This window comes from Fictibacillus phosphorivorans (genome assembly GCF_023715845.1).
In the GTDB taxonomy this organism is placed as follows: Bacteria; Bacillota; Bacilli; order Bacillales; family Fictibacillaceae; genus Fictibacillus; species Fictibacillus phosphorivorans_D.
Map to the genome: position 1 here is coordinate 1 of NZ_JAMBOR010000009.1, position 115,343 is coordinate 115,343.

Below are 115,343 nucleotides of genomic sequence, written 5' to 3' on the forward strand. Positions count from 1 at the left end.
AAAGCGCCCATAATAAAAAGCCTCTGTGAAGAGGCTCATTGATGTTCATATGAAAATCCCTTAAGAATGGGACTCAATTGAATATTTCTCACAAAATTTATCTCCACTTTATTGACAGAAGTCCAATACTCAAAAATTCTGAGCGAACGTGTAACAAAATATAAAAACACGTACCGTGAAACCATGAATACATGAATGAGAGAGGGGAATGAAGATGGACACGCAACAACTTTTGGATTTAGAAGCGAAAGGCTGTTTTGATTTTTTCTGGAAAGAGGCCAACACGGATAAAAACAGCCCGGGCTATGGATTGATTCTCGATCAATCAGGTAACAAGAAAGTGGCGAGCATCGCGTCCAACGGCTTCGGATTAACAGCAATCATCATCGGGATCGAGCGCGGGTGGATCACGAAAGAAGAAGGCTACGAGCGTACGAAAGGAACACTTGAGACGTTTTTAAACAACGTGGAACATGAAAGCGGTTTCTTCTATCACTTCTTAAACATGCAGACAGCAAAAAAGAACGAAGCATTCTATGACTGTGCGTCGATCATCGATACAGCGATCTTCTTGTGTGGCGCGATAACTTCTGCTGAATATTTCGGCGGAGAGATCAAAGAGCTCTTCGAAAAGATCTATTCAAGAGTCGATTGGAACGTTTATTACGATGAAGCGGTGAACCAGTTCTATATGGGCTACACGCCTGAAAGAGGAGGATTCCACCACTGGGACATGTACGCCGAGCAGATGATGATGTACGTGCTTGGCGTGGCATCACCGACACATCCCGTTCCTGCAAAAATTTACGAAGGATTTAAACGCTCCAAAGGCAAGTACAAAGACTATGAATACATCCACGCGCCAGGAAACGCGCTTTTTGTTCATCAATATTCCCATGCATTCGTTGATTTTAGAGGGATCGTTGACGGTGACGGCATCGACTGGTTCGAGAATTCTGTAAAAGCTTCTTTAGCAAACCGCGCCTTCTGTAAAGAAAAATCTAGTGAATTTAAAACGTATCATGAAAACTCATGGGGCTTAACCGCTAGTGCGAGTCCGACCGGTTATCGTGTACCAGGTGCACCTCCTTATTATGAAGGCTGTGAACCAAAGCTTGAAGGAACGATCGCACCAACTGGAGCAGCGGGATCAATTGCATTCACACCAGAAGAGTCGATCGCGGCGATGAAATATTTTTATGAAGAACATCCTCAGCTTTGGGGAGAGTACGGATTCTGGGATGCTTACAACCTGGACGTGAGTCCGCCTTGGTATGCCGACCATGTTATCGGAATCGACAAAGGGATTACGTTGCTCATGATTGAAAACTATCGCACAGGTTTTGTATGGGATCTCTTTATGAAAAACAAATATGTGAAGAACGGCGCTGACATCCTAGGCTGGAAAAAGAAAGAAGAGAGTACAATCAAATGATTGAAATCAAAAACAAACAGATCATCATTGACGGAAAGCCTGTACTCATCACGTGTGGTGAGATCCATTATTACCGTTTAGATAAAAGTGAATGGCAAGATCGGTTGGACAAGCTAAAAGAAACAGGGTGCAACGCTGTCGCGACTTATGTGCCGTGGCTTTGGCATGAACCGGTGGAAGGACAGTTTGATTTTACGGGGAAAACGCGTCCCGAAACAGACCTTGCCGGCTTCATCGACCTTTGTACCGAAAACGGCTTTTATTTCTTTGTTCGTCCAGGTCCGTTTATTATGGCTGAGATGAAAAACGAAGGACTTCCTTATTGGGTGTACGAAAAACATCCAGAGATTATTCCAGTAGGCTGGGATGAAAACGAAGCAACAACGCCGACCGTTGACTATTTAGCCCCAGGCTTTTTACAGGAAGTCCGCAAGTATTATGAAAAAGTAATGGAGATCATAACACCGAGAATATATCCAAACGGCGGCAAGATTATCGCGTTCCAGCTTGATAACGAAGTGGGAATGCTTTCATGGGTGAGCAACACGCCTGATCTGACGGATCATCTGTTGAATGATTTTTCCGCTTGGTTAAGTGAACGTTATGGGGATGAGGTGGCTTCACGTTATCCATTCTCTTTAGAGGAAAGTGCCGAACGCAATCACGCGATTCGTTCACCGAAAGAAGAATACGCCGCACAGCTAATAAAAGATCTCGGGTATTACATGCGGTACCGTTTCGCCACATACATTGCTGTTTTACGAGAATATGCGGAGGAGTTCGGTGTAAGAGATATTCCGTTTGTCGTGAATATTCATGGGACAGGCGGCGGACGCGGTCTGACGTATCCGATCGGGATCAGTCAACTCTATGAATCGTATACACAAGCGCCTGGCTATCTTTCAGGCTCCGATATTTATTTTGGGAACCTGGACATGAAGACGTTCCAAGATCTCTATATCATTAATGGGCTGATGGATGCCGTTCACAATGACGATCAGCCGTTAACGTCAGTTGAGTTCAACTGTGGTGACGGAAACTTTGGCGAGACATTGGGTGAACGTTACGACCCATCGGCTGCAGACTTTAAATTGCGTATGTGCCTGGCACAAGGAAACCGGTTGATCAATTACTATCTGTTTTCAGGCGGGAGAAATGCTAGACTAGATACGCTTGTTGGTGACGGAAACGACCGGATCGCGTCAACGGGTGAACGTCATGGATTCGCGGCGCCGATCGGTCCGGAAGGTGAATATAACTATACGTTCCCGCGCATGTCACGCGTAAATCAGAGTGTGATGGCTATTGGTGATAAGCTTGCCGCCATGGATGAAGACCGTGATGATGTGGCGTTCGCCTTTATTCCGGATTATTATATGACAGAATATCGATATCCGAAGAGTGACGTGATGCGTGAGATCCTCTCAAACATTGAGGCGAATCGCGGTTCAGGTGCATGGGAGATCATGGGCCGTGCGATGCTTTTAAACGGTTATCGATTCACAGCGGTTGATATTCAGAACAAACCGCTTGTGAGAGAGAAGACATCAGTATTGGCACTCCCGTCTGCTCGTTATATGGATAGTGGGATTCAAGCAAAACTAGCAAACTACCTGCAAGATGGCGGCAAAATCCTTCTGTACGGTGAAGTTCCTCTTTTTGATATGGAAGGGAAGGACTGTACGATTCTAGCTGATGCCCTGCATGTGAAACACAAGAGTCATAAACATAACTACCACGGACACTACCTCTCAATCTATGGAGAGAACTGGGCAGAAGGGCAGCCAGAAATTCGCTCCCATTTTGCCCAAGGTTTTGAGGTAGACGAAGGGGTAACCCCGATTTTACGCGTGTATGGTTCAGATGACGTATGTGGATTTGAGTCAGACGTAGAGAGCGGACGTGCTATCGTTGTTGCCGGTGCCTATCGCTGTGATCTGCCGTTCTTTAAAAAGGCGCTCGAGAGATTAGGTGCAACGGCTCGATTAACCCATGACTATAAGCATCATGGCATCTTTATGACTTCCACATCCAATCCGGAAGGCGAGTGTTTTATCCACCTTCTGAACCTAGATGGGTTGGATAAAGAGTTTACGATTACAGATGGAGAAGAGAAGCTGTTTGAAGGAAGGAAGATTCTCCTACAAAGCAAAGACGGCGTCATGCTTCCTATCAACCTATCGTTAGGTGATGTGAAAATTGCTTATTCAACGGCTGAGATCACAGCGGTAAGTGAGGAAAGCATCGATTTCCGGTTGACCCAACCACAGGATGTGATCGCGTTTGATAAAGGAACGAAGATTTTACCGAGTGATGACTATGTGGTAGAAGATACTGGTGAATTCACGCTGGTTAAAAGTAAGAAACATGCGAAGGTGGATGATCAGCTTCGTGTCTGGTTAGGGTAAAATGAGGGGCTGGCTCAAAGGTGTAAAAACTTTTGAGTACAAGCCCCCCTTTTTTATATAAAATAGGTCAAAAAGGAACGTTTTGATGAATCAAAACTAGAGGGGTTATTGACTTTGGAAGAGTCCGAAGCAATGATGACTGCTGATTAAGCTGTTATGAAACGCTAAAAAAGGATCGAAGCAGCAAGTTTGAGCGAAAACCCGACGATTCTGAGCGAAGATAAGGATTTTTGAGCGTAGCTCGGCGATTCTGAGCGTAACTCGAGGTTTTTGAGCGAAGAGTGGGGCATTTTGAGCGAACGTGTAACAGAATAAAAGAACACGTACCGTAAAGAAACTCCATAAACTCTTTGGATACAAAAAGAAGGCTGACATTGATCAGCCCCCCTTTCATAAAAGTAAAAGAGGGTGCTGACCCGATTGGATCAGCCCCCTCTTTACATTTTATTTCACTAACCGAAAAGGAACTTCCGTTACATCATGGCTGTTCTTCCCGATAAACGCGGTGAACTTTCCAGCATCACTCTTGAATTCTAAGTTTTCGTGATGGTAGCGAAGCATCTCTTCCGTAATCTCGAATGTCACCGTAGTAGACTCGCCAGGTTGAAGTGTGACCTTCTGATATCCCTTTAACTCTTTTACCGGACGAACGACTTCGCCTGCGATATCACGAATGTATAATTGAACAAGCTCTTCACCAGCGCGGTCTCCCGTGTTCGTTACCGTAACAGAAGCAGTTATCGTTCCGTCTTCTGTTAACGTGTCGCTAGATAACTTCACATCTTCGTAAGCAAATTCCGTGTAGCTCAACCCATAACCGAATGGGAACAACGGCTCGTTTGGAATGTCGAGGTAATGAGAAAGATAACGTTCCTTGTTTTCTGGAGTTGGCTGTGGACGCCCCGTATTAAAATGATTATAGTACACAGGCACCTGTCCGACTGAGTACGGCATCGACATAGATAAACGTCCAGATGGATTCACGTCTCCGAACAATAGATCAGCGATTGCTGCTCCACCTTCTGTTCCTGGATACCACGCCTCAAGCAACGCATCTACATTTTCAATGACACCATGCAAGTCGAGTGGACGGCCGTTAAACAGTACGGCAACCGTTGGCTTTCCAAGCTTTTTGATCTCTTGAATCAATTGAAGCTGTGGTTCAGGGAGACGGATATCTGCACGGCAACCTGCTTCACCGCTCATGAAAGAAGCTTCTCCAACCGCAAGCACAACAACATCCGCATCTTTCGCGGTATCAACAGCTTCTTTAATCTGTTCAGGTGTAACGGATTCAATGTCACTGCCTGATGCCACGGATAGTAGGGAGGCATCTGCCAGTTTTGCACGCAATCCAGCATCCACTTTTACAACATCATCATGAGCTCCTTGCCAAGACCAAGGTCCCATCAGATCGCCACTTTCTGCGAACGGTCCGATCAATGCAATCTTTTGCTCAGGTTTTAATGGCAGTACATTTTCATTTTTCAAAAGGACACATGATTTAGCGGCCAATTCACGAGCAGATTGGCGGTGTTCCTCACATAAAATAACTTCTTCCGCACGCTTTTCATCCGCTCCACGATAAGGATCTTCGAAGAGACCAAGTTTTTGCTTTAATGTTAAAATCCGTTCAACCGATTCATCGATAAGCGATTCAGGCAATGCTCCGCTTTCAACAAGTTCTTTTAAATGGTGGATATAACAATTGGTCATCATCTCAATATCAACACCAGCTTGAAGCGCTTTGTACGCAGCTTCTCTTTCATCCTCCGCTACACCATGCGGCAGCTGTTCTTTTACAGCACCCCAGTCAGAGATGATCACACCGTTAAAGCCCCACTCATCACGAAGCAGTTCGCGCATCAGCTTTTTGTTCGCCGTTGCAGGAATGCCATCAACCGTGTTGAAAGCAGTCATCACCATCTCGCAGCCCTCATCAAGAGCAGCTTTATAAGCTGGAAGGTACGACTCACGCAGCTGGCGCTCTGACATGTTCACCGTATTATAGTCGCGTCCGCCTTCAGGAGCTCCGTATGCTGCAAAGTGTTTTACACATGCTGCAACTCGGTCTTTATCGTTCGTCAAATCAGAACCTTGAAACCCGCGAACAAACGCACGAGCAAACTCGCTGTTCAAGAAAGGATCTTCACCGGTAGATTCCATCACTCGGCCCCAACGCGGGTCTCGAACGAGATCGACCATCGGTGCAAACGTGACATGAACACCAGAAACCGAAGCTTCTTTCGCTGCAATCTCAGCACTTTTTTCAGCCAGTTCCATATCCCATGAACATCCGATCGCAAGCGGAACAGGGAAGATGGTTTTAAAACCATGGACGATGTCAGCCATCATTAATAGAGGAATACCAAGGCGATTTTCCTTTAAGTGAGCATCTTGAATATTTCGTGTTTCTTTTGCACCAGAACCTCCGAGCACAGAACCTGTATCCCGGACCATCTCATCGGTGATTCCCATTTCTTGCATCGGCCCAGTAATGAACCCCTGATCAGACGAACCTTTGAAAAAAGGAGTAGCTAGTTGAAGCAGCTGACCGATCTTTTCTTCCAACGTCATTTCGTCAATCAAATGTTGTACTTTTTGCTTAAGCATGAATAAGTACCTCCAGAATTTTTTATAGTCTGTCTTTCCATTATGTTATACATGTTGGCGAATCGAAACGTTTCGATGATTCTGTTTATAAAAATTATAAGCGCTTTCATTTTAAGAGTCAACGGAAAATCGAAACGATTCACTAAATTATATTTTCATCTATTTATAAAGGCGGTAATTGATCTATAAAACTTTTCAGGCATAACATGTTGGCTACTTCATAAAGATGTAAAGTCATGTTTAAAGGATTTTATGTAATCAAAAAGAAGAGAAATATTACAGGAAGGGGATGATGAGATGAAAGTACTTAAGTTTGGCATCTTATTTACACTTGCTCTCCCTTTAACAGCATGTTCGAGTGGCGAAAAAGAAGAAGCAAAACCAGAAAAACCCCCAACAGAAGTAACAGAAGATGAGAATAAGGAACAAGAAAATAAGCCAGAGTCAAACCTTCCACCGACTATGGAAAAAGAAGTAGAGATCGAGGGGATGAAAGAGAAGCGTCCTGCAACACTCCAGGAGTCAGAGGGCTACCATTTTTACATGTTGGATTTGTATGAATTTGAAAAAGAGGACGAGACGAAAGGGAAAATCGCTTTCGCAAACAAACCTGAATTTTATGCGACAATCGAAAAGCTGGATCCATCAGCTGACATAGAAGCTTTAAAAGAAGCATCGATCAAACAGGCCGAAGAACAAACAGGGAACGCAAGCGATCTTCCAGCAACCGATATTTACTTTCCTTATTTTCATGACGCTGAATTTTTCGTTAAAGGTTTGAGTGATGATTACGATGTCGTGATGTATCTAGTGAAAGAAGTAGAAGGAGAGCGGTTCTACTTCTCGCTTCATATCTCTTCAAGTGGCGGCGAAATGGAAGGGGTAGAACCAAGTTTGTGGGCGATGCTGGAGACGGTGAAACCGAATTAAGTAAAGAACCCGGCAGGAGAGCCGGGTTTTGTTATTGCACTAAACTTTTTAATTTTTCGTTTCGTTCTTCTCTTACTTTTTCATCCGCAAGGTCATATTTCTTCAATAGATGGAACACCTCATTCAAATACTCCTGATCTGCATTCTCGTTCAATGTTTCATCAACTCTAGCAACCAATTCTTCCGGCATAAAAGGGGCTTGGTCAGCTAGTTTTGCTTTTACATCTTCTAATGTATGGTCAATCGTGCACTTACCCATTGATTGAACACCTCCATTTAAGTTTCTTTTATTTATATCATACATGATCCGTCTAACCATCATATACAGCCTTCGCACTATCACCCAATAAAAGATTAATGTTACGCTGAAAAGGAAATATAGGTAGTGGAGGTGTTTTTAAACATGCGTTTAAAAGGAAAAAAAGTAATCAGTCTCGTTCATCATGACTTCGAGGATCTGGAGTTGTGGTATCCGATTCTTCGTTTGCGTGAAGAAGGTGCTGTTGTAGAACTAGCTGGCGAAAAGGCTGGAGAGAAGTACATTGGAAAATATGGTGTACCTGCGGAAGCCGATTTCGCGTTTGGTGACGTGAATGCTGCGGATTATGATGCTATCCTAGTTCCTGGCGGATGGGCACCGGACAAGCTGCGCCGTTTTCCAGAAGTGTTAGAGATGGTTCAGCACATGGAACAAGAGAAGAAGCCGATCGGTCAGATTTGTCATGCAGGCTGGGTCTTGGTATCAGCAAAAGTGCTTGAAGGCAAAAAAGTTACGAGCACACCAGGAATCAAGGATGATATGGAGAACGCGGGTGCCGAGTGGATCGACGAACCTGTAGTCGTTGACGGCCATCTCGTTTCAAGCCGACGTCCACCTGATCTGCCGGATTATTTGAGAGAGTTTGTTAATGTTTTGTCTAGTACGACAATACAATAATCATAAGAAAGCTGGCTTTGCGATGTTTTTCGATCGCTGTAAGCCAGCTTTTTGTTTGAGTTACCAGTTATTTCATCAAGGAAATAAGAAGACGTTGTCTAATTTAGTTTAGTAGAGTGATCTTCTAGGAGGGGAAGTATGAACCTGATTTATATTCAACCTGCAGTTCAACAAATTGCTGATGCTATTGCAGCTGTTTTAAAGATTGAAGTAGAAATTGCAGACCAGCAACTTATACGTGTAGCTGGAACAGGAAAAACCAAATCGGGTGTATTAAACAAAATGGAAGGCGATCTTGTTTATAAATCTGCTATACGAACTGGACGTACAATCGTTATTGAAAACCCAGGTTTTCATGAAGTATGTACACATTGTCATTATTATCAAAATTGTTCTGAAACAGGGGAAATTTGTGCACCTATCCGAATGGGAGAGAAGGTTATTGGAGTAATCGGACTGCTTGCCTTTAATGAAAAACAGAAAAAAAGACTTTTCTCGAATATCGAGGATAATAAACAGTTTTTATATAAGATGGCAGATCTTATAGCAAGTAAATTAAAGGAACATGAAATGCTTATGGAATTAACTGATCAATCAGAAAAGCTTTATCAGATGATGAATATGGTGGATCAAGGTATATTGCTTATTGATAAGAATGGAAACATTAAACAACTAAATGCTAAAGCAAAGAAACTCCTCCACGTTAAAGATGAACATGAACTTAATGTATCAGCGAAAGAAAAACTTTTGTCCGTGATCCATTCAAATGAAAAACAAAGAATTACTTTGAACATACAAAATATACATAGAGATTTTTTAATTTATGGACAAGATTTCATCAACTGTGCAAAAAATCCGGATAAAATGGTGATTCTCTTAGATATCGAGGACATTCAAAAAACGGCTGAACTTACAAATGTCGAAAGTAGAAGGGCCTTCGATTCAATTATTGGAGTAAGTACCCAAATGAGAGAATTAAAAGATTATGCATTTAAGGTGTCACGATCGAATTCTACCGTTTTTCTTCAGGGTGAAAGTGGAACAGGCAAAGAAATTTTTGCAAATGCGATACATTTAGCTAGCGGCAGAAAAAAGAAACCTTTCATTACAGTTAATTGTGGTGCCATACCTGAAAATCTTCTTGAAAGTGAACTGTTTGGTTATGAGGCTGGTGCATTTACAGGTGCTTTAAAGGGTGGAAAGAAAGGGAAATTTGAACTTGCTGATAAGGGGACCCTTTTTTTAGATGAAATTGGGGAAATGCCACCGATGCTGCAAGTCAAATTGTTAAGAGTTCTCCAACAAGGCGAAGTCGAACGAATTGGTGGGAATAAGCCTATCTCTGTAAATGTAAGAATTATAGCTGCTACTAATCGAAACATACATGAGATGGTTCGTACTGGTGAGTTTCGAGAGGATCTTTTTTACCGTTTAAATGTAATTCCAATCATATTGCCACCTTTAAGGAATCGGAAAGAAGATATTTTAGCTTTGGCTGACCATTTCATTATGCAATTTAACGAGCAATTTCAGTCAAATGTTATTGGAATGGGAGAGAAAGTGAAAAACATTCTATTACATTATCATTGGCCAGGAAACGCTCGTGAACTAAAGAATTTTATCGAATACATTTTTAATTTTATTTCAAATGGTTATATAACCCTTGAGAATGCAGGTGCACTAATAGAAAAGAGAATTAAAGTTAATCATACAGTGGCTGTCTCTAAAAAAAGTATTTCATCCTTTTCTTTAGCTGAAATAGAAAAAGAACATATCCGGAGTGTTTTGGAGCATGTGAAAAATAATGGGAAAAATACTGAATACGCTAGTAAACTATTAGGAATAGGGAGAGCAACTTTATTTCGAAAAATAAAACAGTATCAACTTTAGTCTCATAATGAGACTTTTTGTATCAAAATGAGATTGTTAAAAAAGCGTGTATAATTATCAGAAAACATAGATAAATCATTTGTGCAGTCTCATAATGAGACTTTTTTAAAAAGCCCTTTGTGGCTTTTTTTCTTTATTATGTTTAAAAATCAGCGAAATACCAGGTGTGAAGCACTTTAATAATGTTGAAAAAACTTGGCATGCTTCTTGCATCTAAGATAGGTAAAACTACTAAGGAGGAAATTATGAACAAAACATTAGTTGTTTCAAAAAAAGCTCCCCAAGCGATCGGACCATATTCACAAGCTGTAATTATTGGCGAGCATGTCTACCTATCTGGGATGCTGCCCATTGATCCTAAAAATGGTGAACTGGTAGAAAAGGAGATTTCAAGTCAAACCAGGCAGGTTCTTAATAATATTAATAATTTGTTAAAAGACTGCTCTTCATCACTTGAAAATGTTATAAAAACTACTATTTTTTTGAGTGACTTGAATCATTTTCAAACAGTTAATGAAATATATGGAGAATATTTTGGGGAAGTTCTACCTGCTAGAAGCTGTATAGAAGTTTCAAGAATACCAAAAGATGCACTGATTGAAATTGAAGTAATAGCTATTACAAAATCAAACAATAAATAGGGGGTTAAAAAGTGCAGCAGACAAAAAAGGAAAATATACAGTGGCAAATAAACGAAAAGAAAAAGCCCTATTCAAGCAAAGTCCTTCATGACTTTACAAATTCAGAGATTAAAAGAGTTTATCAGTTTCAAAAAACACATCCTTTATATAATGAAACTCCACTAGTTCGTTTATCAAACTTAGCTGCAGAGCTTGGTGTAGAAGAAATTTTTGTGAAAAACGAAGCATGTCGGTTCGGACTAAACGCCTTCAAAGTTTTAGGAGGCATTTATGCTGTAGGGAAATTTCTTGCAGAAAGAATAGGACGCGATATTGAATCGTTATCTTTTGAAGAATTAAAGTCACCAAAGATTCGTGAACTTACGGGTGAACTTACTTTTATATCTGCAACGGATGGAAATCATGGCCGAGGGGTAGCATGGGCTGCTAGAGAGCTCGGTCATAAATCTGTCATCTATATGCCTAAAGGGTCTTCAACCAGAAGACTTGAAGCTATTAAAGCTGAGGGAGCACATGCTGAAATTACTCATTATAATTATGATGACGCTGTAAGACTTGCTTCCAGTCATGCCAAAGTAAATGGTTGGATTGTAATACAAGATACCTCATGGGAAGGATACGAAGATATTCCGCTTTGGATTATGCAAGGATATGCCACTATATCTAAAGAAATTGTTGAACAAATGGAAGTTATTTCAGAAGAGCCGCCAACCCATGTATTTCTTCAAGCGGGAGTTGGGTCTTTTGCGAGTTCAGTTGCTGCCTTTCTCATTCAACATTATCGTGAACGATATCCAAAAATCATCGTAGTAGAACCACATCAGGCAAACTGTTTTTATTTATCATTTAAGAATAAAGGGGAAAGTTTTCAGACTGTTTCAGGGGATATGGATACGATTATGGCTGGACTTGCTTGTGGTGAGCCAAATCCCCGAGCTTGGGATATATTAAGCCACTTTAGCGAAGCTTCTTTCTCTTGTGATGATAGTATTTCAGCACTTGGTATGAGAATCCTTGGGAATCCGATTGGCAAAGATCAACGCATTATTTCTGGAGAATCAGGATCAGTCACTACAGGTTTGATTTATTGCTTAACAAAAAACAAAGCATTATTTGAAGTAAAGGAAAAGCTAAAAATTAATGAAAAATCTCGTATTTTGCTTATCAATACTGAAGGTGATACGGATGAGGCTCATTATAGAAAAACAGTTTGGGAAGGCACTTATCCATTAACAAATATTTAACACATGAGGTGATTGCGATGTTAAATGAAAAAAGAAAAGAAGAACTCACAACTCTCTGTCAAAGGTTAGTTAAGGAACAAAGTTATTCTGGAAATGAAAAATCTGTAGCTGATATTATTCAGGACTTTGCACACTCTAAATTATTTGATTCAGTTATTAAAGATAAATATGGAAATGTGATTTTAGTAATTAACGGAAATAGCGATGGCCCTAAAGTATTGTTTGATGGACACATCGATACTGTACCTGTAAACGAAGATAAATGGAATGTAGATCCCTTTTCGGGTGAAATAAATAACGGCAAAATTTATGGTAGAGGAACCTCAGACATGAAGGGTGCTGTTAGTGCGATGGTAGCCGCTGCTTGTTATTTCGCAGAAGATACAAATAAACAATTTCCAGGCACTATATATGTTTCTTGCAGTGTTCATGAAGAATGCTTTGAAGGTGTAGCAACTAGAGAAGTAAGTGAACAAGTAAAACCCGATTACGTAGTTATTGGGGAGGCAACTGATCTTAACTTGAATAGAGGACAAAGAGGGAGAGCCGAGATCGTTCTGGAGACCTTCGGAAAGTCGGCTCACTCCTCTAATCCTGAGAAAGGAGTAAATGCAGTCAATAAAATGAATGGACTACTGCTCAAAATTCAACAACTAAAAGTAGCAGAGCATCCTATCTTAGGAAAAGGAATTCTTGAGTTGACGGATATTAAATCTGCTCCTTATCCAGGTGCTTCTGTGGTTCCATCTCACTGTAAGGTGACTTTTGATCGCAGACTTTTAGTTAATGAAACGAAGGAATCTGTTTTAGCACCGATTGAGTCTCTTATAAAAGAGATGAAAAAAACAGATCCAGAACTTAAGGCTACAGTCTCTTACGCTTATGGTGAAGAAAAATGCTATACAGGTGAAAAAATAGGTGGTGAACGGTTTTTCCCAGCTTGGTTGTTTAATGAGAAAGAAGCTTTTGTTGAGGCAGCACTTGATTCATTGCTTCAGCAAGGAATAGATTCAAAGATTTCTCACTACTCGTTCTGCACAAATGGAAGTCATTTTGCAGGAGAGAATGGTATTAAGACAGTTGGGTTTGGCCCATCTCAAGAGCATATGGCTCATATCGACAATGAATATATAGAGATTCAGCAACTGCAGCAAGCGACAGTTGGATATTATTCGCTAATGCAAGCTTTCACACATCTCAAAAAGGAACAAAAACAGACTGGGAGGCGTGAATATGTATGATTTGATAATCAAAAATGGAAAAATCATTGATGGTACTGGTTCTCCTTGGTATTACGCTGATATTGGAATTAAGGAGAATAAAATAACAAATATCGGATGTCTTAAATATGAGTCAGCAGAAGTAGTAATAGATGCTGAGAGAAATATTGTTTCACCAGGTTTTATTGATATGCATACTCACTCAGATTTGGTCATTTTAGAGGAGCCGTTAATTAAAGCTAAGGTTATGCAGGGAATTACTACAGACCTGCTTGGTCAGGATGGCATCGCAGCAGCTCCTCTTCCTCCGCAATTTCGGGAAGTTTGGAAGAAGAACCTAGCAGGTCTAGATGGGACTCCGGCTATAGATTGGGATTGGCTAGATGTTGATTCTTATTTAACAAAAATTGAAAACAACAAGCCATCTTATAATCTTGCATTTCTTGTCCCACATGGCAACATACGCATGACTGTAATGGGATTAGATAATCGCCCGGCCACCGATGAAGAAATTCAACAGATGAAAGAAGTACTTCGTGACTCACTTGATCAAGGGGCTGTAGGTCTTTCAACAGGATTGATTTATCCGCCTTGCTGTTTTGCAGAAATGAAAGAACTTGAAGCATTATGTGAAGTTATTGCTGAATATGAGGTGCCTCTTGTCATTCATCAACGCAGTGAGGGAGATGAGATTCTAGAGTCTATGCAAGAACTGGTAGGTATTATGAGAAGAACGGGGGCGCATTTGCATTTCTCCCATTTAAAAAACTGTGGGAAAGATAACTGGCATAAAACAGATGATGTACTGAAAATCATTGATTCTGCAAGGAAAGAAGGTATTGAGGTAACATTTGATCAGTATCCTTACACAGCCGGGAGTACGATGTTAAGTGCTATACTGCCTCCTTGGGCTCATGATGGAGGAACAGAAAAAATGTTAGCTCGTCTCGAAGACCAAGCATTACGCAAACAAATAAAAGATGAAATGAAAGCAGGATTAAAAGGATGGGACAGCATATCTAAATGGGCTGGATGGCAAGGGATTTTTATTACTTCTGTCGGTTCGAAAGCAAATCAGTCTTTTGTGGGTAAGAATTTAGACGAGATTGCTAGATTGAAAAATTCAAAAGATGTTGCATCAGTTGCCTTAGATTTAATTTTGGAAGAGAAAAATGCAGTGGGCATGATAGATTTTGTTATGGACGAAGATTCAGTAAAAAAGATTATGGCACATCCAGCAGGAACAATAGGAAGTGATGGTTTACTAGGTGGAGAACCACATCCCAGAGCTTATGGATCATTTCCACGTGTATTAGGAAAATACGTAAGAGAAGAAGGGGTTCTCAAGTTAGAAGAGATGATTCGGCGAATGACGTCACAGCCTGCAAGAATTATAGGATTACAAGATCGAGGTATTTTGCGTGAAGGACTAGCAGCAGACATTGTCATTTTCAACCCCGAAGAAGTAATAGATAAAGCCACATATGAAAATTCAAGGCAAGCTCCAGAAGGTATTTACTATGTAATCGTAAACGGACAGGTAATCAAGGATATCAAAGGAATTTATGAAAAACCTTCAGGAAAAGTGATTAGAAGAAAATATCATAATATTACGGTTCAGCCGAATTAATTTGAAAAAAGACACCTGAGTTGCTTCAAACATATTTAAGTAAAAAGTTTTGAAACTATGATACTCGAGGGGGATCTTTATGGGAACAATCTGGACGATTATTACCATCTATATGGCTGTTATGATAGGGATTGGTATATATGCTAAAACGAAAATTAAAGATAGTACGGATTATCATCTAGCTGGCAGAAGACTTGGCCCGATTATGCTGGCGGGTACATTGGCTGCAACTGAGATAGGTGGAGGAAGTTCAGTCGGAGTTGCTTCAAAAGCATATGGAGACTGGGGATTGTCAGCTGGCTGGTATGTAGTTTCAGCAGGAGTAGGTATATTTTTAGTTTCCTTTGTTGCGCCATACATGCGAAGAGCGATGGCGACAACGGTTCCTGAGATTATTGGTAAACGCTATGGTAAAGGTAGCTATGTAATTACGAGTTTGTTATCTATTGTCTCCCTTACTGTTTTAACCGCTGTGCAGATCACAGCAACTGCCACAATTATAAATGTTCTAACAGGCTTCAGTATGGTCGGTGCTATTCTAATATCCGGAATTGGTGTTATTATTTATACTTATCTCGGAGGTATGTGGAGTGTAACGCTGACTGATTTTGTGCAATTTTTCCTAATTGTCTTTGGGTTTGCTATTGCTATTCCTTTCGCTCTTTCAGCAGCAGGTGGTTGGGATACAGTCCTCACTAATTTACCACCAGAACAAATGGGCTTTACGAAAATAGGATGGAAAACCATCTTAGGGTTGATTGTCTTATATTTCATGACCTTTTCAACAGGACAGGAAGCTGTACAGCGCTATTATTCCGCGCGTAATGAAAAAATTGCGGTATGGGGATCTGTATTATGTGCTGCTTTAATGTGTGTATACGCATTTATTCCCGCAGTTATTGGATTAATTGCAAGAGCTAGCTTTCCGAGTATCGATGCCAACAATGCATTAGCAACAGTATCTGTTGAGCTTCTTCCTCCTATTATCGCAGGACTATTATTATCAGGTGTTATCTCTGCTACGTTATCTAGCGCTTCAGGTGATATGCTTGGAGTTGCGAGTGTCTATGTCAAAGATATTCACGGCAAATTTTTCAATAAAAATATTGAAGATCAGCAGGAATTAAAACTTAGTAAAATGATCGTAGTCTTTACGGGTTTAATCGCAATTGGAATTTCAATGTTTAGTCAACAAATCATCCCGCTTTTAGTATTTGCTTTTACAATCCGTTCAACCGGACCTTTCGCAGCTTATATTCTTGGCCTAATGTGGAGCAAAGCTACTCCAAATGCAGGCTTTTGGTCGATTATAATAGGATCAGTTGTAGGGTTTTATTGGCAATTTGCAAAAGAGCCCTTTGGGATTATGGCTGTTGTTGCAGGAGGGACGGCAAGCTTGTTAACCTTTTTGATTGTTGTCTGGATTGATCATATGAGAGGTGTTCCAAGCGCACCTTCAGCTTTTGATTCCGGTGAGAATATATCATCTTAAAGCTCTCAATAAGTTATTTAAAGGATTGCCTGGAGGCAGTCCTTTTTTTTTTGAGGGATTCACTACTTTCAGTCCATGCAATAAACTAATAGCAATCAACATTGTTCCTTTTCGTAAGGAGTGAAAACCCTATGCCATCAAAGGATGATTTTATTAAAAGCGAAGGGCATACGTTTCCAGGCAAAACATACGTCGATCACCTCTTACGTCCCGTTTTTAACGATCAGCGGGACTACTTATTTAAACAGATGTTTAACATTCATCGTGCTCATGTCGTCATGCTCGCTGAACAAGGCATTTTAGATAAAAAAGAGGCAGCGATTATCCTCCAAGGAGTTGAAACCGTTTCCCAAACGGATCCCAAAACCCTTCAATACGACCCACAGTTTGAAGACCTCTTTTTCATGATGGAGCATAAAATCAGTGAACAGATTGGACCGGATCTCGCTGGAAAAATGCACATTGCACGCAGCCGGAATGACATGGGAGTTGCCATGTACCGGCTCGTTCTAAGAGAGCGCATCTTAACACTGTTACAGAGTTCCTTACTTTTATCAGACGCCCTCCTCGAAAAAATAGAAGAACACGCCGAAACCATCATTACCGCCTATACCCACACCCAACCAGCACAACCTACTACCCTCGCACATTATTTAACGGCGGTCTTAGATGTCTTCCTTCGCGATGTTCATAGGCTATGGTCAGCCTACGAAACGGTCAACCGATCACCGATGGGAGCGGCAGCTTTATCCACCACAGGCTTTCCAATTAATAGAAAGAGAGTTTGCGAGCTTCTCGGTTTTCGTGAACTCGTCGAAAATTCCTATGATGCCATCGCTGGTGCGGATTATCTAACAGAATCTGCAACTGCCGTCCTATCCATGATGATCAACAGCGGCGGGTGGATTCAAGACTTCCTGCAGCTTGTCACCCGTGAATATAACATCATAAAAGTCGCCGATCCATACGTACAGATCAGTTCCATCATGCCTCAAAAAAGAAATCCTGTGTCGATCGAGCACTCGCGATCACTGGCCAGCTCTTCGGTAGGCGAGGCATTAGCCGCGATTCAGATGATTCACAACACACCATTCGGTGACATCGTAGATACAGAAGATGATCTTCAACCACACCTTTACAGAAGCTATGAAAAAGCAAACCGCGTGATTCACCTCATGCATGCTGTGATTCGGACCATGGAAGTCAACAAAGAGCGGGCACTTGAGCAGGCGAAGAACTCTTGTATCACGATAACCGAACTTGCTGATGTGCTTGCTCGGGAAAAACAAGTTCCATTTCGAACCGCTCATCAAGTCGCTAGTTCAATAGCTAAAAAGTGTTCTCTTAAAAAATTAGAGTTACACGAACTCTCTCTTCAAACCGTAAATGAGGAGATCGGTAAAACATGCAAAGTTTCTTTGAGCCAAGAAGAGTGGGATAACATCATCAGTCCTATCGAATTTGTGAAGCGGCGGAATATACAAGGGGGACCGAATCCAGAAGAAATCAGAAGAAGTTCAGAAAACAGGAAAAAAAGTATCTCTCAGCTAGAACTTCAGTTGAAAAATGAAAAAAACAAACTATTATTAGCTGAGCAAAAGTTAATAAATGCTATAAAAAAGGTGAGGGATTAACAAAAAGAGGTATTTTACATGCCTCTTGCTGTTATTCCCTCTTTGCAATTATGTTCTGGACGGTCTATGAGCCAAAACGGTAGGTCTATGAGTCGAAATCGCGGTTCTATGAGTTGAACTCCGTATTCTATGAGCCTAGGTGAAGGTTTATGAGTCTAACACGATTCTATGGGTCAAAACCTTAAGTCTATGAGCCAAAAATGACTTTCTATGAACCAAAACGAGCTGTTCACTACTCATAAAAAATTTCCAACTGAAACCTGCAAACCTAGAAGGAGACATTTATTTTTATGTCGAAATTAGGCTTAAATATTTATCCATTATTGCCGATATATGTAATAAACGGGACTTTGAAGGAGGAAAACATGGACAACACAGTGGTAAAACGGTTAGTGATGACTTCTGCGTTTACAGGTGCATTTTTTGCTGTTCCTCTCGTCGGAGAAGCTGCTTTAGGTGACATGACCTTAAAGCAGGGGATCACGCATACTGACGTTAAACAATTACAATCCCTTTTGAAACAAAAAGGGTATTTTAAAGAGCAGCAGACTACCACTTATTTTGGACCTATAACAAAAAAGGCAGTCATGGATTTTCAGAAAGCGAACGGACTTGTGGTGGATGGTATTGTCGGAAAACGGACGTACAGTAAACTTTTAGAGAAGTCTTTTCAAGAGACACCACCCAAAAAACAGCCGGCTCAAATTGTTGCGCCAGCTTCAAAAGATTTAAAGCTTCATTCTACTGGACAAGCAGTCATGAAGCTGCAGCAAGATCTTAAGTATCTTGGTTTTTTTACATATTATAAAACGACTGATTATTACGGGACGATTACGACAGAAGCAGTGCGGAAATTCCAGCTTAGCCAGAAGCTAAAAGCAACAGGGGTTGCGGATGTGACGACATTAGATCGGGTTGCAAAAGCAGTTGCCGCAAAGAAAAATCCAGTGCAGCCACCAGCTCAGACAAAACCTGCAGCACCAGCAGCGCCAAAACCGGCTACACCATCAAAACCGACACCACCACCAGCACCACCTAAACCAGCGCCGGCTCCACAACCTCCGCAAAGCACGGTGAAAGAATTAAAGTTCGGCTCGACTGGACCTGAAGTGAAACAGCTTCAAACCCGTCTGAAAAATCTAGGGTTCTTCACTTATCCGATGATCACGGATTATTTTGGAATGGTAACAGAAGAAAGTGTGGAGAAGTTCCAAAAGGCTTACGGACTGCCGGTTACAGGAATCGTAACAAAAGCAGTTTTAGATAAAATGTCTGCGGTTGAAAAACAAAAAACGGAAAAACCTCAAACTCATGATCAGATTACTATCAATGTGATTGCGAATGCTGCTGAACTGATGGGCACTCCTTACGTTTGGGGAGGAGCCACGACTAAAGGATTTGATTGCAGCGGCTTTATTCAATACATATATTCAAAAGCAGGAGTATCGCTTCCGAGAACAGTCGCCCAAATGTGGAATGCAACCAATATGGTCAGCAAACCTTCAGTCGGGGATCTCGTATTCTTTGAAACGTATACGACAGGACCGTCTCATGCAGGAATCTATATCGGCAACAACCAATTTGTCCATGCTGGATCAAGTACCGGTGTGACGATAAGTAACCTAAATACCGCGTATTGGCAGAACATCTATCTTGGAGCAAAACGCATAAACGATTAAACGATAATTTACACAAACACTTTATGAGAAAACTTTTCATGCTCATAAGGTGTTTTTTTTATCATGTGTTTATCATACATTTATTACCATGGCCTTGTTATACTTAAACAAACGTTTAAATGGAAGGAGATCTGTTTTGAAAAACTTTTGTAAGATCATGTTGTTGGCTATGCTTTGTTTTACCCTGTTGGCTGCATGTTCGGAGCCTCCAAAACCAGAAGACGCCTTAAAGAAGTATACAGCTTCTTGGCAAAAACAAGATTTTGAGAGTATGTATGACATGCTCGATTCGACTTCGAAAAAGAAAATCACAAAAGAAGACTTTGTGAATAGATATAAAGGTATTTATAGCGGGATCGAAGCTGATGATTTAAAAGTGAAAATGAAATCTACTAAAAAGGATAAAAAAGAAGAAGGCGAGAAAGCGAATCTCTCTTATTCGGTTAAGATGGACACGCTGGCTGGCCCCATCGAATATACACATAAAATCACTATGAAGCTTGAGGAGGATAAGGATCAGGAAGCTTGGAAAGTAGCATGGAACACGTCGCACATCTTTCCGGATATGGAGGAGGGTGATCGGATCTCAGCATCGACCATCTCTCCAAAACGAGGTGCTATCTTAGACCGGGAAGGAAACCCGCTAGCGTTCAACGGAACCGCTTATGAAGTGACGATCGTTCCTGAAGAACTGCCGGAAGACCCAAACAAAACCATCAAACCTTTAGCTGAAATTCTTGGGATGACACCTGAGGAAATTCAGAGCAAGTTGGATCAGCCATGGGTTAAGCCTAATTACGGTGTACCCATCAAAAAGATGGAGACAAATGATCCTAAAGTTCACGACGCTGTTAAATTAGAGGGTGTGAAATCACCGAAGAGTGAAACCCGGATCTATCCATTGAAGGAAGCGGCGGCGCACCTTACCGGCTACATCGGTCCAGTGAATGCTGATGACCTCAAAAGGTTGGAAGGAAAAGGGTACACCCTGCAAGACTGGGTTGGAAAAGCGGGGCTTGAGCAAGTGTACGAAGAGCAGCTGCGTGGAACGCCCGGCGGAATCATCAAGATTTTAACGGAAGATAAGGAAGAAAAAGCGGTCTTGGCTGAAAAAGAAGTGATAAATGGGGAAGACGTGAAAACAACGATCAACAGCAGTGTTCAGCGTTCGATCTATGCACAGCTAAAGGGTGATGTGGGTACATCTTCTGCCATTCATCCAAAAACGGGTGAAGTGCTGGCACTGGTGAACAGCCCTTCCTATAACCCGAATGAATATACACTCGGAATCTCTAACGAAACGAGGAACAAGCTGGAAAACGATCCGAATAAGCCAAAACTGAATCGTTTTATCTACACGTATGCGCCAGGTTCAACGCTTAAACCGCTGACAGCCGCAATCGGTCTGGAAAATGGTACATTGAATCCAAGTGACGTGATGAAGGTGAGCGGGAAGACGTGGAAAAAAGGTGAATCGTGGGGGGACTATCACGTAACTCGTGTAAGTGCTGTACCAAACGTGAACCTGGAAAAAGCGCTCATTTACTCGGATAACATTTACTTTGCACAAGAAGCGCTTGATCTCGGACAAGAAAAGTTTGTTGAAGGACTTAAAGGATTCGGTTTAGGAGAGAAGATGCCGGTGGGTTATCCTTTTGCTGCTTCCACAATTGGAGAAGAAGGCATGACCGAGATCCAGTTGGCCGATAGCGGTTACGGACAAGGGAAAATTGAGATGAGTGCTTTACATTTAGGAATCTCCTACACGCCTTTCTTAAATGAAGGAAGCTTGCTCGCACCGAAACTGGATCTATCGAAAAAAGATCAGGGGGTCTGGAAAGAGAATGTGATCTCACAAGAGACCGCGAAAATCATACGCGATGATCTCACGAAAGTCGTAACAAGCAAAAACGGAACCGCACATGAGGCGTATATGGCAAAACTGCCTCTAGCCGGAAAGACAGGAACGGCTGAACTGAAAAAAAGTAAAGAAGACAAAAAAGGCATGGAGCTCGGCTGGTTTGTTGCTTACAACACAGAGGATCCATCGCTCCTCGTGACGATGATGATCGAGGATGTAAAAGGCAGAGGCGGCAGCCATTATCTCGTGCCGAAAGTGAAGAAAGTGTTTGAAGAAAACTTCCTGGAATAGGAAGTTTTTTTCTTTTTTATTTTATTTAGAGGGGGAATCATCCGAAACGAGAAGAATAGATGGGAGACGGGTTTGATGTAATGAAATTGCTTTGTGGTACCTATGAACCTGAAAAGAAGTACTTCTAAAAAAAGGAGATGTTTTCATGAAGGTCAGCGTCAGTATGTACAGTTTTCATTCGGTGATCCAAAAGGAAAAGTGGAGTGTTCTCGATTTCTGCGGGCATGCCGAAACTCTGAATCTTGATGGAGTGGAGCTGCTCGATTTTTATTGGAAAAACAAAGAGAAAGAGCTGCCGGAAGTTGTAGATTATTTGAAGGGATCCTCATTGGCCGTGTCCTGTTACGATGCCTCTAACGACTTTGTAAAAGAAACGTTCGAGGAGAGACAGAGCGAGATTCAAAAAGTGAAGGATGCCGTGGATACTGCAAAACAGCTAGGTGCACCTTGTGTCCGAACATTTTGCGGTGACCTCAAACCGGGGATGAACTATTCAGTCGCCAAGGATTGGATCATTTCATCATTAAAAGAATGCGCGAAGTATGCTGAATCAGATGGCGTGGTGCTTGCGATCGAAAACCATGGATTACTCGCTGGTAAAAGCGAGCAAGTGAAAGAGATTTTAGGGGAAGTGGGAAGTAGCGCAGTAAAGTCTACTTTTGATACCGGGAACTTTTTATTGGTGGAGGACGATCCGCTTTCTGCTTATGAAAACTTAAAAGCTGACATCGCGCATGTTCATTTTAAGGATTTTAAGAAGAGAACAGAAGCTGATGGTGTAAAAGGCTTTAAAGGATTGGGTGAAACGTATTGGATCGGGGTCATTCCTGGTGATGGGGAAGTTAAACTTTCGGAGATTATTTCAAATTTAAAAAGAGATCAGGTAAATACATGGTTGTCGTTAGAGTATGAAGGCTATGATGACCCAAAGGTTGCAGTCCGAGATTCTGTTGACCGAATTAAGAAATTGCTGGCTGGCCAGGAGGTTAAATAATAGACTAGTCTTTAAAACATAGTACAAGCATGAAAATTAAAGTTGGTAATGTAGCCCCTTGGTTCGCAAGGGGCTTGTTTTAATTTCAATGCATTCTTTTGGTGGCTCTATGCACTGAAAATTTAATTCTATGCACAAAAGTAGAAAGTCTATGCATGGAAAAAAGAGGTCTATGCACTAAACGGAATTCTATGACTTAAAAACACGTTTCTATGCACAGTTTTAGCAGTTCTATGCACACCAACCTCTCAATCCCTTAGATCATCAAACTCCAAATGATATCTAGTATGTCTTAAGCGTCCTGAAGTAGAAATATTCAAATCTAGAAGCAGATTTCTAACTGTGTTACGACAACTTACCTTTAAAAAGTTGCGGCCCTGGCTATTGGTGATCGTCGAGCTGATTAGAAGGGAATATTCACGCAGAGCTTGAACATGAGCTCTTTTTGATTCCAATGAGCATGAGGTACAAACCCATTTACTTTTAACCCTTTTCATAGGAATAACGCTGCACTTCGGACAAGCAACGCCTTGAATGATATCTTCAATGGAAATTTGGTATTTTTGAAGAATGTTAGGGGTTGGTGATGTGTGTTTCTTTAAGAGTAGTTTGGAGAGTTTGCGAAGATCTTTCATAGATAATCTTTCCGCTTTGTGCTTCAGTTCATAGGAACGGATTCTTTCAGGAAGGTGCGTTTTGTGGGTAACCCACTTGTAGATGTCTGAGCGGCCAGGGGAAACTTTAATTTGTGTTTGCGGGTTGCTGACGATAACGATAGATTCGATAGGAATGTTCGTATATTGATGTTCTTTTAGCCAATCTCTTAAGCAATAAAACTGTCTTTTTACTTGTGAAATAGGATCAGCAAACGTCTCTTCTAAACCATTGATTGTCCGGATTAGTTGATAAAGATCCTGATCAAAAAAGAGAGTACCAGAAAAGTTCTTTACTTCAATGATTAAAAAATATTTCTGTGTAAGAATAAGGATATCCATTTCGAAGTAGCTATTGTTTTGTAGAATTCGGAGGTTGTGAAAAATGAGGTAATCTTTCTGCGGAAGATCATTTAAATAAAAATCTAGCGACTGTTCTCCTTTATGGCCGGATAAACATCTCTTAAGCTCCTCTTCCATTTCATGCCTTCTTGGGTATTGAGGGTGTAGCCTGTTTAGAAGCATTTCTAAAATCAAAACGACTTGCGGGGTCTTTCGTTCTTTCATGATCATATCATTGAATCACACTCCTTTTATTTAATGTACATTTCTGTGAATAACATCATAACTCCTGCTAGTTATGCTTTAATATTTGAATTATAAAGTCTATACACAAAAACTAGAATTCTATGCACTAAAGAGGACAATCTATAAGTAAATCCCACAGTTCTATGCATCAAAAAAGAGAGTCTATGCACTAATCAAGATTCTATGTAATGATAATCCATTTCTATGCACAAAAAACACCATTCTATGCACTAGTAATTTCTCCTAAGCCACACTTAGGTCATCAGTCCTGAAAGCGTTTTCTTATTTTCGTAACCTAGTCAAAAAGAAGGTTTTTTCCATTTTAAAGAACTATATTGGAGAAAAACTCCACTATCGCTACCTAAATTATGCTAATATTTAGACAATTACAGAAAAAGGGAGGATTAGGAATGAAAAGGATATTTTTCATGTTGATCGCTTTTGCCTTGATTTACACCACCATGATCCCGCAAAACGCTCTGGCTAAGAAAGACGATGACAAAAAACGGATTCGCGAATTGACCAAGCTCGTTGAAAAAGACAACAAGAAATCGAGGATCCTTTGGTACGACCTGTCAGCTAACTTGTTTGACCTCGATACACCTGAAGAAGTCCGGAACATTGTACGAAAAACTGCGAAAGCAAACTTTGATACCATCGTTCTCGACATTAAAAACTCAACAGGTTATGTAGCCTACAACAGTGAAATTGCCCCTCATATCAGCACTTCTAATATTCCAAAATATCAAGGTTATCCAGCCAATTACGATCTTTTAGAAACCGTGATCAGAGAAGCAAAAAAGCATAAAATTAAAGTCCATGCAGCCATCAATACGTTTTCTGAAGCAAGTACAACGTACCAAGATGGACCAGCCATGGATCATCCTGAGTGGCAGACTACATATTATACTGCCATACAAAAAGTGAAGGCAGCGGATGGTGCATCGATTGAAATAACCGGAGTTAATGGAACGCGTAACACGAATAATCTGATTCTCTACACACCATCAAAATATGAGGAAACACCGACAAACAGATGGGGTGTTGAAGTTCAAGTACAAGAGGATGTTATCACCCAAATCAGTGACCGCAACACAACGAACGGACCGCCGGTAGCCGTTCCGGATAACGGATACGTGCTTTCAGGAAATGGAACAGCACGTACATGGATGCTCGAGCATCTGAAGGTCGGCGATCGAGTTTCCGTTTCTGAATTGGAAACGAAATTTGTAAAAGGACAGGATTACACGCCTTCTGCTTCTACATTTGTTAACCCGATCAGAGATGATGTTCAGCGTTATGAACTCAGTATCATCGAAGAGTTGATCGATAACTATGATGTGGATGGAATTGTATTGGATCGTGCACGTTATTCAAACGTATATGCAGATTTCAGCGATTTGAGCCGTCAGAAGTTTGAATCGTATATCGGTAAAAGAGTTGAGAACTGGCCAACTGATATTTTTGAGATCCAAATGGTGGACTATGAAAAAACAATCGTGCCAGGACCTCTTTATCAAAAGTGGATCGAATGGCGTGCAGGCAATATTCAATCGTTCTTCAAAAAAGCAGAAAATCTCATTCATAAAAAAGAGCCTAAAACATTCTTCAGTACGTATGTAGGAAGCTGGTATCCGGATTATTACAGCGAGGGTGTGAACTGGGCCAGCCGCAGGCACCATCCGGACTATGATTGGGCGAGCCCTGACTATCACAAAAAAGGGTATGCTGAAGTGCTCGATTTTATCATGACCGGGAACTATTTTGTAGATGTTACGAAGGAAGAAGCGATTGCAGCAGGGAAACCTGACTGGCACAGTGTTGAAGGATCAGCTGATATCGCGATGGATGCACTCAAATATACAACGTTCAATTACGGCAGCCTCTATCTCAATCAATACATCAACGATCCGGAACAGTTTAGACGTGCCCTTAAGATGGCAGTCGATAAAACACACGGCATTATGGTTTTCGACCTGATCTACCTTGAGATGTTCGACTGGTGGTATATCGTTGAAGAAGAATTCCGAAAGAAATCTACATCTCCTCATCACATTAAAAAGTATATGGATCTTGTACGAGAAGATAAATAGAAGGAAGACTCCCCGCTGCGAAATTGCAGGGGGAGTTTTTCACACACACTGTTGTTAGAATCTTCGGAATCGTATAAAATGAAGTAAAGTGAAAGAAATATCCATAATTTATGATTATTTTGGAGGAATTTTTTCTCGGTCTCATTTACGGGTGGGTTGAACCTCATAAACTGTGGCTATGAGTCAAAACATCGATTCTATGAGTCAATAACATAACTCTATGAGTCTCTTGAGCACCTCTAGGAGCCAAACTCCATCCTATGAGTCAAAAAACAAGCTCTATGAGCCGTTATGCAGGTTCTATGAGTCAAAATGGGCTCCCTATGAGCCAAACGTAACGCTAACGCTAACCCTTCAACACACAAAAAAGAGGAGGATCAACTCATTGAAACTCCATATTCTCGGGACAGCGGCTTCAGAAGGTTATCCGGCGCTCTTTTGCACGTGTCCACACTGTCAGAAAGCGAGACAACTCGGCGGCAAGAACATTCGAACCCGCACTTCAGCCATCATCGACGACACGATTAAAATTGATTTTCCGCCGGATACCCTTCACCATGTTTTGCGCGACAATCTGGATCTCACCAAGATTCAGCACCTCCTGTTTACACATACACATCATGATCACTTTTATCCAGAAGACTTGAATATGAGGCTGCCGGGTTATGCACATGGTGTGACTTATCCCTTACACATATACGGAAATGGTGCAGCTTTAGCTAATTTATCGAAGAGTTTAAAAAAACAAAATGGGCATGTTCAGTTTCATCTGCTGCGTCCTTTTTCAACCTATCAAATCGGTGATGCAGAAGTGACACCATTACTAGCTGATCATAACCAGATTGAAACGTGTCTTCTTTTCCACATAAAAAAAGGGAACACGTCTCTGCTTTATGGTCATGATACGGGTTGGTTTCCGGATGAAACGTGGACCTGGCTGGAGACGAACGCCAAGATCGACATTGCCCTGCTTGATTGTACGAACGGCAACTTACCTGAATACCGAAATCACATGAACGTGAATGCGGTGATCGATACGAAGAACAGGCTTCAAAAAAATCGACTTTTATCCGATCAATCCAAGGTATATGTAACCCATTTCTCTCACAACATCGGACTCCTGCATGAGGATCTGATCAAGATTTTTCAGCCATATGATATTGACGTGGCATACGATGGGTTGATGATTGAAAGATAAAACGGGGTGTTAAAGGAGTGTGTACATGATAAATAAGCAAGAACTGATGCAGCAGATTAAAGGAAGAATCATCGTGTCTTGCCAGGCTCTCCAAGATGAGCCACTCCATGGATCAGGCATTATGGCAAAAATGGCGATCGCGGCAGAACAAGGCGGGGCGGCAGCGATTCGGGCGAATAGTAAAGAGGATATCATCGCGATAAAAAAAGTAACACAGCTTCCGGTAATAGGCATCGTAAAACGCGATTATCCGGACAGCGATATTTTTATTACTCCAACCTTAAAAGAAGTTCAGGAGCTGTTAGAAGCAAAAACGGATGTGGTCACCGTTGATGCGACGTCCCGCAGAAGACCGGGTAATGTCAGTTTGGAAGAGATGGTGCACTATATCCGGAAACAATCTAAAGCGTTGATCATGGCCGACATCTCCACGTTTGAAGAAGGAGTGATGGCGATTGAACGCGGTGCCGATTTTATTTCTACGACTCTTTCCGGCTACACGCCGTACAGTCCTCAAATCGAACAACCGGATTTTGACCTGATCGAACGACTTTCGAAGCTTAAGAAAGTTCCGATCATCGCTGAAGGCCGGATCTCGACACCAGCTCAAGCTAAAAAAGCACTCGAGCTGGGCGCATTCTCTGTCGTGGTAGGTTCGGCGATCACCCGGCCTCAGTTGATCACAAAACGTTTTGTAGAGGAAGTAAACCATTTAAATCGAAATATGATGTGAAACGTCATGATCCAACAAACTTTTCAACCCTTTGAGCTGGTGAAATGACGGAACCGCATAAAATACAGTCGTGCCAGTGAAAGGAGCACTTATTCAAATGAAAATTGCAACATTACAAACGGCAAGTCCACTCGTATTGATTCCAAGCATCTATAAATCGCTTACGAAAGCCGAGCAAAAAGTCGCCGATGTCATCACATCTGATACACATGAAGCGGTATACTATTCGGTTACTGATCTCTCAGAAAAAGCAGATGTGGGGGAAACGACGGTTATTCGTTTTTGCCGGAAGCTTGGCTATAAAGGCTATCAAGAATTTAAGCTCGCCGTTGCTCAGAACCTTGTAAACCCGAACGAATCGGTTTACGGAAAAATTGAAGACACTGACAGCATAGATGTGATTGCGAAAAAGATCACGTCTCAGAATACAGGATTCATCCAAGACACACTTGGTCTTATGGATCAGAACAACCTCGAGAAAGTGGCTCAAAAACTATTAAATGCCCGCAAGATCTACTTTTTCGGAGTCGGATCTTCAGGGATTACGGCAACGGATGCCAAGTACCGGTTTATGCGGATCGGTTTCAATGTTGATTGTTCGGTAGATTCACATATTATTGCGATGAATGGGGCATTGGCGACAAAAGAAGATGTCGTGATCGGGATCTCAACATCAGGAAGCACGAAGGATCTTGTTGACGCGGTCCGTATCGCAAAAGAAAACGGAGCTTTCGTGATCTGTCTGACCAACCACAACCGTTCACCGATCACGAAGTATGCCGATGAGATCTTGCTTGCCGCTTCACGGGAAACACCGCTGCAAGGAGGTTCGTTCGCCGCAAAGATGGCACAGCTTCATCTGCTCGACATCTTAACAACGGTCGTTCTTTTAAAGCAAAAGGAACAATCCATTCAAGCGATCGAGAAAACAGCCAAAGCCGTTCTGGACAAAATGTATTAATTTTTTTGAGGTGGCAAACCTTATGAATCTAACAAATGGTAAGCCAGCGCTCACAAGACAGCCTGACTTTAAAGGTTTTTGGGAAAAGCAAAAGACGGCTTTCAAGCCTAAAGTCAAAATAGAGTGGCTCACGGACTATCCTGTTAAACAAGTAAAAGTGGCAGATGTTACGTTTACGTGCCGAGACGGAACACCGATCAGAAGCTGGATGATCGTACCGAACCAGAAGCAAAAATCGTATCCGGCAGTCGTTCACTTTCCTGGGTACACGGCAGGACGGGGAGCGGTTCATGAGTTTTTAAAATATGCACTGATGGGTGTTGCCGTCTTCTGTTTTGAGTTAAGAGGCCAAGGGATCTCGCCTGACTACGCTCATTATGAGAGAGGAAACTACCTCCCTGGGTGGATGGCGAACGATTTGGAGAATCTCGAAAACTATTATTATGTGCATGTCTATGAGGACATGATCGCTTATCTGTCCTGGATAAAAAAGCTAGACTTTATCGATTCAAGCCGTGTAGCTGTAATGGGGGAATCTCAAGGCGGAGGTCTCGCGCTTGCTTTAGGAGGACCGTATGTCGAAGTCGCGCAGTACTTCAGATACAACGATCCAACGCGGAAATCCTATAAAGAAATCATGCAAAACCTTTCCTACGTGGATGCGATGAACTTTTGTCCGGATATCTCATGCCCAGTTCTGATGAGCATCGGCTTGAAGGATACCGTGACACCACCTGAGACGGTTTTTGCGTCATTTAACCACCTTTCAACAAAAACAAAAGAAATCGATCGTTATCCAGATTATGGACATGAACCGAGTCACTTTAAAGAAGAACGACGCCTGGAATGGATCGCCAAGCATTTGTTGTAAAACGTTTTAAGGGGTGTGGACCAATGAACGAACATGTCAGTATCGGTATTGATATCGGAGGAACCAAAATCGTAGCAGGACTTGTGACGTTGGGAGGCGGAGTCCTCTATAAACAGACCGTACCAACAGCGACGGAAGGAAGAGAGCAGATCCTTTTTCAGCTGCAGCAGTTGATCAAGGATTGTGTAAAAGAGGCACATCAACAAAGACTTCCGACATTAAAAGGGATCGGCATCGGCACGGCTGGTCAGATCGATTTTAAGCAAGGAATCGTCAGAAGCGGGACATCGAACATTAAAGACTGGAACGATATACCGCTTAAACAAGAGATGCAGCGGTTAACCGGATTCCCGACCTGGGTCGATAACGATGTGAACGTTGTGGCACTGGCTGAATCGCACCTTGGTGCGGCAAAAGGCTATGACAACGTCGTCTTCTTAACACTCGGAACAGGAATCGGAGGCGCGGTTATTCAAGAAGGACGCCTTTTACACGGAGAATGGGGTGGCGCAGCAGAACTCGGTCATATGTCGGTTGATCGTAACGGTCCAGCTTGCAACTGCGGATATAAAGGCTGCCTTGAGGCTTATGCTTCTGGCACCGGAATCGCGAATCGGATGAAACATATGCTCAAAAATCAGCCTGAACGCTATGATGGAGACATTGAAAACATAACCGCACGGGATGTGTTCCAATGGGCAGCTGAAGGGAAACCTTTCGCCAAATCTATTTTAGATGAAGCGATGGATGCTCTCGCTTACGGAACGGTTAACATCATTCATGCTTTCAACCCTTCATTGATCGTTTTAGGAGGCGGTATTATCGATCAGCACAACTGGATCATCTCAGATCTTGAGAACCGTGTACGAAGCCTCGGTATTTCGTCCCTTGTTCAATCCGTTTCCTTTAAAAAAGCAGCTTTTGGTGATGAAGCGGGAGTGGTTGGAGCGGCCTATCAAAGTTTTTTGTATAACGAATTCGTTCAAAAGGAGGGAGCACCTCATGAAACGTGAAAAATCAGCAGACATCGTCATCATCGGTGGCAGTATGGGTGGCTGTGCCGCGGCACTTTCTGCCTGCAAGATGGGGTATACCGTCATCATGACCGAAGAAACGAAGTGGATCGGCGGACAACTGACAAGCCAGGCTGTACCACCTGATGAACACCGTTGGATCGAGCAGTTCGGCTGCACACAGAGCTACCGAACCTTCCGCAATAAAGTAAGAGAACACTATATCAACAACTACGCGGTAAAACCTGAACATCGTCATCTGTTGTTCAATCCAGGGAACTCACTCGTCAGCCGGATCTCACATGAACCAAGAGTCGCCCTTCATGTGTTGGAGGAAATGCTCGCACCATTCGTACATAACGGACTTCTCACTGTTTTAACTGAACATAAGATCACCTCCGTTGAAACAGAGGGCGATTATCTGAAAGCAGCAACAGTCATCCACGAACCTACCCAACAAGAATTCACCCTACAAGGAACCTATTTTCTCGATGCAACAGAATGCGGTGATGTGCTTCCGCTCGCTAACGTGCCTTATGTGACAGGTGCCGAATCGCAGTCACAAACTGATGAACCGCACGCGGTTACAGGTGATCCGGAGCCACTTAACATGCAGGCGATCACGCATTGTTTTGCCGTTGATTATCGCGAAGGAGAAGACCATACCATCGAAAAACCTGGATCGTATTCGTTCTGGCGGGATTACCAGCCAGACGTTTGGCCGGACCGGCTCCTCAGCTGGACAGCACCACAGCCGGTCAGTTTAAAACCGATTACGTATTCCTTAATGCCGAACGGCAACCAATTTTCACTTTTTCAGTATCGGCGTTTGATCGATTCCTCTCAATTTGACAACAACGAATTTCCTCATGACATCAGTTTGATCAACTGGCCACAAAACGACTATCTGTTAGGACCTGTTTTTGATATAGAAGAAAAAGAACGAGAACGTCATTTGAAACAAGCAAAAGAATTAAGTTTATCGCTCCTTTATTGGATGCAGACGGAAGCTCCTAGACCAGATGGCGGTCAAGGATACCCAGGATTGAAGCTAAGACCGGATGTTGTCGGAACAGAAGATGGACTGGCGATGTATCCGTATATTCGGGAATCCCGCCGTATTCAAGCGGAGTTTACGGTGCTTGAGCAGCATTTGAGTGCTGAAATCCGTGGAGATAAAGGTGCAGTAAACTATGAAGATTCAGTTGGAATCGGCTGTTACCGGATTGATCTTCACCCAAGCACAGGCGGGGACAACTACATCGACATCTCATCCTTGCCGTTTCAGATTCCGCTAGGCAGTATGATCTCTGTAAAGTTCCAGAATCTGATTCCTGCCTGCAAGAATATCGGCACGACTCATATCACAAACGGATGTTACAGGCTTCATCCCGTGGAATGGAACCTTGGGGAAGTGGCAGGATACCTTGCGGGCTATGCCATGAAAAAAAGTACGATTCCACGACATGTCCGAAACCATGATCCGTTGCTGAAGGATTTTCAAAAAATGCTTACCCAGCAAGGAATCGAACTTCAGTGGCCGGTCATTCATGCCGTATAAGGAGGTGGCTTTTTCTTGATCGATGAACCGTGGAAAGAGTATGTACCAGTCAGTAATCGTGAACCGAACTTTGAATCATTTTGGGAAGAGACGAAACGTGAGTCTAACAACCAGCCGCTTGAGATTCGGCGCTCAGACATTTCGTATCCCATCCAAAACATCAATGCCCAAAAACTGATCTATAAAGGATTTAACGGAACAGATATCGCGGCCTTTTATTTGACGCCTCACTCACAAAAAGAAAAGTTGCCATGCTTGCTCATGTTGCATGGCTATGGCGGAAATAAGGGGTCTATCGCCAACTATGCAAAATACCTCATGATGGGCTATGCCGTTGTGGCACTCGATACGAGAGGTCACGGGGAATCTGGGAACGGCAGCTATCCTGCTGGCGGAACCGGCTCGTGGGTAACGCAGGGAATTCTCGATCCTGCTACTTATTATTACCGTCACGTTTATATGGATGTGATCCGGGCACTGGATGTCATCGAAACACTATCTGAGGTGGATCAAGAAAGGGTCGTGATCTATGGCGTGAGTATGGGAGGCGGGATTGCCCTTGCTGTAGCGGGACTAGACGCTCGTCCGTCATTCGTGGTTGCAGATGTGCCGAACTTGTGTGACTTGCCTCTCGCTATTCAGCAAAAAATGGAAGGTTCTCTTACAGCAGTCGAAGCATTTCTGCGCCAATATCCAGATCAGTTTAAACAAGTGTTTAAAACGCTCTCCTTTTTTGACAATAAACATTTAGCCCAAAATATCTCATGCCCGGTTCAGATTTCTGCAGGAGGCAAGGACCTGATCTGTCCGCCGCAGACCATCTATGGGGTTTTTAACCTGATAAAGACGAAAAAGAACATCACGTATGATCCGTTCTCCGGACATGACCTGCCTGGCAGTGTCAGTCATATCGATCACCTTGTCGAGGTGTTAGCGGAGTTTAAGGAAGAAAGGGTGACAAAACGTTGAGGGATACGACGATTCTATGGGTAGATTTCATCGCGAATGCCGATTATTTAGCCACTCGGGAAAACCAAAAGATCTTCATGAAGAACGCTAAAGAGGCGGGTGTCACGAGACTTGTTATTGATGCGAAGATTCCTTTTGGCCAAGTGACCTATCCGAGCTCCATTGCACCGCACGTGAGTCTAGTAAAGGACGGCCGCTATGAAGCTTGGAAAGAACGGGACTTCTTGCGCGAGATGCTTGAGCTCGGACATCAGGAAGGATTTATTGTACTCGCGAACCTTGATGTTTTTGCAGAAGGTGAGAAAGCGGCAGGAGAAGGTGTCGCTTATGAGAAGAAGGAATGGCAAACGACCTTCTATCAATATGACCCTTCTCGTAAAAAAGGCCAGTTTGTTAAAGCAGAAAACAGCAAAGAATATGCGGTTTGGGTGAATCCAATCCTCCCTGAAGTGGAAGATTACGAGCTTTCTATTTTACAAGAAGTCATAGAAAACTATGATGTGGATGGTGTTGTGCTCGATCGCTGCAGGTACCCGAACGTGTATGGAGATTTTAGCGACTGCAGCAGATATAGATTTGAAGATTTTTTAGGAGAGGAGTTGAAGAATTGGCCGGAAGACATCCTCTCATTTAAAGAAGAGGGAGAGCTTGTCAGAGGGATCCATTTTAACAAATGGGCCGAATGGCGGGCAGGTAACATAACAGAATATGTGAAAAAAGCTAAGAAACTCGTAAAGAAAAAAAATCCGAATCTACTATTCAGCATCTATGTGGGTTCATGGTATCCACTCTATTATCACGAAGGGGTGAACTGGGGCAGCACCACGTTCCAGCCTGATTACGATTGGACGACTGAAACTTACCACCTTACCGGCTATGGGGATGAACTCGATTTCATCATGACCGGATGCTATTATCCGGATGTGACGAAAGACGAGGCGATCGCTCATCAAAAGCCAGCCGATTGGTACAGTGTGGAAGGTGGGATCGAACTGAGCCTCCAGGCATTGAACGGAAACACTCCCGTTGTTGCCTCTCTCTATCTCAAAGACTATGAAAACGATCCAGAGCAGTTTTTAAAAGCGATCCAGATGTGCAAAGAAAAATCTAGCGGTGTGATGCTGTTTGATACAAGCCACTTTAATCGTTATCAATGGTGGGATCTAGTTAAAAAGGCCTCTATAAAACAGTGAAAAATGCCGTTGACAAAATTGTCAGTATTATCTTAAAATTAAGAAAATGGAGGAATTTTTCTTCTTTATAAAATTTTAGGGAATAAAATTCCTTTTTCACAGGGGTAGAAAACAGGCTAGTCATTATGAAAATTGAGGGGGATGTAAAGTGAAACACGTAAAAAAAGTGTTGGCCTTCATCATGATTTTCTCACTCTTAGCTCTAACTGCTTGTAACGACTCATCATCAAGTGGTGAAAGTAAGGATGATAAAGCACAGATTACATTTTGGACAATTTCATTAAGTCCTACATTCGATGATTACATCAACGGTATGATCGCAGACTTTGAAAAGGAAAATCCAAACATTAAAGTAAAGTGGCAAGACATTCCTTTCGACCAAGTTGAAAAGAAAACGCTTACGGCAGCAGCCTCAGGTCAGCTCGGTGATGTAATGAACCTGAACACCGATTACTTGAAAAAACTAGCTGCACTCGGCGCCGTTAAGAACCTAGAAAAAGATACACAAGATGTGAAGGACGACTTCTTCCCGGGAATCTGGGATGCAGGAAAGCTTGAAGATGGCACGTATGCATTGCCATGGTACCTCTCAACAGGTGTTGTTCTTTACAATAAAGAGCTCTTAAAGAAAGCAGGCTACGACAATCCTCCAACAACAGAGGAAGAAGCTTGGGAAATGTCGAAAGTGATCAAAGAAAAGACTGGTGCGATCGGTCATCTTGTGAAAGACATCCACGTTTATCTCCCGGCGAACGGTGCAGATATCGTCTCTGAAGACTTGAAGAGTGCAGCGATCAACAACCCGAAAGCACTTGAGATCTTCAAAGAATTTAAAGAACACTACGATAACGGCTTGATCCCGAAAGAAGCGGTTTTAGGAACATACAAGCATAACGAAGCATTTGCCCAAGAAAAGCTCGCATGGTGGAACATCGGACCACAGCTTTTCAGACAGGTAAAAGACTTGTCGCCTGAAGTGTATGCGAAGTCTGATGCAGCACCGGCGATTTTAGGTTCAGAACAAAAGATCCACGTAGGCATCATGAACGTTGCCGTTTCTGAAAAAACAAAGCATCCAGAAGCAGCGATCAAGTTCGCGAAGTTCGTAACAAACGCTGAGAACCAGCTGGCATTCGGTAAGATCGTACCCGTCCTTCCATCTGTTATCGAAGCAACACAAGATGAGTTCTACACAGATGTGAAAGAAGCGACGGATCCGGCTGATAAGGGACGCTACCTCGCTGCAAAACAGCTTGAAAAAGGCGCAAACCTATTCCCGCCAGTAGAGAACATCTCTCAGATCAACAAAGCGGTGCAAGAAGAATTCCAGAAAGTATTGCTGGAAGATAAAGATCCAGAGCAGGCATTGAAAGATGCTGAGACAGAGATCAATAAGCTGTTGAAATAGAGGTTGAGAGTGTGGAGAGAAACTCTGTGAGTTGTGAGGTGCATAGAACAGCTGAAACCGTGCATAGAAGTCGATTTTAAGTGCATAGAAAAGCGTTATGTGCATAGAGCCTTCTTTTAAGTGCATAGACTCATTCTTTTCGTGCATAGAAGTCAAACTTTTATGCATAGACCTCACAATACGGTGCATAGAAAGACCTTTCACGCTATTCCATAAGAAACAAAAAGGCTGACGCATACGGCTTGGCGTCAGCCAAGTTTCATTATAGGTAAGAATTCCGGCTTCTTTAGAAAGAAAGGGGGCATTTCCTTGTATAAAGCTAGAACAGCTTGGTTGTTTTTAATTCCGACAGGTGTTCTGCTGCTCACGTTCAGTATTATTCCTGCGATTACGGCGCTCGGACTCAGCTTCACGAACTACAATGTCTTTCAGCCGATCGAATGGGTCGGCGTTGAGAACTTCTCGAGAGCTTTCTCGGACGACGACTTTTGGACAGCGCTCTGGAACACGTTTTATTACTGGATTCTCGTTACACCCGCATTGATCGTCTTTCCGGTTTTCCTGGCAATCCTCGTGAACCAGCAGCTTATGGGGATCAAAGTGTACCGGCTCATCTTTTACTTCCCAGCGCTCGTTTCCGTGGTTGTCACGGCGATCCTTTGGACATGGATGTTTAAGGATGACGGACTCTTTAATGCAGCCCTTCAAGCGATAGGCATCAACCCGATCGACTGGCTGACTGATAAATTCACCGCGATGCCGAGTTTAGCGATCGTCACGATCTGGCAGGGGCTCGGTTACTATATGCTCTTCTACCTTGCAGGGCTTCAATCTGTGTCAAAAGATCTTTACGAAGCCGCTGAGCTGGACGGTGCCGGCTTTTGGGCGAAACATTTTTACATTACGTTTCCAAGTTTAAAACCGATCATCTTTTTCGTAACGGTGATCTCGACCATGTCGGCGTTTAAAGAGTTCACGCTCATGTTGACGATGACCGCTGGCGGACCGATCGGATCGACTACAACACTCGTTTATATGATTTTCGAGAAAGCATTCACAGACCTCGAAATGGGCTATGCAAGTGCCGTCTCGACTATTCTTTTCGTGATCATCCTCATTTTGACGCTGATTAACAAACGGGCACTGGATACGACACAATAGGGAGGTGACAAAATGGAACTGAAAACTGCCAAACTTCAGCCGAAGATTCAAGCGAAAAAGTCGAGAAAGCTGTCTCTCAAACACAAAAGAAACATTTTAAGATGGAGTGTCTCTTATACGCTTTTGACCCTACTTGCGGTCGTCACAATCATGCCGTTTTTATGGACCGTATCCACATCACTCAAAGGGCAGAACGAAACCATCTTTTCGTATCCGCCTAACTTTATACCGGAAAACATAACCTTCGAAAATTTTGTCACCGTATGGAACACGTTGAACCTGCCGCTCTATTTATGGAACTCCGTGGTCCTATCCTTTTGGGGAGTGATCCTGCCCCTATTCTTTTGTTCACTCGCCGCTTTTCCGCTGGCACGAATGAATTTTAAAGGAAAGAACGTCGTTTTCATGACCATCTTAGCAACCATGATGATTCCTGGCGAGGTTACGATGATTCCGGTTTATCTGACGATTTCAAAGCTCGGCTTGATCGGAACGTACTCTGGGGTTATCCTTCCTGGGATTGTCAGTGCGTTCGCCATCTTTCTAATGAGGCAGGCGTTCATCTCGATTCCAAAAGAACTGGACGAGTCAGCGATCATCGATGGCGCGAACGCTTGGCAGATCTGGTGGCATATCTTGCTTCCGATGGTAAAACCGATGCTCGCGACACTTGCCATCCTAAAGTTTATCGGAGCATGGAACAACTTCCTCTGGCCGCTCCTGATCCTAGAGGACTCAAACATGTATCCGTTAACCGTCGGGTTGTATGAGCTAAAAGGAACATTTGTTTCAAACACCCGTTTAGTTGCAGCCGGTGCACTCATCGCCTTGATCCCAATCTTAATCGTGTTTATCGCTTTCCAAAGTTACTTCATCAAAAGCGCATATTCCAGCGCGGTAAAAGGATAAAAGGAAGGAGGAATCTTCATGAATGGTGTCATGGGAAAAATCAACATACTTTGCGATTGGCTGATACGGCTCGTCTTGATCCAATGCTATTGGGTGCTGTTCTCCTTACTGGGTCTTGTGGTGTTCGGACTCGTTCCATCCACGATGGCGATGTTCTCGGTCACGAGGCAGCTAGTCATCAAACATGAAGATCTCCCACTTTTTCGTACATTTAAAGAAAACTTTATGAGCCAGTTTTGGAAAGGGAATGGAGTGGGAGCGATCTTGTTTCTCGTCTCGGCCGTTCTATATGTAGATTATCGCTTTTTTATCCAAACTGAAACCATGAGCGCAGTGGTCTTTCTCATACTCATGATCAGCTTTTTTGCCGGCATGATACTTTGTTTCCTTTTTCCCGTCTTCGCCCATTATGACGTGAAGGTGTGGGAAGGGATCAAAAATAGTGTGTTCGTATGCTTATCCCATTTACATTACGGACTGCTTGCCGTGGTTGGCGTTGGGTTACTGATCGTGTTGTACGTGATGTTCTCAGGTCTTTTAATCCTGATCGGCGGAAGTACGATCGCGATGTTCTTAACAATCCTGGCGCAAAAAGTGTTTAAAAACATTGAGCAGAAATACTTGGCTCTCCGTGAAAACGAATTGACTTAATCTAGACGGACATTTCTCTGGAATGCCGTCTTTCTTTTGATTACATAAAAAAGGAGCAATGTACATGAACAAAAAAATTGCGCTTGTTCCTGTGGATGCAAGGCCCGTAACACGTGACTTGCCTCGTCAGATTGCTAAAATCGGCGGGTGGAATGTCGTTGTACCGTCAAAAGAGATCTTAGGCTTTTTGAAAAGACCAGGAGATGTAAATGCGGTTCGCGAGTGGCTCATGAATGTCGCAGGGGAAGTGGATGGATTTGTGCTATCAACAGACATGCTTGGTTATGGCGGTCTTGTCCCGTCAAGGGTTTCCCCAGATTCGTATGAAGTATTAAACAATCGTTTAACTTCTATAAAAGAGTTGAAGGAGAAGTATCCCGAAAAGCCTATCATGGCGTTTAGTGCCACGATGCGGATTTCCAATAATTATGTGAACGAAGAAGAAAAGCCGTACTGGTCAGAGTACGGAATGGAGATCTATTCGTATTCCTATCAATATCACCGCTTTTTGAAGACAGGGATCGAGGAAGCTCGTCTTAAGATGGAAGAAATGGAAAAGAAGATTCCGCCAGCTATTTTACAAGATTACAAGGAGACGCGGGAGAAGAACTTTCAGCTGAATCAGACTCTATTAAAAGGAGTGGAGGACGGCTGGATTGACCGCTTGGTGTTTCCGCAGGACGACACTTCTGAATACGGGATGAACATCTTGGAACAGGAGAAACTGTCGCGAGAAGTTTTAGAAAAAGAGCTCTTCGATCAGGTTGCGATTTATCCAGGTGCTGATGAAGTGGCGAATTCGCTCATAGCCCGCATGATCTATGAACTTGAGTGCGTGACGAAGCCTATCTTTTATCCATTTTACAGCGGTGAAAAAGGCGCTCTGATCAACGCGCTGTATGAGGACCGACCGATTGCGGAGAGTGTAAAAGGCCAGATTTACGCGTTCGGCAGTTTCATAGAAGCAACACCAGGAGATGCGGATGTGCTGCTCGCAGTGAATGTGCCTGGTAAAAAGCAAGGTGACCCCGCCGTTCAGCTCTTTTTGGGGGACGTTGATACGCCTGACCGCAACATCGGTGAGTGGGTGCAGCGGATTAAGCATTATTTAGGTAAAGGGTATGCCGTAGCCGTTGCTGATGTTGCCTATGCCAACGGTGCGGATCCAGCAATGATTCCACAGCTATTGGCTGGAGTAGATGTTCGTAAGTTGTGTGGGTTTGCCGCCTGGAACACGGCAGGGAATACCCTTGGGACCGTCGTCGCACAGGCTGCCATGGTTCATCTAGCCAAAACGAAAGGCTTAGATGTTGATCCGCATTTTATGGATGAGCAAATACTGTTCCGATTGCTGGAAGACTATGTGTATCAGTCAGTTGTGAGGCAAAAAGTTCGTGCAGAAGTGAAAGCTGACGCTCCTGACCTGTTAAAACGTGTGGAAAAAGCGTTTTTAGAAGAGGGAGCCGCGTTTTTAAAGAAAACGCCTTATGAGGAAGATTATAAAGTTAAGATCAGCAACGTGTTTTTACCATGGAACCGAACATTTGAAGTTGGATTTGAGTTGGAGATGGAGCGGAAGTGAGTGATCGATCGGTCTATGAGCCGTAACGATTGTTCTATGCATAAAATGGGGAGTTCTATGCCTCTTTGTAGTGGTTCTAGGCATCTAAACACCGATTCTATGCACAAAAGAACTATCCCTATGCACTAAACCTGTTTCTATGCATAAATAAAGCAACTCTATGCACAAAAACAGCACTTCTATGCACCAAATTCAGCTTTCACGACTAACCTAATTACGGACCACTAAACAAACAAAAAATCTGCCATCTTTCAGGCAGATTTTTTTATAAACGTTCTTTTACTTTTGCATATAAGGAATCTTTGCGGGCTTCTTTTTCGTTCTCATACTTTGTTTTGAACTCTGCTGCATGTTTCTTTGGATCAAATCCGTTTTTCTTCAAGTCATTCTTAAGAGCGGAGTAGATGGTATTGAATGTTTGATCGGTTTTTGCCTCTAGGTTTTCAGCTGCAGATTTATACTTGGATACAAAGTAACCGATTCTTACTTTCTCACCATTTGCTTTTTTCGAACGGTATTCTGACTCTGCATGTCCAAGAAGAGAAGAAAGTCTCCCATTTGCTTGCGATTCCAGAGATTCAAATACAGGACGATAATTATTTTTTATTTGTTGCACGGTTACCTTTTGTGCTTTGGGCTGCGAATGATTATTAGAGCTAGTAGTAGTTGCCGTAGTTGGCTGGATTGATGTCGATGCAGTTGTACTGTCTGTTTTGTTACCGGTAGAAGAGACAGATGATCCTTGATCTGAGTTGGATTCAGAATCAGTACTTGGGTCATCGCTGTCTGTCGAAGTGTTTTCAGCAGGTGGAACAGGTTCATCTGTTGACGCACTATCGCTAGGAAGCTTTATATCGTATTCTTTCTCCGTAATCTCGGTAACTTTTTTATCTGCTGTATCGTATGTTTTTACATTTATTATGTAGTAAACATATCCACCGACACTTGCGGCAATTAGACCCAAGGCCAGAATTGAATATAAAAGGGTTTTCTTCATTAAAAATCCTCCACTGTTATTATTTTAGAAAACTATATAATTTTACCATCTGAACCTGAAATAAACAAATTATTTTTTTGATTTGACGACTGAGACATGAAACGATAGCATGAATAAGAGGCATTTCGCCCATAATGGTATACATATGTCCTGATTAAAGGAGAGAATTTGGAATGGCTGACAAAGTAAAAGTAATGACGATCTTCGGTACAAGACCGGAAGCGATTAAGATGGCACCCCTTGTATTGGAATTAGAAAAATATAATGAAAAGATCGAATCGGTAGTAACGGTTACAGCACAGCACCGTGAAATGCTCGATCAAGTGCTAGAGATTTTTGGAGTAACACCGGATCATGATTTAAACATCATGAAAGAGCGCCAATCACTTAGCGAAGTGACAACACGTGCTCTTCAAGGATTAGATAAAATTATGCAGGAAGAGAAGCCTGACGTTGTTCTTGTTCATGGTGACACGACAACGACGTTTGTAGCGAGTCTTGCTGCCCTTTATAACAAAATTGCAGTTGGACATGTTGAAGCAGGTCTTCGTACCTGGAATAAGTATTCACCGTATCCAGAGGAAATGAACCGTCAGCTGACGGGTGTCATTTCAGATTTGAACTTTGCTCCTACGGATACAGCAGCTCAAAACCTACTGAACGAAAATAAGTCAGACGAAAGCATTTATGTAACAGGAAACACGGCGATTGATGCGTTAAAGACTACTGTAAAAGAGGACTACTCTCACGAAGTGCTTGAGAAACTTGGTGATGACCGTCTAATCTTGCTAACCGCTCACCGTCGTGAAAACTTGGGTGACCCGATGCGTAACATGTTCCGTGCGATTAAGCGTTTAGTGAACGAACATGACGATGTACAAGTGGTATATCCAGTTCACTTAAACCCAGCTGTACGTGAAGTAGCTGATGAAATTCTTAAAGATGACAGCCGCATCCATCTGATCGAGCCTCTTGGCGTAGTAGATTTCCATAACTTCGCATCACGTGCTCACATCATTCTTACAGATAGCGGCGGCGTTCAAGAGGAAGCACCTTCACTTGGTGTTCCAGTCCTTGTACTTCGTGACACAACAGAACGTCCTGAAGGAATCGAAGCAGGAACGTTGAAGCTTGCGGGAACTGATGAAGAGACGATCTATAATCTTGCAAAAGAACTGCTTACAGATGATGCAGCGTACCAAGCGATGTCTAAAGCTTCTAACCCATATGGAGACGGAGAAGCAAGTCGTAGAATCGTAGAAGCGATTCTGCATTACTTCGGTAAATCCACAGAGCGTCCAGACACTTTCCGCGTTCTGTAGTACAATAGTAGGGGTCTGACCCCAAACAAATACAAAAACACCAAAACCTCCACGTCAGGCGGACATATCCGCTGACGTGGAGGTTTTTTCATTTACTCATTTACTCACTTACTCAGTGAGCTCACTTATTCTCTTTTAATCTCTATTTCTTATTAATCATCACGGCATGTTTACTACCATCCCACTTCACATCAGCACCAAACGCTTCTGCTATAAACCGCACTGGCACTACAATACGGTTGTTGATACTGATTGGGGCAGCATCGAGTGTCTTATTTACTCCGTTCACTTTTGCCACGTTAGACAAATACTTCAGCTCAACTACGGTTCCATCCAACTCTGCTTTAACCGTTCCAGTTTCTGCATTCCATTCCACCTTAGCACCCAATGTTTCACCGATTCCTCTAAAAGGGGCAAGCGTCATACCGTCGACAGCCACTGCGGGCTGATCGTAATTCTGCATCACACCATTAACCACCACATCGACTTTTTGGAGCTTCTCATTTCTAGCATATAAATAGCTATCAATCTCAGATGAAGGACCCATTACGATCACAGGCTTTTTCTTGGAATCCATCCACGTAAGCAATGTTTTCATGTTTGCTTCTGAAACTGCCACACACCCTGCGGTAGCAGAGGTAGAGCTTTTCCACATATGCAGAAAAATCGCACTGCCCTTTCCCTTTACAATAGGATTCTCATTGTATTTGATGACCGCACCATATTTGTACAACGGATGATTCATTCTTTCAAACGACTTCCAACGGGAATTCGGATTTCCGCTATAATAGATCCATTTGTTGTAATCAGGTGAAGTCACGTCATCCACCCAGTAATCATAAGCAGTAGTCACACGGTAGGAGTACTTGCTGTTAGCAGGCTTAGCCGCCCATCCGAAACCGAGTCCCATGTTGTAGATGCCTGTTGGAGAAGCGCCGCCGCCTTCTTTCATCACTTTGGCAAATCCGTTATACCCCAGCATGGCGGGCATCTGACCTAACGCCTTCTTCCAAACTCCATTTACTTTTTCATAGGTAGAGAGCTTTGCGTATTTCGTGTCCCAGCCGTTCGCTTCGACTATAATCATCTGAGATTCGTTAAAAAACTTGCTCGAAATCAGCTTTTGACGGGGAAAATCCGCTGCATAAGCGGGTCTAGCAAATACACTCGTTAACACGATTAAAGCAATTCCGCACAGGATCCATCTTTTCTTCATGATCTAACCTCTACTTTCTATCTATCCTTTATATCCCCATCGTAAGCTAACCTCATCAGATCACACCAGTCCGAAAAGACTCAAAAAACCGATCGAAAGGTTTTCCACACATCACTAAGAATAAGAGAATAGTCATTTCACAAAAAAGGAGCTCATTTCTACACAAAAAGAATCACAATTCAAATAAAAGCCCTGCCATCTGGCAAGGCTTTCTCTACTTTAATATACTTGATCTTCTTTCTCTTGCTTTTCTTCTGTTTCAGAAAGATCGAAATCGTACATGCGCTTGAACATGTTTTCATTGTTGTACAAGAAAATGATCGTGTCATACTCATTCTTATCGAGGAACTCAAATACACTGCGGTCCATATTGTAGCGCATGTCGTAAAAAGTGGTTTGATAAAAATGTTGGCTCATCAGCTGAGTAAGTGGATTCGCATAAGAATCTTTTATAATTAAAGCACGTTTTCCTCCTTCTTTTTTAGAAGGATTGATGATGTTTAACTCTCGCCAATCCAATGTATAAACACCAGAATAGTCCACAATTTCCGATTCTTCGTAAAGAGCTTTTCCATAAACCTTTTCCCAATCGGTCTTGTTTTCTTGTACTACAGGACCTGTATACACTTCGAAAGATGAGATGTCGAACTCTTTAGATTCCGTGTGGCAGATGCTTTCACGGTTATAGTCGATCATGCCGTAAAGCTGTTTGTTGTAGCCGCCCATGAATTTTTTTTCATCAAAACATTTCATAGAATAAAGAGATTCATCCACTTCTCCATCAGAAAAAATGGATGATTTTTCAGCAAGATTGTTTCGAATAATCTTATAGCCCTCGAAAGCACCTGCCATGTTCCAGTGGTGGTCTGTTACATAGAATAAGTTTTTTAGTTCGTTTTGGTCAAACCTCTTTTTAAACGTTTCAGATACATCAACAACATGCATCGGCTCTTTAGGTAAATTGGACAAAACATACTTAATATTTGTTTCAGCTAAATTAGGTTTTGTATAGGAAGGATAAGGAACCTCAAGAATATTTTTTCGATTAGGCAGTGAGAAATAAATCAACTCAATATTTCTTTCAGCCGTATATTTGTTCAAATCTTTCATTGAAGCAATCGTTTTATCATAGCTTGATTTTGCAAACTTTGATACAGGCTCCGGGAAAACCCAGCGGTCATCTGTAATCAAATATTTATAGATATAGGTTTGATCTGTAAACTTTTGCCAGTTTAGATACATCTTGATCCATTCATCACGATTAATGAATTGGTCTGTAAAATAACTTTCATATTCTTTTGCAAACGTTCCATTCGCTAGTTTTTCGAACTTCACTTCCGGTTCACTCGCTAAAACACGGTTCTCATAATAAGATTCTTTTTTATCCGGAGTGGATTCCATTTTCATCGCCATACCAAATATGAAGGCTAAAAAACAGACAGATAAAACGATATTACTGATTGTTTTCATTTTTCCCTTCTTCACTCCTTAGAATCTAAAATAAATAAACGGGTTGTATGTAGAGTTCACAAGAAACATGGTCACGAAAATCAACAGTGACAAATAAACAATGGGGCTAACAATTGGAACGGCCCATCTACCCAAAAAATTATTCTCTCGATATATGAACTTGCTCAGCCATTTCATGACTGGCATGCTGAAGAGAATACCTAAAATAAACACATAGCCGTAATCATTCATATATAGGAAAGTCTCATTATCTATGGCTTGAGTACCGCTAAAGCCAAACAGCGTCTGAATGTAGTGAAACGAGTAGTCAAAGCTGTCTGCCCGGAAAAAGACCCAACCGATCATGACGATAAGTAGTACGTATACGTGTTGCAGTGGTCGCCACAGTTTTTCTAAAAGCTTGCTCAAGCCAAAGCGTTCTAAACTAATGATCACTCCGTAATAAAAGCCCCAAGCCATAAACGTCCAGCTTGCGCCATGCCAAAAACCAGTGATCGTCCAAACAATAAGCAGGTTTCTGTATGTCGCCCAAGCTCCTTTACGGTTTCCGCCAAGCGGGATGTACACATAGTCCCGGAACCAGCTTCCAAGTGAGATATGCCATCTTCTCCAGAACTCTGTAATACTGCGTGAAATGTAAGGGAAATTAAAGTTTTCTAAGAAGTTAAATCCGAACATTTTACCAAGACCGATCGCCATATCACTGTATCCGGAAAAATCAAAATAGATCTGTAGTGTATAAGCCAAAATTCCAAGCCAAGCTGTACCCGAACTCATGTCACCCGGGTTCATAGCAAAAAGTGTATCGGCCAGCTCACCCATGGGATTTGCGATCAACGCTTTTTTGGAAAGCCCGATAATAAAACGGCGCACCCCTTCTGAAAAGAGAGCAAAGCTATGAACGCGTTTCTTGATCTCATCTGCAACCGTGTTGTAACGAACAATAGGCCCGGCAACAAGCTGCGGGAACAAAGCGATATATAAAGCAAGATCAAAAATGTTTGTTTGAACGGCCGCATCACGGCGATACACATCGATTACATAACTCATCGCCTGGAATGTAAAAAACGAAATGCCAATCGGCAGCGGAAGAGGTTCGTTCGCAATGTTCAAATCGAAAAGACTGTTCATATTCTCGATCAGGAAGTTGCTGTACTTGTAATAGCCTAGCAAGCCGATGTTGGCAATAACAGCCAGCGCGACAGTCAACTTTTTATAGCGTATCTCGTTGCGAAACTTATGGACCATCAGACCAAATATATAGTTCATAACGATCGAAATGAGCATCAGGATCACATATTTCGGCTCGCCCCAAGCGTAAAAAATTAAACTCGCGAGTAATAAAATAAAGTTCTTAAACATTCTTGGCAGCAAAAAGTAGGCTGCTAGAACGATAGGTAAGAACATAAAAAGAAATACAAGATTGCTAAAAACCATTTAATTCCCTCTTTATTCTAAAAGTTGTATATAAAGATAATTTTCGACAATTTTTTTACTGACGCATATGATTTTACCATAAGTAGGTAAATTTAAAAGAGATTTTGGAAGAAATTTAAAGTTTAAAAAATACAAAAATCTACTAAATTAATAAAAATTTACAAGAAACCCCTTTCATTATTAATCTATAAATATATAATTATATTTGGCAATTCAAAATATTTGTAATTTGGGGGATAATAATGTCGAAAAAACCATTTTCAAAAGTTAGCCGTACCATGTTAGCCGCTTCTATGGCTCTTTCCGTATTAGCAGCACCGATCACATGGAAAGATGTAGTGAATGCCGAGGAATCTATTAAATTTGTAGATGTTAAGCAATCGCATTGGGCAAACAAAGTCATTCATGAATTAGCAAACGAAGGATTAGTTGCTGGTATTGGAGGAAATAAGTTTGGTCCAGAGCTTGAATTAACGCGTGCTCAATTTATTGTTATCGTGACGCGTGCATTGGACCTGCCAGCGACTGAAGAAGAGACACCATTTACAGATGTACCGGCATGGGCGGCGAGAGATATCGCAAACGCTTATGCAGCAGGTCTTGTTAAAGGAACTAGCGAAACAAAGCTTGATCCGAATAAAGTATTAACGCGTGAAGAGATGATCACTATGCTCGTTCGGGCTTATGAACATCATTTAGGCACAAAAATTCAATCTACAGAAACTCCTAACTATAAAGATATGAATCAAGTAAGTTCATGGGCAAAGGAAGTTGTAAGTGTTGCCGTAGAACACGGATTGATCAACGGGAAATCTGCTACGACTCTAGCTCCTAAAGATAATACAGTTCGTGCAGAAGGGGCAGCTGTGATTCATAATCTGCTTAAGAGCTCTTTAGTATCTGTTCAGTTACTAGGCATTAATGATTTTCACGGACAGATCAACACGTATAAAAAAGTTGAAAATAAGATGGCGGGTGGAGCAGAATTCCTGGCTGCCTATTTAAGACAGCATGAAGCGGAAAACCCTGACAATACGTTAAAAATCTCTGCTGGTGATTCAGTAGGGGCGAGTGCTCCTGCATCTGCTCTTCTTCAAGACGAGCCTACGATTGAAATTCTGAATACACTTGGATTTAACGTGAGTACGCTAGGAAACCATGAATTTGATGAAGGTGTAGATGAAATGCTTCGCTTGATCTTTGGCGGGGAACATGAAGTAACTGGGGATTTTGGAGGTGCGGATTTCCCTTATATTGCGGCTAACGTGATTGAAGATGAAACAGGGGAACCACTTCTTGATCCTTATGTAATCTATAAAGTAGGCGGAGTGGATGTTGGATTCATTGGGGTTGTTACAACTGAAACGCCGAGCATTGTTATTCCAAGCGGTGTTGAAGGAGTAAGTTTCACGGATGAAGTGGAAGCAATCAACAAATACACAGCAGAATTAAAAGAGCAGGGAGTAAAATCCATCGTCGTTGTTTCGCATAATCCTGCCGAGTCTAATACTGATGGAACAAACGCAAGAGGCGAAGTGATTGATATGGCGAATACGATTGATGATGAAGTTGACGTCATTTACGCAGGGCACAATCATAAATACACGAACACAGTAGTGGATAATAAATTAATCGTGCAGTCTTTCTCTTCTGGTACAGCATTCTCTGATATCGATCTATTAATCAACAAAAAGACCGGAGATATTGTGAAAAAATCAGCAGAAGTCATCAATACATTCCATGAAGGAATCGAACCAGATGCAGAAATTAAAGCAATGGTCGATGCTGCTTACGATCAAGTCAAAGATAAGCTAAACGAAGTAGTCGGAACGGCTGCCGTTGAAATCACAAGGGATTTAAATGCAAACGGCGAAAGTCTAATGGGTAACCTCATTGCAGATTCAATGATTGCTCAAACCGGAACTGATCTAGCATTCATGAACCCAGGCGGCGTTCGCGCAAGTATTAACCAAGGTGAGATTACGTGGGAAGAGTTGTTCACTGTTCAACCGTTTGGTAACGACCTAGTAACGATGGAATTAACAGGACAACAAGTAATCGACCTATTAAACCAGCAATGGGCAACAGGAACGGCGAAGATCCTTCAAGTGTCTGGATTAACGTTCTCCTATTCTGAAACAGTAACGGATGGGAAAGTTACGGGAGAAGTGAAAGAAGTTAAGCTGAAAGACGGTTCACCGATTGATGTGGATGCGACTTACACAGCGACAGTAAACAACTTCATGGCTACTGGTGGAGACGGGTACACGGTCCTTACGAGTGGTGCTAACCCTGTTGTAAACATTACAGACCTAGATGCATTAATTAATTACGTGAAAGCACAAGAAACAGTTGAACCCAAAATCGAAGGCCGCATCACAAAAGTAACAGAATAGTATTAGGGCTCTGACCCCAAACAAATACAAAACCACCAATTTTGTCCACCAGGAAAAGACATGGCTCATGCCATGTCCTTATCCTGGTGGTTTTTTATTCCCTTTTTTCTCTTAAAAGAGGAGTCGACACCAACAGGGCGAAGTATAAGTTATATCTTTATGTAAGGAAACCATGTAAACTGTAAGGAATTAATTACGATAATAATGAAGTGATGAAACACTAAAATAAACGGAGGTGCTACCATTGAATTTATTCTCATCGATCACGGAAGAGAGTTTCTCATATCTAGTAAACGATTTTGGATTTTCCGAACCGGTTGCGACAGATGGGAGCTGGAAGACAACCTTCTTATACATCAATGACCATATGGGTATAGAAGTTGAACTAAATTACAAAGATATGGATGCTTTCATTTATATCATGAAGTTAGAGAGTGGTAAATTACCTAAAAAAGGGGAAGAACCTGTAAAAAGTCACATGGAAGACCTCTTAAACGTTCAACGGACAAAAAGTAACGGAGATCAAACAACGATTGAACAGTTTGAAAAAGGAATCTCTAAAAAGTCAGAGCTTCTGAAACACAATATTAGGGATCTTATGAAAGAGAATAAAGTTCTACTCAATTAAAAAGGGGCTGTCTAAAGACAGCTCCTTTAATCATAGTATTCATTATTATCCGTAATAAAAAACCAATGTTCATCGATTCGCTTATAAACCACTTAAACTTACGACTGGAAATTCAGTAAATTTTTTTGGTTCTTTGCCCGTTGAAGAATACAAAAAGCCTTCTGTTAAACCGGGTCCGAATACGGGAGAATCTACAGATTGGAAAAAGACATAAAAGCGGTCTCCATACATTCTAGCTTGAATATGGTCATCTCTATTCGCTTTTTTATATTGCGGAGGCGTATAGTAAAATGCAAAACCCGTGTGAAATGGATCTTCTTTCTTTATTTTCCCCTCAACGAGCATCTTGATCATTTCTTCACGCTCATCTTTATATTTGAAAAAGTTTGTTGCTGTTTTTGCACTGCCTGGAAAATCCTTAGCTTGATGACCTCCTGTAGCTCGTTCAAGTAAAGGTTTAACCGAAAAAGATAGTGCTATTATGAAAATAATAATGATGATATACGATAGTTTTTTATTCAATTTAACCCCCTTAACTCTTCCATAATCCAATTTTACCATATTTTTCATAGTGATAGAATTGTGAATTTTCTTTGAAATTACAGTTAATTGGAAAGAAAGGGTTCCAATTTTCAAAAAAATATTGTAAAATAATTTGAAAATTAGGTTTCGTTTTTACGGAATTGGGGAAGGAGAGTATATTTGGGGATGAAACAACTTACATCAGGGTTTGGATATGCGTTTATCTTCTTAGCCGCACTATTTGCATTAGGATTCTATCAAACAGTGATGGTATGGGAGAATATTAATTTGGTCATCGACCGAATTCTAGGACTAACTTCAACTTCATTTATTTCTTCCATACTCCTATTCTGGTCGATTACGAGTGCTTTTTGGATTTTAAGCTTAAAAGTTTTAGATATCGCACATAAGACGAAATTGTACAACACAAAAAATGCGATCTTTGGAATGCTGTTTTTATTCTTTGCCATTCCATTTGGGATCAGCGCTCAAGTTTATCATGCATTAAACATGAACGCAGGCATTACAACGATTACAACAGCTCTATTCATTATGACCATTTTATCTTTTATCGTTGGATTCGTATTTAAATTTCGAAAAACAGCCCGATAATAATAAATAGCTTGCAGAGAAGGAACCTCCCACTCTGCGGGCTTTTTTATTTTTTGTAAAAATTAGACGAACCATTCAGCATCTTTTAAAATAGAAGTAAGAAAAGAAAAGGGGAGTGTTTATGAATGAACATGCCTTTTATCATGCAAACCTGTATTTTAACGAACGGTATTGAAAAAAGAATTGAAGGGAACACCTTTAACCTAGAGATTGAGGGCTATCATCTCTATGTGCTGAACAACCTGCTAACCGTTCAAAAAACAGAAAAATCAAAGCCAGCGGGTAAAGGAAAAGTAACCGAAATTACTTGGAAAGAGAACAAAACACAGCTTACATATGAATTAGTGGATCTTCATAACGTCAATTAAATAAGTAAGATTAAAGGTATCAGTTAATCGGACTGATACCTTTCTAATGTGCTGGTCTTATTCAGTAACATATGGATATGCTGTATAATGAACCATTACGAAGTATAAAAGGAGATAAGAACAATTTGAGAAAGTATAAAATCTATCAATGGATTCCTGTTCTATTGATTGTGATAGGTGTATTCTATTCATCCTCACAGCCGTATCAAAAGCAAGACGTACGACCAGAGATCGGCAAATATGTGGATTTAGAAAAAGTAGAGCAGAACTTCAGTGGTGTTAAGCTTAAGTACGCTGGTTCAGAAGTAAGTGTAGAAGCGAAGGGACCCGCGAGTTTTATAGAATTTTTCATACGTAAAGGTGCTCATTTTTCGGTATTCTTCGCTCTAGGATTCTTTGCTTTTCGAGCGATCCGATTAAACGGAAGCGACACGATAAAATCAGCCATCATTGCATTCGCCTTGGTAGCCGGTTATGCTACTTTTGATGAAACGCATCAGAACTTTACTGAAAACCGCTCACCTCATGTTGAAGATGTCATGATTGATATTACGGGCGGCATTACGGCAATCGTGCTTGCCAGTTTAATCTACCGCAACCGGCCAATAAAAAAGAAAACCAGCTTTCGGAATGTATAGAACATCCGGCAGCTGGTTTTTATATATCTTATAAATCGAACAACGTTGAAAGCTGAAAGCTGAAAAAGATAAGGTTAATGTTAATAAAAGTGTCTACACCAGAAATACAAATTATGCAAATTTGTATTTGTCTGGGGTCTGTCCCCATTTATTTATAAGTTATAGCCTGCGACCCCATCTGCATCCATGCTTCCTCGAATCCCTTACGCTTAGCTTTCTTGGCTCTTCCAAGCGGATCATTGAAATACACAAATTCTGCATCAAATCCAGTTACCACAACAGAATGCTCGTGCCACGTAATCTGAACTTGCCCGCTTGGTGTGTTCCATGTCCGGAATTCCGATTCAGGCAGCTTCTGATATGTTGCGTTAATAATAATCCACACAGGTTTCCCAGCAGAGAGTGGTTTTAGTATAGCTTCTTCAAACGGCTCGCCAGTTAGATCACGAATTTTCCCAAGTAAATACTTCTCCGCAAGCTCTGCGACTGGCCTGTGATACACACCATACCCCATCTTATCAAACGTATAGATGTCACCAACAAACCCATCATTCGGATTACCATAATAATAAGTACCATTCTCATATTTATATGGAGTTGTATCCTTCTTCACTTTGTCAGCCAGTTCCATCTTATCAACCTCAACACCCGCATATTGAAGAAGCATGGCAAGTGAAGTTACTTCACAACCCCGGTCAAGCTCAGGTTTCTGCATGATTAATGGAACATCTGATATTCTTACTTCACTCTTCGCTTTCACTACATGGACTGAAGCCAATGCTTCATCTTGGTTCTCGGTATCCAGATTTCTTTGTTCGTAGGCGCCATATCCTATACCTATACAAAATACAACAACGAATAGTAGAAGGATTCTTTTCATCTGATGATTAATCTCCTTGTCTCTATATCTTGCCAAAGTGACGATTAATACCCTATGAATCAAACTATATTATCACCATGAAAAGGTGCTTGCAGAAGAAAATTCTAAAGGATATAGATTTGGGAAAATAGGGAATAGATAGGGTATTATTGAAATAAGTGTACAAAAATAGTAGCATTTACATAAAGTGATAGTTCCGTAAAAAGTAATAATTAGAATGGAGGCAAAGATGAAACAACAGCTCAAGTCATTAAGTATTTCTCTACTGATATACAGTTTGTTTGTCATATTAATTGGTTGGAAATTAACTTGGTTTTCTAATCAATCAGATACCCTGTTTTCTCAATATGGAATCATCGACATGTTTAAACGATTGTTTAACTTTTTTGTACATGATGCTTCATTTTCACCATTAAGAGAAGGCATTCTTCTTGTTTCTTTCGGAGCGATCGTATTAGTCTCATTTTGGACGATTATCCTGAAATTTAAGCCTCAATTAATCGCTTTACTCATTTTAGATTTTATTCTTTCCTTTATTATCTTGGCAGATGCCATTTATTTCAGATATTTCGAAGACTTGATCTCAAGTGCTGTATTATTACAAATTAAACAAATGAGTTCACTTGGAAGCTCGGTTGGAGATTTATTTAACTGGAAAGACTTCCTGCTTTTTGCGGATGTTCTGTTATTTACGGTTTTATTGATCGTATTCTTCAAAAAGATCCCTATTAAAAAGAACGCGAATCCAGCATTACGCTTAGCAACTGGATTACTAGCAGGAGCTGTTGGTGCATGGCTGTTCTTCTATCCGCTGCATGATTTTGTGCAAAAAGGCGGGGCATATCTGTTTGATAAAACATTATCGAGTATGCGTGTATATGAAGTGACGGGCCTTTTTGGCTTCCACGGCTTTGACACCTACAAATATTTAGATGAGTATGTATTAAATAAGAAGGAAGTCAGCGCAAAAGACCGAAAAGATGCGAAACAATGGTTCGAGGATAAAAACAAAGAGCAAGCAGTCGAAACCACATACGAAGGAAAAGCTGCCGGTAAGAACCTGATCATGGTTCAGCTTGAAGCCTTTCAGAGTTTCGTGATCGATAGGGAAGCGAACAAACAAGAAATCACACCGAATTTAAATAAGCTTAAAAAAGAATCACTCTATTTTAACGATATTCACCACCAGACAGCGAGCGGCAGAACGTCTGATGCAGAGTTCTCAGCAAACACGTCGCTTTATCCGTTAGCAACTGGTTCAGCATATGTTAGATTCCCGCGTAATGAATACGACTCACTACCATACATCTTAAAAGAGAACGGCTACGATACGGCTGCTTTCCATGCATACAAACCAGGATTCTGGAATCGTTATATTGTGTACCCGAACCTTGGTTTTAACAAGTTTCATAGTATTGAAGCTTTTGAGAAAGGTGAACAGGTTGGTTGGGCGATTGGAGATGAAGCATTCCTTACTCAATCTGCTGATAAAATGAAGAAGATGAAAGATCCTTTCTACTCTTTCTTAATTGCCTTAACATCTCATTATCCATATACGATGCCAGCAAAATATCAAACATTGGATATTGCTGATGTGGGAGATGTTAACCTGCGAAACTATCTGCAGTCGGTACACTATGTCGATCAGGCTGTGGGCACATTCATAGAAAAGTTAAAGAAAGACGGATTATGGGAAAACTCCGTTGTCGTCTTCTATGGTGACCATGACACAGGGTATATGCAGTCGAAGACACCTTCCAGCATCTTCGCGAATGAAGAGGGAGATCCGCTTGGTGAATTAGAAGTAAAAGACGGCATTCCGTTATTCATTCATGTTCCTGGTGTTGAAGGGAAAGAGATCGAAAAAGCGGGTGGCCAGGTTGATATCATGCCTACACTTCTTCACTTGTTTGGCATGGAAAAAGAAAGCTACCATCACATCGGGAATAACTTACTCGATGGTAAAGAAGGATCTGTTGTTTTCCGTTACGGATCTGTAAAAACAGACAGTCTTTATTACAAGAGTTCGTATGATTTACAGCTAAAGAACGGGGCTTGCTACGATATTAAAACGCGTCAGACGGTTTCGGTTGATACATGTAAACCTCTGTATGATAAGAGTGTGCAAGAATTGAGCATTTCAGATGATGTTATCTTCGGCAATCTTGTTGAACAATGGCATAAAATGAAAAAGTAATTTAAAAGCTCTGGACCAAACGTCCGGGGCTTTTTTTGCGTCCAATATTAGAAAATTAGTAGGAGAGAGACATAACAGAAATAAATTTTAATCTATTTTTCGTATCTCACTAAAAGTAGACAAATTCCGACCGATATTCTATTAGACTATAGTTTTTTTCTGCCAAAAAAATACATAAAACTTCATAAACTACTATAATTCTGTAAAAAATCAAAATTTGCACAAACAATTTATCTACCCCTTTGGCAGACTAGGAAACTATAAATACTACAAATTAGGGGGAATTAAGATGATTGGCAGGAAGATTATCGTCACTTGTCTTTTATTGCTTGTGACAACTCTTTGCTTCTCATCGCCAGGTTCGGTTTCCGCATCATCTTTTCCTGATGTGCCAACTCATCATCGAGCTTACGATGAGATCATGTATTTGGCAAACAAGAAAATCTTAGGCGGATATACCAATGGAACGTTCAAGCCTGATAATCATGTGACAAGGTCAGAAGCAGCTTCTATGATCGGACGTGCCCTTCAATTACAGGGAGGCTACCGGGATACGGAATATTTAGATGTTCCAAAAAATCACTTTGCTTCAGGTTACATACAGGATATGAGCAACAAAAAAATCTTGGCGGGTTATGGTAATGGGTATTATGGTGTAAACGATAAGCTTACACGCGAACAGATGGCTTCAATTCTGACAAGAGCTTGGTCATTTCCAGCAACAAGCGGAATTACATTCACAGATGTTCCTGTAACATCACCAACGTTTGTTCCGATTAACAAACTGGCAACAGCAGGAGTTGTAGGAGGATATCCTGGCGGGAAATTTGGGCCGAAAGATTACATCATGCGTGCTGACTTTGCGCTGATGCTGGCTCGTGCATTAAATCCTAATTTCCGCGGAAAGCCGGCAGAACCGAAACCGATTGCGCAAGCACAGGTTATTGCAGATTCTTTAAATGTAAGAACAGCTCCTGATGCGAACGCAACTCGCATCGGTTCCTATGTAAATGGAACGAACGTAAATGTTTATAGCAAACTATCAAACGGCTGGGCGTATGTCAGTGCAAATAACTTAAAAGGGTATGTACATGGAGCGTACTTAAAATATCCATCAGTCACAGTTCCATCTGATCCTTCAAGTCCTTCCAATCCGTTAAAAGGGAAAATCATTGTGGTTGATGCGGGCCATGGTGCTCATGATCCTGGGGCAAGCGGATTCGGTTTGAAGGAAAAAGATATTACACTGATTACCGCTAAGCATCTTCGTGACTATCTAAAAGCAGCAGGTGCAACCGTAGTCATGACACGGGAAACAGACGTCTTCCACGAATTAGAAAAACGAGTATCCATCGCAAATCTTGCAGGTGGGCAAGCCTTTGTTTCCGTTCATACCAACTCGTTCAACGGAACAGCTCATGGAACAGAAACGTACTATAATGAAGATAATAACATGGCTGCTTACAATAAGAAGCTTGCAACGTATATTCAAACTCGAATGATGGTTCCTGAACTAGACATGAAAGATCGCGGTGTGAAAGAAGATAATTTTTATGTCATTAAGAATCAGAGAAATATGGCAAGCACGTTAGTAGAGTTAGGTTTTATCGACCATAAGGATGACTCTGCAAAACTAGGATCTGACACATGGCGCAAGAAAGCAGCGTACCAGATTCACTTAGGAATAAAAGATTACTTCCAGTACTTGCAGAATAAGTAGGAAAATAAGTAACAAAATAAGTAGTAGACAAAAGTCCATCTGAACCGGAGGAAGTACATCCGGTTCAGATGGACTTTCTCTTTATAGACAACTTCGACAAAACCTCCCAAATAAAGCTATTGATTTGTTCCCACCCAAGCCCGATAGTAAGACATAGGGGTCAGTCCCCAAACAATTATCATATTTCTTTCATTTACTTCTCTAGGGGGATACATATGCTCAATTTCCAAGCAAAATTTGGGGTCGTTTTACTTTCCGCAACGTTATTCACAACTTCTGTGCCGCTTCAATATACATATGCTGCATCACCAGATCACCAAGAGACACATTCCACATTGCAATCTTATATAATAGGTTTTCATTCACAGCCTGATGAAAGTCTCATACAAGAACTCGGTGGAATCATACATACTAGCCTTCACAGCATACAGGCTTTATCTGTTTCGATGACAACCGCTTCTGCGCAAAAGCTCTCCCTTCATCCATCAATCAAATTCATGGAACAAGACAAAGAGATGAAGATGGAAGAACAGCGGATCGACTCCACGATCTATACATTAAACTATCCCAAACCGGAAGTACTCCAACAAGAAGGCTATTATACAGGTAATGGTGTAAAAGTTGGAATCCTAGATACCGGAATTGATACCACCCATGAAGATCTTCAAGTGGCCGGGGGCATTTCGTTTGTTCCTAATACCACTTCTTACAATGATGACAATGGCCACGGAACACATGTTGCGGGAATTATTGCAGCTCAAGATAACCAAGTAGGAATAAAAGGGCTAGCTCCAGATGTCCAGTTATATAGCATCAAAGTGCTTGACGATAATGGTCTTGGACAATATTCTCAGATCATAAAAGGGATCGAATGGGCGACACAGCAGGGATTCGACATTGCTAACCTAAGCTTAACGGGAAAAGAGAGTTCAACTGCCCTTAGATTGGCTGTTGATGAAGCTTACAAAAAGGGTCTCTACATCATTGCGGCATCTGGAAACCATTTAGACAGTACGTTTAATGAAAACCAATCTGTCTATTATCCCGCTAGGTATGAGAGTGTCATAGCAGTTGGAGCCGTAGACAAGAACAATAAACATCCAAAGTTCTCCGGATCTGGTCCAGAACTTGAAGTTGTAGCGCCAGGTGTAGATATCTATAGTTCGTTTATGAACAATACGTACGAAACACACACAGGAACATCGATGGCGACGCCTTATGTAACAGCCATTTATGCTCTTTATAAAGAAGCCTATCCAAACAAAACAACAGCTGAACTCCGAAAAATGATACAAAATCGAGCAAAAGATCTAGGAGTTGCAGGGCGTGATGTGAATTTCGGCTTCGGCTTGATTCAAGCACCAGATATGCCAGATAAAATACCGCCAACCACACCACAAAACATATCTTATAAGATTGCGGGTGGAAGTAAGATTCACCTAACATGGACGGCTTCCAAAGACCGGTCACCGATAACAGGCTATAACATCTATCGAAACGGTAAAAAGGTGAAGAGTCTCGTATATGGTTTGCAGTACTCTGAAACTGTAAAGCCTGGGTTCTATAAATATGAGGTATCTGCCGTGGATGAAGCGGGGAATGAATCAAACAAGAGTGGAATAGACACAAAAGTGTATCAGCTTTTCTCTGATGTGCGAGCTTCACAATGGTTCAGCAAATATGTGTATGATCTGAATGCAAGACACGCAGTAGGCGGTCTTCCCGATGGCAAGTTCCATCCTGGAAAGCAAATTACTCGCGGAGAAGCGGTTTCCATGATCGGCCGTGCCTTAAAACTTGACGGCACGCCAAGAAATACATCATTTCCAGATGTAACAAAAAGCTACTTTGCTTCCGGGTATGTAGCGTCGATGACTGAGCAAAAATTAGCGTCAGGATTCCAAGATGGAACCTTCAAACCCACTCAAACGATCTCACGCGGTGAAGTTATTGCCTTACTCGATCGAGCATTCACACTAAAAAACCAAACCGGTAAAACGAAATCCTTCAAAGATGTTACTAAATCGTTCTACGCATACGATGCTATTCAACGATTTGCCTCCGTATCGATCGCAAATGGATACACAGACGGGGCATTCAAACCAAATAACCCGGTAACCCGGGCAGAAATGGCCGTGTTTTTATCCCGAACCATCGAAGAATCAAACTAAAAAAAGCTGTTCTCCTTAAATCAGGAGAACAGCTTCTTCTATTTCTCTTATTTTACAGCTAACGTTGTAATAGCTCTATAAAGGAAAGTGGAAAATTCAGCACGCGATGTTTCATTCAATGGTCGATATGTATTGTCACTGAAACCAGCTGCAATCTTGTTTTCGCTTAACCGTTGGATAGAGTTGTACGCCCAGTAACCTTCTTTAACATCCGTAAAGGATTTTTCTGTACCTTTATTCGTTAAAACAAACGTCTTATCAATCAAGGCTGCGATCTCTTCACGAGTCATGACTTTGTTCGGCTTAAAAGTTCCGTCCGGATAACCTGCGATGATGCCAGCTTCTTTTACTGCGTTTATTGATCCAACTGCCCAGTAAGAAGTAGAAACATCTTTAAAACTACTATAGTTAGATGGAGCATCAATGTTAAGTGCATTCGCAACCATTGCAGCTGCTTCAGCCCGTGTTACCGATTGAGCGGGTTTGAACAGGCTGTATGCGTAGCCGTTCATAACGCCTTTTTTGCTAAGGCTCGTAATCGGAGAGTAAGCCCAATGTGTGGTTGGAACATCATGATACTGACCCTTAGGTAAAACAGCAAGATTTGCTACTTTTTCTTCTTCCGCAAGATAACGGCGAGCACCTAAGTATCTCGAACCCCAGTAATAAGGGTCATTAATGGATGAAATCATAATTCCTTTAGAGGAAGAAGCGTGAATGAAGTTACCACTTCCTACATATATACCTGCGTGTGATGCACTAGAACTTGTTGTAGCGAAAAACACGAGATCACCTTGTTCAAGTTCTGCTTTTTTTACGTTAGTTCCACCTTTGTATTGATCGGCAACTGTCCGTGGCAGAGACTTTGCATGCTGTTTATATACATAAGAAGTAAACCCTGAACAATCAAAACCTGTAGAGGGAGAAGTTCCCCCATATGTATACTTAATCCCTATGTACTTTTTTGCTGTTGTTACTATGTCCTCGCGTTCTCCCGCGTCAGCTTGTCCTGGAAGAAGTGCAAGCACTGTTAAAAGAGATAAGATCCAAGCCCCCAGCTTTTTAACCACCAAACCACTACCTTTCCCTAAATTATGACTTATTAATCTATTATTTTGGTAATTTTCTATTTTTTTCTACAAAAGTAAGTCTATCACACCACGGGACTTTAGTAGGTTACAGTTCTGTAACAGATGTGACAAATAGATTATTAGTTTTCGTGAAATAACAAGTAAATATTGTAATATATTTATTTTTACTTTTTTGCTAAACATTTCTAATTGCGTGTCGATATTACGTATGGCTGAGAGATTTGCCCACCAAAGTTCGACCTAATTTTACAATAATTACTATTAATTACAATTTATTGTATAAAAAGAATTGCAAAAAATGAAATATATTGTAAAATGGTTGTAACAAGGTAAAACTTGGTATTTATGAGTTAAGTTGGTAAAACATTAATAGTTTAGTACTGTTAGAATTTTTTATTGACAGACTTAAGACTCATAAATATACTATTTATTGTTATGTTTTGAATAATTTGGTATTTACTGATCTGTGGGCCCTGGGACTCATAGCTTAGTTAAATCATATATTACTAGTTACATATTAAAGGGAGGAAATAACGAAATGGCGTCTAAGTCTTATCGTAAATTTATGGCAACTGGTTTAACTGCAGCTGTAGTAGCTTCTGCAGTAGCTCCAGTAGCTGGTGCAGCAAGTTTTTCTGATGTAAAACCTGGATCTTGGTATGAAGGTGCAGTAAACTACGTATCTGAAAATGGTTACATGAAGGGAACTGACAAAGGTTTCGAACCAAAGAAGTCTCTTACTCGTGCTGAAGCAGCAGGGATCTTCGCAAACAGATTTGATCTTTATGATACAAATCTTGAAGCAGATTTCTCTGATGTTAAATCAGGAGCTTGGTACCACAATGCAGTAGCAGCAGTAAAAGTAAACAAAATCATGGGTAGCACTGGAAATGACATGTTCTCTCCAGATCGCAAAATTACTCGTGGTGAAATGGCTGCTCTAATCGTACGTGCTTATGGATTTAAGGTTGAGGGTGAAGTTGAACATACTTTCACTGATATCAAAGGAAACATGTTTGAAAACGACATCGCAACTTTAGTTGCATGGGGAATCACAAACGGTAAAACGGATAAGCTTTTTGCTCCTGGTGATACTGTTTCCCGTGCTGAAATGGCTGCTTTCATTCAAAAGGCTGACGAAGCTCTTGAAGCACCACAACCAATGCCACTTCCAAAAGTTGATTCTGTAAAAGCTGTAGATGCTACTTCTGTTGAAGTAACCCTAGAAGGTACTTACACGCAAGAAGAAGTTAACGCACTAATTGAAGCTGGATACGAACTAACTGTAGTAGCTGGCGACGATGTACACGAAGTAGGTAAAGTAACAGTTAAAGCTGCAGAAGCTTCTACAAGCGCTGATACTACTACTCTAGTTCTTAGTGAAATCTCTCCAGAACTTCCTGCAGGTGTTGATTTAAGGCTAGCAGTAAACGGTGAAGTAGTAGAAGGAACTGAGTTCAAATACGAAGCTCCAGCTACTCCAGAAGTTACATCTGTAAGTGCGATTGCTGCTAAAAAAGTTGAAGTGAAATTTGCTAATCCAGTTGTTGATACAACTAAAGCTGCTTTTACAGTTAAAAAGGGTTCTTCAACTATTGGTGTTGCAAATATCGAGTGGAATGAAGATAAGACTGCTGCTCATTTAGAACTTTCTTCAAAACTATCCGCTGGTAAATATGACGTATCGGTTGCAGGTTTGGCTGAGACTGCATTAACTGGGTCTGTACAAGCTGAAAATGAAAGAGCAGATGAAGTGAAAGTATTATCTACTGATTTAGTATCAACTGATGCTACATATGATAAAGATGATATTAATTCCGCAGTAGTGGGTTACCAACTATTCAACCAATATGGCGAAGAAATTACTAAAGAAGCATCTTTAGGAAATGTTACTAACGGATTTGATGTGGTTGCCTCAACTGGATCTGCAGTTTTCTCAAATGGTGTATTAACTTGGACTGGTAATGCAGTAAATGCTGAAGGAAGTAAGGTAGTACTTACTCTTGTTAATAAAGTAACTGCTGAATCTTCAAGTGTTACATTAACTTTAGCTAAAAAATCTACATTATCTACATGGGAACTTGGTGGAGTATTCCATCTTGATGGAAAAACACCATCTGAAGATGATACAACAGGATTTAACCTTTTATTATCAGCTCAAGATCAATATGGTAAAAAGCTAACTGATGATGCTGATTTAGATACTAAATTTACAATCGTATCTTCAAATCCAAGTGTAATCACTGTTTCAAATGATATTTTAGATAATATCCAAGTTGACAAGAACGACTCAACTAAAGTTGAAACTGGTGTTGCTCTAACAGTTGGAAACCCTGGAGTAGCAACAATTACTGTTGTTGAAAACTCAACTGGTAAGTCCTTATCTTACAAAGTTACTGTGGCTGAAGGTAAAAAAGTAGATGTTGTAACAATTGGAAACCCTGATGGCATAGTGGCTGGACAAGAAACTATTAAACTTCCTCTTGATGTATTAAACAACAAAGGCGAAGTAGTAACTACTGAGTCTCTTATTGAAGCAGGTATTACTGTTGCTGCATCTCAGAATGGCGATCCAATTACAATTGGTGCTGCAGAAATAAAAGTAGTTGATGGGAAAGCTTTCTTAGAATTCACGACTGAAGCAGTTGCAACAGGGACTGAAAACTTAGTGATTAACATCACTTCTGCCACTAATAAAGTGACTACTAAGACTATCCAAGTAAAAGCTGATGCAGTTGCAACAACTTTAGTAGGTTTAAAATCAACTGTTTCTAAATCAGTTTATAAAACTGCGACGTATACATTGGCTGACTTTGTAGTTGAAGATCAACACGGACGTGTAATGGATACTACTACACTAGCTGGGCATAAGATTGTTGCAACAGATTATGATGCAGCAACAACTGGAGCATTAGAGATTAGTAATGATGCTACTGTTGATAGTCGTTCAAAAGGTTCTGAATTAGTTAAATTCGCATTAGTTAATACAACTACAGGTGATGAGGTATCTGCTGTTGATACTACACTAAAAACAGTTGTAGCAAGTGACTTTGTTAATTATGAAGTTGTTCCAGTTGAAACTCTGTATTACAATGGTGACACTGCAGGTTCACTTTATGGTGAAAAATTTGTAGTAAATGGTATTGCTGCATCTGGAGAAAAGGTTGCGTTAAGCGAAGGTGGAGATTATGTACTTAGCTTACCAACGGGTATTTCATTGGAAGCAGACGGCAAATTGTATGCTGATAGCGCTACAGTAGGTGTTGATGCAGATGCTTCTACAACAGATGTTCCTCAAAATGCTGAATTCGATGCTAAAATTACTCTAAACATTAATGATGGAAGAGAAATCGCATTTAAAGTTAAAGTTTCTGCAGATGCTCCAAAAGTTAGCACATTAAATCTACAAGATGCAGATGAAAAAGCTGTAGATTCATTCACATTTACTGGTGGTACTGTTGCGGCAGCAGCAATCATTAATGAAATTGAAAAAGTTATTGTTGCTAAAGATCAGTATGGTGAAGAAATTGTTGTTGGAGCTCCTACTGCTGGTAATGACCTAACATTTGCGACTACTACTCCTGTTACATTTACATTTAAAGTAGTTTCACGTGATGATAAAAATGGTGACCTAGTAGTTACAAATAACGGTACATCTACAATAAGTGTAGCTGGACTTGACGCAACTGAAACAGTTACGGTTGAAGTAACAACAGGTGCAGTAACAAAAGTTGTAAAACTTGTAGGTTCAAACTAAATTTAGTATAAAATCAATATACAAGAGTCATTATATGTGACTCTTGTAAATATGGGATGCCATTCGCATTCCTCCCATTTTGAGAGGTACTTGTTAATTCAAGTACCTCTCTTTTGTTTTGGCTTCTTACTATTATTAAATGTTTTACTTAAATAAAATGGATTCTATTTTTATTAATTTTTACAACAAACACACACATAAATTTACATATTATAGTAGAATTAAGGGGGTGTAATTAAAAGAGGAGGAGACATTCTAAAGAAATTTAAAATACGATTATTGTTAATGATTTGTTTTATATTAGCTTTGAGTTTTAGCCTTAGTCCTACATCCGCAGCTAGTTCGCCAACAATATACATAAATGGGGTAAAACAAAGCTATGATCAACCTCCAGTTATACAAAATGGGAGAACATTAGTACCAACCACTAAGAGGCATCTTTGAAAAGCTAGGAGCAACGGTTAAATGGCACCAAAATACGCAAACGATTACTGCAGAAAAAGAAGGTATTCTCGTTTGGTTGAAATTAGGTTCAAAAAACGTATTGGTGAACAATGAGTCAAAAACCATTGATGTTCCCGCCCAGGCTATAAATGGACGTACTCTTGTCCTGTAGATATAAGGCTAGAAAACTCCATTATCAAGAACCATTTTATAATAAATGGTTTAAAAGAAAATCTTCAAATAAAAAGAAAGAGTTAGTTTAAGGAATAGATCCCAGTGTGAACGGAGTGAATTGAACGTAGATCATTTCAATTTTTCGTTTATTCAAGTATAGAACTTAACCTTGAATAAGAGGATTATTATGAGTTATACATATGTTAGGTTGGAGATGAAAAAATAAATAAAGAATTTAAACCAAACCTTAAATTGAGCATAGATGACATTGATAAATGAGAGAACACTACAAGTAATAAAGAAATAGTTATTCCACAAAAACTGATCCTTCTTGTCCCAACCAGCCTGAAACATGTTTATACAAGTAGGGGGTGTACAGTTTTGTTGACGGGATCAGCAGTCCCATGGGTGCTACGTTCTACCCCGACTACTGCTATAATAAGACCAAATAAAAAAAGTTCAACCAGATATTCTGGCTAACCTTATATTACGATCGGGTGCATTTCTGTAATAAAAAATTGCCTTTTTATATGAAACGGGCCAGATTGTTAAAGATGTAGTTTAGCATGTATAGAGGAAAAAGTTGAAGATAAGCTGGCAATTTGTCTTTTGATTCGGGAATTGATGAGGATTTTTCTCTGTAGTATCTGGTTCTCGATAAAGTTGTGGATTAGTGTAAATGTCTTAGATAGATAGACTTCGCAAAAGTTAAAAATAAAGAGGCACTACTCTTGTTTTTGAAGATGTTGAGCCTCTTTAATTTTAACTAGCTTAGGCATTTTTTCAAAATCTAATTCCAACTGGTCGATTACTCCAAATACGCGATTAAATTTTTTTATAAATTCATTCCATGTGTCAGAAGCTTGCATTAAAGTAATAACTTTTATTAGATGTTTCTCTAAATGTACATTTCCAATATCTACAGTTAAAAATTGATGATGTTTCCATTTTCTTCTCCCAGGAGAAACTGAAGGATTATTCTTTTGGAGTTCATCCTTCACACCTTGTGGTAAATGATCGTAAACAAATTGATTTGTGTAATGACCAACTATACCTGGGCGTTGACCAGATGGAGTAGGGTAATTCCATCCTCTCAATCTAAAAAGTTCTTGATAAAATTCATCAGGGAAGCGCTTTGTCCAAGGAAGAAGCTCTTTAGATATATACTTAGATAGTAACTTTTGTAACTCATCCCTATCTCTATCAGCCTGATAACCAGTTGCTTCATCTACTAATGCTACAATTCCTAATTTAGATAAACTCCTAACTAGTATTTCACTTGCAATTGCTAAATTTTCCTGTTGTTTAGTTAAAACTCCATCCATTCTTGCTGAAAGATAGACATCACACATTAAAGGAATTAATTCAGCTTTATAACCTTCTACTTCCTTTCCATTCTTTGCTTTGTAAACTACTGGGTTAATTAGGAGGTTCCTTACTTCTCCAGTGATATATTTAGTTAAATTATTTGCATCAATGAAACTAGGGAGCTCGGGCATATTAGCAACTCTAATTTCCCCCTTTTTTCTCCCCCTCTTTGTCCTTCCAAATGCTCTAAAGACTGCGCTTCGTGAAATTACTCTAGACCCATCTTCCAAGACCGCACATGTAAGTTCTTTTTCACCAAGGTTTAGTTTACCAAAATGAGTTGCATTTAATATGTTGTGTTCTTCAGTCATTTAATTTCTCCTCCCCAACTCAATTAATAAAATTAAAGACATTACCTCTATGGAATCTTTCTTTAACCAGCAATTTCAAGAATTGTTAACCTCTCTTTTGAAAAAAGATTTTGCAATGATGTAATCATTCTAAATGCAGTATTTTTATTAACTTTTAATACTTTACTTAGTTTTCTGTAGCTTAATTGTTCATCATGTAAATAAAAGTATATGGTAATTAACCATTTTCTTAATTCAACTTTTGTATCATGCATTACAGTATTAGCAGTTAAACTGTAATTAGTGTTGCAGACATTGCAATGGAATCTAAAATTAGATCTTGTTTTTGTATTTTTAATTGAAGAACAAAATGGGCAGATTATATGCTTATTCCATCTTAAGTTGAATAGATACTTTTTGTAAGAATTATCGTCAGGAAAGGCTGTATAAATGTATTCAATCATTTTTCCCTCGTTTTTCTTATTTTTCTATATATTAACATTCTGGTGATTTTTAATCACTGCCAATAAATGGGTCATTTTGTTTTTTTGCACTTCAGTAAAAGGAATTATTTAATAAGCAAATGGACTAGTTTGACTTTATTCTATTTTTGTAGAGGAAGAGGATTTGATGATACTGGTACAGGTTTCTATAAGTCAATATAAGATTACTCCACAATCGGGTCCCGATTGTGGAAGGATCTTAAATCAATACGACTCATCAAATAATAAAAGCAATGGATCTTCAAGTTTCCATTGCTTTTTCATATTTATGTATAGCTTTTACTTTTGAAAAAGAAACTTTATGAAGAATATCTTGGAAATCTATTATCCGAAACTCCATTTTTATTGAATCGACAAAATGAATATTTCCCACTATTGATTCCAACCTTCTATTCTTAAAGATAATAAATGTTAATGGAAAATTATATTCCATGGCCTCCAATATCAATTCGTTCATTTCTTCCATCTGCTGCTCATCAATACGCGGCTCAGAAACATCGTAATATTCTTCATGTATGTACCGTCTTAATTCCTTTACATGTTCCGGTAGCATCAAACTTGTCCACTTAATATTCCCTCGGTCACGTATCGTCATAAATATCCCTCCTTATCAATCATTATAAACGAACATACATTCCTATAAAACTGGTATTTTATTGATATTAATCTGAATTTATAAAGGAATAATGTCAGTTAAAGTCGAATTATCCCAGTAAATGTAATGTTAATATGAGGAGGTCCAAATGAAGAAGAGATTATCCAAAGGTGAAAATGATTTTATAAAGGGATGTATGAAAGCGATATTACAAAATTATACTAGTCATCATCATTGGCTCTTTGTTGTTGGAGGGGTTAAGCAATATGTCAGTCACAAAGATGAAACTTATCCTGAAAACCATCCCATCTTTAAAAACTCTAAATGCATATGTGTAATTGGAAAAGAGTTTATTAACGATTGGCATCACAAAGCAGGGAGAGATGATCTTTCAAAGCCTTGGGTAAAGCGTGCATTAGAAAAACTGCTTGCTAACAGTATGTCGTTTGCAGAATTATACTATTCTGCGAATGAAATTAAATGAGGTAGATAAAGATGTTGTTCAAAAGACGATAAAAACAGATGGATATCCATAAACCAAGATAATTGTCCGTCCCATTCCTCTATGTCACCAGGCTTGTGAAGCTGCCATCCTAATTCCTCTAAAGTAAAGTTTGCCTTAGCACTATTTCTCATCATAGAAGTACTCCCTAGATTCTCTTCATCATTATTCCCACCTTTAGCAATTGGAACGACATGATCGATAGTAGGCAGGAGATCCCAATAAGCAGGGTGACATTCACTCATTTTCCAGTTTGGATGAAACGGAAATTCCTTTGGAAAGTTTATGGAAAGGATTCTTAACACCGGTGGAAAAATAAGCTTTTGACCACTGTATCGATCTATAAATCCATCTCTTATAAAAACGCGCAGCATCATAGCTTTGGTATAGGAACGTTTTACATACTCTATTTTTTCAAAAGGGTAGTGCAAATTGATTAATTCAGTACCTGAATCTTGATCATCTGACTGTACTAGCTGACAAAGTGATTTAATTAGATCCGCTTTATGCATATAAAATCTCCCTTTGTTCTTTTTTGTACTTACCAGAAAAGTTTATTCATGTTATACATTACCCGATTTAGAAAAAAACTATTTTAACTGAAGGGAATCTATCAAGTTGATTTAAAAATAATAAAATCAACATTTTACATTAAATGTATAAAATTGGTATTATAATAGATGATCCAATAAAATAATCTAACCTTAATTTATAAGGAGGAGACTTGTGAAACGTTCATCTATTATTTTAGCAGTATTGTTTTTATTATTTGGACTATCTTCAACAACCTCGGCCTCAGATAACATTAAAGCTATGGTAAATGGTAGTTCAGTAGATTCAGACGTTCCGGCATTTGCAAAGAATGGAAGAGTTCTAGTGCCCTTGCGTGTGATCACTGAGAAATTAGGTGCCGGAGTGAATTGGTGTCCAAAAACAAATAGTATAACCATCAAGAATGGAATGAAATCTATCCATTTCAAACTGAATTCTAAGCTCGTCCTTATTAACGGGAAAGAAACGATCATTGATGTAGCTCCTACTGCAAAGAATAACCGGGCTTTCATTCCGATTCGATTTATCAGTGAACAGTTCGGAGCAGCTGTAAAATGGTTATCGAATGAACAAACCCCTTATACTTTTAAGGGAGAACTTACATCTCTACTAAAACCTTTTTATAAAGGAATGCCTCTCAAAGAAATTGATAAGCTTGTAAAAAAGGTAGACTACTGGGACCTTTCGTATGGAGAAGGTTTATTAACAGCTAAAACAAAGATATACGGAAAGGATGCTCTGTTCCTTTTTTATATGAAAGATCATGGATTGAAGAATCTCCAAATCGCCTTTGAGGATTCTGGAGATGTTCAAGAACTTGGTAAGTATTATAGCGGAATGGTGAAGGACGAATTAGGAGCATATACATTAAATAAAGAAACATATTATGATTTTACATCAGAGTGGAAACAGTACAGCAAAGCTTTTGACACTAGTTATAACCTAAATGCCCAAAAGACTAATGAAGGAAAAGTATCAATCACTATTAATAAAGTGTTCGAATAAAGATTGGAAGACCGTTTTCAGTATTGTTGTTTGGAAATGGTCTTTTTTTTATGAGAGAAAAAAAGGGGATGAATGTATGGTATGTACTAAGAAGAAGTCGGCATTTGTAACTTTGTTTTTAAGTGTTGCTTTGTTGTTTTCGTTATTTTTATCTAATTTGACACCTGTTAATGCGCAGGCAGAAACAAGACCAGTCACCTATTTAGCTCTTGGGGACTCATTAGCTGCAGGCCAAACTCCGTACTTAAAAATAGGAAAAGGGTATACCGATTTGCTTGCGGAGGATTTAGACGAAATTGGATTTTTAACGGCATTTAGTAAGCAATACGCTTTTTCCGGATATACATCAAAAAGAGTGTTAGAGGATATCAGAAATGATGTACGGAAAGGTAAGGGTGATACCACTGGAATCAGAGCTCATATTACAGTGGCCGATATAATTACGTTAAATACTGGAGCAAATGACCTCCTTCAAAAGATAAAACGTACAGAAGAAGGACTCTCCATTGACCCCGCAGATCTTTCAAAAGTGTTAACAGAGGTTGAGTCAAATATAAAAGCCATATTAGAAGAAATACACATTCTTAATCCCCATGCTCACGTTTATGTTATGGGATATTACAATGCTTATCCATACTTACCAGTGAATCAGCAAGAACAGTTTCTTCCTATATTAAATGAATTAAACGATACGATTAAAGAAGCTGTCATTAGCAAAGGTGGAGTTTATGTACCAACAAAAGAAGTAATCGCAGTGAATGTCAAAGTCAATCTTCCGAATCCTTCAGACATTCACCCTAGTGTTAAAGGCTATGAAAAAATTGGGGGCGAGTTCTGGAAAGTCATCCTACCAACTATAACAAACCATTCTAGAGAAGCCATTTATGTGAACGGGTTGTTCCAAACATTTGATCAAGATCCTGTTTATATCAATGGACGGACACTAGTCCATGTACGCGGGGTGTTCGATGATTTAGGAGCTACTGTCAGCTGGGATTCAAAAACAAACTCGGTTATCATTAAAAAAGGTATAGATGTCGTAAAGCTTGAATTAAACTCGAATAAAGCTTATAAAAATGGAGTTCTCTTTAACCTAGATGCTTCTGCAAAAGTAATCAATAACAGAACGATGATTCCGCTAAGGTTTATCTCTGAATCCATTGGTGCAAAGGTGAAATGGATGGGGCGACAGGGAACATTTTTATTGCGGATTAATATTATATTTTATAGAAAATACCCCTCGACTTATGATGGAGGGGTATTTTTATGCTACAGATAACTTCTTGGAATCCATTTCAACTTCCTTTTCTGTAGGTATTATCCTTATTTTCTTTTTGCATAAATCACATACCTATCTGGGGCGTTTCCTACATATGAAAAGGGATAACAAGTAGTCAAAACTAATATTTCTTCAGGATAGGTTGATTGAATAATGGTTTGATTGTTTGCATCTACTATTTTAAAGTCAAAAATTTCATAAGTATATTCTCCAGTTGGAAGTTTTATAATTAATTCTTCATTTTTTTTCACTTTACCTAAATCTCTAAATACAGTGTCTCGGTGTCCTGATAAGAGAATTTGATTGTTTTGATTGGGGAATGATGAGTTGGAAAAATGTCCAACACCTTTTTCAAGATCATCAGGATCTGTTCCTTCAATAATAGATAGATCTGCATTTAATGATGGTATTGATAACATTCCTATCACTTCGCCTTTTTTAGGATTGAAATTGTTTGCATCATTATTTAATTGTTTAGGAAAACCTATAACTTCTTGAGCTTTAATAAAACTCTTCTTTTGTTCTTCTATAGTTATAACGTGCAGAACCCCCCCATAAAAAAACAACAATAATCCACTCATTATAAAAACCCAGCAAAGAAATCGAATCATAAACCACCCCAACTAATTAGGTTTTTGTTCCTAATTTTCTAACATGTAAGTACATTATAAAGAACAAATATTTTTTTATAAAAAAACAAAATAGTAAGGAATACGGAGAAAACGAATGGAAATAAAAGGATTTAGTTCTTTTTATAGAACATAAGGGGTAATTTAACGATTTTTTTATAGGTATTATGGAGTATACTCAGTTTATAAGTTCTTAATAAAGAACAAAAGTGTTTTGAATATGAAATCTAAAGGGAGTGAAAAAATCAATGGATTTTTACCCCAGCCGAAAAAACAAACACAGAAAATTTTCGAGAAAATCTAAAAAGAGGTTCTTGATAATTACAAACTTGTGGCTGCTTTATTTAATAATGATTTCAGTTTTATTAATACCAAACTCTACTACTTATTTAAGATTTAATGATACAGAGCAAATCGTGATGCCTATAGCAGCTTCAGCAGATTTTTGTAGTGATAGCGAATTTAAGAAAAAAAATAAAAACATATGTAAGAAAAAGGACAACTCCGGAATAGGTAACGGGCCAGAGAATGGTGATGACGGAGAGTATGGTGATCCAGATAATCCGGGGAAAGGTAATGGTGACAAAAAGGATTGCCTTCCAAATGAATGTATAGACGATCATCCAAATAAAAAGAATCCGAAACAACCTCCTCATGGCAAGAAAGACAATCAAAAAGAGTCCACGGAAGATACAGAAGATAAAAGGGACTCTGTTATAGAACCTGAGTTGTCTCCTAATCCAGATCAAAATGAAAAAGCAGATGAGCAAAATAATGAACCTGTAAATGCGTCAGAACTTCCTGAAGAAAGTGAACAAACACAATAATAGATAAAAAAGGTGGTTTTTATGAAATTAACACTAAAGATTTTAAACGGATTATTAACCGTAGTTTTAGCCATAACATTGCTAGGTATGATTTTTGTGGTGATCTCTACCAAATCTTCTGGCGGTGAACCTAAAATATTTGGCTATCAGCTTAAGACAGTACTATCAGGATCCATGGAACCTACCTTTAAAACAGGTTCAATTATTGCAGTTAAGCCATTAAAAGATACTAGTAACCTAAAAAAATCAGATATAGTCACATTTCTTCAACAAGACCAAACCATGGTAACTCATAGAATTATAGAGGTAATAAAAAATGGAGAACAGACAATGTACCAGACAAAAGGTGATAACAATAAAGATGTCGATGGTCAGCCAGTCTTAGCTCAGAATGTGGTTGCGAAATATTCCGATATTACTGTTCCTTATCTAGGCTATTTTATAGATTTTGCTAAGTCCAATAAAGGTACTGCAATGCTACTGATTATTCCAGGTGTACTATTACTAATTTACTCTGCAATTTCTATTTTGAGAGCTTTGAAAGAGCTGGATAGAGTTAATAAAAATTCAGGTGTCGAAAAAACAGCTTAACATTGGTTGATTCCCTAAATAGGGTTCAATATAAAATTACATACCTCGTAATTGAGGGAGAAGAGGGGAAAAAGAATGAGTATTAAAAAACAGTTAGGTATGGGAGTAGCAACAGCAGCACTTGGTTTAACATTAGTAGGTGGGGGAACTTGGGCAGCATTCAACGATACAGCAACGATAAACAATCATTTTGCCGCTGGAACGTTAGACTTGGAAGTTGGAAAAGTAAACAAAGCAGCAAACTTTGATCTTGGTAATATGAAGCCTGGGGATGAAGTTAAAAGAGTATTTACGTTAAATAATAAAGGAACACTCGCAATAAAAGAAGTATTACTAAATACAACAGCAGCAGGATTTAAGAAAGGAGTAGGGTCCAATAAAAACATGGATGAATTTCTTTCACAATTTGAAATTAATGTTTTTAGTGTCGATTCAGAAAATACCGAAGGTAAATTCGAGCCAAGAAAAAGCCTTCTTCAAGGAAGCACATCTCTTACATTAGCCGATCTAGTAAATAATAATTATTCTGGTAAAATTAAACCAGCCTATTTAGCACAAGATTCTACAGATACAAGAATCAATTTAGCACCATTAATTGCAGATCAAGAAGCTAAGAGAGGTATACCGGTTACACCAAGTGATAGTGATAGTGTAATGTTTGTTATTAAATTTAAAGATGATAAAACAAGAGTTGGAGGAACTGCCGATAAGTACGGAGAATTTGTGCAAAATAAATTCCAAGGTAATTCTGCTAATTTTTACTTTAACCTAGAAGCAACTCAATGGGATGGAATGGAATTAGATAGCTCTCATGGTAATGGAGAAATAAACAATGGAGTTCAAGGTTCGGCTGACGGATTAACCTATCCTAATCCAAGGTCTATTCAAAATAGAAATGGTGAGGATCTTCGGAAACATAAAGATAATGAAGTAGTAGAACCAGCTAATAAAAATTAAATATATATTTTGTAAGAAAAGGTGGGTATCCCACCTTTTCTTAATATAATTTGTTAATTGAGAGGTTAAAGCATGCAACTATTAAAAATACTTCTCACATATTTTATTTTTGTTTTATTTCAATCAACTGTAGTTCAAGCGCAAACAAATACTCCCCTTAACATTAATACAAATCCAAATAGTTTTTTATTTAATCTCACAAATATGAAACCAGGTGATTGGGCAACGAGAAAACTTACTATACAAAACAGAGGAACAAAAGATTTTAAATATAATACTCAATCAAGATTTAAAGGCGGATCGAAAGAGTTATATAATGAGTTTTTACTTAAAGTATGGGATACAAATGGTATTTTATATAATGGAAAATTAAAAGATTTCAATGGAATGTCTTCAAGATATTTAAATTCTAAAAATCAGGAAGATCTTATGTTTGAAGTGAAATTTCCCTATGAACTAGGCAATGAATTTCAAGGTTTAACATTTGAGGTAGAATTTAAATTTATTATTGAAGAGTATTACCCAGAAGATCCAGGAGATCCGGAAGATCCAGGTGATCCGGAAGGTCCGGGAAACTCAGAAGATCCCAGCGACGAAGAAGATCCAAGAGACTCAGAAAATCCGAGTGATCCAGAAAATCCAAAAGATCCAGCTAATCCTGATGGAGATGAGACCATTCTCCCTGAACGCCCTATCGATAAAGGGGATTTAAATTCCCCGCCGGTTGAAGATCAGATATTACCCGAAACGGCAACAAATATGTATAACTATCTTTTGGGCGGTTTCTTTTTAGTTTTGTTTGGAACAGCAACATTATTTTACCAACGTAGTAAAAATAAAGGTAAATATCAAGCTTAGGATTCTCCTGAAAAAGTAAAGGAAGCTGGTGATATTGCAGAATATTGGAGAGCAAATAAAAAGAATACGTTTAAAAAAGGGGTTAAGCATTACTAAATTAGCCATGATCGCAAAAATATCAAAAGGCTACCTAAGCAGCATCGAAAGTCATAAAACCAACCCGTCTGCGCATATGATTCAAAAATTGGCAAAAGCGTTGGAGGTCCCTGTGGAGCAACTGTTAAATGTTCAAATCGAGCTGCTTGATCCTGAGTGGGTTGAGCTTGTTACACAAGCAAAAGATATGGGAATCGATAAAGAAGAAGTACGTGCGTTTCTTGCTTATGAAGCTTGGAAACATTCCTTGAAAGAAGAGGTGTGAACGGTGATACGCATAGGGAACAGTTTGTACCTCTGCCATTTGAACGGTCACATCTTGAAGGTCCTGTACTTAGGTAATAACGAATGCGAGCTTTACCTTGGGGATGGGTATTAAGGAAAAGCACATTTTGATTATGTAAAAAAGAAACTGAACTTCATGGAGAAAAGATGGAACACTTCTAAATTAGTACACTATCAGTTTGAAGAGTTTCAGCCAACGCTGGATTAAATTATTTAAAAAGCCCTCGCTTAAGTAGCGAAGGCTTTTTTTGTACATAGCTTTACCCTGATGACTAGTTGATGTACAGCGTATTTTCTTCTTCGCTAAATTCAAGTGTAACGCCAAGTGTGCGTTCGATTTGCTTTAACGAATTGATGGCTTTTCCAGAATAAATTTTTGCTGGGATGATGGCAAAAAGCACGCCGTCATTATCGAACTGGAAGAAGCGCGGGTGAAGTTTCATCGTGTATGAGATATCTCCACGTGTTGCGGTAATACTCTTTTTGTCGTACTTTACATTTCCACCGTTTGCATCTGCAATGGCTTCTACAGGAAGGATCAGGTTTTCTCTAACCAATCTTGCTCCTTCTAAAGACAGTTTATGTCCTTGATAGACAACAGTCACAATATTTGTATCCTGTTGCTGTTCTTTCTTAGCAGCAAATCCTGTTGTTCCCGCTGCAGCAACAGCTGTAAATGTTAAAGTAGTTGCGGTAACCCATTTTGCCAATGATTTTTTCATACCAATTCCTCCTACAGTGTAATGGTAATGGCAGCTGGCTGGCGTAGTGCGAGACCTTAGCCCCTATAGCTTTGTGACACTGAATTTCTTCAGTTGTACCATTTAAGTCTTAACCGCGGCATACCGATAACTAGTGAAACGGGTAAAAACTATATCTTTTTTATCGGTAAAAAAGTCCTTTTTGTTAGCCAATGTTTTTTATCTCATTTGTTTTCTATTAAAACGATAGTAATATACTTTTGTAAAAAAAATGTAAAATAGTTTGATGATTTGATATACTAGGATTCGGACTGGTATTCATTCAGCTTTATGGCTCCTCACACCGGCCAGATCACATTCGATAACGATCAAATCGATGGAGTGATCAGCCTGTATGACAGCAAAGGCAAGTTGGTAGCCACTTCTGATACGTATGCAGTAGGAGATGCGGAAGTGCTGAACTACAACGTGAAAGCAGGAAAATACTTCATTAAAGTAACCGATGTGTTCGGTAATGCCTCTTTAACTCCATATTCGTTAAAGATGAAAATTAATTAATTTTCCATGTTCGTTCATAGATAGAGAACGCTCAATAAAGGGTAAACTCCCATCAGGGATGTTTGCCCTTTTTTTTATAAAACTGTAAAATGAGAGAGTTACTGAAAGGGGATACAGTAAATGATTCTACGAGGTTTCAAGCGGTGGGGTTGGGACTATTTTTTCTATGGTGCCTTTCTGCTCGCTGTTTTTCTTAAACTCTATTTATTTGGTGCTTTTTCTGATACTGTTTTTGCACAATCCGGCCTTGTCGGCTACATAAAAGAGAGCTTGAACAAACTATTTAATGAAGGAACGATAATCGGGTTCTATGCTGGGTTAACGTTGATCAGCGTTGGTGCACTCTTGCTCATTTCCTTCTGGACACTCTTTTTAAAACAAAGCAAACGCTGGATCAGTTTGCTCATTCTTAATGCAGTCCTCACCCTTTTAATTGTAGGAGACCTTATCTATTACCGTTATTTTAACGACCTCTTATCTATGACTGTGCTATCACAAGCAAACCAAGTCGGTGCGATTTCTGGTAGTATACTAGATTTGTTTCAGGCTAAAGATATTGTTTTTATCTTAGACTTAATCGTGCTCATTCCGCTCGTTATCCTCCTAACCAAACGCGGAAACGGGAAACTGAAAGCGCGTCTCATAACCCGCGCGGCACTCGGTCTTGCTGCATTTGTGATCGGTTATCTTTTCGTGACGAGTCCGATCAACGAATATACGAAAAAGTACGGCTCCGCTCTTTTTTCGAGTAACTGGTACAACTTGGCGCTCTATAGCCAAACCGGCCTTCTCGGTTTCCACGGCTTTGACATCTATCGCTATGTGAATGAAACGTTCTTCCAGCAGCAAAAGATCTCGGCAGAAGAATCGAAAGAGATCAAAAGCTGGTTCAACGAACACCAAAAAGAGATGAGCAAAGAAACGCCGTTCTATGGTGTGGCGAAAGATAAGAACGTCATCATGATCCAGTTAGAAGCTTTCCAAAACTTTGTGATCAACCAAAAAATTAACGGCAAAGAAATCACGCCGAATATTAATAAACTCATCAACGACAGCATGTACTTCCCGAACTTCTCGCTTCAAACAGGACAAGGACGTACATCTGATGCGGAATTCTTAGCAAACGCTTCTCTACATCCGCTATATTCAGGCTCGGTCTATGTTCGCTATCCAAGCAATACGTATGATTCGCTGCCAGGCATTTTAAAGCAAAACGGCTATGAAACAGCGGCGTTCCACGCATACAAAAAGAGCTTCTGGAACCGTTATGTCGTGTACGATAACTATGGTTTTGACCATTTCTTCGGTGAAGGGAATTTTAAAGAGGGAGAGATTGCTGGGTGGACACTCGGAGACAAGCCGTTCATGCAGCAATCTGTCGACGAACTTCTAAAGATGAAACAACCATTCTACGGATTTATGGTCGCCTTATCGAGTCACCATCCATATAACATCCAGTCTAAATACCGTACGTTGAATGTAGGAGAATACGAAGGTTCAATCGTTGGGGACTATTTGCATTCCGTACATTATGTGGATGAAGCAGTAGGTATGCTTGTTGAGCGGTTGAAGAAAGAAAACCTGTGGGATGAAACCGTGCTGCTTTTATATGGAGATCATGACTATGGTGTTGATAATAACGAAGCGATGATGAAAATCGCAGGGGAAGCGTTCACTCCTTATAATATTGAAAAAACGTTCCATGAAGTGCCACTTGTGATGCATTTGCCTAATGATGAAGGGAAAGGCGTGTATGAAAGAACAGGCGGACAGCTAGACCTTTCACCGACCATTCTTCATGCCCTTGGTGTTCCTTTCGATGATCGTTACATGATGGGGGGCAATTTGTTTGAAGAGAAGAACCAGCTTGTCGTTCAGCGTGATCTCTCATTTACAAATGGAGATTACACCTATAAATCATCCGTAGATGGATTCTTTAATAAAGGAACGTGTTTTGACGGAAAGACTGGTGAAATAACAGACATTAATCTCTGTAAACCAGCCTATGACCAGGCGAAGAAAGAACTTAACATCTCGGATAAAGTGATCTTTAGTAATCTTTTAGAAAAGTTTATGAACAAGGATAAATAATTGAAAAACCGGGCCTGAGAGGGTGCGGTTTTTTGCTTTTTATTGACAAGAAACCTTTAAAGGGAGAAGAAGGAGAGCTATGAGTATATTCAAAGCTATTTCTTTTGATCTTTTTTATTAAATAGTAAATTAGATGCACGACAACGCATCAATAAATATATAAAATTTTCCTGTAATAACAATTTATGAAAACAGAGGATGCGAATAAATGAAAAAAATGATAAGCGGTGCTCTAGCTGCAGCATTGTTAATGGCACCGTTTAAACAATCTGCTTTTGCAGAAGATAATATGATTGATCCCATCGGAAAGTATTATGCAGAAGATATTGATGGTCATTGGGCACAGAATGATATGGAGAACATGCTCCAAGCCAACATCATCAAAGGGATTCGTGACGCGAATGACCTGCTTTTTTTACAGCCGGATAAAAGCATTACTCGGGCAGAGTTCACGGTCCTGATCGTTCGTGCTCTTGAGCTGAAAACCAATCAACAAGGAATGGCTTTTTCAGACACTCAAAAACACTGGGCAAAAAACGATATTAACACAGCAAGTGCTTTAGGTATTGTTTCAGGGAAATCCAATACGGCATTCAAGCCTGACATGAAGATAACACGTGCCGAAATCGCTGCAATCGTGGCCCGAGCATTTGAATCTACCATTTCTTTTGATGCCGGGACACCAAGAAACTTTAACGATTTAAAGCCTGGTCACTGGGCTTATAATCACCTGCGTATGGTTAACGGAGTAGATGTCGTAAGAGGAACGAGTGAAACGACGGTTTCCCCTGACAAAATTGCGAATCGTGCAGAAGCGACGGCTATGCTTAAACGTGCGTTATGGCTTGAAGAGGTTAACCTTCCGGATGCACATGCTCTGATGGATGCAGTTCTAAACAGCGAATCAGGTACACTTGATGCTGCCAACACGATGGATATAGATCGATTATATGAAATCAATGATACTGCACGATTTGGATTTGCACATGAAGCAGGATTAGCTGAGGCTTTTACCAATGAATTAACGTTTGAAGACGGCGATTCCATCAGAGGTAAGATTGTTTCAGAACCTGTAACGGAAGCGACAAATATTTCTTCCAGATTGGTAAAGGTATCGGTTAAGAATCTAATTATCGATTACACCTATACCTATGCAGATCCCAAAAGGGCACCATTTGATTTTATAGAAGATCGCTCAGGCGTTTACTACCTGATCAAGCGAGATGGAGTATGGAAAGTCTACACGTCTACATTCTATCAAACAAGGTTTTTAGATTTGGAGCTTTAAGAATTGCGGTACCCGTAACACCTAAGTTGCGGGTTTTTCTATGAGAACAGGAGTGAAGCAAGTATTGAAAGAGTTACTAGTTGATTTTAATCGTTTATTCGAGCTTTTAGAAGGATTGAGAAAAGACGTAGATCATTTAACAGCAACTTCTAATCGTCTGCGTGAAGAGACAAATAAGCTATCTATCTTACAAAATAAAGAGTTAAAGCCAAAATATATATGGAGATGTACTGACTGCAAAGATCCTGCCGATGACAGTCAAACAACCTCTGTCTTTCCTCAAGATGAGGTGCAGTGCATATGACCTCCAGTTGTGTTTTGTAAATGTTTTGGAAAACTATTAATCTATCGATCATTTTGAATGGTATAATTTTCTAAAAGAGAAAAGGGGATAAATAAATGAAAAGTAGAATGAAAGCTTTGAGTCTTGGTTTAGGTCTTTCGTTAAGTATAACATCTTTAACAGGACTTGAAGCGAGTGCTGCCACGACGATTCCCGTATATGTGAATGGCATTAAACAAATGTACGACCAGCCTCCTGTCGTTAAGGATTACCGCACTTTAGTGCCAATTCGGGGAATTTCAGAAAACTTAGGAGCTTCTGTCCAATATCGTTCCACTGATCAAACGGTTACGATAAAAGATGAAGAGACGACTGTTAAATTAAAGGTTGGGTCCAAAACGGCATACATAAACGGTGAGAAAAAGACGCTTGATGTTGCTGCACTTGCGATGAATAATCGCACGATGGTACCTCTTCGTTTCGTTGGAGAAGCACTAGGTGCAAAAGTAGTATACGATTCAAAAACACAGCGTGTCCTTATTTCGAGTTCAGAATTTGCAGAACTTGTGCAGAAAAATAAAGAAAAAGTCGTAACGATCCATAAAATCAAACACGGTCAGCGTTATGTATATCGTGGAGCGGGTGTGTTTGTGAGCCCAAGTCTTGTACTGACCACCGAAACTGCCGTTCACCAAGGAGAAGGTGCGGTTATTGAGATGAGCAACGGAAAAGAGGTTACCGTAGAAGGCGTAGTGGAATTAGATAAAGATAAAAATCTCGCACTTTTAAAGCTTTCTACTCCGGTAAATGTTCAGCCGGTTCGTATTTCAAATGAATTCAAGGCAGGAGATAAAGCGATCTCTCTTTCTTCAAAAGAAGCAGTAGAAATCGAAATTGAAGATTTTTCGAATTTTATTGTAAACAAATTCTATACCAATACTAGATTCACTAACCTGTTTTTCAGTACGCCCCTCTTTAACTATGCTGGAGAATTGATCGGATTGTCCACAGAACGCGATGGGGATGATTCGGTTGAATTTTTTGAAAGATCGGTTGGGGCAAAAGACTGGAGTTCTTATTTCTCCAAGAATCATGCAGATATCGCGACGAGCGGTTTTTTTGAAAAGTTACCGTTCAAGCCTATCAAAACCATTGGAGACATCTCACTTGGCATGAGCGACACAACGGTTCGTTCCCTTGAAAAAGGAAAACTTGGGGAAGAGTCCTATCCGTATCTAGTATACGATGGTGAAAATGTCCTAGGTTCAGACGGACGTACAGGGTATGGGTTCTGGCCAAAAGAACGTTCTCTGCAAACGATCGAATATCATTATGCTTCTGAAAACATGACAAAAGAAGAAGCGACTCAAAAATATCAGGAGTTAATGCAAGAATTAGAAGCACTTCATGGTAAGGCGTCAGAAACGGATTCAACGTGGGAAACGGAAGAAGGTTATTATGAAGGATTAAATGCCACTTGGCAACCGAAATTTAATGAAGAACAGCCAATCATCCTGTTAGGGGTAGAAAACAATAAAAATCTAAATCAATATCGTTTTTCCCTTTATTATATCTTCCAAGGATCTTATCGTAAGTAGGCATGTAAGGCTGAACTCTAATAAGGAGTTCAGCCTTTTATTATTTCAACACATATTTATTCCAAAAGTTATAGGGCTGAATGGACGAAGTAATCGGGACTGATGTGTATCCTTTACTTTTTAAATGAGGAGCGACCGCTTTCAAGATAGCAACTGTGTCCGCACGATCGTGGAGCAGAACAAGAGGAGCAGCGCCTGACTTAATCACTGTGTTAATCTGTTCATTTGTATATGGGCTTGTTTTTGTTGCCATGTTATAGCTCCAGTCCATGCTGTCCACGTTCCAGTCCCACATTTTATAACCTGCTGCATTCATCGCCGTTCGAAAAGAGTCTGTCATATAGGGCTTGCTGCCGTATGGTGTTCGGATCACATTTGAAGGGGCTCCACCTGTTATTTTTTTAACGGAATCAAAACAGGACCTCATCTCTCTAACTGCGGCAGAAGATGATTGATAGAATTTATTCATATCATGGGTCACCCCGTGGCAGGCAATCGTGTGCCCCTCGTTAAACATTCGTTTAATTAAAGCGGGGTTAAGATCAGCGTTTGGTTTCAGAACAAAGAACGTTGCTTTCAAGTTGTTTGTTTTTAAGTAATCCAGAATCCCCGCTGTGTGTTTGTTCGGCCCATCGTCAAACGTTAAGAATGCTCGTTTTGCAGGTGATGGTATAGAAGATTTAGGCGGTGGCGGAGTATGAGCTTTTCGATAAGCTTCTATCTGGACTTTATTTTTTTCGTAAAGCTGATCAAATGTCAGTCGGACGCCCCCATCAGAAACACGCGCGATCGGACCTTTAGTAGAAAAAGAAACGTTGTAACCAAACGCTTCACTTATCTGACGATAGGGTACAAGTAAACTATTATTGATATTCATGTAGGAAAAAGGAACAGAAGAGCTTCCTCGAATCAATTGCTTTGTTTTCGTGTTTAACGTGATAACTTGAGTACCTTTGGTAAGCCTGACCACACTTGTTGAGGCCATCCAGTCCACCTTGAAGCCAAAGTGTTTACTGAACGATCGGACCGGCACGTAAGAAACACCGTTCACTGCCCGGGGAGCGGGATTCAAATCAAAAAGGATCGTATCGTTATGTGCCGCGAATAGTAGAGAATGACCATGATCAGCTTTTGCAGGTTTGACGAGAACGAACAAAAATAAAGCAAAGAACAAGGTGAAAAAAGCGAGGGATCTACTCTTCATTTGAACTTTCCTTTCCGGATTGATATGATTTGTAAGATATTTGTCTAAACTTGTAAATAAACATTTGCTAGAATAAGAGAGGTACTTTTATACATATGAAGGAGACGATCCATTCAGAATCGTCCCAAAAAAGTAGGGATATGGTTGAAAAAGTGGATAGGGTTACTATTAGGATTGGTTTTATTAACCGGAGCGGGAACCGGTTATTACCTAAATAAAAATGATGATGTTGTACGGATCGATGAAGCTATTCCGTTAAAAAAATATGATGTAATCGTTGTTGGCGGTGAGCCTGAGGGAGTGGCAGCTGCAGTTGCCTCAGCAAGAGCTGGCGCGAAAACACTCTTGCTCGTTGAACGCGGTGGACTAGGCGGTTTGTTTACTTACGGGGAACTGAACTTCCTTGATCTCGGTCTCGATAAAGATAAAAAACCAGCGAATGCCGGGATCTTTAAAGAGTGGCATAAGATGGTGGATAACCAAATCTCGTTTGACATTGATAAAGCTGAGGAAGCTTTTGATACGCTTGTGAAAAATGAAAAAAATATTACGCTGCAGCTTGAAACAGAAGTGGAAAAGGTAGAGCTGAATGATGAACAGACAGCAATCCATCAAATTCAAGTAAAAAATCCTGATGGTGTCATGCGCTATCAAGGCAAGCGTTATATTGATACAACGGCACATGCTGACTTTGCCGCATTAGCGAAGGTCCCTTATTTTATTGGACAAGAAGATATCGGTAAAAAAGAAACAAGCATGTCGGTCACGCTCATGATGCATTTCAAAAATGTCGACTGGAGCAAAGTCTATAAAGTGGCAAAAGATAAAACGTTCGGTGAAGCAGTCGTTCAGCCCCGTACGGCGTATGGGTTCTGGGGTGTCGTTGACGCGTATAAGCCGGTGAGTGAACGGACCCGGTTAAGAGGACTCAACATTGCTCGTGTAACGAATGGCGATGTTTATATCAATGCCTTGCAGATCTTTGGAACAAACGGACTTGATGAAGAGTCCAATAAAGAAGCGATTGAGATCGGAAAAGAAGAAACGAATCACGTTTTGACGTTTCTGCGGGAGAACTTCCCTGGATTCGAAAATGCTGAGATCGCTGACTACCCAGAGGAACTTTATGTCCGGGAAACAAGACACATTGAGGCGGAATACCAGTTGCCAATCTCGGATGTGTGGGAATACAAAGATCACTGGGATTCGATAGCATTTGGATCATATCCGGTTGACGTTCAAGCGACTGACCCGGACGGAGAAGACTATGTCATTTTAAATCCGAAGCAGTATGCGATTCCGTTCCGATCTCTTGTTCCGAAGAAAATGGACAATCTTCTTGTAGCGAGTAAGGCATCAGGTTACTCTTCCTTGGCAGCGGGAAGTGCCAGGATTGTTCCGACGGGTATGTCTACTGCGGAAGCCGCTGGTGTAGCATCCGTTTTATCATATAAAAATGATATGAATTTCCGCGAGATGTCAAAGGATAAAAAACTGGTGAAACAATTACAGGATGAGTTGATTGTAAAAGGTGCACACCTCTACCATTTTGATTTGAACTATTTATATGAAGGCAAATGGTTCTATCCAGCGGTGAAGGATCTCTATACGCGTGGCCTCCTGTTCGCTGGTTATGAGAATGACTTGAAGCCAAACGAACCTTTTACAGAAGATCAGTTTGTCTGGATGGTGAAGAATGGGGTAGAGAGAACGGATCCGAAACGCTACAAAACCATTGATTGGCCAGAAGTGACAGGTGATAAACCATTAACCCGCAATAAGGCAGCTCGCTGGATGTTTGAATGGTTCATTAAGAAGGATGAGCATCGAAAAAATCCTTGGGTAGCTGCAGCAAAGCGCGGATACCTCGATGATGAAGTGTTTAAGCGAGTGGATGAAAATAGACCGCTTCTGAAAAAAGAAAGCTATGCACTCGTTTCGGGTATTTTGAAAAAAGTTGAAAAGAAATAAGGAAGAGACTGACCTAAAAAGTGAGAGCTTTGTGCTTTTAGGTCAGTCTTTTTTTGTTTTAGATGATGGAATGATGAGGTAATGAGGTAGATCAGGAAGTTCATGAGGCTAGTTTTAGAGTTTGCGGGCTGATTTAGGGAGTCTTTGAGCCGAACGGCGGGTTCTATGAGTCAAAACGGGGAGTCTATGGGTCCAAACAAGAGGTTCTATGAGTCAAAACGGGGAGTCTATGGGTCAACAGAGAGGCTATGAGCCAAAACAGGAAGTCTATGGGTCCAAACAGGGAGGTCTATGAGTCAAAATTATGTAGTCTATGCACCGAACTGGGAGCCCTATGCCAAAAGGAGTAAAGTCTATGCACAAAACAGAGAGTCCTATGCACAAAAACAGCAAGTCTATGCATCAAACAGGTTTGCTCCAAAAAAAGAGGTCGCTTAGCCGAATTTCACAGCTAAGCAACCCCTTGGTCATACTGAATTTTGTTCGCCAGTTTGAAGCTTTTTTTGTTTAAACCAAAATTCTACATGAATTTTCCTAATAAAACAATAAAAGTTATTTTTCTCTATATTTTGACAAAATCTTGCAATCTATGAATTTTATTATAAAATAGTATAGTAATGGAAAAATTTTCATCTAGAGTATGGGGGATCATTTAAAATGAGGGGTAAGAGGATTACTAAAAAAGCGGGGGCTTTTTTAGCATTGGTGTTGGCAGGTCAGGCAGTTTTAGGTACAGGTCATACATATGCGTCAGAATTTATTAACGGTCAAACAGTTAGAGAGTTTAAGCTCTCAAAAGCAGCAACCTTTAAGGAAGTTGCCTATCATACATCCAAAGTGAACCAGGATGTTTTTATGATAGAAACGAAGATTGGTGATCCGAACACACAAATTAAAGTAGGGGTTCCGAATCCGATTAGTTCATTGATGACGGTGTCTAAACGAGCAAAGCTGGATAACCGCGCCGGGCATTATGTTGTCGGTGCAGTGAATGCATCTTTCTTTAGATCCAACGACAAATACGGATTCGCGCCAACTGGTATACTCTCACAAAATAATAAAATCGTAAATTATGGTGTGGTAACTGCGGATTCTACTTCGCCTATGAATATAGCAGTTGGCTTTGGAATTGGCGCAAATGGTGAGCCGATCATCGATTATACACGGCCAAAACTTTCATTTGGTTTTAACGGGAAGACACTCCCGCTTTACAGCATGAACTCGGTTCGGGAAGGAAATACAGGCATTCTTTATACAAAAGAAAATAAATTAACTACTTCGGGAACGAATGAGTGGGGTACAGAGATTGTAATTACAAACGCCTCAAAAGATCCCGCACAAATTGGTTTTGGAGATACGATAACAGGAACCGTTTCAGAGATTACGAGAATGACTCAGCCTGGTGACCGTAAAATCCCGACAGGAGGAATGATCGTTTCCTTTGCAGGGAAGGACTTTGCTGATCAGTTATCTAGCTTAAAAAAAGGTGACACCGTTTCAGTGTCAGCGGATATTGAGACGAAGTGGAAAGACGCCAAGTTTATTTTAGGAAGCGGACCACTGCTTGTTCGTAACGGAAAAGTAGAGATTTCCATGTCTGCAAACGACTATCTTGTTAAAGACCGTGCACCACGGACAGTAGTAGCTTACGATGCCGATTACAAAAAACTGTTTTTTATTGTGAACGATGGAAGATCGAGAGCAAGCTCCGGTTCCTCGTTAACTGCTATGGCAAACTATTTGATCTCGCTTGGTGCAGACTATGCTATGAACCTGGACGGTGGGGGATCTTCTGCGATGGTCGCCCGTACATATGGTGCCTATGAGCCCGTATTGATGAATACGCCATCTGACGGAGGAGAGCGAGCTGTTTCATCGATTTTAGAAGTCGTGAACACGGCTCCAATAGGGACAGCGGGAGCGGCGATGCTAGTTTTAGGCTCAGCTCCGAATAAGCTTGAAGTGGGTATGAAGACAGCTATTTCATTAAAATATGCACTTGATGAAAACTATAACCCTATGAATCTATCCGCTCCTCAGCTAACTTGGAAAGTTGAAGGCGGTGTAGGGGTGATGGAAGGCAATACGTTCGTTGCTAAAGCTGAAGGAAAAGGAACAATTGTAGCTAGCATGGGAGGCGCATCGGCACGAATCCCTGTGACGGTTACGAATTCTAACCCTATACCGGCTGGAACAAAGTATTTAACGTTGGAATCTTTTAATTCCTTAACAAACTGGGGAACACAAACCGCTCGTTCCAAGGTCGCTCTCTCAACCGATTCTTATTTTGCGAGAGAGGGATCATCCGCAAAAGTAGATTATGATTTTACAAATAGCGGTGGTGGTACTGCAGCCGCATATTTAGAAGCGAAAACGGCGATTCCTGTAAACGGAAAGCCAGCGTCACTCGGTATATGGGCGTACAATGACGGATCTGGCCACTGGCTTCGCGGTGAAGTCATTGATGTGAACGGCCAAACCCAACGAATTGATTTTACCGAACCAGGAGGAATGACTTGGAAGGGCTGGGGCTACAGCGAGGCGAAGCTGAATGCGAACCTGGCATTCCCGATCAAGTTCAAACAGCTTTATTTTGCAGAGACGGATGCAGCGAAACATAATAAAGGGACCATCTATTTCGACAAATTGCAGGCTGTTTATGATGCGTCTTATGTCGAACCGGCTTTTACAGATTTAGATAAAGCATCATGGGCCAAAAGCTCGATCGTGCAGTTAACCAAACAGTCGATCATTAGCGGTTATCCGAATGGAAAGTTTGGGCCGAATGACAACATTACCCGTCTTCAGGCCGCAACCATGATTTCAAAACAGATGAAATTGAAGACGAGCAATGTGAAAAATCCAGGGTTTGCTGATGTTACTCCAAGCACATATGGATACGGAACCATTGCAGCGGTTGCTTCAATTGGTGCTATGAATGGTTTTGTCGATGGAACGTTCAGACCTGATGCAACTTTATCTCGAGGTGAGATGGCATCCATCATTGAACGTGCTTATGATTTAAAAGGAACAACCACAAAATCTTTTTCTGATGTTAAGAAAGGTTACTGGGCCTATCAATCGATCCAGACTGTCTTGGCTAACGGGATTACTGGCGGTTATACAGATGGAACCTTCCGGCCAAACAATCCGATCACCAGAGCTGAATTTTCGTCCATGTTAGACCGTTATATTAATAAATAAAAAACGATAAACTTCACTAAACATTATGGAGATATAACCGATATAAGGGATACTAAGTAACACATCCTAACAAGAACCTGTCCAACTCTGGGCAGGTTTTTGTAGTTTTAGCTAAAAAATTATATTTTAGGCAAATATTAGATGCTTTGTAACAATAATTTGACGAAATATAAGCCTTTTTGACATTGACGTTAAAAGTTATTACTTATACGCTACAAAGGTAGCTTAATTTTGGAAGGGGAGAATAATTTTGGGGAAACGACAACTTCATAGTTTCATAGCTTTGTGTCTAATCATCTCTATGTTTTCTGTGTTTGGTTTTACGGGAGGCCAAAAAGCGGAAGCTACACATGACCTAGTGAATGGTAATCAGTTCTATACATACGATGAGATGGTTACAGATATGAAAGAGCTTGCTGCTCATTATCCGGGTCTGATCAGTTACAAAGAGATCGGGCGCAGTGAGTACAACCGTCCGATCTACGCGATCAAGCTAGGAAAAGGGAATGCAAAGGTCTTTGTGAACGGTTCCCATCATGCCCGTGAATGGATTTCTACAAATCTAAGCATGGATATGATCGATGAATATGCAAGTGCGTATGTGAATGGGGATTCGATCGGCAAATACAATGTACGTGATATTTTAAATAAAACGACCATGTGGTTTGTACCGATGGTAAACCCAGATGGTGTAACGCTTCAACAATACGGTCTGACTAAGTTCCCTTCAGCGGATCACTTCAAGTTGATCAACATGAACGAAGGCAGCACAGACTTTAAACGTTGGAAAGCCAATGCGCGTGGTGTTGATCTAAACCGTCAATACGATGCAGACTGGGCAAACATTAAGAATAACAAGCCAGGTCCATCATGGAGTAACTATAAAGGAACAGCACCTGTTAACCAGGCTGAGTCAAGAGCGATCTCCATCTTCACTAAGCAGATAGATCCGGAGATGGCAGTAGCTTACCATACGAGTGGTGAAATTTTATATTGGAATTTCCACCAGACAGGCAGCTGGAAAGAACGAGACCATGTCTATGCTTCTGCTATTGGTAACATGACAGGGTATGACCTTGTTTACCCGGGTCCGAATCCTTCGGGTGGCGGATATACGGACTGGTTTATCCTCAAATTCAAACGCCCTGGATTCACTCCAGAACTTGGGAACTATGCAGGTAACACGCATGTTCCGGTTTCTGAGTATCCTACAATCTGGTCACAAAACAAATACGTAGGATTATATGTCGCGCAAGAAGGCTACAAACTGTATGTGAAGAGCCCTCGCTATAAGCCAGAACAAAAGATAACTGTCTACATTAATGGAAAGCTGTTCTCTTATGATGAGGACGCTTATATGAAAGATAACCGTACATTCGTACCCGTTCGAGGGGTATTCGAAAAGCTTGATGCGACGATAAACTATAACGGTTCTACCGGTGTTATTAAAGCGACAAGATGGGATCGTACGGTCACGTTTAAAATCGGTTCAAAAACAGCAACGGTTATATCAGCCAACGGTACATCGACGGTTACATTTGATACAGCACCTGTCATTAAAGATGGAAGAACGATGGTACCGATTCGTTTTGTTGCCAATGCACTTAATGCCGAAACCAAATGGGACGGTTCGAAGTTAACTGCATCGATCACAGATCATTTTGTGAAGAATTCAAAAGTGAAACATCCTGACCCGATTGCGGTAACGATTAATGGAGAAACACAGAATTTTAATCCGCCTGCTCATATTTATGGATACGATACGGTATACTTACCGCTTCGTAACCTATTGACAGCCATGGGTGCAAAAGTTACATTTGCAAACAACGTGGTAACCGCAGAAAAAGACGGCAAAAAAATGGTGATCAATCTTAAGCTAAGAACGATCTCTCTAAATGGAAAATACATTTACCTCAATAAGCCAGTCATTTTGGATCAAAATACAACCATGCTTCCAGTCCGTGTCATTTCAGAAGCATTTGGCTTTAATGTTGTTTGGTCTAATGACGAGTGGACCGTTCATATAACAACTGATGACGCTGCTGCAGCTGCACAGCAAACAGCTGAAGAAGCACCGGCTGTTGAAACGGAGGCTCCGGTCGAGACACAACCGGTAGAAGAACAGCCTGCGACAGAGGAAACAACTGAGAATGTAACACCTGAGGAAACGGCACCTGTTGAAGATACTGAACCAGCAGAGGAAGAGCCAGTAGAAGAACCATCTGAAGGTGTTGAGGAACCAGCAGAAGAAACTGAAGAACCAGTAACTGAAGATGACCAATCAACAAAAGAGCAATTAGAAAATGGTCATATTGAAACTCAATCTGTTCCGAATTTGGAAGAAACACCTGTTATTGAAGAGAATTAAAAAAAGGGCTGCCTAGATTTTAGGCAAGCTCCTTTTTTTATTGATTTTGTTGTGGCGGATAAGCTTTCCATGCAGATAGGTCCACTTCTTCTTTTAATACTAGTGAACGTGGGAAGATAAACGTCCACGGCTTACTCGTATATGCTTTTACTTCAAAGTCGTTCAGCGCAAACCCGCCTCTAGCGATCATATCACCGGATGCATCCACAACTTCAAGGGGAAGCTGCTGCAGCTGGATGTTTTTATCAGATCCGTTTCGAATTAACATCGTTACATGCAAGTTGCCATCGACTGACTTTTTTGCGTTGAGCCCCATGAAGTTTATTTCACCTGGTTTAGGTGCAGCCATATCATCGACTAACTGTTCCAAACGTGCCTTATCTTGTTCGGGAAGGTTAGCCCAGCTTTCTTCCAAATCAAGCGTGTGTTTTTTGGGCGCTTTTAGCTCAAATGCCAGCTTCCACCCTGTTTTAGGAAGTTCGCCTTCAACAAACAAGTCAGCTGCTTCAAAGCTAAACAGCCATGGCACACTGCTTTTCGCTGGAATTTCTCCTACAACAGAAAGGTCGAACACTTTGCGAGCTAATTTTTTCCCCTCTGCATCTAACAGTAATAGTGGCATCTCTTGCAATTTAATCGCTTTACTCAAGCTATTGCGGATAAATGCAGTAACTGTTACACCGCCATCTTGTTTCAAATCCACACCGGACAGTGAAATCTGATTGGGTTTTAATGGTGGAAGCTCTAGGTTTAAAAATTGATAAACATACTTTAATTCTTGTTCTAGCTCATAAGCAGGGGAGTAGAAAAGTTTCGTTTCTACTTCTTCCTCCGTGCTTTGTTCCACCTGTTCATTTAATAATTCTTGAGAGGACACCGTCGTATCTTCTCCTGTTTTGTTTGGATTTTTCTTTTTAAAAAGAGAAAGCATGAATGGACCTCCTATTGTAATTGTTTTTGATTTTCAACAGCTTGCATGAACTGTGAGAGCTGGCGGATCGCCGCTTTATGAATTTTATGGCGGGTACCGATAAAAATCTGCAAGCCCTCTTTTTCATAAAGTCTCATCGGATCGTCCTGTCCGTAACGGCGAAGTCCAATTCCTTCTTTTAAGTGGCTCATCGCCTCTAGATGATTGACCCATTCACGGTCTAACGCCATCACGGTGTAGCTCTTCAGCCATTGAGTCATCTTTTCATCTTTTTGCATGAAGGATTCGAGTTCCTCTAAATATGCCGTCAGCTGTGCTTTCAAGTCATCCTGAAGTTCATAATCTTCCTTATATTGGCCATTTAGTTGGATGTAGTTTCCGTATATCATCTTTAAATCGTGCTGAAGCTCATCTAATGGCCATTCTTCTGGCAGTAAGTCTTCAGTGATATGATTGTTGTATACTTTTTCAATCGCTTCCTCAGCCATTTCTTGTACATAAGGGAAGACTTCTTCTTTTTCTAAAAGCTGATCGCGAAGCTTATAAATAATGGTACGCTGCTGGTTCACGACATCATCCAGCTTTAACGTGTACTCACGGCCGGAGTAGTTGAAGCCTTCACAGATACGCTGTACGCGATCCATGAACGCCACTGGATTTTGATTAAGGATTAACCCAGCATCATCAAGTTTCATTGTTTTTTGGAGCTTTTCCATTTCGTCACGCGCAAAACGCTTAACGATCTCATCCTCAATACTTACGAAGAATTGAGAGCGTCCAGGATCACCTTGGCGTCCGGAGCGGCCTTTTAACTGATTATCAATACGGCGGCTTTCATGTCGTTCGGTTCCTAACACATATAATCCACCAAGTTCTTTTACACCTTCACCAAGTAAGATGTCTGTTCCGCGGCCAGCCATGTTCGTCGCGATCGTGATCTGTCCTTTTTGACCCGCAAGACTAATTAACTGTGCTTCCTGCTCTTCACTTTTAGCGTTCAGCAGTTGATACGTTAAGTCTTTTTTATCAAGGTAAGAAGCCACTTCCTCAGATTGTGCGATTGTTGTTGTTCCGATTAATACTGGCTGTTTCGTTTCGTGGATACGAGCTACTTCATCAGCAATCGCTGCATATTTGTGCTCTTGTGTCGCATAAACACGGTCTGTCAAATCTTCACGCTGACGAGGTTTGTTTGGCGGGATTGGAATAACATGCATACCGTACACATCGCGAAATTCCTTTTCTTCTGTTTTCGCCGTTCCCGTCATACCAGAAACCATCGGGTACATTCTGTAATAGTTTTGAATCGTAACAGAAGCTTGCGTCTTGTTTTCTTCCGTTACTGTGAGACCTTCTTTAGCTTCAATCGCCTGGTGGAGGCCGTCACTGTAACTGCGGCCTTCTAAAATACGACCGGTAAACTGGTCAACGAGCTCAACTTTTCCGTCACGTACGATATAATCAACGTCACGCTTCAGCATGATTGCGGCTCGCAATGCTTGAAGGACATAGTGGTAAAGCATCTGATGTTCCAGTTTATACAGGTTGCCAACACCAAAACACGCCTCGATGCGATCGATTCCTGCATCCGTTAAACTAACGGATTTTGTCTCTGGATCGAACAGGTAGTGCTCTTCTTCTTTAAAGCGTTTAACAAGCTGTGCGCAAATATAGTGAAGTTCCTGACTCACTTGTGTTTTTCCAGCGACAATCAACGGTGTTCGGGCCTCATCGATCAGGACGCTATCCGCCTCATCAAGAATGGCAAAATGATAAGGACGCTGTACTTTTTGAGACGGATGCTGCACCATGTTATCTCGCAGATAATCAAACCCAAACTCGTTGCCGACACCATATGTAATATCTGCTTCATAAGCAGCTGCTTTATCTTCAGGAGAGATCTGCGGAACGTTCAATCCGACAGTTAATCCTAAGAAGGTATGGATCTGTCCGATAAATTCGCTGTCACGGCGTGCTAAGTATTCGTTAACCGTGATAACGTGAACGCCTTTTCCTTCAAGTGCACGCACATAAGAGGGAAGGGAAGCGACAAGGGTTTTACCTTCTCCTGTTGCCATCTCCGCAATGTTTCCTTCTAATAGAACGAGTCCGCCAATCAGCTGTACGTCAAAGTGGCGCATGCCAAGCACACGCTTAGAAGCTTCACGGACAACCGCAAACGCTTCGAATTTTATATCATCGATCGTTTTTCCTTCTGCCAGCTGTTCTTTAAACTTTAAAGTTTTTGCACGCAATTCTTCATCTGTATATTTTTCGAAAATAGTTTCCAGCTCGTTGATTTGGTCTACCATTTTGGTGTATTTCTTCAATGTTCTTTGCTGCTCATCTATGATGTTTTTCAAGTAGGTCAACATCTTACTCTCTCCTTATTAAAGACTGAAACTAGTATATCATAGGGATTTATAAAAATATCCAAAAATAGAATGATTTTGTCAAAAATGGTTAAATAATCTTTTAATTAAAAGTAAATATTGTCATATATCAAACCTATTTGTATGATTAAGACAAATTAACAAAAAATTCAGATTACTAGGAAAGCAGGGAATAGCATTGATACAATACGCGAATGCACTTCGATCATTGGCTATCATGGCTGTTGTTATGATTCATGTCGTATCTTCATTAATGGTAGTGGATATTTCAAAAACGTGGTGGTTCGGCAACTTCATCGATAGTTTTGCTAGATGGAGTGTTCCTGTATTTGTTATGGTCAGCGGGGCATTGCTTCTCGGAAAAGAAGAGCCCTTATCGGTGTTCTTTAAGAAGAGAGCTTCCAAGATTATCATTCCATTCCTATTCTGGACACTGTTTTATCAACTTTTTAAATTCAGAACACAATTAGACTTATTTTCTATTGAAACGGCGATCAAGAACATTTATATAGGAAAAGCGTATTATCACTTGTGGTTTCTTTATATGATTGTGGGCATTTATATCGCCACTCCACTTTTCCGCGCTATTGCGCATAGAACCAATCTATTACTCTATTTTGTTGCCATTTGGTTTTTTATGTGTTTAGAGAATGTCGTATTCTACTTCACGTCTATGCACATGGGTTTCAAGATGGGGATGTTTTGGGGATTCGCAGGATACTATGTATTAGGATATTTACTCGCGAAATATACGATAAGTAAAAAGGCGGCAGCACTGATTTATATAGGTGGAGTTATAGGGATGCTTGTTACCATCTTCGGAACCTATTGGGCAACGTCTTCCAAAGGTGCTCTCGACATTTTTTGGCTAGATTATTTAGCGCCGAATACCGTATTGGTTTCTATGGCAGTATTTGTTTTAGTTAAACATTCGTTTAATAGGAACGTGCCTTTACTCGCTTCCTTTGCAGCAGCAAGCTTTGGAATCTATTTCATACACCCTTTCTTCTTAACCTTTTATAAATCTAGCCTATTTCAAGAGCTCTTCGGATTCGCTTTGCATAATAGAACGATCCATGTTTTGTTTGGTGTGCCGGTAACTTTTATTGTTGTCACTTTATCTAGCTATCTAGCGGTCGTCATTCTTCAAAAGATTCCATTTGTGAAGAATATTGTTCCGTAGAATATACTGGAATATTATTTTAAAAATTTAAATACTTAACAATTCCTCCCAAAGATAGTAAAATAGACATATGAAAAATTTACCGAAAGATATTATTATTTTTCTAGTAATGTAAAAATTAGGAGGAAAAGAAATGACTTTAAAGAAAAAACTGACAAGCTCCTTATTGGCTTTGTCAATATTGGCAACACCGTTCGCTGGACAATCTGCAAGTGCGGCGGGATACAAAGATCCGTTTACATACTATGAGCCTGTAGATATTGAAGGGCACTGGGCTGAAAACGACCTATGGGATATGCTATATGCAGACATCGTAAAAGGAACTATTGAAACGGTGAAAGATCGCGGTATCGAATTTGATCTATTATTCCTTAACCCGGACGACAAGATCACCCGTGGAGAATTCGTTTCTTTTATCGTGCGTGCTTTGGAATTAAAAAATACAGGTAAAACGGTTCCCTTTAAAGATATCAGCAAGCACTGGGGAAGAACACACATTCAAATCGCTTATCAGAATGGGGTAGTAAGTGGAACATCTGCTACAACATTTGAACCGAACAAAAAGATTACACGTGCGGAAATGGCATCTATGATCGTTCGATCCTTTAATAAAACAGTAGAATTTAAGAATGGTACTCCAAGAGATTACAAGGATCTACCTAAGAATCACTGGGCTTACAACCACCTTCGCATGGTTAACGGCCTAGGGATCATGAAAGGTATTTCAGCTGATAAGCTTGCACCGAACAACCAAGCAACGCGCGCTGAATCTATCGTTATGATTCTTCGTTCCATGAAAAAAGAAACAGCCAACCTGCCGACAAAAGCAATGCTTGAAACGGTTATCCTTGATAATGAAACAAAAGGTACTAAGTATATAAATGAGCAAAATTATAATGCTTTAAAAGATTTAACAAATGTAAGACAAATGGGATTCGCTCATTCATCAAGCAATGCTTTTATCGAGTATATCTTAGAGCCAGTAGAGGTTACTTATAACGGCATAATAAAAGGTAAACTTGGAATTGATTATGAGAATGCAAAGATCAATACACGCCTAGTTGAAATAGAATTAGAAAATGCTATTTATGATATGACCAGAACAGATGATGAAGGTACAAGAAAGTACGAAAAAGATGGATCAGGTACAGTCTTCCTTCGTTTAGAAAACAGCCGCTGGAAAATGTATACTTCGGATGAAATTGAGCGTAATTATCAAGAGTGGTTCGGATACAAATAATAATAAGATAGCATTCAGCCATGTAAACCCACCTAAATCAGGTGGGTTTTTCTTTTTTATAATACTTGTAATATAAAAGATAGTCTGAAAGTTCCTAGCAGATTTTGTAGAATATTGGTAGATTAAGAGAGGGTGTGGATAAACTTAGTAATTTTTACATATGGGGGTAATATTGTGAAAAAATGGTTCACTCTATTGTTGTTGCCATTCGTTTTGTTGTTCAGCTCTTACACGGCAAGTGCAGCGGATGACATTACAGGGCATTATTTTGAAAAGGACATGAGAAAACTGATCGAATTGGGTTTTCTTAAAGGGGAAGTCATTAATGGCGAGACTTACTATAAGCCGAATCGTGATGTAACCCGAGCTGAGTTTGCAGCGTTTTTAGTCCGTGTGTTAGAGGCGCAAAACCTAGAAGTGATCAATCCGAAACACTTTTCTGATGTTAAAGAAAATGCTTGGTATTACAGAGTCGTTCAGCAAGCTGCTGAAATGAACATTGTTAATGGTACACCAGACGGCAAGTTTCTGCCTGATGCACCGATTTCCCGAGAAGCTATGGCATCTATGATGAATGGCGCTTTTGAATATAAAGGAATCAAACTTCCTGAAGCTGAGCTGAAGTTTGCCGATTCTTCAAAGGTTCAAAGCTGGGCAGCACTTTCTGTAAAAAGAATGGTTTATGCAAAAATTATTGCAGGATATGGCGATAACACATTCCGGCCGTCAGAGTATGCAACACGTGGAACGACGAGCGCCTTTTTAGTTCGTATGATAGACGTTCTGAAAAATCCGCCTAAACCGCCTGTTCCAAACTTTTATCTGGCAAAAGTAACAAAGGACACAACGACAAACATTAGAGAATATGAAACGTATAACGAAGCAAAGGCAGCAGCGACAGATGCCGATCATGTTGTTTTGAAAGACAACAAGGTCGTTTATATGAAGAGTGGTGTGGTTTCTCCAGCTCAAGTTCAGCCTCTTGCATCTGTACTCTATAAGACTAGCGGATTTGGTGACCACTACTATAGCTTAGTAGCAGGAACAGAAACAGAATTTTTAGATGCCGGTGAAACATGGGTGAAGGTGAAATTCAATAACACGATCGGTTATTTTAAAATGAATGAAGCGACACTACATCCGACTGTTAAACTAAAAGGTGCTTCTTACTTTAAAGCGGAAGACGGAAAGCTGACCCATTATACGTATAACGTAAATACAGACACATATGGAGCATTCTGGTATGGAAGCAGCGGAACCCTTCCGAATGGCACTTATAAGAGTAAAGATGGACATTCGTTTTCTGGAAACGGAAACGTCTATAACATGTATCAGTATTTTAATGTGATGCCTCTATATACGAAGACGAGTTACACGGCAGAACAACTGAATGATTTTGTTAGGATGAACAAACCTGAATCAGCTGCTGACAACACGATTCTCGAAAACTTAGGGCACGCCTTCAAAAATGTAGAGGAAAAATATAATGTTAATGCGATGTATTTGTTGGCACATGCTATCCATGAAAGCGGCTGGGGAACAAGTAGGCTAGCGATCGAAAAAAAGAATCTTTTTGGAATTCGTGCAACAGATGGCTCTGCATATGAGAGCGGAGATACATTTAAATCTTATGAAGCATGTATCGAAGTCTTGGTTAAGGAATATTTACTTGATCCGACATCCAGCTACTTTATTCAAGGATGGAAAGCGAACGGGGAAGTTGTTGGCGACAAAGAATTGGGAATGAACGTACGATACGCATCAGATCCATACTGGGGTCAAAAGATTGCTGGATATATGTACAGAATTGATAAATACTTAGGCGAGAAAGAACGAAACCAATATGGGATTTCTGTAACATTAACGGAGGAAGTTAATGTCAGAAGTGATGCCACCGCGAATGCGAGTAGATTATATTCCATTCCACTAGCAGGTACACCCGTACTCGTTCTAGACAGAGTAACATCTAAAACAAATGAAGGTACTTGGCTCCAAATCGCTCCAAAGAACTTAAACGGAGCAAATTATGAGAAAACATTTGTTTACAGCCATGGTGGTCCTTATGGAACGCTGATAAGAGATCTTCCTCTAGCACCATAATATTTTAGAAGCAGGCGATTGAAGCTACATTCAATCGCCTATTTTTTTTATGTCTAGGAAAATACTATAAATTTTATGGTAAAGATTTACTTTAATCTGATAGAATAGTAGGGGTAGATTGGTAAAATATTATTTTGGAGGGGAAGTTTTGAAGAAGTTTTTATGTTTTTTAGTTTTGCCATTTGTGCTTTTGCTCGGTTTAGGAGCACAAGGTGTGTCAGCAGAGGAACCTTATTTGGGTTACTTTAAGGATTCCATGCAAGAATTAATTGATTTAAATATACTTAGGGGCGTACCGGTAAACGGCGGAATTGATTATAAACCTGATGAAACGATTACTCGATTAGAGTTTTCAATCCTTATGTTGCGTGTTTTAGACCAAGAAGATATTGAAATTACGAAGGTTACTAATTTTAAGGATGTTAAAAAAACCGATTGGTTTTACGAGGCAGTTCAGCGTGCAGCACAATTAAAAATTACTAGTGGCAAAAGTGATGGTACATTTGCTCCGAAAGAACATGTTACTCGTGAGCAAATCGCATCTATGATGAACAATGTTCTGGAACAGAAGGGAATCGTACTTCCTGAAGGTGATATCTCTACATTTTCAGATTATAAGAAAGTAAGCAGCTACGCTGGAACTTCCATGAAACGAATTGTTGGAGCTCGTATTTTAGCAGGGACAAATAACAAACTAAATCCTCAAGGGGACGCTGACCGCGGAATGACATCAGCATTTTTGGTTCGGATGCTTGATGTATTAAAGAAAGGTGAAAAACCTGTTTCACCCAAATATTATGTAGGAACTGCCACAGCAACTGAAACAGTAAAAGGTAAGGAGTATCCTAGCTTTGCTGATGCAAAAGCTGCTGCAACTGGTGCAAATCAGGTTGTCTTAAAAGATAACAAGATCATTTATATGAAGAAGGGACAAGTGACGAATAGTTCACTTTCAGCCATTTTAGATATAAAAGATAAATCTGTTTCCGGAAGTACACTGATTGGTCTCGAGAAAGGGACTGCTGCTGAGTACATAGAATCTGACGAACATTCAGTAAAGGTGAAATTCGGCAAGAGAACAGGCTTTGTTAAGATGGAGAATGCACTTCTTATACCAGAAATTCAGGTAAAAGGAAGAAGTTACTATAAGGTGACCAAGGGTTATATTTATCACTATACATTCAATTCATTCACGAATACCTATTATGCTCCTTACAAATATGGGAAGAGCGATTCTGATATGCCTGAAGGTGAGTATTACAGTGACAATGGAAGCACGTATACAAACAAGACTGACGGAAAAAAGTATACAGCATATCAATATTTCAATATGATGCCGCTTTACACAAAAACGTCATACACGGCTGAAGAATTAAATAATTTTGTAAAAGAAAATAAACCTGATTGGATTAAGACTGAAGTTGTCCTTGAAACGATGGGGAATAAGTTTAAGGCTATTGAGGCGGAACACAACATAAACGCGATGTATTTACTTGCACATGCGATTCATGAAACGAAATGGGGCACAAATGAAAAAGCACTTGTAAGAAATAATCTTTTCGGAATTGGCGCACAAGATGGAACAGATGGGCTTATTGAATTCGACTCCTATGATGAATGTCTAGACACTTTGGTCTTTAATTTGATAACAAAAAAAGAAGATAACTATTTTCTTGAATCTTCATACCGTTACCATGAAGCTTTTTTAGGAAACAAGGATCTAGGAATGAATGTATTTTATGCGACTGATCCTTATTGGGGCCAAAAGATTGCTGGTTTCATGAACCAAATTGATGAGAAATTAGGCGGGAAAGAGCGCAATAAGTATGATATCGCCATAACGCTTGTAGAAAATGCTAAAACAAAAGTAAGAAAAACGCCAACTGTTCCTTTAGACCATTCAAACATACTTTATCAGTTAAAATGGACAGGTACTCCTGTACTGGTTTTAGACACGGTTGTAACAGAGAAGGAAGGTACTTGGCTTGAAGTTGTACCTAAGAATATAGAAGGTGTTGAATATTCTTCAAAAGCTTATATGTATAGCCATGGTGGTCCAGCGTCACATGGTGAAAAAAATATGGGCCGTATCGAATTAGCTAAATAAAGAAAAGCCTGACTGAAAGGGGAGTTTTATGAACCTGGATGTTGGGCTTCTTTTTTGTACACAACTTCACATCAATTCAGAAATATTGGATAATCCAACCACCTCCCTCAAAAACTAAAACGGGAGACGACCTATATAAGATGAAACAACTAGTGACATTCATATGGTTTAAGGCCGTTTTATGATATATTTATTAGTGTTTTATTTTAAATAGGTAAACTTTGGTTAAAACATACAAAGTTAATACAGAAAAAGTGGTGACTTTCATTGAAAAAAACAGTTCGAATTCTAGGCGTAGATTTCGTAAACTCAACATTATTTGAATTCTTAAATACATTAAGCGGACATTTGGAACGAGAAGAAAAGACGTTTGTTGTAACAGCAAATCCAGAGATCGTTATGAAGGTTCGTGAAGATGCAAACTATCGGGCAGTCGTTGAAAAAGCAGACTATGTAACAGCAGATGGTATTGGTGTCGTTAAAGCGGCGGGACTTCTTGGAACGCCTCTTCCTGAACGTGTAACTGGTTTTGAAACGTTTATGGGCCTTCTTCAGATCGCCAATGAAAGAGGATACAGTGTGTATTTGCTCGGCGCACAGGATGAAGTGCTTCAGAAAACGGTGGCTGAGATCATGAAGCAGTTCCCTAATGTGAAAATTGCAGGTGCTCATCACGGGTTCTTCGATTGGAACGATGATCCTATTCCAAACGAGATTAAGCGTACGAAGCCGGATTTGATTTTTACCGCGCTTGGTGTGCCAAGGCAGGAGCTTTGGATTGGACAGAACATGGATAAGTTTGAAAAAGGTGTGTTCATGGGAATCGGCGGATCGTTTGATGTCTTAGCTGGTGCTGTGCAGCGTGCACCTGAAGTTTGGCAAAAGATGAACCTGGAATGGGCGTACCGTCTGATGAAACAGCCATCTCGCTGGAAGCGCCAGCTTAGTCTGCCGCACTTCGCGTTAAAAGTAATCCAGCAAAAGGTGACGGGTAAACATGAGTAAAAACACATTTATTAAAGGTGCACTCATCTTAACGGTCGCTACCTTTTTATCTAAATTCTTAGGTTCTGTTTTCCGTATTCCTCTGCAAAATATAGCGGGTGATGATGTACTCGGGATCTTTAGTCTTGTATATCCGGTTTATATGACAGCACTCATTCTGTCTGTAGCCGGGATTCCGATCGCGATCTCAAAATTGATTTCAGAAGCTCGTGCAAAAGGTGACGACACAGAAATCCGAAATATTTTTAATACAGCTGGAATCTTAGCGGTTGTTTTCGGGATTCTTTCTTTTAGCCTGTTATACGGCTTTTCTTATCAAATCGCAGAAATCCTGGGTGGACAGGAAACGAGAAGCTCTCTTATCGTCGTTTCGATCACGCTTTTGATCGCACCTTATATGGCGGTCTACCGCGGTTATTTCCAAGGGTACGAGGACATGAAGCCGACTGCTTACTCACAAGTGATTGAGCAGTTTATTCGTGTGGCCCTCGTCATCGTTGCAGCTTATTATTTTGTATCGATTGCAGCGGACAACGAGACGATTGCAGCGGGTACGATGGCAGGTTCAGCCATAGCGGCTTTGATCTCCTTAATTTTTTTACGAGTTCTTTTTCAAAAATCGAAACTTAAACCGAGTTCAAATCGTCCATATACAATAGAAGCGTTTAAAAAGTCGAGTACGCGCATATTAAAACTATCTCTGCCGATTTGTGTAGGTGCGTTAACGATGGCCTTGTTGAATGTTGTTGATTCCTTGACCATCCCTTCAGCGTTAAAAATGGCAGGGCACACAGCGAAAGAAACTTTTTACTTAAACGGTATCTATGCACGTGGTACATCGCTTGTTCAGATTGCCACTGTGTTCTCAACTTCAATCGTTTTACCGCTAATCCCATTAATTACGGGGAAAATAGCCAAAAACGAGATGGACGAAGCGAATAGAGTAATTAAACGCTCGTTCAACTTAACGCATTTATTCTCTTGGCCAGCGGCAGTAGGGATCGCTGCTTTAACACTTCCTTTAAACATCGCACTTTTCACGAACGATGAAGGAAGTCTTGTCGTAGCAATCGTTAGCTTTAGTTCGGTGTTTACATCACTTGCTGTGCTTGGTACAGGAATTCTGCAAGGAATCAATCGTCCCACTGCAGCGGCTCTTATTATCGTAGCGTCTGCAATCGGGAAAGCTCTTTTAAACTTTGCGTTGATCTCACAATATGGACTGTTAGGAGCGGCGATCGCAACGTTAGTGATTTATATTGTGATTACCATTGCCAATGCGCTCGTTATTAAACAAACGTTTAAACTGCCTTTTGTCAATCGGTCCATTTTAACCTTTGCGATTGGAAGTTTGCTCATGGGAGCAGCCATCGGTTATCCAACATTCGTAATGGATCTTTCTGGACGCCTTGCAAGCTTATTGTATGCAGGTGCTGCCATAATAATCGGCGGTGCGCTCTTTGCGGTTTTCATTTTGGTTACAAAGGGTATGACAGTAGAAGAATTACATTCTTTTCCTGTTATCGGAAAGAAATTGGGTCGATTTGGCAGGGTTTCGAAAAATAATGCTTAAGTAAATAGCGGAAACTAATTATAGTAGAAAAATGTAGTAGAAAAACGCTTTCATTTTCTTAATAATTTGTTCAAGATTTTCGCACAAAATCAAAATTATCTATGCTATAATTTTCTCTGTGTATAAATTTAAAGTTGATTTATGTCGAAATTAAACACAAAATAAATTGCGTTTTACAAACAATAATCATCACGCCAATTGGGGAGTGTAACTATGACTTACTGGGCATTGTTAATATGTTTTCTTGCGTCAGTCCTATTGACGCCGCTCGTGAAAAAGTTCGCCTTTTTCGTTGGGGCAACAGATAAGCCCAACCAGAGAAAAGTTCATCAAAGAATCATGCCGCGATTAGGCGGATTAGCGATCTTTATCAGCTTTGTACTCGGTGTACTTATCGTACAGCCGGGGAGCCAATATACGGTTCCGATCGTACTTGGAGCAATCGTTATCATCATTACTGGAGTTTTTGATGATATTTATGAACTTTCTCCAAAAGTAAAAATGCTTGGGCAAGTGATCGCAGCAGGTATTGTCATCTATGGTGGAGTTGAAGTTCACTTCATTAACCTGCCATTCGATTACCGGTTAAGCCTTGGTTTCCTTGGTATTCCTTTAACGCTTTTATGGATTATCGGAATCACGAACGCTATCAACTTGATTGATGGACTGGACGGACTTGCAGCAGGTGTATCATCGACGGTATTGATCACCATATCAGGTATGGCGATCTACAACGGCAACCTCTTAGTTGCTGCACTGGGGATCATCTTACTTGGAAGTACGTTAGGATTCTTGGTTTACAACTGGCATCCAGCGAAGATTTTTATGGGAGACACTGGAGCGCTGTTCTTAGGATATATGATCGCTGTTCTTTCTCTGTTAGGGTTTAAGAACATCACGTTATTCTCACTCGTTGTACCAATCATCATCCTTGGAGTTCCGATCTCTGATACCTTGTTTGCGATCGTACGCAGATTCTTAAATAAGAAGCCATTATCTGCACCTGATAAATCTCATTTGCACCACTGTTTATTAAACAGCGGAATGTCTCACCGTCAAACGGTACTTGTGATCTATGCGATGAGTGCTATCTTCGGTCTCGCAGCGGTTCTATTCAATCTAACAACACTTTGGGGATCACTCTTAATCCTTTCTGTGTTGCTCTTGATCACACAGTTTATCGCTGAGCGTATCGGATTGGTCGGGAAAGATCACGCGCCTGTAAACAAATTCTTACGTAAGATTTTTTACGGACTGAAAACGAATCCGAGAGTCGGAAAATAAAAATGAAGAAGGACATCAGTTAGCTGGTGTCCTTTATTTTTTGGTTATCTATACTCACTCTTTATAAGAATGCCGAAATTAAGGTAAAATAAAAGCACCACGACCTGATCCGAGAAAGGAATGTTCTTTGTTGAAAAAAGTATTATTCGGCCTATTGATTGTATCCTTACTGTTTACCAGCCCCATGATTTATGAACGAATTAAAACAGAATCCTCAAACAATACATATGAAGTGATGGTCCCCTATACGGACCTGGCGATTTTAAAAAGTGAAGATGTACCTGCAGACGAGATCTATAAAGGTTTAAAAGAGGCCGATGTACATTCTATAACGCTAGAGCCTGAAAATATTCGTTCACTCGAAACGCAAGGTGTCGTTGCGGTTCTAAGTAAAAGTGATATTCAAAATTACTTTGCCTTGACGAATAACTTAAATACAAGCAAACTTCCTACAAACGAAGGGATTTTTGTCAGTTTTCTTAAAGAAAACCATAAGTCAGAAGAATATTTAAAACGCGCCTTTCAAGATAAAATAACGACCATTACAGCAAATGGCCAAAAATTTTACTTTATTGAAGGAAAAACAAATGACGATCCAAAGATTGAGGATAAATCACTAGGTTATTTTAATACAGAAGCTTATGAAGAGATTGTATCCAACGGATTCCAGGTAGTTCCTCGTATAAAAAATGACTTTTCTTCGGACGAAAAAGAGGATGGCCATTCGAACAACGAAACGATGGTTAAACAACTCCTAAAGTTTCCAAAAAATGAAGTGGATAAGGTTCTGTTCATTGGAAAAGAAGTAGTCGGATATGATGGTAAAGGTAGAGAGAAATTAAGTAAATATGCAAAACAATTAAAAGCGAATGATTATGATGTTGTTGTCATAGAGGGAACTGAGCAAAAAGGCATGCAGACCTTTGCGAAGGAAATGAATTATGATGTAGAAAGGCTTTACTCTGAGACTAGAACCAGTGAAGACGCTGCTTCTGAACGATTAGCACGCGCAGTAAAAGAGCGTAACATTCGAACATTTTTAGTGAAAGTTCAAAAGTTAGATGACAAATCGGCTGAAGATGAATTTAAACAAATGATTAACGAGATTCAGGACTTTCATGCCGAAGCACCTGGCTACTTTAAAACAGGTGAAGCACAGCCGTTTAAAGATATGAAAGATTATAAATGGCTACAGCTTTTTGCATTTTTAGGTGGATCTGTTTACCTTGCATTAGCGGCAGCATCCGTTCATAAAAAACTAACCATGCTGGCTCTGGTCGGCGGATTGGTTCTATCAGCAGGTTACCTCTTGCTTGGAGTTGGAATGCTGTTAAAAGGTCTCGCGTTATTAGTAGCTACAGCAGGTCCGATCTGGGCTGTATTAAGCGTTCGACAGGCTAAAAACATTGATAAGATCGTTTGGAATTTTGTAATGGCAGCTCTCATTGTTTTTGCTGGAGCATGGCTTGTTGTGTGTTTACTTTATGGAGATGCCTATTTATATAAACTTGAAGAATTCCGAGGCATTAAAGTGCTTCTTGCCTTACCGATCCTCGTTACGGCAATCGTTCTTGGTCTTCAAGTCAACCAGGCTACCTCACTTAAAAAGTTCATGAGCTACTTGAATACTCCTGTTCGCTATTGGCATGTCGTAGTACTCGGAGTAGTTGCAGTGATTGGGGCTTATTATTTAAGCCGCTCAGGTAACACAGGAACAGCAAGTGCTCTAGAATTAACGTTTAGAAGCAAGCTCGAAGAGATCATGTTTGTTCGTCCGCGTACGAAAGAGTTCTTGATCGGATTCCCGTTCTTTGTGTTCGGACTTTACTTGTTCCGCAGATATGCTGGAATCGCAAGTGTGTTCCTAGTGGTTGGTGCTATCGGATTCGCATCGATGATGAACACATTTACTCATCTGCACATTCCTTTAATGCTGTCTGTGCTGCGCTCTCTATACGCGCTGGTTATCGGACTCATGATCGGACTTGTGATGATAGCTGTTTATAAAGCGTTAAAAGAGAAGTTGTACCCGTACGTACGTGAAAGGTGGATACAATGAAAGTAGTTTTATCAGGTTATTACGGATTTAATAATATTGGGGATGAGGCGATTCTTCTATCGATCATCTCGGCTTTAAAAGAACAAAAGCCAGATATCGAAATCGTTGTATTGTCTAACGATCCTGAATTCACAAAGAAAACATATGGCGTTGAAGCCATAAACCGCTGGCAGATGAAAGATGTTTATGCTTGTTTGAAAACCTCGGATGGATTGATTTCAGGCGGGGGAAGTCTATTGCAGGATAAAACAGGTATGAAGAGCATTCCTTATTACACAGGTATTATGATGCTTGCCCGCATGGCAGGGAAACCGTTCTTTATCTATGCACAAGGAATGGGACCAATCGATAAATCAGTGAGTCAGTTCTTGACGAGAATGATGCTTAAAAAAGCAGGAAAGATTACGCTTCGTGATACGGGTTCCATACAGTTGTTGAGGAATCTCGGTCTTACGAATGGGATGGAGCTTGTCCCGGACCCTGTACTCGGGTTTCATTTAGATGAGCCAAAATCAGATTGGTACCAGCAGCAAGGTTTTACAAAGCCTGTGTTGACGGTCTCTGTTCGTGAATGGCCGACAGCCACTGATTTTAAAAAGAAGATTGCTGAAGCACTTGATGATTTTATTCAGAGAGGGAACGAGGTTGTATTCATCCCGATGCATGATAAACATGACGATGATACTTCCCGTGAGATTCTGGCTATGATGAGCGAGAAAGCGCATGTTGCTCCATATCATGCTTCGATTGAAGAAAAGGTATCGATCATCGGCTTATCTGATATGCTTTTAGCGATGAGACTTCATGCATTGATTTTTGCAGGAATCATGAACACGCCGTTTCTGGCATTGTCTTATGATCCTAAGATCGATGCGTTCTCTGAACAAGCGAATCAGCCGGTGTTTGCTCATGTTGGTGGTGAGTGGACGAGCGAGGAATTAGCGTCAGCACTGATCCGCCATTTAAAGGCGCTGCCAGAAGAGAAAGAGAAGTTGGCAGCAGCTGTCGGTCCATTGACTGCGAAAGCGAAAGATACAGCGAAACAAGCGATCGAGCTGTTTTCGCATTGATTTAACCCCTGTTAGGAGGCATGAGGTGTTCTAGCAGGGTTGTTTATTTGTCGATTTGAGTGTATATGCATGTTTGTAGCGCAATGAATGGATATTTTCGCGCGATTAACAAACATTTAAGAGAGATTATCTACAATTATGGAGCGATTCCATAATGAAAGCACTGCAAATTAACTTTGCAGTGCTTCTCTTTTACTCTAATCATGTAGATTTTCACTTCTCAGGCAGTGACTTCAAATAAGCGTCAGATAGACTCAATAATTTCAAAATCCGATCATAATCCTCTTTATAGGGAGCATGTGGTACCTTTTTCGCTGTCTCCAAGATTAACGCTTCGCCATCCTCAAATGATTTACCAGGCTGAAACACCACTTCATCATTAAAGAAAGATCCTGCTGGCATATAATAGCGCATACCGATCAAGTTCTCCTGATCATTCAACAAGTCTTGGCCAAAATGAACATGGTCTTTTAGAGAAATGCCAAGCAAGTTAGCCAAAGTCGGCATTATGTCCAATTGACCAGCAAGCTGATCAGACGTCATTCCATCATCCGTCACACCAGGTGCAGTAATCATGAACGGAACATTAAAGCGGTCGATCTTTGTATATTCATGACCCAACAACTCTTTCAAAAGCTCAGGGTCCCTCTCTTTGAACATCGTATGATGCATGCCCATATGATCTCCATAGAACGCCAGAACGGTGTTCTCCCAGATTCCTTCTTTTTTTAATTGATCAATAAACTTTCCTAATACCATGTCGTTATAGTTTATCGCTTGAATGTATTTTCCGACGATTGAACCTTTATATTTTGCTGGTAGTTCAAACACCTTTTTCTCAGGTGGGATCTCATAAGGGTGGTGGCTCGTCATCGAGATAAAATGTGCATAGAAAGGCTTGTTTTTAGCATGCAAGTTTTTTAACAGAGACATTCCTTTATTAATCAGGACTTCATCAGATGGCCCCAATCCAATCAGATCTTCTTTTCCGAAAAAATCTAATGCGTAATATTTATTAAATCCTAAAGAAGGGTACAGTTCTACACGGTTCCAAAAATCAATTTTATCAGCATGCAGGGTGAATGTTTCGTATCCTTCTTTTTGCAAGCGTTTTGGCATACTCGGAAATGCTTTCTTCTCAAAAAATGTTGAAGTTGCGACCATACCCGCTGGATAAAATGATGTATTTGCGATGAATTCAGCATCCGATGTATTTCCGGCACCTGTTTGCTGGTAGAGATTATTAAAATAAAAGCTGTTTTTTATCAGCTTGTTCATATTAGGTGTAACTTCTTTTCCGTCCATCTTCAGGCCGATCGGAAAGTCTTGCATGGATTCAAACTGAATTAAAATTAAGTTACAATCTTTTGCTGCGCCAAAGTATTTACGTTCTGAGTCTGGAATCTCCTTAATACCTTTAATTTCATTGATTTTATCTTGAATCGTTTCTTCGCTCTTAAGCTCTTTGTCAGATAAATCTGCAGGTTGAGGAAGTCCGCCATTTGGACCGTAATAAGCCTGCAACGCTTCATAATTAAAGATTCCTTTCGTTTCTGCAGCCAGTGCAGAGTTCGTGATGATCTCATCCTTATGAAGATATAAATTAATTATACATACTGCAAAGGAAACAGCTAAAAGTGGACCAATTAGCTTCGTCTTAGAGAGTTTATATTTAGTGTATAAGGGAAGTTTTCTAGTTAAAAGAACGATTAACATTACAAGAAAATCAACGTATAGAAGAAAATATTCTGGTTGAAGCAGCTGTGTTACGCTATCTTTTACTGCACCAACTTGTCCTGTCTGCATTAGGGCATAATAGGTAGGAATATTTCCAAAGTATGAATGATAAACAATAATCGCAAAAAACAGAGTAGAAATTATTAAATTTAACGATATATATAGGGGGATCTTCACCTTATTCGTTGGAATATATTCGATAAGACATGCGAAAAGAAGGATATAGCTAAATTCAAGTGAAAGTATATCTAAAAAATTTACTTCTTCAAATAAAATATATCGGGTAAATAAAATCTTTAAAACACAAGAGACAATAAATAGGGAGAACAAGGTTCCATAAAATTTAGGCTTTAGACGTTTCAAACGGATACCCCCGAATGTACTGATTTTTAAAAATTATAAACAGTCTTCTAAATGATTGTAAAGAAACTTGAATTTCAAATTCCGACAAAAATAGTCATATACTGGGATTATTTAGTCTGATATACTTATTTCATCTGAAATTCGACCTAAAGGAGTAACCGATGAAAGATAAAAAATGGGTGAAAAGAACTAAAGCGGCTGCAATTTTATTCATAATTGTAGTTATAGTCATTGGAATAAAAAAGTTATACCCATATTCAACTACTGTGTCCAAATCAGACATAGAGCCGTATGTCGCGCCGGATATTCAAGAACAGTATGATGTGATTGTTGTTGGAGGCGAGCCGGAAGGAGTGGCTGCCGCTGTTTCAGCAGCAAAAAATGGTTCAAAAACACTTTTAATTGAACATCGGGATGGTTTAGGAGGCCTCTTTACATATGGCGCTCTTAACTTTTTAGATGTTAGTGAAGATATTAAAGGCAGTTGGGCGAACCAAGGAATTTTTCTTGAATGGCTAAAGCTGACAGGCAGTAAGATCGGATTTGATTTGACCGTTGCCGAAATGGCTTTTATGAAACTGGTCCAAGATGAAGAGCAAAACTTGACGCTGTCCTTAAACACACAGTTAAATGATGTAGTGGTGGAAGGGAATACGTTAACCGGCATTGTATTGACTGATGAGAAAGGTCAAAAGAAAACCGTTAAAGCAAAAAGATTTATTGATTCTACACAAGATGCTGATTTAGCAGTTGCGGCAAATGCACCATTCTTTAAAGGTGGAGCTGATATTGGGTTAGAGGATAGAAAAATGGCTGTAACTCTTATGATGCATTTCAGCAATATTGATTGGGATGCCGTACAGGATGCTGCCAAAGAGGATGTATTTGGCGGCGGTGAAACAACGAGCAATGTTGCGTGGGGATTTTCAAAACTCCATTATGATTATAAACCTGTCAATCCTCAAACACGTTTGCGCGGATTGAACATGGTTCGTCAAAAAGATGGTTCGGTTTACATTAATGCACTTCAGATCTTTGGTATAGATGGATTGGATCCTGTCCAAAAACAGAAAGCCATTAAGATCGGCAAGGCTGAGACCAAACACGTATTAAAATATTTACAAAAGGAGTTCCCGGGTTTTCAAAATGCAAAAATCGAGAGTTTCCCGCCTGAATTGTATGTTCGTGAAACCAGACATATCAAAACAGAGTATCAGCTTCCTATGACAGATATTTGGGAAAATAATGATCACTGGGATTCCATTGGATTTGGCTCGTATCCCGTTGATGTTCAAGCGACATCACCAGGCGACTATGGATATATTATTTCGAAACCCGAGCAATATGCGATACCTTTTCGCTCTTTAATTCCGCTTAAAGTGGATAATCTTTTAATTGCGAGCAAGGCAGCAGGATACAGTTCGATTGCTGCAGGTAGTGCGCGTGTAGTACCAATTGGTATGACAGTAGGTGAGGCAGCTGGGGCAGCCGCAGCTGTTTCCATTGAAAATGAAACACCTTTTCGAGAAATGTCCAAGAACAAAAAATTGGTGAAAACACTGCAAAATGTTTTAAAAGATCAAAATGCTAATTTATATACGTTTGATCTTGATTATCCTTATAAAGGTGAGTGGTTCTATGATAACCTTAAGCCTTTAATCAATCATGGATTAATCGTAGGTGGCTATGCGAATGAGTTCCCTGTAGATAAGCCATTTACTGAGATGACGTTCAGTAACCTCTTAACGAATGGCATTCATCGAATGGTGCCAGATCGAGCATCACAGTATAAGATGAAAGAAATGAGAAACTATATCGGTGGAGAGAAAAAAGTGTTGACTGGTCAGCATGCTGCCCGAATGCTGCTTGCCCTTGATGGTGTGAATGTTCCAAAAGAAAAAGCATGGGAAACAGCTATTGAAAAAGGTTTTATTGATAAGACGCTACAAAATAAAATAAACCCTGAAGATGAGCTAAAAGGCAGTGAAGGGTATTACTTAGTAGGACATGTATTAAACAAGATAGAAAATATCGAGCAGTAGAGTTGGTACAAACAGTATCTGCAAAGAGTATTATTATGGAGACCTATACAAAAAAAGGAGCTAACTCTTAAGCGAGTTAGCTCCTTTCATAATCTTATGATGCACGTGCTGTCGATTCTTTTGTTGATGGTACATAAGGATCTTTCGGTTTTGGTCCGAACAGAACCCAAGATTTCTTATACTTCATAATAAAGCCGACGATGATCCATGAACCGATCAAAGCAAATAAGAAGAAGGAAGCAACAGCTACGTGATAAAGAATAGGATCTGATGTTACAAGCACTTTACGTGCAATTAATAACAAAATGGGGTGGATCAAATAAACACCGAATGATACAACACCTAAGTGGATCATGACGTTCAATACTTTTTCGTGAAGGTTTCGGTATAACCAATAAGCAATCTGCATGAGAACTAAAGCAGACGTGAACGTATGAACATTCCATAATAATTCATAAATTTTAGAGTCGATTATCGCGCCATTTGCACGAGTTACATACCAAACTCCAACATGACCTGCTGAAGCAGCAATCCAGATCGCCCAAAGTGGAAGCCAAACTAAAGCATTTTTAGAGAAAAGCTTTTCCTTCGTAACAATCAGATAATCAAGAATCTGTTTGTAGTGGATCCCCATAAAGGCACCTAAGAAGTAATAGGACATATACGAGAATGAAATACTACCTTTTAAAGAATACTGCCAGTAGTAATGGTTCATTAATACGAATGCCCACTGAAGGACAAATCCAATCCAGATCGTATGTTTCGTAACCTTAGGGAACTTCTTCAAGAACATTAAGATAAACGGGAACAAGATATATAACTGGATAGAGATAAACACAAAGTATAAATGTGTGTATGCTTTACCTGTCATGAATTTTACCAAGAAAGCATTCATCATCTCACCTGTACTTGTATATCCTTGAACAGAAGCTGTCAAAGCAAAGTATAGGATAGAGAAAATCAAGTAAGGGATGACGATAAATAGTAATCGTTTTTTGTAAAACCCAGCAATACGTTCTTTTGTTAATGGTTTGTGATAATAGTTAAAGAATAAAACAAAACTACTTAAGAAAATAAAGGTTGGTGTACCAAACTTAAAGAAAATATTTAAGAAGTTATATACGCCATATAACGATGATTCAGTATTAAATCCGGCCACTATACCAGATGTAGAGTGAACCATGATTACACCAATAATCGCTAAAGCACGAACCAAGTAAATTTCACGAATTTGCTGAGGTTTTTGCATCGTATTGTTTTTCATGTCTTTCACCTCATTTGGATTATATAGTTGATAATTGTCATAAGTTAAGGTCAATAAATACAATAAATACAACGCTTGTTAGTGTAACATGTATCATTTAGATAGTAAAATTTATTTATTTCCAGTTATTTTACAAATCTGTAGCCAGTCCAGCAAAAAACACACAAAAAAAGCTTCCCTAATCTCAGGGAAGCTAAACGGGTTTTTCTTAAAAATTATTAATTTGTTTGTTCAGATTCTGTTTCTTCACTTGTTGAAGTTTCCTTACTTGGCTCATATTCATAACCAGGAAGCTCCAAGTGAGATTTAAGCTTTTCGGAAACTTCTTCAACGGAAGCTTCGTCTAGTTCATAGTAGTATGCACCCGTACTTGTATCATCATATCCTTCTAGCTTTAAGTTCTCAATGTCATTAATGGATTTAGAATACTTAAACAATGCTAAGATATTGCCAAACGTGAAGTTTGTTGCCATGTTGTCACCAACAGTATCGATAACCTTTCCGTACTTCGGAATAGATTCCATCGTAGCTGACTTTTTAATGATCGCTTCAACAAGCTGCTTCTGGCGATCTCCACGATAAATATCAGAATCGAGCTTACGTGTTCTTGCATAGGCAAGTGCTTCTTCAGGACCTAATTCTTGTACACCAGGTTTTAAATGAATAGCGCCTGGTTCATCTTTACTGTTTTGCTCAGTGATTTCTTTTTCTACATTGATCTCAACACCGCCCAGAGCATCAATAATCTCAAGGAAAGCATCGAAGTTTAATTTTACATAATAATCCACGGGAACATCGAAAAGATTTTCAACCGTTTCAACCGTTAAATCCATACCGCCAAACGAATGTGCGTGTCCGATTCGGTCTGGGCTGCGTCGACCGGGTATCTCTACTTTCGAGTCACGCGGCATGCTGACCATCTTAACGGATTTATCTTTTCTATTGAATGTAGCCAAGATCAAAGCATCAGATCTGACACCTTTATAGTCACCATTCGCGCTGAACCCGCGTTTGGAACTATCATCGACTCCTGCTAAAAGAACGGAGAAGTGATCTTTAGAAGGATCGACTGCTTGTTGACGTTTTTCTGATTTACCTCCACGCCCTAATTCTTCGTTCGCATTAGAAGTGGCATTCGCTAATTTATATGTTATATAAGAGCCGTATCCTACTGATGCCAATATAACGACCAGTAAAGGAACAAGTATAAAAAGTATACGGCGTCTTCTTTTTCTCCTCTTGCGCATAACTTTTCTATTCATAATGGAAAACTCCTTTATCATTCAAAGAAATAAGGGCTACGCCCATAGTATAAATCTTTCGAAACAAATATATATAATGTTGGTGTCAACCTAAACGTAATTTTTTGGCAAATCGTTTTTGCATTAGTTTTATGTTAAGAGACGACAGTCAAAATAGCAACAAAATTTTTGTTACATTTTGTTGAAATCAGGGGAAAATGAACTATAAATCTCTGGTAAAGCTTTGTTGTTTTGAAGGAGTTAATTTCCGTTCCAGGTTGCTCGCCTTCCATGGGGGGCGGTCAGCCTCCTGCCGCTTTGCGCCATTCAGAATCTCACCTGTCTCCCTCATCTCATAGGAGTCTTCCACCTTGCACTCCAATTAAAAATCAATCATATATTCTTATTCAAAATTCTAAGCAGTGTTCTATAGAGAAAAATCTTCTACAGATAATCCTTCTCTAAATATTCTTCCTCACCTAATTTGATCTCACTCTGGGCATTTGTAAGGTCGGTGATCCAGCTCTTAAATGATTCTACTTCCTTGATCGGTACATACATTTGAATTTCAACCTTCTCCAGGTAGTTCATTTCTTTGATGGGGTAAACTGAATTGCGAAGTTCGTTTTCCATTTTTCCTAGAAGTGTGTAATCGACCGTTATGTGGATGATCTGATGCAGCTGACGTTGAACGACACCGATGTGATTAAGGCCTTCTGATACGGATTTACCGTAAGCACGGATTAATCCGCCTGCGCCAAGTTTAATTCCACCGAAGTACCGGGTTACGACGACAACTGTGTCTTTCAATTCCCTTTTTTTGAGAACTTCTAACATAGGAACACCCGCGGTACCGCTTGGTTCTCCGTCATCGTTCGCTTTTTGGATATTGTCTGTTTCGCCGATTAAATAAGCAGAGCAATTATGTGTAGCACTGCTGTGTTCCTTTTTTATTTTTTGAATAAAATGGATCGCTTCTTCTTCAGTTGTGGCTCTTGCGAGATGGGCGATAAATCGAGATTTCTCAATCACAATTTCGTGCTGGCCAGTCTCTTTGACGGTAAGATAGTCGGATAACATATTTTGAAAAGCTCCCTTAAGATGTTGTAATGAAAAAATTTAAAGTCAAAATTGTCGAAAAATCTTTAATCCTGTAAAGTATCGTGATATTCTTCATTATAAGGTATTTTAAAAATCCTTCAAATTCTTTAAATGTTTTTTAGTAAGAAAAGTCATAAAATTCCACTTCTTGGCGAATGTAGTATATAAGAAGGATTTATGTTTTATGGGTAAGAAGTCCTATATGAAAATTAGGCTAGATGGTTCTAGAACTTCCGTTTGTACTTCTTTATCGTTTTAATTGGGGGAAATTTACAATGACTGCAGCGAAATTAGCGATAGATCCAAATTTGTTAGACGGAATCTTAAATAAAACCATCGATACGGTTACGGAGAGTCAATCACAGATCTTTGAAATCAATGAGCATTCTCGTCAGGAATTTCAGCAGCTTCACCGTGAACTAGAACTGGTGAAGGAACAAGTGGTCGAAGTGATCTACCAAGCTGATAAAACAGAGGAATATGCGAAATTAGCAAGGACTCGCCTGGCGGAAGTGAGCAAGCATTTTCAGAAATACAGCGAAGCAGATATTCGTGATGCTTATG

General features: G+C 40.2%; 89 protein-coding genes, 1 pseudogene and 1 riboswitch (1 of these 91 running past the window's edge). Of the genes and pseudogenes, 67 read left to right on the plus strand and 23 right to left on the minus strand.

The annotated features are described in order from the left end of the window. The first annotated feature begins 214 nt into the window (after window positions 1-214). Together M3206_RS08595 and M3206_RS08600 are read left to right on the plus strand one after the other, a co-directional pair. Window positions 215-1,435 carry a glucoamylase family protein gene (locus tag M3206_RS08595; RefSeq protein ID WP_251312108.1) on the plus strand — a complete coding sequence of 407 codons (1,221 nt, stop codon included), beginning with the start codon at window positions 215-217 and terminating at the stop codon, window positions 1,433-1,435. Next, window positions 1,432-3,843, plus strand: coding sequence for a beta-galactosidase (locus tag M3206_RS08600; RefSeq protein ID WP_251312109.1), 2,412 nt, complete (start codon window positions 1,432-1,434; stop codon window positions 3,841-3,843). The genes M3206_RS08595 and M3206_RS08600 overlap by 4 nt, the downstream gene beginning before the upstream one ends. Window positions 3,844-4,287: 444 nt before the next feature. On the opposite strand, the gene bglX is transcribed toward M3206_RS08600, so the two are convergent. Then, the gene (gene bglX, locus M3206_RS08605) at window positions 4,288-6,456 is read right to left on the minus strand and encodes a beta-glucosidase BglX (protein ID WP_251312110.1); all 2,169 of its coding nucleotides are present in this window, start codon (window positions 6,454-6,456) and stop codon (window positions 4,288-4,290) included. A 297-nt stretch (window positions 6,457-6,753) separates the two neighbouring features. Between bglX and M3206_RS08610 the strand changes: the two genes are divergently transcribed. Then, a complete protein-coding gene (locus M3206_RS08610) occupies window positions 6,754-7,386 on the plus strand; it encodes a hypothetical protein (RefSeq protein ID WP_251312111.1) in 633 nt (210 codons plus the stop codon). 31 nt (window positions 7,387-7,417) lie between these two features. Here M3206_RS08610 and M3206_RS08615 read toward each other — a convergent pair whose 3' ends face one another. Beyond that, window positions 7,418-7,645, minus strand: coding sequence for a group-specific protein (locus tag M3206_RS08615; protein WP_251312112.1), 228 nt, complete (start codon window positions 7,643-7,645; stop codon window positions 7,418-7,420). 144 nt (window positions 7,646-7,789) lie between these two features. On the opposite strand from M3206_RS08615, the gene M3206_RS08620 reads away from it, so the two are divergent. The 11 genes from M3206_RS08620 (at window position 7,790) to M3206_RS08670 (ending at window position 22,899) form a co-directional block, all read left to right on the plus strand. After that, on the plus strand, window positions 7,790-8,323 hold the full coding sequence (locus M3206_RS08620; RefSeq protein ID WP_251312113.1) for a type 1 glutamine amidotransferase domain-containing protein: 534 nt from the start codon (window positions 7,790-7,792) through the stop codon (window positions 8,321-8,323). A 138-nt stretch (window positions 8,324-8,461) separates the two neighbouring features. Further along, window positions 8,462-10,213 (plus strand): sigma-54-dependent Fis family transcriptional regulator, encoded by a 1,752-nt coding sequence (locus M3206_RS08625; protein ID WP_251312114.1) that lies wholly within the window; start codon window positions 8,462-8,464, stop codon window positions 10,211-10,213. Window positions 10,214-10,458: 245 nt separating this feature from the next. Next, window positions 10,459-10,854, plus strand: coding sequence for a RidA family protein (locus tag M3206_RS08630; RefSeq protein ID WP_251312115.1), 396 nt, complete (start codon window positions 10,459-10,461; stop codon window positions 10,852-10,854). Window positions 10,855-10,865: 11 nt separating this feature from the next. Next, window positions 10,866-12,098 (plus strand): diaminopropionate ammonia-lyase, encoded by a 1,233-nt coding sequence (gene dpaL / locus M3206_RS08635; protein ID WP_251312116.1) that lies wholly within the window; start codon window positions 10,866-10,868, stop codon window positions 12,096-12,098. Between the two features lie 17 nt (window positions 12,099-12,115). Further along, window positions 12,116-13,339, plus strand: a complete 1,224-nt coding sequence (locus tag M3206_RS08640) for a YgeY family selenium metabolism-linked hydrolase (RefSeq protein ID WP_251312117.1) — start codon at window positions 12,116-12,118, stop codon at window positions 13,337-13,339. Then, the gene (locus tag M3206_RS08645; RefSeq protein WP_251312118.1) at window positions 13,332-14,948 is read left to right on the plus strand and encodes an N-acyl-D-amino-acid deacylase family protein; all 1,617 of its coding nucleotides are present in this window, start codon (window positions 13,332-13,334) and stop codon (window positions 14,946-14,948) included. The genes M3206_RS08640 and M3206_RS08645 overlap by 8 nt, the downstream gene beginning before the upstream one ends. A gap of 79 nt (window positions 14,949-15,027) precedes the next feature. Next, window positions 15,028-16,440: a sodium:solute symporter family transporter gene (locus tag M3206_RS08650; protein WP_251312119.1), complete on the plus strand. Its 1,413-nt coding sequence runs from the start codon at window positions 15,028-15,030 to the stop codon at window positions 16,438-16,440. A gap of 131 nt (window positions 16,441-16,571) precedes the next feature. Next, window positions 16,572-18,074, plus strand: a complete 1,503-nt coding sequence (argH, locus tag M3206_RS08655; protein ID WP_251312120.1) for an argininosuccinate lyase — start codon at window positions 16,572-16,574, stop codon at window positions 18,072-18,074. A gap of 365 nt (window positions 18,075-18,439) precedes the next feature. Beyond that, entirely contained in the window at window positions 18,440-19,753 is a 1,314-nt protein-coding gene (locus tag M3206_RS08660) for a peptidoglycan-binding protein (protein WP_251312121.1), read from the plus strand. 136 nt (window positions 19,754-19,889) lie between these two features. Then, window positions 19,890-21,905, plus strand: a complete 2,016-nt coding sequence (locus M3206_RS08665) for a penicillin-binding transpeptidase domain-containing protein (protein WP_251312122.1) — start codon at window positions 19,890-19,892, stop codon at window positions 21,903-21,905. Between the two features lie 145 nt (window positions 21,906-22,050). Beyond that, window positions 22,051-22,899 (plus strand): sugar phosphate isomerase/epimerase family protein, encoded by an 849-nt coding sequence (locus M3206_RS08670; protein WP_251312123.1) that lies wholly within the window; start codon window positions 22,051-22,053, stop codon window positions 22,897-22,899. Between the two features lie 248 nt (window positions 22,900-23,147). Here the strand turns inward: M3206_RS08670 and M3206_RS08675 are convergent, their stop codons facing one another. After that, the gene (locus M3206_RS08675; RefSeq protein ID WP_251312124.1) at window positions 23,148-24,125 is read right to left on the minus strand and encodes a nuclease-related domain-containing protein; all 978 of its coding nucleotides are present in this window, start codon (window positions 24,123-24,125) and stop codon (window positions 23,148-23,150) included. Window positions 24,126-24,550: 425 nt separating this feature from the next. Here M3206_RS08675 and M3206_RS08680 point away from each other — a divergent pair, with 425 nt between their 5' ends. From M3206_RS08680 to M3206_RS08745, 14 genes are all read left to right on the plus strand, one after another. Further along, a complete protein-coding gene (locus tag M3206_RS08680) occupies window positions 24,551-26,233 on the plus strand; it encodes an alpha amylase family protein (RefSeq protein ID WP_251312125.1) in 1,683 nt (560 codons plus the stop codon). Window positions 26,234-26,618: 385 nt separating this feature from the next. Continuing rightward, window positions 26,619-27,431, plus strand: a complete 813-nt coding sequence (locus M3206_RS08685) for an MBL fold metallo-hydrolase (RefSeq protein WP_251312126.1) — start codon at window positions 26,619-26,621, stop codon at window positions 27,429-27,431. Window positions 27,432-27,456: 25 nt separating this feature from the next. Then, complete coding sequence (locus M3206_RS08690) at window positions 27,457-28,164, plus strand: N-acetylmannosamine-6-phosphate 2-epimerase (protein ID WP_251312127.1); 708 nt, start codon at window positions 27,457-27,459, stop codon at window positions 28,162-28,164. Between the two features lie 97 nt (window positions 28,165-28,261). Then, entirely contained in the window at window positions 28,262-29,125 is an 864-nt protein-coding gene (locus M3206_RS08695) for a MurR/RpiR family transcriptional regulator (protein WP_251312128.1), read from the plus strand. A 22-nt stretch (window positions 29,126-29,147) separates the two neighbouring features. Next, entirely contained in the window at window positions 29,148-29,996 is an 849-nt protein-coding gene (locus M3206_RS08700) for an acetylxylan esterase (RefSeq protein ID WP_251312129.1), read from the plus strand. Between the two features lie 23 nt (window positions 29,997-30,019). Beyond that, window positions 30,020-31,009, plus strand: a complete 990-nt coding sequence (locus M3206_RS08705) for an ROK family protein (protein ID WP_251312130.1) — start codon at window positions 30,020-30,022, stop codon at window positions 31,007-31,009. Beyond that, on the plus strand, window positions 30,999-32,570 hold the full coding sequence (locus M3206_RS08710; protein WP_251312131.1) for an FAD-dependent oxidoreductase: 1,572 nt from the start codon (window positions 30,999-31,001) through the stop codon (window positions 32,568-32,570). Before M3206_RS08705 ends, M3206_RS08710 begins: the two co-directional genes overlap by 11 nt. Window positions 32,571-32,585: 15 nt before the next feature. Beyond that, on the plus strand, window positions 32,586-33,539 hold the full coding sequence (locus tag M3206_RS08715; RefSeq protein ID WP_251312132.1) for an acetylxylan esterase: 954 nt from the start codon (window positions 32,586-32,588) through the stop codon (window positions 33,537-33,539). Beyond that, the gene (locus M3206_RS08720) at window positions 33,536-34,732 is read left to right on the plus strand and encodes an alpha amylase family protein (RefSeq protein WP_251312133.1); all 1,197 of its coding nucleotides are present in this window, start codon (window positions 33,536-33,538) and stop codon (window positions 34,730-34,732) included. The genes M3206_RS08715 and M3206_RS08720 overlap by 4 nt, the downstream gene beginning before the upstream one ends. Before the next feature lie 148 nt (window positions 34,733-34,880). Beyond that, a complete protein-coding gene (locus M3206_RS08725) occupies window positions 34,881-36,140 on the plus strand; it encodes an ABC transporter substrate-binding protein (RefSeq protein ID WP_251312134.1) in 1,260 nt (419 codons plus the stop codon). Window positions 36,141-36,449: 309 nt separating this feature from the next. Beyond that, window positions 36,450-37,301, plus strand: coding sequence for a carbohydrate ABC transporter permease (locus tag M3206_RS08730; RefSeq protein WP_251312135.1), 852 nt, complete (start codon window positions 36,450-36,452; stop codon window positions 37,299-37,301). Window positions 37,302-37,313: 12 nt separating this feature from the next. Next, entirely contained in the window at window positions 37,314-38,210 is an 897-nt protein-coding gene (locus M3206_RS08735; RefSeq protein ID WP_251312136.1) for a carbohydrate ABC transporter permease, read from the plus strand. An 18-nt stretch (window positions 38,211-38,228) separates the two neighbouring features. Further along, window positions 38,229-38,861, plus strand: coding sequence for a YesL family protein (locus M3206_RS08740; RefSeq protein ID WP_251312137.1), 633 nt, complete (start codon window positions 38,229-38,231; stop codon window positions 38,859-38,861). A 64-nt stretch (window positions 38,862-38,925) separates the two neighbouring features. Further along, window positions 38,926-40,443 carry a DUF4127 family protein gene (locus tag M3206_RS08745; protein ID WP_251312138.1) on the plus strand — a complete coding sequence of 506 codons (1,518 nt, stop codon included), beginning with the start codon at window positions 38,926-38,928 and terminating at the stop codon, window positions 40,441-40,443. Window positions 40,444-40,708: 265 nt separating this feature from the next. On the opposite strand, the gene M3206_RS08750 is transcribed toward M3206_RS08745, so the two are convergent. Next, window positions 40,709-41,440 (minus strand): hypothetical protein, encoded by a 732-nt coding sequence (locus M3206_RS08750; RefSeq protein ID WP_251312139.1) that lies wholly within the window; start codon window positions 41,438-41,440, stop codon window positions 40,709-40,711. 173 nt (window positions 41,441-41,613) lie between these two features. Between M3206_RS08750 and wecB the strand changes: the two genes are divergently transcribed. Continuing rightward, a complete protein-coding gene (gene wecB, locus M3206_RS08755) occupies window positions 41,614-42,762 on the plus strand; it encodes a non-hydrolyzing UDP-N-acetylglucosamine 2-epimerase (RefSeq protein ID WP_251312140.1) in 1,149 nt (382 codons plus the stop codon). A 142-nt stretch (window positions 42,763-42,904) separates the two neighbouring features. Here wecB and M3206_RS08760 read toward each other — a convergent pair whose 3' ends face one another. The 3 genes from M3206_RS08760 to M3206_RS08770 form a co-directional block, all read right to left on the minus strand. Further along, the gene (locus M3206_RS08760; protein ID WP_251312141.1) at window positions 42,905-43,978 is read right to left on the minus strand and encodes a stalk domain-containing protein; all 1,074 of its coding nucleotides are present in this window, start codon (window positions 43,976-43,978) and stop codon (window positions 42,905-42,907) included. Between the two features lie 219 nt (window positions 43,979-44,197). Continuing rightward, on the minus strand, window positions 44,198-45,448 hold the full coding sequence (locus M3206_RS08765; protein ID WP_251312142.1) for an alginate O-acetyltransferase AlgX-related protein: 1,251 nt from the start codon (window positions 45,446-45,448) through the stop codon (window positions 44,198-44,200). An 18-nt stretch (window positions 45,449-45,466) separates the two neighbouring features. Beyond that, window positions 45,467-46,885, minus strand: coding sequence for an MBOAT family O-acyltransferase (locus M3206_RS08770; protein WP_251312143.1), 1,419 nt, complete (start codon window positions 46,883-46,885; stop codon window positions 45,467-45,469). Between the two features lie 242 nt (window positions 46,886-47,127). On the opposite strand from M3206_RS08770, the gene M3206_RS08775 reads away from it, so the two are divergent. Together M3206_RS08775 and M3206_RS08780 are read left to right on the plus strand one after the other, a co-directional pair. After that, window positions 47,128-49,281, plus strand: coding sequence for a 5'-nucleotidase C-terminal domain-containing protein (locus tag M3206_RS08775; RefSeq protein WP_251312144.1), 2,154 nt, complete (start codon window positions 47,128-47,130; stop codon window positions 49,279-49,281). A gap of 244 nt (window positions 49,282-49,525) precedes the next feature. Beyond that, the gene (locus M3206_RS08780; RefSeq protein WP_251312145.1) at window positions 49,526-49,909 is read left to right on the plus strand and encodes a hypothetical protein; all 384 of its coding nucleotides are present in this window, start codon (window positions 49,526-49,528) and stop codon (window positions 49,907-49,909) included. A gap of 81 nt (window positions 49,910-49,990) precedes the next feature. Here the strand turns inward: M3206_RS08780 and M3206_RS08785 are convergent, their stop codons facing one another. Continuing rightward, window positions 49,991-50,431 carry a hypothetical protein gene (locus M3206_RS08785; protein WP_251312146.1) on the minus strand — a complete coding sequence of 147 codons (441 nt, stop codon included), beginning with the start codon at window positions 50,429-50,431 and terminating at the stop codon, window positions 49,991-49,993. 186 nt (window positions 50,432-50,617) lie between these two features. Here M3206_RS08785 and M3206_RS08790 point away from each other — a divergent pair, with 186 nt between their 5' ends. The 3 genes from M3206_RS08790 to M3206_RS08800 all read left to right on the plus strand — a co-directional run bounded on the left by M3206_RS08790 (window position 50,618) and on the right by M3206_RS08800 (window position 52,049). Further along, a complete protein-coding gene (locus M3206_RS08790; RefSeq protein WP_251312147.1) occupies window positions 50,618-51,043 on the plus strand; it encodes a hypothetical protein in 426 nt (141 codons plus the stop codon). 125 nt (window positions 51,044-51,168) lie between these two features. Beyond that, the gene (locus M3206_RS08795; RefSeq protein WP_251312148.1) at window positions 51,169-51,411 is read left to right on the plus strand and encodes a DUF2584 family protein; all 243 of its coding nucleotides are present in this window, start codon (window positions 51,169-51,171) and stop codon (window positions 51,409-51,411) included. A 125-nt stretch (window positions 51,412-51,536) separates the two neighbouring features. Further along, entirely contained in the window at window positions 51,537-52,049 is a 513-nt protein-coding gene (locus tag M3206_RS08800) for a VanZ family protein (protein ID WP_251312149.1), read from the plus strand. A 148-nt stretch (window positions 52,050-52,197) separates the two neighbouring features. Here M3206_RS08800 and M3206_RS08805 read toward each other — a convergent pair whose 3' ends face one another. After that, complete coding sequence (locus tag M3206_RS08805; protein ID WP_251312150.1) at window positions 52,198-52,929, minus strand: C39 family peptidase; 732 nt, start codon at window positions 52,927-52,929, stop codon at window positions 52,198-52,200. Window positions 52,930-53,158: 229 nt separating this feature from the next. Between M3206_RS08805 and M3206_RS08810 the strand changes: the two genes are divergently transcribed. The 3 genes from M3206_RS08810 (at window position 53,159) to M3206_RS08820 (ending at window position 59,017) form a co-directional block, all read left to right on the plus strand. Next, the gene (locus M3206_RS08810; protein ID WP_251312151.1) at window positions 53,159-55,126 is read left to right on the plus strand and encodes an LTA synthase family protein; all 1,968 of its coding nucleotides are present in this window, start codon (window positions 53,159-53,161) and stop codon (window positions 55,124-55,126) included. Window positions 55,127-55,415: 289 nt separating this feature from the next. Continuing rightward, window positions 55,416-56,846 carry an N-acetylmuramoyl-L-alanine amidase gene (locus M3206_RS08815; protein WP_251312152.1) on the plus strand — a complete coding sequence of 477 codons (1,431 nt, stop codon included), beginning with the start codon at window positions 55,416-55,418 and terminating at the stop codon, window positions 56,844-56,846. Window positions 56,847-57,061: 215 nt separating this feature from the next. Beyond that, complete coding sequence (locus M3206_RS08820) at window positions 57,062-59,017, plus strand: S8 family peptidase (RefSeq protein ID WP_251312153.1); 1,956 nt, start codon at window positions 57,062-57,064, stop codon at window positions 59,015-59,017. A 47-nt stretch (window positions 59,018-59,064) separates the two neighbouring features. Here the strand turns inward: M3206_RS08820 and M3206_RS08825 are convergent, their stop codons facing one another. Further along, window positions 59,065-60,087, minus strand: coding sequence for an S-layer homology domain-containing protein (locus M3206_RS08825; protein WP_251312154.1), 1,023 nt, complete (start codon window positions 60,085-60,087; stop codon window positions 59,065-59,067). 559 nt (window positions 60,088-60,646) lie between these two features. Between M3206_RS08825 and M3206_RS08830 the strand changes: the two genes are divergently transcribed. Next, on the plus strand, window positions 60,647-63,865 hold the full coding sequence (locus M3206_RS08830) for an S-layer homology domain-containing protein (protein WP_251312155.1): 3,219 nt from the start codon (window positions 60,647-60,649) through the stop codon (window positions 63,863-63,865). Between the two features lie 436 nt (window positions 63,866-64,301). Beyond that, window positions 64,302-64,481: a copper amine oxidase N-terminal domain-containing protein gene (locus M3206_RS19190; RefSeq protein ID WP_425590718.1), complete on the plus strand. Its 180-nt coding sequence runs from the start codon at window positions 64,302-64,304 to the stop codon at window positions 64,479-64,481. 727 nt (window positions 64,482-65,208) lie between these two features. On the opposite strand, the gene M3206_RS08835 is transcribed toward M3206_RS19190, so the two are convergent. From M3206_RS08835 to M3206_RS08845, 3 genes are all read right to left on the minus strand, one after another. Further along, complete coding sequence (locus M3206_RS08835) at window positions 65,209-66,162, minus strand: P63C domain-containing protein (RefSeq protein ID WP_251312156.1); 954 nt, start codon at window positions 66,160-66,162, stop codon at window positions 65,209-65,211. Between the two features lie 62 nt (window positions 66,163-66,224). Next, on the minus strand, window positions 66,225-66,605 hold the full coding sequence (locus tag M3206_RS08840) for a transposase (RefSeq protein ID WP_251312157.1): 381 nt from the start codon (window positions 66,603-66,605) through the stop codon (window positions 66,225-66,227). 280 nt (window positions 66,606-66,885) lie between these two features. Further along, complete coding sequence (locus tag M3206_RS08845) at window positions 66,886-67,239, minus strand: YolD-like family protein (RefSeq protein WP_251312158.1); 354 nt, start codon at window positions 67,237-67,239, stop codon at window positions 66,886-66,888. A 148-nt stretch (window positions 67,240-67,387) separates the two neighbouring features. On the opposite strand from M3206_RS08845, the gene M3206_RS08850 reads away from it, so the two are divergent. Then, a complete protein-coding gene (locus tag M3206_RS08850) occupies window positions 67,388-67,723 on the plus strand; it encodes a hypothetical protein (RefSeq protein WP_251312159.1) in 336 nt (111 codons plus the stop codon). On the opposite strand, the gene M3206_RS08855 is transcribed toward M3206_RS08850, so the two are convergent. After that, complete coding sequence (locus M3206_RS08855) at window positions 67,699-68,253, minus strand: hypothetical protein (RefSeq protein ID WP_251312160.1); 555 nt, start codon at window positions 68,251-68,253, stop codon at window positions 67,699-67,701. The two genes, M3206_RS08850 and M3206_RS08855, sit on opposite strands and share 25 nt — an antisense overlap. A 214-nt stretch (window positions 68,254-68,467) precedes the next feature. On the opposite strand from M3206_RS08855, the gene M3206_RS08860 reads away from it, so the two are divergent. Then, window positions 68,468-69,298: a copper amine oxidase N-terminal domain-containing protein gene (locus M3206_RS08860; protein WP_251312161.1), complete on the plus strand. Its 831-nt coding sequence runs from the start codon at window positions 68,468-68,470 to the stop codon at window positions 69,296-69,298. Between the two features lie 76 nt (window positions 69,299-69,374). Next, a complete protein-coding gene (locus M3206_RS08865; protein WP_251312162.1) occupies window positions 69,375-70,577 on the plus strand; it encodes a stalk domain-containing protein in 1,203 nt (400 codons plus the stop codon). 44 nt (window positions 70,578-70,621) lie between these two features. On the opposite strand, the gene M3206_RS08870 is transcribed toward M3206_RS08865, so the two are convergent. After that, the gene (locus M3206_RS08870; RefSeq protein WP_251312163.1) at window positions 70,622-71,158 is read right to left on the minus strand and encodes a class D sortase; all 537 of its coding nucleotides are present in this window, start codon (window positions 71,156-71,158) and stop codon (window positions 70,622-70,624) included. 296 nt (window positions 71,159-71,454) lie between these two features. On the opposite strand from M3206_RS08870, the gene M3206_RS08875 reads away from it, so the two are divergent. The 5 genes from M3206_RS08875 to M3206_RS08895 all read left to right on the plus strand — a co-directional run bounded on the left by M3206_RS08875 (window position 71,455) and on the right by M3206_RS08895 (window position 74,800). Beyond that, complete coding sequence (locus M3206_RS08875) at window positions 71,455-72,033, plus strand: hypothetical protein (protein WP_251312164.1); 579 nt, start codon at window positions 71,455-71,457, stop codon at window positions 72,031-72,033. Window positions 72,034-72,054: 21 nt separating this feature from the next. Further along, window positions 72,055-72,624: a signal peptidase I SipW gene (gene sipW / locus M3206_RS08880; RefSeq protein ID WP_251312165.1), complete on the plus strand. Its 570-nt coding sequence runs from the start codon at window positions 72,055-72,057 to the stop codon at window positions 72,622-72,624. A gap of 75 nt (window positions 72,625-72,699) precedes the next feature. Further along, window positions 72,700-73,581 carry a TasA family protein gene (locus M3206_RS08885; protein WP_251312166.1) on the plus strand — a complete coding sequence of 294 codons (882 nt, stop codon included), beginning with the start codon at window positions 72,700-72,702 and terminating at the stop codon, window positions 73,579-73,581. A 72-nt stretch (window positions 73,582-73,653) separates the two neighbouring features. Next, window positions 73,654-74,439: an LPXTG cell wall anchor domain-containing protein gene (locus tag M3206_RS08890; RefSeq protein WP_251312167.1), complete on the plus strand. Its 786-nt coding sequence runs from the start codon at window positions 73,654-73,656 to the stop codon at window positions 74,437-74,439. A gap of 34 nt (window positions 74,440-74,473) precedes the next feature. After that, on the plus strand, window positions 74,474-74,800 hold the full coding sequence (locus tag M3206_RS08895; RefSeq protein ID WP_251312168.1) for a helix-turn-helix domain-containing protein: 327 nt from the start codon (window positions 74,474-74,476) through the stop codon (window positions 74,798-74,800). Window positions 74,801-75,092: 292 nt separating this feature from the next. On the opposite strand, the gene M3206_RS08900 is transcribed toward M3206_RS08895, so the two are convergent. Next, on the minus strand, window positions 75,093-75,542 hold the full coding sequence (locus M3206_RS08900; RefSeq protein ID WP_251312169.1) for a stalk domain-containing protein: 450 nt from the start codon (window positions 75,540-75,542) through the stop codon (window positions 75,093-75,095). 26 nt (window positions 75,543-75,568) lie between these two features. Further along, a riboswitch (cyclic di-GMP riboswitch) is annotated at window positions 75,569-75,652 on the minus strand. Between the two features lie 184 nt (window positions 75,653-75,836). Between M3206_RS08900 and M3206_RS08905 the strand changes: the two are divergent. From M3206_RS08905 to M3206_RS08925, 5 genes and pseudogenes are all read left to right on the plus strand, one after another. Further along, window positions 75,837-76,079 (plus strand): annotated as a pseudogene (locus M3206_RS08905) (pre-peptidase C-terminal domain-containing protein); the annotation flags it as partial. A gap of 120 nt (window positions 76,080-76,199) precedes the next feature. Beyond that, a complete protein-coding gene (locus tag M3206_RS08910) occupies window positions 76,200-78,170 on the plus strand; it encodes an LTA synthase family protein (protein WP_251312171.1) in 1,971 nt (656 codons plus the stop codon). Between the two features lie 208 nt (window positions 78,171-78,378). After that, complete coding sequence (locus M3206_RS08915; protein WP_251312172.1) at window positions 78,379-79,458, plus strand: S-layer homology domain-containing protein; 1,080 nt, start codon at window positions 78,379-78,381, stop codon at window positions 79,456-79,458. A 64-nt stretch (window positions 79,459-79,522) separates the two neighbouring features. After that, window positions 79,523-79,762, plus strand: coding sequence for a hypothetical protein (locus M3206_RS08920; RefSeq protein ID WP_251312173.1), 240 nt, complete (start codon window positions 79,523-79,525; stop codon window positions 79,760-79,762). A gap of 95 nt (window positions 79,763-79,857) precedes the next feature. Continuing rightward, complete coding sequence (locus M3206_RS08925) at window positions 79,858-81,339, plus strand: stalk domain-containing protein (RefSeq protein ID WP_251312174.1); 1,482 nt, start codon at window positions 79,858-79,860, stop codon at window positions 81,337-81,339. Between the two features lie 40 nt (window positions 81,340-81,379). Here M3206_RS08925 and M3206_RS08930 read toward each other — a convergent pair whose 3' ends face one another. Further along, on the minus strand, window positions 81,380-82,543 hold the full coding sequence (locus M3206_RS08930) for a polysaccharide deacetylase family protein (RefSeq protein ID WP_251312175.1): 1,164 nt from the start codon (window positions 82,541-82,543) through the stop codon (window positions 81,380-81,382). 144 nt (window positions 82,544-82,687) lie between these two features. Between M3206_RS08930 and M3206_RS08935 the strand changes: the two genes are divergently transcribed. The 4 genes from M3206_RS08935 to M3206_RS08950 all read left to right on the plus strand — a co-directional run bounded on the left by M3206_RS08935 (window position 82,688) and on the right by M3206_RS08950 (window position 90,086). Continuing rightward, complete coding sequence (locus M3206_RS08935; protein WP_251312176.1) at window positions 82,688-84,514, plus strand: FAD-dependent oxidoreductase; 1,827 nt, start codon at window positions 82,688-82,690, stop codon at window positions 84,512-84,514. A gap of 291 nt (window positions 84,515-84,805) precedes the next feature. Further along, on the plus strand, window positions 84,806-84,952 hold the full coding sequence (locus M3206_RS08940) for a hypothetical protein (RefSeq protein ID WP_251312177.1): 147 nt from the start codon (window positions 84,806-84,808) through the stop codon (window positions 84,950-84,952). Window positions 84,953-85,171: 219 nt separating this feature from the next. Continuing rightward, the gene (locus M3206_RS08945) at window positions 85,172-87,718 is read left to right on the plus strand and encodes an S-layer homology domain-containing protein (protein ID WP_251312178.1); all 2,547 of its coding nucleotides are present in this window, start codon (window positions 85,172-85,174) and stop codon (window positions 87,716-87,718) included. A 250-nt stretch (window positions 87,719-87,968) separates the two neighbouring features. After that, window positions 87,969-90,086, plus strand: coding sequence for a stalk domain-containing protein (locus tag M3206_RS08950; RefSeq protein ID WP_251312179.1), 2,118 nt, complete (start codon window positions 87,969-87,971; stop codon window positions 90,084-90,086). A gap of 37 nt (window positions 90,087-90,123) precedes the next feature. On the opposite strand, the gene M3206_RS08955 is transcribed toward M3206_RS08950, so the two are convergent. Both M3206_RS08955 and secA2 read right to left on the minus strand, forming a co-directional pair. Then, window positions 90,124-91,017 (minus strand): accessory Sec system S-layer assembly protein, encoded by an 894-nt coding sequence (locus M3206_RS08955; protein ID WP_251312180.1) that lies wholly within the window; start codon window positions 91,015-91,017, stop codon window positions 90,124-90,126. 11 nt (window positions 91,018-91,028) lie between these two features. Further along, window positions 91,029-93,392: an accessory Sec system translocase SecA2 gene (gene secA2 / locus M3206_RS08960; protein WP_251312181.1), complete on the minus strand. Its 2,364-nt coding sequence runs from the start codon at window positions 93,390-93,392 to the stop codon at window positions 91,029-91,031. Window positions 93,393-93,588: 196 nt separating this feature from the next. On the opposite strand from secA2, the gene M3206_RS08965 reads away from it, so the two are divergent. The 9 genes from M3206_RS08965 (at window position 93,589) to csaB (ending at window position 107,031) form a co-directional block, all read left to right on the plus strand. Further along, complete coding sequence (locus tag M3206_RS08965) at window positions 93,589-94,593, plus strand: acyltransferase (RefSeq protein ID WP_251312182.1); 1,005 nt, start codon at window positions 93,589-93,591, stop codon at window positions 94,591-94,593. Between the two features lie 133 nt (window positions 94,594-94,726). Further along, window positions 94,727-95,833, plus strand: coding sequence for an S-layer homology domain-containing protein (locus tag M3206_RS08970; RefSeq protein ID WP_251312183.1), 1,107 nt, complete (start codon window positions 94,727-94,729; stop codon window positions 95,831-95,833). A 174-nt stretch (window positions 95,834-96,007) separates the two neighbouring features. Next, entirely contained in the window at window positions 96,008-97,933 is a 1,926-nt protein-coding gene (locus tag M3206_RS08975) for an S-layer homology domain-containing protein (RefSeq protein WP_251312184.1), read from the plus strand. A gap of 148 nt (window positions 97,934-98,081) precedes the next feature. After that, window positions 98,082-100,040, plus strand: coding sequence for an S-layer homology domain-containing protein (locus M3206_RS08980; RefSeq protein ID WP_251312185.1), 1,959 nt, complete (start codon window positions 98,082-98,084; stop codon window positions 100,038-100,040). 267 nt (window positions 100,041-100,307) lie between these two features. Continuing rightward, window positions 100,308-101,045, plus strand: a complete 738-nt coding sequence (locus tag M3206_RS08985) for a WecB/TagA/CpsF family glycosyltransferase (protein ID WP_251312186.1) — start codon at window positions 100,308-100,310, stop codon at window positions 101,043-101,045. Beyond that, window positions 101,038-102,618 carry a putative polysaccharide biosynthesis protein gene (locus tag M3206_RS08990; RefSeq protein WP_251312187.1) on the plus strand — a complete coding sequence of 527 codons (1,581 nt, stop codon included), beginning with the start codon at window positions 101,038-101,040 and terminating at the stop codon, window positions 102,616-102,618. The genes M3206_RS08985 and M3206_RS08990 overlap by 8 nt, the downstream gene beginning before the upstream one ends. A 213-nt stretch (window positions 102,619-102,831) precedes the next feature. Next, window positions 102,832-103,902, plus strand: coding sequence for a glycosyltransferase family 4 protein (locus M3206_RS08995; RefSeq protein WP_251312188.1), 1,071 nt, complete (start codon window positions 102,832-102,834; stop codon window positions 103,900-103,902). 130 nt (window positions 103,903-104,032) lie between these two features. After that, on the plus strand, window positions 104,033-105,961 hold the full coding sequence (locus M3206_RS09000; RefSeq protein ID WP_251312189.1) for a DUF5693 family protein: 1,929 nt from the start codon (window positions 104,033-104,035) through the stop codon (window positions 105,959-105,961). Further along, on the plus strand, window positions 105,958-107,031 hold the full coding sequence (csaB, locus tag M3206_RS09005) for a polysaccharide pyruvyl transferase CsaB (protein WP_251312190.1): 1,074 nt from the start codon (window positions 105,958-105,960) through the stop codon (window positions 107,029-107,031). The genes M3206_RS09000 and csaB overlap by 4 nt, the downstream gene beginning before the upstream one ends. A gap of 213 nt (window positions 107,032-107,244) precedes the next feature. Here csaB and M3206_RS09010 read toward each other — a convergent pair whose 3' ends face one another. Beyond that, on the minus strand, window positions 107,245-109,131 hold the full coding sequence (locus M3206_RS09010) for an LTA synthase family protein (RefSeq protein ID WP_251312191.1): 1,887 nt from the start codon (window positions 109,129-109,131) through the stop codon (window positions 107,245-107,247). Between the two features lie 161 nt (window positions 109,132-109,292). On the opposite strand from M3206_RS09010, the gene M3206_RS09015 reads away from it, so the two are divergent. Further along, window positions 109,293-111,173, plus strand: coding sequence for an FAD-dependent oxidoreductase (locus M3206_RS09015; protein ID WP_251312192.1), 1,881 nt, complete (start codon window positions 109,293-109,295; stop codon window positions 111,171-111,173). Between the two features lie 94 nt (window positions 111,174-111,267). Here M3206_RS09015 and M3206_RS09020 read toward each other — a convergent pair whose 3' ends face one another. The 3 genes from M3206_RS09020 to M3206_RS09030 all read right to left on the minus strand — a co-directional run bounded on the left by M3206_RS09020 (window position 111,268) and on the right by M3206_RS09030 (window position 114,758). Continuing rightward, complete coding sequence (locus M3206_RS09020) at window positions 111,268-112,437, minus strand: acyltransferase (protein WP_251312193.1); 1,170 nt, start codon at window positions 112,435-112,437, stop codon at window positions 111,268-111,270. A 218-nt stretch (window positions 112,438-112,655) separates the two neighbouring features. Then, window positions 112,656-113,699: an LCP family protein gene (locus tag M3206_RS09025; RefSeq protein ID WP_251312194.1), complete on the minus strand. Its 1,044-nt coding sequence runs from the start codon at window positions 113,697-113,699 to the stop codon at window positions 112,656-112,658. A gap of 423 nt (window positions 113,700-114,122) precedes the next feature. Next, window positions 114,123-114,758, minus strand: coding sequence for a YigZ family protein (locus tag M3206_RS09030; protein ID WP_251312195.1), 636 nt, complete (start codon window positions 114,756-114,758; stop codon window positions 114,123-114,125). A 296-nt stretch (window positions 114,759-115,054) separates the two neighbouring features. Here M3206_RS09030 and M3206_RS09035 point away from each other — a divergent pair, with 296 nt between their 5' ends. Next, window positions 115,055-115,343, plus strand: the start of a protein-coding gene (locus M3206_RS09035) for a sensor histidine kinase (protein WP_251312196.1). Its footprint extends 860 nt past the window's final position; only the first 289 of its 1,149 coding nucleotides appear in the window; the start codon lies at window positions 115,055-115,057; the stop codon falls past the right edge of the window.

What these genes read in the sequence shown, in the direction of transcription:
- M3206_RS08595 (WP_251312108.1), top strand. Translation starts at nt 215, where the DNA reads ATGGACACGCAACAACTTTTGGATTTAGAAGCGAAAGGCTGTTTTGAT.
- M3206_RS08600 (WP_251312109.1), top strand. Translation starts at nt 1,432, where the DNA reads ATGATTGAAATCAAAAACAAACAGATCATCATTGACGGAAAGCCTGTA.
- bglX (WP_251312110.1), bottom strand. Translation starts at nt 6,456, where the DNA reads ATGCTTAAGCAAAAAGTACAACATTTGATTGACGAAATGACGTTGGAA.
- M3206_RS08610 (WP_251312111.1), top strand. Translation starts at nt 6,754, where the DNA reads ATGAAAGTACTTAAGTTTGGCATCTTATTTACACTTGCTCTCCCTTTA.
- M3206_RS08615 (WP_251312112.1), bottom strand. Translation starts at nt 7,645, where the DNA reads ATGGGTAAGTGCACGATTGACCATACATTAGAAGATGTAAAAGCAAAA.
- M3206_RS08620 (WP_251312113.1), top strand. Translation starts at nt 7,790, where the DNA reads ATGCGTTTAAAAGGAAAAAAAGTAATCAGTCTCGTTCATCATGACTTC.
- M3206_RS08625 (WP_251312114.1), top strand. Translation starts at nt 8,462, where the DNA reads ATGAACCTGATTTATATTCAACCTGCAGTTCAACAAATTGCTGATGCT.
- M3206_RS08630 (WP_251312115.1), top strand. Translation starts at nt 10,459, where the DNA reads ATGAACAAAACATTAGTTGTTTCAAAAAAAGCTCCCCAAGCGATCGGA.
- M3206_RS08640 (WP_251312117.1), top strand. Translation starts at nt 12,116, where the DNA reads ATGTTAAATGAAAAAAGAAAAGAAGAACTCACAACTCTCTGTCAAAGG.
- M3206_RS08645 (WP_251312118.1), top strand. Translation starts at nt 13,332, where the DNA reads ATGTATGATTTGATAATCAAAAATGGAAAAATCATTGATGGTACTGGT.
- M3206_RS08650 (WP_251312119.1), top strand. Translation starts at nt 15,028, where the DNA reads ATGGGAACAATCTGGACGATTATTACCATCTATATGGCTGTTATGATA.
- argH (WP_251312120.1), top strand. Translation starts at nt 16,572, where the DNA reads ATGCCATCAAAGGATGATTTTATTAAAAGCGAAGGGCATACGTTTCCA.
- M3206_RS08660 (WP_251312121.1), top strand. Translation starts at nt 18,440, where the DNA reads ATGGACAACACAGTGGTAAAACGGTTAGTGATGACTTCTGCGTTTACA.
- M3206_RS08670 (WP_251312123.1), top strand. Translation starts at nt 22,051, where the DNA reads ATGAAGGTCAGCGTCAGTATGTACAGTTTTCATTCGGTGATCCAAAAG.
- M3206_RS08675 (WP_251312124.1), bottom strand. Translation starts at nt 24,125, where the DNA reads ATGATCATGAAAGAACGAAAGACCCCGCAAGTCGTTTTGATTTTAGAA.
- M3206_RS08680 (WP_251312125.1), top strand. Translation starts at nt 24,551, where the DNA reads ATGAAAAGGATATTTTTCATGTTGATCGCTTTTGCCTTGATTTACACC.
- M3206_RS08690 (WP_251312127.1), top strand. Translation starts at nt 27,457, where the DNA reads ATGATAAATAAGCAAGAACTGATGCAGCAGATTAAAGGAAGAATCATC.
- M3206_RS08695 (WP_251312128.1), top strand. Translation starts at nt 28,262, where the DNA reads ATGAAAATTGCAACATTACAAACGGCAAGTCCACTCGTATTGATTCCA.
- M3206_RS08700 (WP_251312129.1), top strand. Translation starts at nt 29,148, where the DNA reads ATGAATCTAACAAATGGTAAGCCAGCGCTCACAAGACAGCCTGACTTT.
- M3206_RS08705 (WP_251312130.1), top strand. Translation starts at nt 30,020, where the DNA reads ATGAACGAACATGTCAGTATCGGTATTGATATCGGAGGAACCAAAATC.
- M3206_RS08710 (WP_251312131.1), top strand. Translation starts at nt 30,999, where the DNA reads ATGAAACGTGAAAAATCAGCAGACATCGTCATCATCGGTGGCAGTATG.
- M3206_RS08735 (WP_251312136.1), top strand. Translation starts at nt 37,314, where the DNA reads ATGGAACTGAAAACTGCCAAACTTCAGCCGAAGATTCAAGCGAAAAAG.
- M3206_RS08740 (WP_251312137.1), top strand. Translation starts at nt 38,229, where the DNA reads ATGAATGGTGTCATGGGAAAAATCAACATACTTTGCGATTGGCTGATA.
- M3206_RS08745 (WP_251312138.1), top strand. Translation starts at nt 38,926, where the DNA reads ATGAACAAAAAAATTGCGCTTGTTCCTGTGGATGCAAGGCCCGTAACA.
- M3206_RS08750 (WP_251312139.1), bottom strand. Translation starts at nt 41,440, where the DNA reads ATGAAGAAAACCCTTTTATATTCAATTCTGGCCTTGGGTCTAATTGCC.
- wecB (WP_251312140.1), top strand. Translation starts at nt 41,614, where the DNA reads ATGGCTGACAAAGTAAAAGTAATGACGATCTTCGGTACAAGACCGGAA.
- M3206_RS08760 (WP_251312141.1), bottom strand. Translation starts at nt 43,978, where the DNA reads ATGAAGAAAAGATGGATCCTGTGCGGAATTGCTTTAATCGTGTTAACG.
- M3206_RS08765 (WP_251312142.1), bottom strand. Translation starts at nt 45,448, where the DNA reads ATGAAAACAATCAGTAATATCGTTTTATCTGTCTGTTTTTTAGCCTTC.
- M3206_RS08770 (WP_251312143.1), bottom strand. Translation starts at nt 46,885, where the DNA reads ATGGTTTTTAGCAATCTTGTATTTCTTTTTATGTTCTTACCTATCGTT.
- M3206_RS08775 (WP_251312144.1), top strand. Translation starts at nt 47,128, where the DNA reads ATGTCGAAAAAACCATTTTCAAAAGTTAGCCGTACCATGTTAGCCGCT.
- M3206_RS08790 (WP_251312147.1), top strand. Translation starts at nt 50,618, where the DNA reads ATGAAACAACTTACATCAGGGTTTGGATATGCGTTTATCTTCTTAGCC.
- M3206_RS08795 (WP_251312148.1), top strand. Translation starts at nt 51,169, where the DNA reads ATGAACATGCCTTTTATCATGCAAACCTGTATTTTAACGAACGGTATT.
- M3206_RS08805 (WP_251312150.1), bottom strand. Translation starts at nt 52,929, where the DNA reads ATGAAAAGAATCCTTCTACTATTCGTTGTTGTATTTTGTATAGGTATA.
- M3206_RS08810 (WP_251312151.1), top strand. Translation starts at nt 53,159, where the DNA reads ATGAAACAACAGCTCAAGTCATTAAGTATTTCTCTACTGATATACAGT.
- M3206_RS08815 (WP_251312152.1), top strand. Translation starts at nt 55,416, where the DNA reads ATGATTGGCAGGAAGATTATCGTCACTTGTCTTTTATTGCTTGTGACA.
- M3206_RS08820 (WP_251312153.1), top strand. Translation starts at nt 57,062, where the DNA reads ATGCTCAATTTCCAAGCAAAATTTGGGGTCGTTTTACTTTCCGCAACG.
- M3206_RS08830 (WP_251312155.1), top strand. Translation starts at nt 60,647, where the DNA reads ATGGCGTCTAAGTCTTATCGTAAATTTATGGCAACTGGTTTAACTGCA.
- M3206_RS08835 (WP_251312156.1), bottom strand. Translation starts at nt 66,162, where the DNA reads ATGACTGAAGAACACAACATATTAAATGCAACTCATTTTGGTAAACTA.
- M3206_RS08840 (WP_251312157.1), bottom strand. Translation starts at nt 66,605, where the DNA reads ATGATTGAATACATTTATACAGCCTTTCCTGACGATAATTCTTACAAA.
- M3206_RS08845 (WP_251312158.1), bottom strand. Translation starts at nt 67,239, where the DNA reads ATGACGATACGTGACCGAGGGAATATTAAGTGGACAAGTTTGATGCTA.
- M3206_RS08850 (WP_251312159.1), top strand. Translation starts at nt 67,388, where the DNA reads ATGAAGAAGAGATTATCCAAAGGTGAAAATGATTTTATAAAGGGATGT.
- M3206_RS08855 (WP_251312160.1), bottom strand. Translation starts at nt 68,253, where the DNA reads ATGCATAAAGCGGATCTAATTAAATCACTTTGTCAGCTAGTACAGTCA.
- M3206_RS08865 (WP_251312162.1), top strand. Translation starts at nt 69,375, where the DNA reads ATGGTATGTACTAAGAAGAAGTCGGCATTTGTAACTTTGTTTTTAAGT.
- M3206_RS08870 (WP_251312163.1), bottom strand. Translation starts at nt 71,158, where the DNA reads ATGAGTGGATTATTGTTGTTTTTTTATGGGGGGGTTCTGCACGTTATA.
- M3206_RS08875 (WP_251312164.1), top strand. Translation starts at nt 71,455, where the DNA reads ATGGATTTTTACCCCAGCCGAAAAAACAAACACAGAAAATTTTCGAGA.
- sipW (WP_251312165.1), top strand. Translation starts at nt 72,055, where the DNA reads ATGAAATTAACACTAAAGATTTTAAACGGATTATTAACCGTAGTTTTA.
- M3206_RS08885 (WP_251312166.1), top strand. Translation starts at nt 72,700, where the DNA reads ATGAGTATTAAAAAACAGTTAGGTATGGGAGTAGCAACAGCAGCACTT.
- M3206_RS08890 (WP_251312167.1), top strand. Translation starts at nt 73,654, where the DNA reads ATGCAACTATTAAAAATACTTCTCACATATTTTATTTTTGTTTTATTT.
- M3206_RS08900 (WP_251312169.1), bottom strand. Translation starts at nt 75,542, where the DNA reads ATGAAAAAATCATTGGCAAAATGGGTTACCGCAACTACTTTAACATTT.
- M3206_RS08910 (WP_251312171.1), top strand. Translation starts at nt 76,200, where the DNA reads ATGATTCTACGAGGTTTCAAGCGGTGGGGTTGGGACTATTTTTTCTAT.
- M3206_RS08915 (WP_251312172.1), top strand. Translation starts at nt 78,379, where the DNA reads ATGAAAAAAATGATAAGCGGTGCTCTAGCTGCAGCATTGTTAATGGCA.
- M3206_RS08925 (WP_251312174.1), top strand. Translation starts at nt 79,858, where the DNA reads ATGAAAAGTAGAATGAAAGCTTTGAGTCTTGGTTTAGGTCTTTCGTTA.
- M3206_RS08930 (WP_251312175.1), bottom strand. Translation starts at nt 82,543, where the DNA reads ATGAAGAGTAGATCCCTCGCTTTTTTCACCTTGTTCTTTGCTTTATTT.
- M3206_RS08940 (WP_251312177.1), top strand. Translation starts at nt 84,806, where the DNA reads ATGAGTCAAAATTATGTAGTCTATGCACCGAACTGGGAGCCCTATGCC.
- M3206_RS08945 (WP_251312178.1), top strand. Translation starts at nt 85,172, where the DNA reads ATGAGGGGTAAGAGGATTACTAAAAAAGCGGGGGCTTTTTTAGCATTG.
- M3206_RS08955 (WP_251312180.1), bottom strand. Translation starts at nt 91,017, where the DNA reads ATGCTTTCTCTTTTTAAAAAGAAAAATCCAAACAAAACAGGAGAAGAT.
- secA2 (WP_251312181.1), bottom strand. Translation starts at nt 93,392, where the DNA reads ATGTTGACCTACTTGAAAAACATCATAGATGAGCAGCAAAGAACATTG.
- M3206_RS08970 (WP_251312183.1), top strand. Translation starts at nt 94,727, where the DNA reads ATGACTTTAAAGAAAAAACTGACAAGCTCCTTATTGGCTTTGTCAATA.
- M3206_RS08990 (WP_251312187.1), top strand. Translation starts at nt 101,038, where the DNA reads ATGAGTAAAAACACATTTATTAAAGGTGCACTCATCTTAACGGTCGCT.
- M3206_RS08995 (WP_251312188.1), top strand. Translation starts at nt 102,832, where the DNA reads ATGACTTACTGGGCATTGTTAATATGTTTTCTTGCGTCAGTCCTATTG.
- csaB (WP_251312190.1), top strand. Translation starts at nt 105,958, where the DNA reads ATGAAAGTAGTTTTATCAGGTTATTACGGATTTAATAATATTGGGGAT.
- M3206_RS09015 (WP_251312192.1), top strand. Translation starts at nt 109,293, where the DNA reads ATGAAAGATAAAAAATGGGTGAAAAGAACTAAAGCGGCTGCAATTTTA.
- M3206_RS09020 (WP_251312193.1), bottom strand. Translation starts at nt 112,437, where the DNA reads ATGAAAAACAATACGATGCAAAAACCTCAGCAAATTCGTGAAATTTAC.
- M3206_RS09025 (WP_251312194.1), bottom strand. Translation starts at nt 113,699, where the DNA reads ATGAATAGAAAAGTTATGCGCAAGAGGAGAAAAAGAAGACGCCGTATA.
- M3206_RS09030 (WP_251312195.1), bottom strand. Translation starts at nt 114,758, where the DNA reads ATGTTATCCGACTATCTTACCGTCAAAGAGACTGGCCAGCACGAAATT.